Origin of the sequence: Polyangium fumosum (genome assembly GCF_005144585.1) — a bacterium.
Classification (GTDB): domain Bacteria; phylum Myxococcota_A; class Polyangia; order Polyangiales; family Polyangiaceae; genus Polyangium; species Polyangium fumosum.
On sequence record NZ_SSMQ01000028.1, the window covers coordinates 57,672 to 143,079 of the forward strand.

Below are 85,408 nucleotides of genomic sequence, written 5' to 3' on the forward strand. Positions count from 1 at the left end.
CGCAGGAGATCACTGAAAAAGACGGCGCCCCGCCGCGAAAGCGTCTCGCGCACGCGCGCGGCCATCGCGCCCTCGGCCTTGCCGGGCGGCGGCGCGAGATAGGGATAGGCCTGCGAGAGGTAAAGCGCGATGCGGCCCGAGGAATCGCCGACAGGCTCGACGCCGCGCCAAACGACCTCGCCGGCGGCGCAAAGCGCGTCGAGATCCCCGGGGAGATAACCTTGCACGCGGGCCGGGAGGATCTCGGCTTCGAGCGCGGAGGCGACGAGCGGCGCGCCCTGGAGGAGCTCGACGGCGTAGAGCAGGGCCTCCTGTCCGCGGCGCGGGCGCGTGAGGCCGTGCCATTCGACGAGGAAACGCGCGTACGCCTCCGGCGGGACGGGCTCGACCTCGGCGCGGAGGCGCGCGAGGGAGCGTTGCTTGAGCGAACGGAGGACCTCGGTCTCGCAATACTCGTGGCCGGATCCGCCGGGCAAAAGCTCGCCTTCCGTGACGCGGCGGCGCTCGATGAGCGTGGCGAGCGCGATCCGCACGGGGCCGACGCCGAGGCCATAACGCGCAGCCACGTCCTCGGCGCGGAAGGGGCCGTGGGTCCGGGCATAACGGGAGACGATGTCGACGAGCGGATCTGCCGCGGGTTCGAGGAACGCCGCGGGCAACCCCGCCGGAGGCACGACACCGAGGGCGTCCCGGAACCGCCCCGCGTCCTCGGCCGCGACGAAGCGCCGCTCGCCCGCGATCGTGACCTCGAAGATACGCCGCGTCCGCGTGAGCTCGTCCAGAAACCCGGAGACACGCGTCGCGCCGCCGCCGTCTTCCTCGGTCCCCGCGCGCGCAAGAATCTCGTCCCGCGAGAGATCGCCGAGCGCGAGGAGCAGATCGTGGAGCTGATCGGCGTGCTTGAGCGGGCGTTTTCCGTCGAGGCGCTGGAGGGAGCACGCGAGCACCTCGATCGAGGCCGGATCGAGCAATTCGCGCATCTCGGCCTCGCCGAGCAGTTCACGCAGGCGCGTGTGGTCGATCGCGAGCATCTGCGCTTTGCGCTCGGCGAGCGGCAGATCTCCGTCGTACATGAAGTTGCCGACGTACCCGAAGAGGAGCGACGCGGCGAAAGGCGAGGCCGAACGGGTGTCGACCTCGTGCACGCGGACCTTGCGCGATTCGATCTTCTTCAGCAGGTCGACGAGCGCGGGCAAATCAAAGACGTCGCGCAGGACCTCGCGGTAGGTTTCGAGCAGGATGGGGAACGAGCCATACCGCGCGGCGACGGCGAGCAGGTCCGAGGCGCGTTTTCGCGCGGCCCATAACGGCGAGCGTTTGCCCGGGCGCTTGCGCGGCAAGAGCAGCGCGCGGCCGGCGCATTCGCGGAAGCGCGCGGCGAAGAGGGCGGAGGCGCCGAGGCTCCGGACGACGAGATCCTCGACCTCGTCGGCGTCGGGGAGCAAGAGGCGCGCGTCGGGCGGGCCCTGCGCCTCGGGGAAACGCAAGACGACGCCGTCGTCGGCCCAGACGGCCTCGATTTCGAGGGCGAGCTCGGCGCGGCAGCGCTCCTCGATGGCGCTCGCGAGCGGAGCGTGCACGCGCCCGCCGAACGGGGAGAGGATGCAGACGCGGGTGTCGCCGACCTCGTCGACGAAGCGTTCGAGCACGATCGTGGTGTCGCTCGGGACCTCGCCCGTCGCCGCGGCTTGCTCGCGGACGTACCGAAGGAGGTTTTTCGCGGCGCGCGTGTCGAGGTGATGTTTTTCGCGGAGGAGGCGCTCGGCCGCGGCGTCGTCGGCCTTCGTGATCTCGCGGGCGACGCGGCCGATCTCGGTCCCGAGCTCGACGTTGCGGGAGGCGCGATCGCCGCGCCAGAACGGCATCTTGCCGGGCTGGCCGGGCGCGGGCACGACGAGGACACGGTCGTGCGTGATCTCGGTGATACGCCAGGAGGACGCGCCGAGGACGAAGACCTCGCCTTCGCGCGCCTCGAAGACCATTTCTTCGTCGAGCTCGCCGACGCGACGACCGGGTTTGCCGGCGGCCTCCTCCGTCGCCAGGAAGACGCCATAGAGGCCGCGATCGGGAATGGTGCCGGCATTGACGACCGCGAGCCGCTTCGCGCCTTCCCGCGCGCGGATCGCGCCCGTGGTCCGGTCCCAGACGATGCGAGGGCGCAGCTCGGCGAACTCGTCCGAGGGGTAGCGGCCGGAGAGCATGTCGAGCAGACCTTCGAAGCTCGCGCGCGGGAGATCCGCGAAGGGTGCGGCGCGGCGGACGAGCGAGAAGAGGGTGTCTTCGTGGATCGAATCCATCGCGGTGATCGCGATGATCTGCTGGGCGAGGACGTCGAGGGGGTTGCGCGGGTAAAACGTGGCCTCGACCTTGGCGTCGATCATGCGGCTCGTGGCGGCGGCGCACGCGAGCAGATCGCCGCGGTGCTTCGGGAAGACCACGCCGCGCGAGGTGGCGCCGACGGCGTGGCCGGCGCGGCCGATGCGCTGGAGGCCGGCCGAGACGCTCGGCGGGGATTCGATCTGGACGACGAGGTCGACGGCGCCGAGGTCGAGGCCGAGCTCCAGCGAGGAGGTCGCGACGATACACGGGAGGCGCCCTTCTTTGAGCGCCTCCTCGATGCGCGTGCGCTCGTCCCGCGCGACGGATCCATGGTGCGCGGCGGCGATCTCGGCGCCCGCGGCCTCGTTGATCGCCGCCGCGAGCCGCTCGGAGAGCCTGCGGCTGTTGGCGAAGATCATGGTGGATCGATGCGCGCGGACGAGCTCGACGAGGCGCGGATGAATGCTCGGCCAGATCGAGCGCGCGGCGGGATCCGCGCCGGGCCCCTTCCCCGCGTCCTCGCCGGGTTCGCCCATGCGGGTCATGTCCTCGACGGGCACCTCAATGGTAAGCTCCAGCGATTTCGGCGCGCTCGCGTCGACGATGGTGACGGGGCGCGGGACGAATTTCCCCTGATCGTCGATCTCGCCCCCGCCGAGCAAGCGCGCGATTTCATCGAGCGGGCGTTGCGTCGCGCTGAGGCCGATGCGCGTGGTCCGCGCCCCCTCGCCGCGCAGGGCTTCGAGCCGCTCCAGCGACGAAAAGAGGTGCACGCCGCGCTTCGTGGCGGCGAGGGAGTGGATCTCGTCGATGATGACGGTGTCGACGGAGCGCAGAATTTCCCGCGCATTCGAGGTGAGCAGGAGGAAGAGCGACTCCGGCGTGGTGATCAGGATGTCGGGCGGGCGTTTTCCGAGGCGCGCGCGCTCCTCGGGCGAGGTATCCCCGGAGCGGATCGCGACCGTGGGGACACGGAAAGGGATTTCGAGCCGCTCGGCTGTTTTGGTGAGGCCGGCGAGCGGGGCGCGCAGGTTCCGCTCGACGTCGGCGGCGAGCGCCTTGAGCGGCGAGACGTAAAGGACGCGGCAGCGCGATTCTTTCGGTGGTTCGTCCGAAAACACCAATCGATCGAGGGCGACGAGGAACGCGGCGAGCGTCTTGCCCGAGCCCGTGGGCGCGAGGAGGAGGGTCGACTTTCCGGCCTGGATCGGCGGCCAGCCTTTTTCCTGGGCCTCGGTGGGCCCAGGGAAGGCACCCTGGAACCAGGTGCGCGTCGCCTCGTGGAAATGGGCGAGCGCGCCGCCCTTCGAGGTCTTCGCCCGGGGCCGCGTCACGCGCGCGCCTCCCGGATCGCCGCGCGCCGCGGGGGCTGGCATCGAGGGCAATGATAGGTGGAGCGTCGCGCCTCGCCCTGGCGGCGCATTTCGAGGAGGGCGCCGCAATCGTAGCAGGGTTCGCCCGCGCGGCGGTACACGGCGAGGGGCCCTTCGCCGGGACGCGCGCCTTCGCGGGTGGTCCGCGTGTGGCCGTGGTGCGCGCCGGGCCCGCTTGCATGGGGTTTCGCTGTCGCATTGGCGACCATGATGCGGCGGGCAAACACGAGCAGGCGCGCGAGCTCCTCGTCGGAGAACGCGGAGACGGGGGCGAACGGGTCGAGCCGCTCGTGAAAGAGGATCTCGCTTTTGTAGACGTTGCCGATCCCGGCGACGACCTGCTGATCCATGAGCGCGTCGCCGATCTCCCTGCCGGCCATGCGCCGGAGCCGGGCGAGCGCGGCGGCTTCGTCGAACGCGGGGGCGATGAGGTCCGGGCCGAGCCTGCCGATCGCGGCATCCCCGGCGAGCAAGCTCGCGCGGACGAGGCGCGCGACGGGCGCGCGGAAGCAGACGGCGACGAGCGCGGGCACGGCGAGCACGGCGGTGGCGGAGGCCGGAGACCGGCGCCAGCGCTCGTGCTCGCCATAAAGGTGCCAGGCGCCGCCCATGCGGAGATGGGTGTGGAGGACGGTGCCCTCGTCGAAAAAGACGAGCAGGTTCTTGCCCCGCGCCTCGACCTTGGTGACGAGGTGGCCGGCGAGCCTTTCGATCGACTGGTGCCGGAGCACGAGCGCGCGCACGGGCTGTCCCACGAGCCGCGGGCCGAGCGCGCTGGCAATGCGGTGGAGGGTATCGCCTTCGGGCACAGGTTTGTCCTATCAGCGCCGAGGAGAATCGACAAGCGGGCGACGGGGAGCGCGCATCACTCGGGCTCGCGCCTGGCTCCCTTGGCCTTCTTCACGCGGTGTAGGACATCCCGTGCCTTGCCCACGAACCGACCTAGCTCGGGGAGTTGCCGCAGACCCTTGGCTTCGCCGAGGACACGAGCGAGCGCGCCCGCGAGCTCTGCATACCGAACCGGGCTCTTGTGGATCCCCCGCTCCGTCATCGGGACGAGCCCGGCGTCGGCCAGCGCCCGAGCGGGCGCCTCGATGAATTCCACGTTCTTTTGGCGCGTATGCACGGCAAGGAGCCAGGCCTCCGTTGCCTCGCGCGGCAGCGTGATGATCGCAGACGGCGGCACACCTCCGGCCATCCACGACTTGATGTGCGTACACAAGGGCGAGAGTTCGTCCACGGAGTCGTCGTGCAGGAGGTGGACACGAATCTCGGGCTCATGTCGCACATCGGCATCAACCTGCACGACGATCAAGTCGTACCTCGCGACCGTGACGGGAAACGCGACGCTTCGCAGGTACTTTTCTCACCGCCTGCCAGCCGGTTCCCTGCGACATCTGCCCTTGCCGAAGTGCGTCGAAATTGGGCTGAAGAGGGGTGATGACGAGCTGGGGCTCACGGACGAGTCCACGAACGATTCTCTCGAGGACCGCAAAGTCCGTCGAGCCCTCGCAAACGATACCGACGCGCATGGGTCACCAGATGTTCGGAACGCCACCGCCGAGCGCTCCCTGGACCCATAGCTGTGACAACGTCATGCCTTGCTCCTCGGCTTTGTGGATGGCATCCGTGTAAGCGACCCGCTCGACGCGTGTTTGCCCCTGCTCGGTGCGGTCGACGAGGAAGAGACGCACGCCGTCGTCCGCGAGCGGAAGGCCGTCGAGGACGAGGGGGTTATGCGTCGTGAGGATGACTTGTTTGGCCTGCGAAGATGTGGAATCAGCCATCTTGCGGACGAGCGCACGAGCAAGGCGCGGGTGCAGCGCATGATCGATGTTCTCGATGGCAAAAAATTTCGGGGCACGCGAATGGTACAAAAGCGCGAAAGCGAAGAGCACGTAGAGGGCTCCCTCGCTGGCATCATACGCCGAGAGGCGATTGCTCCCTCGCCTCATGTAGCGGTCGGTAAAACGAACGATCTCGCGTACGGCTGGAATCGTAGGCGACAAGAGGTCGGGAGAGGGGGGCTCGCTGCCCACGTCGGCGACCCAATCGAGGAGTTCGAGGAGTTCATCCTTCGGCAAGCGAGCGCCCATCGGACCGATCGCCTCAGCCAGGCGCCCTCCCTGGAGCCCCAGCGGATCGGATTGGTACAAATCCGCCTGCGTGCCACGAAGCACGGATGTCTGCGGGTCGTAAATGACGAAATGAGCAAGAGCATCGAAGAGACGCGTCGCCTCGGGGGGAATACCAAAAGGGTGCGACGCCGCGAGACCACGAGCCGGATCGCTCGGCATGAACCGTATCGGATCAGCCTGGTTCTCGTGGTAACTCGCACCACCAGGCCAGCGCGTGAAGATCGTCTCTCCCGCGCTTTCGAGCGTCTCGTTGTTGAATCGCCACGGGCTTGCCGGAATCTTCCCGGGATCCATGGACGCTCGATACAGGGCCTGTTCTGAGGACACGGCCTCGAGGACGATCGTGCGCTCTTTCCTCCCGCCGAAGTTGCTCTTGTAAAGTCGCGGTACACCCGGACGAACGCCCCGGCGCAAAAGGGCCGCGTCGTCCACGCGCGCGTCTGCAGCCGCCCCGAGAACGCCAATCGCTTCGAGCACGGCGGTTTTCCCCGACCCATTCGCCCCGATGAGAACGTTCAAGCGCCCGAGGTCGATGGTCTGATCGACGATCGTCTTGAACCCCTTGATGGTCACGGAGGCGATGGTCGCCGGCCAAGGAGTCTTGCCGGCTGCTCGCGGTCTCGCCCCTGGTCCTACGCGAGGCCTCGCCCCTGGTCCTACGCGAGGCCTCGCCCCTGGTCCACGAAGCCCCTCGCGTAGCAGGCCTGTCTTCGCACTTCTTCCCATACGCCGATCCCGCGCCACCGTGCCCCGGTGCGACGTGGCATGTCAAGTTGGGCTGTCGTCGCCCCTTCCCATCTTCCGGGAAAACCCGGACACTCGAGCCGTGCGTCGAGGGCTCAGGATGCTCGTCGGGGGGATCGTCGCCGCAGCCGGCTGCGGCGCGCCCGCCCCACCGCCCCACCGAACAGCGGCGCCCGCTCCCGCGCCCGCTTCCGCTTCCGCTTCCGCTTTCGCCCCCGCTTCCGCTCCCGCTCCCGCTCCCGCTCCCGCTCCCGCTCCCGCTCCCGCTTCCGCTCCCGCTTCCGCCCCACCGCCGAAATCCGCGCGCGCCGAGGCAGCCGAGCGTGTCCTTTTCCTCGCGACCCACCTGCGCACGACCGAACTCCGCGAAGCTTGCCCCGAGACACTCACCGAAGCGCCGCGCGTGCGCTGCTTGCTCTCGCTGCGGTACGCGGACAACGCGCCCTCGAAACAACTCGCGCTCGACCTCTACGAGGAGACGGGCTCACTCGCGGGGCTCTTGCCCGAGGAGGAGACCGAGGACGGGCGTGGGCAGAAGGTGCGGCTCCGGCCCGCGCGGCCCGTGGGGCAGAACCGCGACCACCTCGTCTGGATCCTCGCGGCGATGCGCGGGTACGCGCGCTTCTTCGCGGCGCTCGAGGCCCGCACGGGCAAACACGTGACGATGCGGGATCGGCCGCTCGATTTTCGATTTTTTTACACCGAGAAGGGCGGCGCGCCGAGCGCGTTCGCCGTGAACCAGAACATCGGGTACAACCTGTTCGGCGCGGTGAACGTCTCCGAGGAGGCCGTGCGCGACACGTTGTTCCACGAGATCTTCCACCTGAACGACGCCTGGCACGAGCAGTGGTCGACCCGCGCCCTCGGCGCGCTGCACGAGGGGATCGTCGCGCGCTGCAAGGACAACCGGCGTTGCCTCTTGCCCTACGCGCCGACGGACACGACGCTGAACGGCAGGCTCTACGCGTTCCTGCCCCGCGGCGGCGTGCGCGAGTACGCGGCCGAGCTCGCGCTGCGGTTTTTCCGGGAGCAACGGCTCGTGCTGGAGGGCAAACCCCTGCCCGCCCCGCCCTTCAAGTGCGGGCCGCCGGAGAACGCCGAGGCGATGCGGCTGCTCGCGGGCGAGTTCTTCGGGGGCGCGGACCTCGTGCCCGCGTGTGACGCCGCGCCTTAGATCAGCCGTCTTTTTCGGCGAAGAGGATCATGCGGTTGTGGGCGAGGCCGATCGGATCGCCGTCCCAGGTGCCAAAGGCCTCGGTCACGTGCAGGCCGACGCTGGCGAGCAACGCGCGAAGCTCGGTGAAATGGTAGAGGCGCACGGAGAAGCGGGCCTCGCGGGTCCGGCCGTCGCGCACGAGGATGCGGTAATCGACGAGGCGGCCCGAGAGCGGGTCGAAGACGTGCCGGTCGATCATGAGATCCGCGCCCTTTTGCAGGATCGTGACGGGCAGGAGCGCGCGCACCATCCAGTCGCGGTTGCGCACGTCGAGGCAGAGCTTGCCCCCGGGCCGGAGCGCGCGCGTGATGCGGCGGAGCACGTCGAGGTTCTCGTCGTCGCGGTGCAAGCCGAAGACGTCGAAGAGGCAAAGGACGCGGTCGAACGAGGCGTCCTCGTCGAGCGAGCGGAGGTCGGCGACGCGGTAGTCGACGGGCAGGCGGGCCGCCTCGGCTTCGCTGCGGGCGAGCTCGACGAAGCCCTCGGTGCGGTCGATGCCGACGACGTCGAAGCCACGCCGCGCGAGCTCGAAGGCGTGCCGGCCGTGGCCACAGCCGAGGTCGAGCACGCGCATGCCGGGCATCATGCCGAGGTGCGAGACGAGGACGTCGACCTGATGGTCCGTGCGCTCGGCGCGCAGGGTGTCCTCGTAAAAGTGGAGGTAATCGTCGACGTCGAAGACGGCGTCCCAGTCGAAGACGTAAAACCTCTCGTCATCCAGGTTCTGGCTCATGGGGGTCGGTTTCCGGGCCGCATGCTAGCCGACCCGGCCCATGCAGGGAACGCGCGAAGCGCTCGCGTCTCATGGCCTGTCGTGGTTAGGTGTGCGCGATGAGCGACGAACTCAACCCCTACGCGCCGCCGGAAGCCGGGCCGGGGGAGCGGGCGACGAAGAAAAAGAAGAAGCAGAAGCGCCCCGCATCGGACGCGATCGCCGAGGCGCTCGCGCGGCTGAATCGGCACATCGACGACGCGTCGGCCGTCGCCGTGGACCAGAAGGAGGCCGGCGGCAGGCTGCGCGGCGTGACGGTCGTGTTCGTCGCGCTCGCCGTGGCCGCGATCGTGAGCATGATCCTGGCGGTGCAGACGATCCCGTCGCGGGATCCCGCCTTCGCCCTCCTCATCATCTTCCCGATCCTCTTCGGCATCCTCGCGGTGGCGCTCGTCGCCGTGGACCTCACGGTCGTGCCGCGGGGAACGCCCGCGCGCCCCGAGGCGACGCTGCGGAGCTTCCTCAAGGCGATGACGATGGGCCGGCAAGGGTACGCCTGGGCGTGCCTCAGCCCGACCGCGCGCGCGCAGACCGTGGTTCCGCCGATCCTCGGCGAGATCCCGATCGGCTCGGGGTCCTTCTCGCTCGCCACGCCGTCCGGCCTCAAGGACTGGTCGTCCACGTTCATCCGCATCGGGCACGGGCAGATCCGAAGCGTGCAGGTGAAGCGCGTCTCGATCGCGCGCGAGGACGGCGACGTGGCCGAGGTCGAGGTGCACGCGATCTTCCAGGCGTGGCCTCAATGGGCGAACATCGTGGCCGCGGTCGCGTTCGTCGTGATCCGGCTCCTCGGCGCGCTCCTCTACCTCGTGCTCTTCCTCGCGCTGCGAAAGCGGCACGAGGTCACGTTCCGAAAGACGCTCCTGCGCGGCAAGAATGGGCTCTGGTACGTGTACGCGGGGGATTTCTTCGAGAACGAAACCGCGCGCTGAACACGGAGACGCCGCTCCCGCCCCGGCGCGCCGAGCGGGAGCGGCGCCCCGAACCGTTTACTTGTTGATCTTCTGGCGAATCTCGCCCTTCATCTCCTCGAACTTCCCTTCGGCCTGCTTTCGCTCGTCGCCCGAGAGCGCGCCCGCGGCGCCCTTCACGCGGCCGCCGGCCTTCTCGAAGGTGCCCTCGACCTGCTCGGCCGCCTTCTCGGCGTCCTGCCGGCCCTGTCCGCGGCCCTGATCGGCGATGCCTTCGCGGCGAAGCCGTTCATCGTCGGTCAGGTTGCCGAGGGCCTCCTTGGCCTTGCCACCGAGCTCCTCCGCGGCGCCTTTGATCCGGTTTCCAATTCCCATGGTTTCCCTTCTCGGATCCCAGCGGATCCGATGTGAGGGGTTCGGGTCGGCAATCGACGTGCCGGCGCGTCTGGCGCCAAACCTGCACATCCGGACGAGCCCATCCGCGATGGTTTCCCCCGAGCGGCCGAATGGAGTCATCATGGGGCCGAATGCACCCCGATCCGCCGGCCGAATCTCCGTACGCCGCGCTGCCCGAGGATCTCCGCGAGACGATCGTGCGCTCGTTCGTGGACCGGCTGGCCGGCGCGGCGGGCACAGCGCAAAACCTGATGTTCGGGTTCCGGGATCCCGCGCCGAAGACCGCGTGGGACGCGCTCGATCACCTCGGGCCGATGGCCATGAACCTGCTCGTGCGGCTGTTCCACCGCATCGAGGGCATCGATCACACGGGCGCGACCTTCCGGGAAATCCTGTGGATCCGCAATCAATGGTGGGGCGGCAGCGCCGGCATCAAGGTCGTCTACCGGAATCCGGCCGCGATGCGGCGGCGGCTCGACGAGATGCTCCTGGGGCCACACGGCAAACGCGTGGTGCGGGACGCCTACATGGGCGGGCTCGAACACCAGCTCCGCCCCGCGATCAAGCTCCTGCCGCGCGCCTTGTTCGGGGCCGCGCGCGCGGAGCTGCCCGACGCGGATACCTGGCGTGAGGTCGACGTGCCCTTGCAAGAGGGCACGCATTTCTGCGTCGGGAAGGGGGATCTGCGCGGGTTCGAGCGGCCGGAGGGGCGCCCTGCGGCGCTCGACGACATCCATCTCGATTGGACGTCGCCGGTGGAGGGGGTCGACGAGCCCACGGGCCGCTGCAACTACCTCGAACCCTGGGAAGGAAGCGTGATGCACTGGCTCGAAGCGAAGCTCGGCCACGGCGCGCCGGTGTTCACGTTCGAGGTGGCCCGCAAGGTGATCACGCGGGGAAAGGAGCTCGCCCGCGCGTCGGCCCGCGGCGCCGGGGTCTCGCGTTTCCAGGCGATTGCCACGCGCTGGGCCCGCGACGAGATGGCCTTCGCCGTGCGCGGGCGGTTCGGCTACGAGGCCTCGAAGGCGCGGCTCGACGAGATCGAGCGCGCCGTGCGAGCGCTCGATCCGCGCTGATCCTCAATCCGAGGCGCGCCCCCGCAGCGCGCCCACGCCGAGCAGGATCGGCACGAGCGTGAGGAAGATGCCGCCGAGCGCGCCGGGGCGGCTCGCTTCTTTCAAGCCGATGAAGAAGGTGCGCGTGATCTCCGCGTCGGGGACACGCTGCGGGTCTTCGAGGTACGAGCACACGGCGGCGACGTTCGTCCACGTCGCGTGCGCCGTGACGGTCACGAGGGTGAGCCACATCGCGCCCGTGAAGGCGAGGCGGCGGGGCTCGGGGCGGCGCGCGAACCAGGCGGCGGCGCCGACGGCGAGGACGCCGAAGAGGAGCGTGGACCACATCCCCCAGCCGCCCTCGACGAAAAACGCCCACAAACTGAAGCCTTTCATGACCTTCGTTCTCCTTCGCTCGGCGCGGACGGGCGAGGCGCCGTCCCCATGCCACGAAGAACTCCGGGGGGCGGCGGACGTGACAGGTTTTTTTTCTGTCACGCCTGGGCTACTTCCGTGTTCGAGGGGACGACATGGACCGAGCCGAGGAAGCAGCGCTCGTCGCACGCCTGCGCGAGGGAGACAAGGCCGCGCTGCGGGTCGTGTACACGTCGTTCTCGGACCGGCTCTTCGGGTTCCTCTTGCGGCTGTCGCGGCGGCGCGACGTGGCCGAGGATCTGCACCAGGAGACGTGGGTGTCCGTCGCCCGCCACGCCGAACGGCTCGCCGACGGCACGGACCTCGCGGCCTGGCTCTTCACGATCGCCCGAAACAAATTCCGATCGTGGCGGCGCTGGGCCGCCCTCGACTTCACGCGGTTCGTGGGAGACGCGGAGGGCGCCGAGCCGGAGGGGCCTTCGGCGCGTCCGGACGCGGGGGACGAGCTCGTCGCGCTCGAAAAGGCGCTCGAAGCGCTGCCCATGGCCCACCGCGAGGTGCTCTTGCTCGTGGGGGTCGAGGGGCTCGAAGCGAAGCAGGCCGCCGAGGTGCTCGGGATCCAGCCGGAGGCCTTTCGGCAAAGGCTCTCGCGGGCGCGCGCGGCGCTCTCGGAAAAGCTCGATGGACCGGCGCGGAAAGACGCCGCCGTGATAGGATGAGGTGAACGATGAACGGCCGTGACGACGATCCGCTCCTCGAAAAGCTCCGCGGTTTGCCCGCGCAATCGCCCTCGCCCGCGCGTCGGGCAAAGACGCTCGACGCAGCGGAAGCAGCGCTCGAAGGCAAACGTCGCGCTGGGTTTCGGTGGCCCGAGCTCGCGCTCGCGTCGGTGCTGGCGCTGGCCGGCGCGCTTTATACCGTCGAATCGTTTGCCCGGATCGGGCACATTTATGGGCGGGGCGAGGTCGCGTCGGCGGACGGAATGTAGGAATCAACCTTCCTGGAGGAGCTTTTGCACGAGCGCGCGGCCCTCGGGGATCCGATCGCGCGCGGGATTCGTCCCGTGCCCGGGGGGTGTGGGGGCACAGCCCGGCTCGCCGGGCGGAGCCCCCACCATCAAACATGTCCAGCTCATGTCGACTTCGAGGCGGTAGGAGCCCTCGAAGGCGTGTGGCGGCGCGCCGCCCCATTCCGCGGGGGAGAGCATCGAGAAATAAAGGTCGTCCTCGCTGCGCCGATAGAGGTGATAAACGCGGCCGGGGATCTTGCGGAAGCTGCAACGCGCGCGGTGGAGGCGCGCCGAGATACGCGCCTCGTCGAGCAGGCGCCGCGCCTCTTCCTGAAGCGCGCGCATCTGGTCGCGGATGACCTCGAGCTTCCCTCCGACGACCATGCCGAGCGCCTGATCGGCCTTTTCGATCTCCTGGGCCATGTCGACCAGGTCGATACGCGCGGCGAGCCGGCTCGTGGGGTACGGGACGGCGCGGGTCGTGGCGAGGTCGGCGGAGGGGGTATCTTTGGGGTCTTGTTCGAGGGCCATGGTGCAAGGTCGGAGGCGCGTCGGGATCTTCGAGGTGGTACCCTCGTCATGGGCGCGATGCAACCCGTGCGCTCAGCCCGAGCTACCTCGGCGACGTGCAATGGGTGATCGCCCGGGGCGCCGCCCCGGACCCCGCGGGGGGCTGTCCGCCCCCTCGACCCCGGACCAGCGAGGCGCTGGACCCCAGGGTTGAAAAACTGCGCTACGCGCAGTTTTTCAAACAGGCCGACGAAGAAGCCGGGGGGCCAGCCGAACCAGCAGCGCGGCGGTCTTGGTTGGCAACGCCGCGGCTGGTCTTGACAGGGGCCTGTTCGATGAACTGCGCATCGCGCAGTTCATCGAGCTTGGGTCCAGCCCCTGGCTGGTCCGGGTGCAGGGGCGGACAGCCCCTGCTGGGGCCTGGAGCAAAGCCCCAGCGAAGCGGCTTCATGAGGAGACCCATGCCTGGTCAGGGGAACAACCAGCCGTACGTGGCGTAGGCGAGCGCGATATGGGTCTGCGCCCAGAACCTGTGGTAGGTGAAGGTCGGCGCGGGCCCACCCTTCAGATAGGCCTCGACCTTCGCCCAGTCAGGGTCCTGCTTGTATTTGGAGCGGATGCTCGCGAACGTCGAGCCGTTCTCGATGACGTCGCCGTTCGGCATCTTCCCCTTCCAGCCCGTGGGGAGATGCAGCGCGTCGTTGAAGCGCTTGTAGTCCTTGCGTGTCTCGATGTTGGAGAGCCCCTTCGGATCGCGGAACTTCGCCCACATCCGGTCGAGCAGCTCCTTGGCGAGCTTCTGCGTGTCCTTGTCGTTGGCCTTCGCCGCGTAGAAGGTCAACGTATGCACGAGCCCCGCGGTCGTCCCGACATCCGGCGTGGTGCTCGTGACCTTCACGTGCAGCCCTGCGTTGAACGTCTTGTCCGAGCCATTGAAGTTCTGCGTCTGGTCGTTCCAATCGAGGGAAGGTTGTCCCGTCCATTGCAACGACGATGGGATCTCGTACGTGCCATCCGGCTTGAGCTTCGTGTTCGCCTTGACCCAGGCCACCCATTTGTCGAGGATGACCTTCGCGCCCGCGTCGCCCGTCACGTAATAGTACTCGGCGACGCGCTGCACCGACCAGACCTGGAAACCGAACCAGTCGTTGCTCGGCGGGTCCGAGAACACCGGCGCCGACTGGTAGGCCATTCCGTAGAACGTCTTCGCGTCCGCAGGCGGCGCGTCGTACCGGCCCTTCCAGCTATTGGTCGCGCCGCCGGCGATCCCGCCCTCGGCCGATTGGAGCCAGCGGTAGAACTCGATCTGGCGCCTCGCGCTCGTGGCCCAGTCGCCCGCTGCCTTGGGCGACTTTGGCCGGAGCGGAGCGAACTGGGCGAGCACATGGGCTGCCAGCGGGTTCTGATACCCCGAGTGGTTGTGGCTCGACCCGATGCGCCAAGACCAACCGCCCGAGCCGGGCGCCGCCCCACCCCACGCGTAATACCAGGAGAGCAGGTAGTGCGCCGACGAATAATCCGAGGCGGCCGCGCAGCTCGGGCTCTTGCAAGGGATCACCTTGAAGTACTTGTCGAAGAGCGAATACCGAAGGTAATCGCCCATCTTCGCAGCCTTCTCGGTGTTCGCGTCGACGCTCGTGTTGCCTCCCTGCTCGTCCGCCCACTTCTTGGCCCAGTACATGGCCTGGACCGCGCGCGCGTCCGCGTCGGGCGCGTTCGTGTACTTCCACTGCTTCGCAAAGCCGGTCCCCTTCTGGAAGATATCGAGGAAGCCGTTCGGCCCGCCCCCCACGAACGCGTCCCAGGAGGGCTGCGGGATCGCCTCCCACACCGACTCCTCCGGGCCGCGCTGGAATGTATTGATGTACGCCCCCCGGCTCTTGCCGTCCCCTCGCTTGCCGAACCCGTAGAAATTGTCCACGTCGAGCAACCAGTGCATCCCGTAGATGGGCGCCGGCCCGTACGTGGTCTTGAGCTCCTCGCCGATCGGATCCACCCCGATCGGAATTCTGCTATCCAGCGCGACCGGGTAGTCTTGCGGCAGATCACCCTCCGGCGCATAGGTCGCCGCCTTGCGCGGCGAATACCCCTTGATCGTCGGCTGATCGGCGAGCGACGGGATGATGTAGTATTCGGCGTTCGCCCAGGCGCGGTCCAGGTGGCTCCAGTCCTTGGTGACGCGCCCGTACATGGCCTCGAGCCACATCCAGTAGCTATACGCTTCGGAAGTCGTCTCGTGCCCTTGATCCGGCGCCTCCACGAGCAGCGTCTCCACCGCGTGGTACGGGATCCCCTCCGGGCTGAAATAGCCGTTGGAGAGCTTGTGGATATCCGTCCACAACTCGAGGAAGTGATCGGTATAGACGTTGCCGGTATTCTTGACCGGCGGCTCCGGCGCGGCGGGAGGCGCGGGCGGAGGCTTCACCTCGTCCTGCGCAGCCACAGCCGGTTGTCCAGCGGCCCCCGCGGGTCCTGTCGGCCCCCCTGGGCTCACCGCGCCCGTTCCCGTGGGCTCGATGGGAACACAAGCCGCCATCACGAGGAGGGCGGCGGGCCCCAGCACGAGCGTCGAGGCAAACTTTTGTGTTCGTGCCGCACGGGCAGCCAGGGAACGGAACATCGTCGAGCCGAACTTCATAGGTTGCACCAATGGGGTTCAATTGGAAATCGGATGCCGCGCAGCCTATCGGCCGACCCACCGGGCGTCTAGGAAAATCAAAACGGCAAACTCGGAGGCGCTTTGCTGGGGCGTTGCCCCAGACCCCAGCAGGGGCTATCCGCCCCTGCACCCGGACCAGCGAGGCGCTGGACCCAGGATCGATGAACCGCGCGATGCGCAGTTCATCGAACGACCCTCGAGCAAGCCCAGCGGCTCTATTCGTCCACGACCCGGATCGGGATCCAATCGAACCCGGTGGCGCCTGCGTCGCGGAAGATGCGACGGATCTTGGGGGTGACGAGGAAGAGGGGGAACGGGAGGACGGAGTCGTACACGTCGCCGTTGAAATTCACCTCGCCAAACCATTCCCAGGTCACGTTCACGTCGCGGATATCGGCGAGGTCCGAGGCACGGTACACGAGGCGGGTGGGGATTTCTCTCGGCGTGGTGAAGCTGCTACGCCTGCAAGTGCACGGCTTGTAGGGCTCGATCCCGGTCGAGCGCGGCGACATGGGCGGCATCGTATGCGTGGCGCACAGTTGCCGCCACGGGAGCTGGAAGTGGCCCCGCCCCTCGAACGCGGCGAAGACGCCCCGGAACGTGATTCCCGTCGCGCCGCTCTGCGCGAGCGCTCCGGCCAGCTTCTCGTCGACGAGCATGTCGTTGTAGCAGGTCGCGGCCGCACGCCGGCCCTCGATAACGTGGAGTTCCTGGCCATCGACGACCATCGCGGACGTCTGCCGGGCTCCGGCGCCGCAACGCATGCACGCCTTACCCATGTCGTATTTCGTACCTACCCGCGGTCCCGCGAAGATGCTGCCCGCGGGGGAAAAATATTCCATGGCAAGCAGGCGCGCCGATTCCAGTTCCTCGTCGGTGAAGCGGTCGCGGCGTCGCTCGATCCAGGTGATGCCACGCTCCTTGAGTAAGCTCAAGAGGAGCGGCAGGCGTTCATCCTTCTCATCGAGCGTAATGTCGGTCCAGTAGTCTCCTTCATCGGCGACCGCGACGTCAGGACCGCACTTCGCAAGACCGAGGACCGTTTCCGGCCCACCCGGAATACGGTCATTGATGACCGTAATTTCTACTTCCGTCCGCATGTCGCGTCTCCGTGCGAGATCACTTTCCAAAATACGGCTTGATCGCATCAAGCCAGTGGGGGAATGACTTGTAGACCTCTTCGTAGGCCTTCCACACATCCTTCGCCTCCAATTTCGGAGGACGCTTCGCGTTCAGCAGCCGCGTGATGTTCTTGTGCTGCGCCTCCGTCAAGATCACGGCGGGCAGCTTGTCGAAGTTCTTCGCCAGCCCCAGCTTCCTCGCCATGGCCTCCTCCAGGATGTGATGCGCCTGGTACGCCCCGCCGAGGTTCTTCGTGAACGCGCGCATCACTTCATAACTTGCGATGGCCCCGTTCTGCTCCAGCGCGGCCGCGATGTCCGCCCCGTACTGCTTCGCCAGGAGCTCCGCCGTCTCCTTGGACAGTTCCTCCGCTCCTTGCAGGATCAGCGGCGCCTTCTTCGCACAGGCCTCCTCCAGCTTCTTCGCGAACTTATCCGCCTGCCCGACGAGCACCGCCGACGCGACCTGCGTGATCGCCGCCGCGGCCTGAACAATCGCGTTGTCGACGCCGTCCTCGTCGTCGCCGCCGATGATTCCGAACCGCTTGCCGTCCTTGCGCGCGAGGTCGTGGTTGAACTCGCCGTTCAACATCGCCGACGCTATCGCCAGCTCGCGAACCATCCGTTCGAGCGGCGTCAGGGCTTTGCCTTTGCCCGTCCCCTCCCCCTTTCCCTTGCACCCCTCCTTCACCTGCTCGCACAGGACCACGCTGACCAGCGGCCTCCCGGGCCGATGCTCTATCTCCGGCAGCGCGCCTCCCCGATCCACGTGGGAGCATTCCGCGTCCACGCACGTCCGCGGGTGCACTTCCTCCCGCTTCGGCAAGACGCTCTCCTGTCGCAAGACGCCCTCCCGCGGCAAAAAGCTCTCCCGTGATACCTTGGGCGGCTCCTCTTTCTGCGCCGGAGCACGATGCTCCTCCACGCGCTTTTCGACGCTCTCCGGCGCGTCCGCTTTCTTCTCCTCCTTTCGCGCCTCTTTCGGTGGTGGCGCGGGGGGCGCGGGCGGCGCCGGGGCCTTTGCGGCGGGCGACTCCGGCTTCTTCGGAGGCGGGGGCGTGCACGCCGACGGCCGCGATTTCGACGGGATCCGCGCGAGGCTCTCCGGGCCGAGGTTCGGATTGTATCGAAGCACGACCCGGCGATGGGCCTGCTTCCAGAACTCATGCGCATTGAGAATCACCAGCGTGCCGCCGGTCTTCTCCTCGATCACGGCGAACGTATCCACGTCCGCAGGCAGCCCCGACGGCTTCCAGCAAACGTCCACGGGCGTCTGCCCGAAGGCCACCGGTATGCGGCACGCCAGCACGAACACCACGACGCAAACGATCCAGGCTCCGCGCGTCACTTCTCCCTCTGGATCCTTGTGCACCAGGTTGCACGACCGGCGCAAGATGGCTCTCGCGTCGTCATCGACCACCGACCCGCGCGTCGAATACCTTCACGACCTGTGTCGACAACCTCCCCAGCCGTTGCCGACAAGCCCGGCGCGCATGCCTTCAACCTCCCAGCCGTTGCCGACAAGCCCGACGAGCATCTCGACAACCTCCCAGCCGTTGCCGACAACCCCGGCGCGCATGCCGACAACCTCCCCAGCCGTTGCCGACGAGCCCGGCGAAGATGTCGACAAGGACCCCAGCCCTTGCCGACGAGCCCGGCGAGCATGTCGACAACCTCCCAGCCGTTGCCGACAAGCCCGCCGACCATGTCGACATAGCCCCCAGCCCTTGCCGACGAGCCCGGCGAGCATGTCGACAACCTTCCCAGCCGTTGCCGACAAGCCCGCCGACCATGTCGACGAACCCCCCGGTCGTTGCCGACGAGCCCGGCGAGCCCGCCCCGCCCCTTCAGCGCCCCCGCGCGCCGTCCTTGGCCGCCGCCGCGAGGTGCTCCTTCGCCTCGAGGAGCGCCGCGATCGCGAGCTCACGCTGGCCACGCGCCGCCAGCGCCCAGCCCTGCTCACGAAGGATCATGCCGAGGAGAGAGCGTGCGCCGGGCTCCTTGCCCGCCACCGCGTCCCGCGCCGCCCGCACCGCGAGATCCGGCCGCCCCGCCCGCGCGAGCGCCACCGCGAAGGCCGAATGCCCGCCCGGCGGCGTCGCCGCGGGCCCCTGCAGGAGGACCTCGCAGAGCTTGACGCCCGCCGCCCGCGCGAGCGGATCGGCGCTGTCGAGCGCGGCGCGCGTGGCGGTCCACACGGGCGCAGGCACCCCCACGCCCCCCTTCGTGACGAGCTCGGCCGCCTCGTCGAGCGCCCCCGCCGCGTCCTGCAGCCGGCCCTGGCCGAGCGCCACGAAGGCCGAGAGCCCGAGCGACGCGAGGCGGAGTGACGGTGACGCGGGCTCCGTGGAGCGCGACGGACGCGGGGCCTCGTCGACCTGGCCGCCGCCCGTGAGCGCGGCCCGCGCCCGACGAACCAGCGCGGCGATCTCGGGCGCGAGCTCGCCCGCCCGCGTGACCGCCTCCGCCTGCGCCTCCCCTCGCGACGCAGCAATCGCCTGCGCCGCGGCGAGCCGCGCGAGGGCGTTTTCCCGCGCCGCATCGTCGGGCACGTGGCCGAGCGTAGCCGCCACGCGATCGGCCTCCAGCGGCGTGAGCGCGTCGCCGAGCGCATCGGCGTGCTCGGCCGCGAGGCGGATCGCGTGCCGGCCGAGCGAGGTCGTCGGGTCGCGGCCGAGCTCCTCCAGGAGCGAGAGGCCCGAGGCCCGCACGAACCGGCTCGGCGAGCGCAGCCGGCCGAGCGCGATCACGAGCTTGTGCTCGGGCGGCGCGCCCGTGGGATCGGCCGACGCGGCGTCGGCGACCGCGAGCGCGGCCGTGCTCCGATCGCCGAGCAGCCGCTGGACGCGCCACGCGCGGGCCGCGACCGCGACGTCCGCCGCGCCTTTCTCCTCGTCGGCCCGCGTGGCGGCCTGGACGAACACCACGAACGCCGCGTCCCCCTCCCCCATGAGTTCGAGGCAACGGCCGTACAGGTAGAGCGCGCGGGCCGTCGGCGCGCGCTCCGTCTCGGCCTGCGCGAGCGCGAGCGCCGCGCTCTTCCGCCCGACCCGCGCGAGCAGGCGGCACAAATCGAGGATGGCCGGGAAGTGCGGGCCGCTGCCGGAGAGCGTGCTCCAGTACGCCGCGATGTCCCCGATGTCTCGCTCGTCGCTCCCGAGGCGCACCACGCACCGGAGGGCGCCGAGCGCGGCGCGCGCGGCGAACGAGGGTTCGGCCGTGCGCACGAGCAGCCGCCGGTACGCCGGGAGCGCGACGAAGGGCCCGACGGAGGTTTCGAGCTTCTGCGCCGCGCTGAGGCCGATTTCGTCGACGAACTTCACGCGCCGAGGGCCCTTTGGATCACGCGCCTCCCCGCTCCGTGACGAGGCCGAGCGAAGGCAGGCGCTCGCGCGCCCCATCGATCCGCGAGGTCTCCGCGTTGATCGCCTCGAGCTTGCGCCGGAGCGCCGCCGCGTCGGTCGTGTCCGCCGTGAGGTTCGCGAGCGGCGCGAGGACCTTCTCCTGGAGCTGCGCGACGAGTTTGTCGCGCTCGGCGATCTGGAGCGAGCCCACGTCGGAGGACGAGGGGACGAAGTCGACGAGGTGCCGCTCCACGCTCTGCGCGTAGTACCGCTCGTTCCGCAGCCTGCGCTCGAGGTAGGCCGGATCGTCGAGGCGCATCTGCGCGAACTCCTCCTGCATCGCGGTCTCGTCGAGGGCCTGCACCTCGTTGAAGACGCGGCGCCAGGCCACGGCGTCGGAGGCCTCGTACGCCGCCATCGCGCGCGCCTCGATCTCGGCGAGCCGCTTCTCCCACGCGGACCGATCCATGCCGTAGAGGTTGCCCGAGGCGCGGTAGACGCGGCGGCGCAGCTCGTTGAGCTCGGCCTCGAAGCGGGCCATGGGCGGCGAGAGCGTCTCGTTCGGGTCGCCGCGGTACCAGTCGACGAGCAGGCGCAGCTTTTCGCAGAGCGCCTGCAGCTTGTCCGGATCCGTCGCGACGACCTCGCGGATGCCGGCGACGAGCATGTCCGCCTCGGCCCGGTAGCTCGTCGCGCTCGAACCCCAGAGCGACTTGCTCGTCGCCTCGGCCTCTTCGAGCAGCGCCTCCACGGCGCCCGCGGGATCAAAGCGCGGCGCGGCGGGCGGCTCGACCTGCGCCCAGAGCTCCTGCCCCGCCACGACCGCGCGCGCCTCCATCCGCATCGCGTCGTCGCACCGGAGCGTGAGATCCACGGGCGTGCCCACGGGCAGCTCGCGCGGGACCTGGAGCAGGAGCGCCTTGATCGGCATGCGGTTCTGCAAGAGCCGGAGCACCACGGCCCCGCTCTGATCCGCGGTGAAGAAGCGGCTCTTCACCTCCGCGGGCAAGCCCGCGCCGCGCGCGATGAGCACACGCCGCTCGCGCCGGCCCGCGCGCACGACCTCGATGGAGAGGTCCTTGGCCACGACCGAGGGCCGCGAGAGCGCGCTCGCCCGCGGCCGGACGTCGCCGCGGTAGAGCGCAAACGGGAGCTCCGCGAGCACCTCGCGCTCGACCGAACGCAGGGCCACGCGCGACGCGTGCTCAGGCTCCTCGCCGAGCGGGACGTCGAGCCGCACGACAGCCCCCGCCGCATCCGGGAGCGCCGCCTTCGCGACCTCCTCGGCGCCGCTCATCCCGCGCAGGACCGCGATCTCCGCCGCGCCCTCCGGCGCCTGCTCGACGCGCACGCCGAGCCGGATCTTCGAGCCCTGGCTGACGAGCGGCGTCGTGAACGAGACCGTGATCTTCCGCTCGGGCTCGCCGATCCGCAGGCCCCCGAGCTGCGCCGCGTGGATGGCCGCGCCGAGCGCGACGCACGTGTCCACCTCGTCCTGGAGCGGCTTCTCCGAGCGGCTCTTCTTGCAGATCGCCTCGGTCACGCGGCGGACGACCATCGGCACGCGGGTCGAGCCGCCGACGAGCACGACGTGATCGATCTGCCCGAGATCCACCGACGAGGTCTCCGCGCTCCGCGCGAGGGCCCGCTCGCAGCAGGTGATCGTGGTCTCGACGAGATCCCCGATCGCCTTCTCGTAGTCGGCGCGCCCGATGTCGCCCTCGAACGAGACGTTCTCGCCGCTCTTGTCCTGCATGAAGTCTTGCTTGGAGACGCTGACGACCTCGGAGGTCGAGAGCGACTCCTTGATCTCCTGCGCGAGGTGCACGAGGCGGCTGAAGCGCTGCCGATCCTCTTCATCGCCGCGGACGTCGAGGTCGAGGGCGTAGCCGCGCGCGACGAGGATGCCGCGGAGCTTCTCGGCGAAGCGCCGATCGAGGTCGTCGCCGCCGAGGTAGTTGTCGCCGTCGATCGCGAGCACCTGGTACTCGCCGCCGAGGCAACGCAGGATCGAGACGTCGAACGTGCCGCCGCCGAGGTCGTAGACGAGGAAGTTGCCGTCGCCGAGGCGGCTCTTCCAGGTGTGGTAAATGGCCGCGGCCGTGGGCTCCTGGAGGATGCCGATGACGTCGAGCCCCGCCATCTCGCCGGCCTTGCGCGTGGCCTCGACCTGCGGCGCGTCGAAGTAGGCGGGCACCGTGATCACGGCCCGGTCGACGCGCACCTCGATGCCCTCGGACGCCTGTTTGCCGAGGTGCTCGCTCATGCGCGCGCGGAGCTCGGCGAGGATCTTGGCGCTCACGTCCTCGGGCGCGAGCGCGTGCGGGCCGACGTCGACCTTCGCATTTTGCCCCATCTTGCGCTTGATGGACTCGACGGGCGGAGGCGTCTTGCCGCGGCGCTGGCGCGCGGCGTGGCCGACGAGGAACGCCTCGCCCTTGGGATCCCAGGCGACCGCGGAGGGGACGGTGCGCCGGCCGAAGCGGTCGGCGTAGATGTGCAGATCGCGCTCGGACGGGTCGAGCATGGCGATCTCCGAGTTGGTCGTGCCGAGATCGATTCCAACGGGACGGTCGACGAACATGGTCTATCGCTTCCTCTCGGGGGACGTAGGGGCTGCTTCTGCGGCAAGCACGGGATCTTCATCGAGCGAGAGCACGCTTCGCGGCCCCCGCTCGGCCCCGCGGGAAAGGAACGTCGCGAGCGCGAGCGCCACCGAAGGACGCGGCGCGAGATCGGCGAGCCCGACGGGTTCGGCCGCGGGGGATTTGCGCATCTTCGGCGGCGCCTGCGCCGGGCCCGAACGATCGAGCGCGGGGTGGCGTGGGCGGGCGCCGATCGCGGCGCGCAGGCGGCGCAGCGGGTGCAAGGTGAGCTCTTCCCAGGCGGCGCGGATGGACGCGCGCTCGCTCTCGCCCGCGTCCTCGGCGAGCTCGCGCAGCCGCTCCGTGATGGCGCGCGGGCCCTCTTTCGGATCGAGGTCGAAGCGTTCGAAGGGGTTTTCCGGGGGGTGGTCGCTCATGACGAGATCCCGAGGAGCTTTTTGGCCTCGCCGAGGCGCTTCTTGGCCTCCGGGAGCCGCGTGGCCCCGGGGTAGAGCTGCTCGGCGCGGTCGATGAGGGCCACGGCCTTGTCGTGATCGTGGCGCGTGGGCGCGCGCGCGCCGGGCAGGAGGCGGAGCGCCTGCTCGCAGAGCGTGTTCGCCTTCATGAGCCGCGCGTTCCGGTGCGTCGGGCAGATCGCGATGGCCCGATCGAGCAGCTCCAGCGTCTCGCGCTCGGTGCGCACGACGTCCGAGCGGAACACGAGCATCTGCGCCGCGCGGGCCGCGTACGCGAGCTTCGACGGATCGTCCTCGATACGCCGCGCGAGCGAGTCGACGAGCGGCGTGAGGGGGCTGATGATCTCCCGGAGCGCGTCCCAGCGGCTCGCGCGGTAATGGGCCCAGGCGAGCGGCGTGGCCTGCTCGATCGCGGCGTGCTCGACGCTCTCGTCCTCGCCGGACCAGCGCCACACCGCGACGAACCGCCCGAGCATCGCCGCGCCCTCCGCGGCGCTCGGCTCGCCCTTCGTGGTGACCTCGGCGAACACGGCGAGGACGGGCGCGAGCGCCTCCTCGACGGCGACCGCGACGAGCGACGAGGCCCGGCGCGCCGCCCGCTCCGCGAGGGCCTCGGGGGCACGGGCGATCCGCGCGGCTTCCTGGACGCGTCTGAGTGCGACGAGCGCGCGTTGTGCGGAGGACGTGAGATCCCGCGCGCCGGTGCGCGCCCGCTCGCCGAGGTCGTCGATGCACCAGAGCGGAGCGTCGGCGAGGGCGCGATCGAGGTCCTGCCGCGCGAGCGCGCTGCCGGTGACGGCCTCGCCGAGGTCGCGGAGGTAGGTCTCTTCGCGGCCGAGGGCGAGCCAGGCGGTGATCGATCGGACGAACGCGTCGGGGGAGGTCGCCGGGAGGTCCGCGAGGGAGGCGTGGTGGAGGGCGAGGTGGTGGAGGAGCTCCGGGGGCGGATCGATCTGGCGCGCGGGTTCGAGGTGTTCGTGGAGGGCGTGGGGGTTGTCGGCGCGCGCGGCCTCGACGGCGTCACTCCCGCCGGGCAAACGCCGCAGGACGGCGCAGAGGCCGGCGCCGCGGGCCGGGGGGCGGACGTCCGGTCCGGCCTGGGCGCGGAAGAGGCGCTCGAAGGCGATCTCGTCCGTGAGCCGCGCGAGCAGCGCTTCGTCCTCGTCTCGCCACACGGGAGGCATCATCCGCGGGAGGGGCGGATGCGGTCAAGACGGGCGGGAGCGGGGGCGGGAGCGGGAGCGGGAGCGGGAGCGGGAGCGGGAGCGGAAGCGGGAGCGGAAGCGGGAGCGGGAGCGGGAGCGGGAGCGGGAGCGGGAGCGGGGGCGGAGTCGCCGCAACGGTACCGCGCGGAGGATCATCCGCGGGCGGGAGGCGCGCTTATCGGTCTGCCGGCTCGAACCCGAGCCAGGAGGCGGTGGCGGGATCGATGCGGCTCTTGCGCACGGGGGGAATGTAGAGCGTCGAGGCTGGCGTGACCCTGGCTTCCGCGAGCTTGCCGAGGCGCAGCCGCTCGATACGCGGCGCGCAGCCAATGTAGATCGCGGCCTCGTAGATCGTCACGGCGTGGTCGGCAGGGTATTCCTCGCAGAGCCGCGCCACGAGGAAGGGGAGCTTGTGGTTGCTCGCGCCTTCGCGACGGTACGTGTTGTCTCCGAACGACCCGATCTGCCAGAGCACGAGCGCCGTTGTGGGATCGATGCGCTTTCGATGAAGCACGAAATGCGACGCCTCGTAGCTCTGCATGCCCTGGTGACCAGGATCGATGCCGAGGTCGGCGAACAGGCAATCCTCCGCCGAGATCGCTGGCAGCATGGTCGCCGGATACCCCTCGTCACGCGCGCGCTCGATGGCCAGGTGCCCCGGATAAGCGAACACGCCCGGATGCCCGTAGAGCACCACGCACGTCCGATGGCCCCCCCTTACCGAGTCAAGAATGCGGTCCACCATCGCGTGATACGTCTCTCCACGCGGCTTGCCCTCCCCGTAGAGCACCGTGAGCGACTCGGCCGACGGCGATAGCTCCTTGATCACACGCTCGGCGACGAGATCCGCGACCACGTAGAGAACCTTGTCCGACGCCTTGATCCAGGCGATCGCATTTCCCGTGAGATGCTCGGTCGTCCTGATTCCGGTCCCCACGACGACGAGCGAGCCATTCCCTTCGATCATCCATTCCTCCATCCCTCGCCCCGACGTCGAGGCACGTATGATCATCCGATGAGAGCCGGCGACAGCACCCGGGCTAGTCCTGGCAGCCGAGCGCCGTCGCGCGTTGCGCCGCGGCCTTCGCGGTCGTCGACGCGTCCGCCTGGCCCCACCGCCGCAGGACCACCTTGTACGCCGCGCACGCCTCCGCCTTCTCCTTGAGCCTCTCGCGCACGACGCCGAGGCGGTACGTCGCAAGGGTGTGCCTCAGCGGGGCGTCGAGCGCCGTGCACGAGCGCGCCGCCGATTCGAGGCGGGGCAGCGCCTCGTCGTACCGACCCGCGAGGAACGCGACCTCCCCGAGCACCGCCGTGACCATCGAGACGTCTGCCTGCGGATAATGCAGGTGCGGGCGCTTCAGCACGCTCCCCGCGAGCGCATCGCGGCCCTGCTGCGGGGTGCTCGCGGTCGCGGCCGTTCCTATCAGCCAGAGCACGCTCGGATCCGCCTCCTTGCCCTGCCACTCACGCTCCCACCCCGCGCGAGCCGCCTCGTACGCCGCCGCGTCCAGCCGTCCCGCCCGTTGTTTGGCCTTCAAGAGCAATGCCTGGGCATCGTCCCAAGGCCTCCACATCAAAGGACGACCCCACGCAGCTCGCTGCGAGAGGAACTGCTCGGCCACCTCCCCCGCCTTCCGGTCCTGCCCCATCTCCCAATAAAGCCGCACCAGCGCGAGCGCCGGCACGGCGTGCTTCTCCTCCTGCGGTTCGCCGATGATCTCCCGATCGAAATCCTTCGCGAGCCGCTCGGCCTCGTCGAAATGGCCAGAGAGGATCGCGAGGTTGATCCGGAGCTTCACCGCCGCCTCCGGCATGCCCGCCTCGCGGAACCGCCGGACCGCCTGATCCACCGCCGCGCCCACCGCGCTGAGCGGCTGGCCCGAAGCCTCCAGGGCCACCGCCAGCTCCTGGTACGCGAACGGCGACGCCTGCTCTTTCGTGATCCACCGGCGCGCGTCCGGCTCGAGGCGGCTGCACCTGCCCATGAGCTTCTGGAAGCGCAGCCGCTCGATGACGCAGTCCGTCGCCAAGGGCGCCAGCTCCACGCAACGATCGAGCGCATCGATCGCTTCGGGAATGCGCTCGTCGCGGAAGAGCGCCAGCGCGCGCGCTTGCCAGCAGTCCGCATACCGCTGATCCAGCTCGAGGCAGCGATCCACGAGCGCGAGCGTGTGCTCGGGCGAGGCATCCGGCTGCACCGCGTGGAGCAGCAAGACGAGCTCCGCGTCGCCAGGGAAGCGCCGCGTGGCCGCTTCGAGCCGGGCGGTCGTCGCGGCCTGATCGGGCGGATCGCGCTGGATCAGCGGCTCGAACGCGTCGAGCAGCACCTGGTCCCGCGCCGGCATCGTCGCGCGCAGCTCCACCGCGCGCTGGAACTCCGCGCGCGTGCTCGTCGTCTTGCCACGAAACCGATCGATCACCGCGAGCCGCAGATGAGCCGCCCCGAGCGTCGGGTCGAGCTTGGCCGCCCTCTCGAACGCGTCGTACGCGAGCCCCCAGGAGGCGTCGCGGATGCTCTGCAATCCCTGGCGATAGGCCGCGAGCGCCTCGGGGCTCGCGCTCGAGGGCAGCTCGAGCTCGGTGACCGCGGTGGGCGTCGTGGACGGCGCCGCCGACGCCGACGCCACCGGCTGCGCCGCCGACCTGCGGCGCAGCCGCGACACGATGCCCGTGGAGAGGACGGCCAAGCCGGTGATCGCGAGCGTCACCGCCGCCACGAGCTGCCACCGACCCTGCACCGACGCCCGAAGCGTGGGCCCGACCGCCACGGCCGTCGGCGACTCCACCGTGTTCGCCAGCGGCGGGCGCTCGGGTGGTGCCGGCGCCGGTCTCTCGATCCGCACCGAGGGCGGCTCGAAGGGCTTCGCGCGCTTGCCCGTGACCGGCGAGGGCGACCGGATCGTGTTCATCGGCGCGCTGCCCGCCTCGGGCCTCGGCGTGGCGGAGCGAGACGTCGAGGCCGCGAGCGGGCGAGGCGCTTCGAGCGTCTCCGGTTCGTGTCCGACCGCGGGCGCGCCCGCGCGCGTCGCCGAGGGCGCGTTCGGGCCCTCCTCGGCATCCGCGTCGACGATACGCACGACGTCGGGGATGGCGAGAAACTCGCCCGTCACGAACGGTACGAGCGTCTCGATGACGTGGTCCATCGACGGGAAGCGGTCGGCGGGGCGCTTCGACACCGCGCGGCGCAGGGTCCGCTCGACCGTGGCCGGCACGATGCCGTCGAGCGACGGCGGGTCGTCGGCGAGGATCGCGGACAGGAGCCGCACCCCATCGAGGCCCGGGCCGAAGGGGACCTCGCCCGTGAGCAGCTCGTACGCGAGCACGCCCCAGCCGAACTGGTCGATGCGCGCGTCGACCGCGTCGCCGCGGAGCTGCTCGGGCGCCATGTACGCGGGCGTTCCCACCATCATCCCCTCGCCGGTGAGCGTGTCGCTCTTGGGGTTCGAGGGCGGATCGAGATCGTCCTCGCCCGGCGTGGACCCGCGCGTGGAGAGCCCGACGCGCATCCTGCGCGCGATGCCGAAGTCGAGCACCTTGATCGCGCCGTCGTCGCGAAGCATCACGTTCTCGGGCTTGATGTCACGGTGGACGATGCCCTCGCGATGCGCCGCCGAGAGGGCCCGCGCGACATCGACGAGCCAGCCGAGCCGGCGTGAAGAGGTCGTGCCGGCCGCGATGAGCTGGCGGAGCGAGACACCGTCGACGAACTCCATCGCGAGGTACGGCGCGCCATCCAGCTCGCCGATGTCGTAGATGGCGACCGTGTTCGGATGGCTCAACGCAGCGGCGGCGCGCGCTTCGCGGAGCATGCGGCCCTCGGCGCGCTGCCAGGCCTCCGGCTCCGCGGTGCCCTGCTTGCGCAAGAGCTTGAGGGCGACGCGGCGTTCGAGCCGCGTGTCGCGCGCCTGATACACGTCGCCCATCCCCCCCTCGCCGAGGGGGGCTTCGATGACGTAACGATCGACCGTATCGCCTGGGCGCAGGCGCATGGCGTCATGGTATCGCGAACTCGTGACGATTCGCGAAGATCCGCTCTCGATGGTTCCTGGACAACCTTGTGGGCAACCTTGGGAGACGCGCGACGTGCGATGTGGGGCACGTACGCCAACTCTTCATGATTCCCCTCGCCGCTCGATCAAGGAGGATCAGGAAAACTGGCGGCTGTCCGGGGAGCGGACCGATATCGGCGCGCGTACGGATGCGGGCCCGGTATCCGGAGAGCGTGACGACATCGGGCCGCGTACGGAGTCCGGAGAGCGCGTGGACAACGGGCCGCGCACGGACAAGGGGTTGGGGGGATCGGAGGTTCGGCTCGACAAGGGCGCACGGGTCGAGAGGGGCGCGCGGGTCGACAGGGGCGCGCGGGTCGACAGGGGCGCGCGCGTGGACAACGGGCCAGCGTCGGAGGCGCGTGCCGCCATCGTGGGGCAGCCGAGCAGGTACGGGCACGACCACGGCGAATGCATTGAGGCAGCATCCGGGTTGTCGGCCCGAAGGCGCTCGAAGATCGCTTGCGGTTGCCCCGAGTGTACGGCCTCTCGATCGACATCCGAGACGCCCGCGATGCGCATGGTCTCGTCAGGATTGAGGTAAAACCTCGCCAACAAGGAGTGGTCGAGGGCCATGTCCGCAAAAAACGCGAGGAGGGACTGTGTCATCTGTTCGCTCCCTACTAACTACGATCTCGTAGGTGGTGCTGGCGGCGGAGCGTGGCGTACGCGAAGCGCGTAGAGAATACCTGCCAGCAGCCCGAGGATACGGGTCTCTCCAGGCCGTCGCAAGCCCGGGAGAACGGCGTCGCGCTTTCTTTTCGCGCGGTTGTTCTCAGGGCGCGCCCGTTTGCGTCAGAGCGCTGTCGGATCTGCGTGCTTCTATCCGCGAGCGCAGGATGTCTTCTGCTTGGCAGGACGCATCCCTCGGGGGACTTGCGTGGGAATCGAGCTTGTCATCGAATTTTCTTGCACTGTGAGGACATGCGTGCTGCAGGGCTGGAGGCCGCGTGAGGCGCCCGGGGAGGAGAGGCGTGACGCGCTGGCTCGATGCTATCCACGAACGGGGACGTCACCTCGGGCGCGGGGGTGGGGGCGGAAGCGGGGGCGGAAGCGGGAGCGGGGGCGGAAGCGGGAGCGGAAGCGGAAGCGGGAGCGGGAGCGGAAGCGGGAGCGGAAGCGGAAGCGGGAGCGGGAGCGGAAGCGGGAGCGGAAGCGGGAGCGGGAGCGGCAGAGAGATCTGGTTGTGTACCGCTGTTGAGGAAGGGGGTAGGTCGAGTGCCGGATGGGCCATGGGCCTTGCCAGGTGTGACGGCGGCCATGGCGGAGCCCGAAGTGCGCGGGCACGATGCGGTGGCGAAATGTCGCGCTCATACCGGATGCAATTCGCGAAGGATTCGCCCGTGCAGGGCTCTCGGCGCGTGGACCGCCAATGCGTAAGCGTGTGCCCCTCGGGCAACCCTCGCTGCCCTTCCCAAAAGCGCGCCGGCGAGAGCAGCCCTGATGCGCCGCCTTCGGTGGACTCGTGTGGTGCGAGGGGCGGCTACCAAACTATGCAATCCCCCTCGCCACGGCATCCCCGAGCCGCGGCACCTCGGGTGAGAAGCCGAGATCTTCGCGGATCCGCTTTCCATCCATGACGGCCTCGAAGGCCCTCGCACGCTCGGGGGTGGAGCCGTCCGGGGGAGGCTCGCCCACCGAAGCGAACAGCGTGGCGAGATTGGGAGACTCGTCGTCCACCAGGTTGTACACGCGATGGGAAGGGGATGGCGCGTCGAGCAAACGCGCGACGGCCTGGGCCACGTCGAGATGATGGCCAATCGACATCCGTTGCATGGGGGGGAACGTTCGCATGAACGGCACCACGTCGGCGATGTGCGGATCTCCGTCGCCGTAGACGAACGGCAATCGAAGGACGCGCACGTCGAGGCCTTCGAGCGCGAGCAGGAAGCGCTCGGCGGCGAGCTTGCTCTTGGGATAGCTCTCGATCGGGTAGCAGGAGTCGTCTTCGTGCGAGAGGCGCCCACGAACCGCGCTGGGCCCGTAGACGAGTCCGGTGCTCGTGAAGACGAAGCGCTTCACCGAGGCTTCGCGGACCGCCTGGGCGAGGTGCTGCGTGCCGAGGTCGTTGACCGCGTGCGCCTGCTCCGGCGTCGCGCCACGAAAGAAGGCTGCACAATGCACGACCGCGTCGACCCCGCGCACCGCTGCGGAGAGGGAGCTCGGCTCGAGCAGATCGCCCAGAGCGAGCTCGATGTGGGCTTCGCGCAGGTCTTTTGCGCGCGCTTCGTCGCGAACGAGGGCACGCACGTGATGGCCGCGCTGAGCGAGCCGTTTGGAGAGGCGACTTCCGACCTTACCGGTGGCACCGGTGACGAGGATCTTCATGCCCCGGACCGTAGTCACCGCGTGTTTTGGCCGATTGGAAGAAACGGACAAGCACCTCGCCGAGCTTGCGTGCGCCTCGTGCGCGTAGCAAGAGATAGCTCGTGCACTCGCCCATCGTTCAAGAGCCTCGTGTCGCGCGGGCGTCGCTCCCGTCGAGCGGGTCCCCGGTGGCCGAGCTCTCGGTCCTCGAGTGCGACCGAGACGGACAGCGCGTCGCGCTCCCCTATGCCGAGCTTCAGATCGTCGCGCGCTTCGGGGTGTCGGCTCGTGGCGGTTTGGATGCGCACGCGATGGGCGTGGGGCAGAGCGCGCGTCGCAAGATGCTCCGGCGCGGGCAGCGCAGCGTGATGGCGCGCCTTCGGCTGGGCGCGAGCGAGCGCGTGCTCGGCGTGTCGGCTCCGGAATTGACCGGACGAATCGTCGCCCTCGAAGACCTCTGGGGCAAAGCCGACACTGAGCACCTCTACGAGCGCCTCGCCGGGGCACGAGACACGGTCGCCGCGGCCGCCATTCTGGAGAGTGCCATCGTCGCGCGGTCCGCACCCGCCCAGGCGGTCCGCGCCCACACCTCGCTCGCCCTGGAAGCCGCGAAGCGCCTCGCCACGCGAAGTGCGAGCCGCGTGAGCGCCGTCGCCGACGAGCTCGGGGTGAGCGAGCGTCACCTTCGCCGCCTCTTTCAGGAGACACTCGGTGTCGGGCCCAAGGCTTACGCCAAGCTCACGCGCTTTCACCGCGCCCTGCGCGCCGCGCGGGAGAGCCGCCCGGCCGGTTGGGCCGGCATTGCCGCCGGAGCCGGCTATTATGATCAAGCGCATCTGATTGCCGAGTTTCGCTCCATTGCAGGAGTGACCCCGCGCGAGCTACTCGGCGAGCTGCGCACCTCGGGGGCCATCGGCCGAGTGTGACGCGAGGTTCGTCGCGCGTCGAAAGGTCACGCTCGCGAGCGTGCAGCCTCCGCCTCGAGGCCGAACGGATCGAGCGGCCCGAGTGGCACGATGCCGTTCGGATTGAATGCTTTGATCTTGAACCGACCCGCAGAACCGCAGCGCGGGAATCTGGCGATGATGGGAGCCGGAAACAGTAGCGGGAGCGGGAGCGGGAGCGGGAGCGGGAGCGGGAGCGGGAGCGGGAGCGGGAGCGCTGGCGGGAGCGGGAGCGGGAGCGCTGGCGGGAGCGGGAGCGGGAGCGCTGGCGGGAGCGGGAGCGGGAGCGCTGGCGGGAGCGCTGGCGGGAGCGGTGTTCAGGGGATCCCGCTCGGGGACGGCGAGCGTACCGTCGTGCTCGGCCTCTTCAAGGCCATGCCGTGCTCGCCGTCCTCGCAGCACTGCGTGCTGCTCCGGGCGGCTCCGCGCGGTGCTGCGCAGCCTTGAAGAGGCCTGCGCGCGACGGTGTGGGACGGGGGTCCCGGCGATTGGGTCGTCGGGCGGAGGTTCTTTATGCTGAGGATTTACGAAGTGGTTTTGGCGATGGCTGCGGACGCGGCGGGCATTGCGGAGCAGATCGAACGACGGGATTCCGATCTGGCTCGGCAAATGCGCAGGGCCACGCATAGCGTCGCGCTGAATGTGGCGGAAGGGATGGGCAATCACGGCGGGACGAAGCGGCAGCGCTACGCCTCCGCTCTCGGCTCGGCAAGGGAAGTGCTCGCTTGCGTCCAGGTCGCCCAGGCCATGCGGTACATCGGCGCCGTCGACGCGCAGGCGCTCGACCGAATGGACCACGTCATCGCCACCCTCGGCCGCCTCGTCTACCGCCGCGCATCGTGAAACGAAGGGCGGGCCCTCCTTCCTTCAGGTCGGCCCGCCCTTTCCGTCAGGATCACGGCCCCCATTCCAAGGCCCCTCGCCCCATTCCCTTGGGATCGCGGGGTCTCCCGCGACGAACCTACGTCTGCATTTGGGGGATTTTCTTCTCCCCCAAGCTGTGCGAGAAAACAAACGACGCCAGCCGGCGCTTGCAACACCGACCGGCGTCTGACCCGCAAACCCCGTACACCCGGAGTTCACGAGCTGTGAGCAACGTAGACGTCCATCCTGAATCCGCCAAGAAACCTACACTCCTTCCCTCGCCCGAGGCTTCCTTCGCGCGGTTTTACCGCGAATGCCGGGGGTTCGTCCGCTCCGTCCTTCGCGCCCGCGGCGTTTCGGCTCGGGAGGCCGACGATCTCGTGCAGGAGGTCTTCATGCTCGCCTGGCAGCGCCACGATCGGCTCGCGCTCGGCGACCAAGCACGACCCTGGCTCTACACGGTCGCGCTCTACATGGCCTCGAACCATCGCAAGCTCGCCCGGCACCGAGTCGAGGACCTCACGGCCGATCTCCCCGAGCCGCTGGTCTTTCCGCGAATGATCCAAGCCATGGAGGCGACCCGCCTCCTGGCGAGGGTCCTCGGCAAGCTCGGCCGGAAGGTCGCTGCGGTGCTGATTGCGTACGAGATCGAGGGGCGCTCGATGGTGGAGATTGCCCGCAGGCTGCGGATACGGTTGAAGACGGCCTACGCGCGGCTGCATCTAGCGCGGGAAAAACTGGTCAGTCTCGCGTCGAACGGCCTGGAATGTCGACATCGATTGCCCCTCGGGAGCTTGGGTCGAAGGATTCTGGCCAGCGAGTGAGTGGATTGTAGACGGCGCCTCTGAGGTACGCATCGCTGAGGTTCGCACCGCTGAGGTCTGCACCGCTGAGGTCCGCACCGCTGAGGTCCGCATCGCTGAGGCCCGCATCGCTGAGGTCCGCACCGCCGAGGTCCGCACCGCTGAGGTCCGCGCGGCTGAGGTCCGTGCGGCTGAGGTACGCACCGCTGAGGTTCGCACCTCTGAGGTTCGCACCGATGAGGTTCGCACCTCTGAGGTTCGCACCGATGAGGTCCACACCGATGAGGTTCGCACCTCTGAGGTTCGCACCTCTGAGGTTCGCACCGCTGAGGCTCGTACCGCTGAGGTCTGCACCTCTGAGGTCCGCACCGCTGAGGTCCGCACTTCTGAGGTCCATACCTTCTAGACTAACGCCCTCTGCGCTGATCCACGGCGCACCCAATCGCACCCACTCCTGACGCATCCAGAACCATCCCAGCATGGAACGCAGCGCCGGCGTCTCGACCTTCAATGGTTCCAGTCCATGAAGTGAGCATCGGATCGCCAACGCAGCATGTCGAAGGGGAACGCGCTGGTCATCTCGCCATGACCGTTCCTCCTCGTGCTTGCCCTCGTCAAAATCCGGCCGTTCATCCACGAAGCAGCCCTCCGCCCAACCCCCAAGGTTCTTTCTTTCGTCCTCCTTCCACTGGACGCCGTTGAGAATGGCCATCAAGAACTCGAAGCTGCGGTTGTCTTCTTCGAGCAACACCGCACCATAAAGTTCACGTTCCAGGCTCCTCTGCCTCGATTCTCTGCGCTCCTGGAGGATCGCCCGCAGCCTATCCGCCCACCAGCAAGCCGCCAAGAACTCCCCGAAGCTCTTGTGGCCGAACAGGATCACGTGGTTCTGATCCCGCAAGTCTGCCTGCAACACGAGCATGGCTCCCATGCGGATCATCTCCTGGACCTGCGGCTCTCCGCGGAGGTCGAGCACCTTCCGGAGAAGGTGGTTGACGTCCTGCAAATCGAGATGCTCGCCCCGCGCTTCACGCCTCCGATGCTCCCACGCAATACGCGACATGAGCCACAACATCGCATCCTCCAGCGAGGCATCTTTTCCGATGTTGCCAAGGTCGCGCAGCTTTTCCCGGAGTTTCTCTGATGCGTCCGCCACACGAGGATGCCGATCCCGGTCGTGCTTGCACTTCCCGGCGGCGATCTGCTGGAAGAAATGCTCATAGATCGCTACCTGGCTCGTGTCCCCCTGCTCAATCCGAGTAGGACCCCAGGTGACGGCGCTCATGAAGAGCAGGATGGGCGTCGTCCCCAGCTCCAAAAGTTTAGCGTTCGTTAGCCCCTCGACCGTGACGGGCTCGCTTCCGCTGATTTGGTTCCAGCGATCAAGCCAAGCCCCGATCTGATCCTCCTTCCGGAAGGACTGCACATCAATGATGGGGATGCCCCCGAGCTTGTCCTCCGACGGCAACGCGCCCTTTCGCGAGAACACCACCACCCGATGCCGATCACTCGTCGCCCCCTTCAGCTCCCGAAAGAGCTGCTCCACCTCCGTGTGCGACAACGCAACCTCGTCCAGCCCATCCACGATGTACACGACCCGCATCGTATCGGCCGGCATCGCCAAAGCATCGTCACTCCGCAGCAGAGAGAGCCCGATCGCCTCCGCCTGGTTGCGAAGCGCCTCCCGGACCGTCGCAGCAAAGGACTCGCGCTGAAAGTCTCGCGCGCACTTGATGAAGATTGGAAGCACAAGCTCAGCGGACGGTTGGTCCACGCCCCGCATGTACGTCTGCGCCCACCCAAAGGCGAGCATCCGCGCGGTGAGGGACTTCCCCATACCGAAATCCCCACGCACGATGACGATGGGATGCTTCCCGAGCAGGTCGCCGATGAACTCGCGCAGGGGCTTGCGCGTTTTTCCCCAAACGCCATCCGGCTCCACATACATGAAACCAAGCGGCATCGTCGGCACGCCCGGCGTGGTCGTCCCGAAGACGTGCCGCCTGTCCGAAATCGACCCATCCTCCATCAACCGCCGCCGAAGCTGCCGCGCGCGATCCTTGTCGACCTCCAGCAAAAACCGCCCCAGCTCCCGCCCTGCCCCCGTCACCAGCAGCTCGGCATACGCCATCTGAAACGCGCCCTCGAACTGGAGCCGCGCCCCCTCGCGCCGCATGTCGAGCAACGCCGTGTCCTCGCCCCCCTCGAACCGCCCATCGGCGAACGCCGTATACAACGCCTGATAGATCGGCGTGGCCATCGGATCGGGATGCAACGCATGCATCGCCGAGAGTCTCTCCGCCGCGGCCCGCTGCTCGAATTCCGGCAGCAGCCACCCCAGCGCGAGCCGAAGCCGCGTCTGGATCTCCTCCTCCCGCGCGGCCTTCTCGTTCGACCGGAAAGCCCGATGGAGCCAGGGCCGCTCCTGCAACCCGGGCGCCATCCGCTCGTCCCCCGCCCAGTGCTCGTAGAACGCCGTGCCGAACGCCTGGAGCACGAGCGCCGTATGCAGCGCCGTCATCCGTGTCCGCGGCTTGGCCGTCGCCACCCCGTGCACGGCACCGAGGGCCTCGAGGACGGCGCTGATCGCGCTGACGTCCGATTCCTCGAAGCCCTGCTTGGCCTCGCCAAGGTAGCTGAACGCCCCCGCGGCGAAGACCTTGCCGAGCATGGTGACGATCGTGATGGGTTCCATGGGTGGACGCTCTCCATTCACCGGGTTCTGAGCGGCGGCAGCATGGCTCGCGCACGGGCGTGAGGGCTCGTGGCCAGCAACGCCTCGGACTTGTCTCGCCACACGGGAGGCATCATCCGCGGGAAGGGCGGATGCGGTCAAGACGAGCGGGGGCGGGAGCGGAAGCGAATTTCCAGGGGAGCGGGGCCCTGGCGACGCTGGGAATGCCGTAGGGCGGCTGCGCTGCGCAGCATCCGCCCCATGGCTTGACCCCGATGGGACGACCCGTCATTCGTTCAAGCGGATTTCGCGGACCCTCGTAGTCGTACTGCCATCTTGCCCGTCGCTGATGAACAACCCTTTCGCGTCGCCTGTCCTGTAGGAAATCGAGGGCCAATAATCCTCGGCGACGACCAACGGCGCGGACACCGTCAGGTCAGGCCGCAGCAGACGTATGTTGAGCTGGTCGATGACGTAGAATGCGCCTTCGACGAACTTGAACAGCCGATGCGACGTGTAGAGCTCGGCCTGTCCGCCGCCGCCCACCGGTTTTCGGTAGGTCCCGGCGCCACCGCTCTCGCGCCAATACACGTAACCACCCGTCACGGAGAAACTGGTGACGTTTGCGTCGTGAAAGACGTTCTGGCCCTGGCCCGCGATCGGGGAATAACCGATGTACGATCCGGGCTCTTGCCAGTAAATCCGATCTCCATCGATGATGAGGTTCTCCGGGACCTCGCTGCTCTTGAACACCGTGCTCACCGAACCGTCGAGGCCGATCCGGAGGAGGCCATGGCCATTGGGCCCCGAGAAATCGTAGAGCGCGCAAAACACGTACTGGTCGTTCGCCACGAGCTCCTGGCAAAAGCCCTCCGTGGATCCCGTGCTCGCCAGCGCCTGCGCGCTGCCTCCGGCCTTCGCCATGCGCCTCAGCGTGCCGACCTCCGACCAGAAGACGTGCGTGCTGTTGATGGCCACGCTCTCGACGAACGTGTCACTCAGGGCAACCTGGGTGGCCACGCCCGAGGTGCGATCGATCGTGTATACGGAACCTGGGTCGAAGCCGCCCTGGATGACGACGTAGGCGGTCGTATCGTCGAGCGCGATGCCCCCGACAGGCCTCCCCGTGAGGTAGGCATTCCAAAGGGCGCAGCTCGTGCCCCCGCTCGTGCACGTTCCCACGGCGCACGTGCCGCATGTCGCGCCCATGTAGGAACCACACGTACGGCCCGTGTTCCGACACACGTCACGGCACATACCGGTTTCACAAATGTTGCCGCTCGGGCAGTCGGCGGCCTGAACGCACTCCTGACAGGCATTCCCCATGACCTCGACGGGCCACGGAGGTGGAAGCGCTTGGCCACAGACCATGTGCAGCGATGCACAGTCGAGACTGCTCTGGCAGGGGACCGCGGGCACGCAGGAGTGCCCCAGGCAGGCGCCACCGGCCTTGCAATCGACGGCGGCATTGCACTCCACGCATCGCTGTCCGACCGTGTCACAGAGCTGCCCCGAGGCCGAGCAATTGAGGTCCGAGGTGCACGACGCCGCGGGAACACAATCACCGTCCTTGCACCAGTTTCCCGCCGCGCAATCATCCGATGTGCGGCACACGCCGCAGCGGCTCTCCCAGCGGTTGCAGACGAGCGCACCGCCGCATTGCTCCCCTGACGTGCAGGGCTGGCCGACGAAACCGCCCCCCCCGGATCCCCCCGAGCCCCCAGCGCCCGAACCACCAGACCCACCCGGGTCGACGCAGGCACCGTCCTCGCAGGCCAGTCCATCATCACAATCGACATCCGTCTCGCATTCGGTCTCGGTACGGTTGCCAGATCCGGCACTACATGCGTAGGCCATCGGGAGCGCAAGCAGAACTGCCCCGCGAATCCACTTTCCCATGAAATATCTCCCCGTTCCGTAGCTTCGAACGGAACCGGCGCGACACTACAACGACAGAATCCAAAGGTCCAATGTGACTCCAACTTTGCGTCTCGCCTGTGAATTTTGACACATCACATTCGACGCCGCGTTAGACGCCTTTCAGCGTTCGTATACTTACGCCGGATGAGGGAAGTGCCGCTGCCGCCCCCGCTGTCGTAGCGGAAACGGCAGCGGCAGCGCCCGCGCTCGCGACTACGCCGCCGGCACCTCGCCCGCCGGCTCCACCGCCTTCTTCCGTCGCGTCGCGCGTCCCGCTGCGACCGCCTTTGCATGCGCAATCGCATCATTCAGCGGCGCGAGCAGCGCCCGATTCTCCACCTCGCGCTCCACGTCGCCCGGAATCTCGCGGCTCTCCACGTACTTCCTCAATCGACCAACGAGGTGCACCCACTCCGCCTCCGCGTTGCGGCCCTTGTGCACGTGTTCCCCCTGCGTCCCGCGCGCCGCGACGCGCTCGGCATACGCCTGGTCGCTCGCGTCGAGCGCCGCCTCCAGGAAATCGATCCATTCGGGCGGCAACTTGATGCCGACGAGCGTGGCCGCGTGCTCGGGGGCGCGCAGGACGGTGAGCGTCCCGCGCATCCTCGTGTTCTCGTCCGGAATGCGGTCGTCGAGGAAGCCGAGCCCCGCGGGAAAGGCGGCGGCATGCAGGGCGCGGGCGGCGGAGGCAAAGGCGCTGTGGCGGCGACGCCCCGCGATGTCGAGGAACGATCCGATGTGCCGCCCCCAGGTATCGACCTCGTCGTCGACGATTTCGGCCTTGTCCGCGTGCGCGGCGAGGGCGGCATGGGCCGCCTTTTTGCCGAACACGTGGGCATCGAGCCGGACGGCGATGGCATCGAGCTGGGGAATGAAGATATCGAGGGCCGGCTCGGCGGGGCCGAGCTGCGCGCGCGCGACGAGCTCATGGTAAAGCTTGCGGCTGATGGTAGCCTTTTCGACGCGGGAGAGCTTGGCGGGAGACGGATGATTGGCCATGGAAGACACCTCGCTGGTTTCGAGCGCGACGACATGTCGCGCGGCGGGTTCGGCAGGTGTCATGGCAAGGGCCGTGCCCACCCGGAATCCAAGGAAATCCAGGCCTGCGCTCCAAAACGGAGTGGCGTGGCGCTCCAAAACGGAGCGGAGGTGCTCCAAAACGGAGCGGTGACGACCCGAAACGAGGTCCGGGCGGTCCAGATCGGTCATGGGGACGCCCCAAAGCCAGGTCCGGGCAACCGGGATCGGTCATGGGGACGCCCCAAAGACAGGTCCCGGCGGTCGGGATCGATCATGGGGAGGCCCCATCGTGAGGTCCGGGCCGTCGGGATCAATCATGGGGAGACCCCATCGTGAGGTCCGGGCGCTCGGAGTCGGTCATGGGGAAGCCCCATCATGAGGTCCGGGCGCTCGGGATCGGTCATGGGGAAGCCCCATCGTGAGGTCCGGGCGCTCGGGATCGGTCATGGGGAGGCCCCAAAGCCAGGTCCATGCGCTCGGCAGGGTCTTTGGGGAGGCCCCAAAACGAACCTCCCTGTCGGCCACCGGAATCAGGGCATCAGCGCCGTCGCGCCTCGGATCAATCGAGCACCGCCGTCGCGCTCACCCCGACATGCTCGATCGGAACCCCGCGGGCCTCGAGCTCGCGCTGTAGCTCGTCGAGGCCGGTCGCCGATTCGGGCAGCCGCTCGATCTCCCGACCCTTCGCCGTGAAGAGCCCCAGCGCGTCCTCCAGCATCTTGGATTCGGTCCAGTTGTCGTTCCGCGCGAACCGCGCCCGCGCGACGAGGTCCAGCGCATGCCTCGTACGCTTGTCCCCTCGCTGGACGTGAAGGACCCCTTCCGCGAGCGATAGCACGCAGGGAACATCGCTCCGTTTGGCGAGGCCACGATACCGGGCGATGAAATGCCAGGGGAGGAGGACCAGGAAGGGCAGAACCGGGGCCACGAGGACCAACAGGCCGATGAGCGCGCGGAGCCAGGTGGGGAACCGGCTCTCCAGGAAGATGAACAGCAGGACGGCGGCTATCGCCAGGCTGGCGGCGGTCTCCTTCCACATCGACGGGAGTCCTTTTGCCATGCGTGTCCAACATGGGGGCCGGCCGGGCCCTCGTCCACGGATGTTGCGTGGACCTTCGCCCCTCAGCAAACCCCATCCCCCGCGCGAAGGGAGCGGCTAGCCGAACGGCAACTCGACCGTGAACGTCGCCCCTTGCCCGGGCTCGCTGCACACGCGGATCGTGCCGCCGTGGGCCTCCACGATCTGCCGGGCGATGTAGAGCCCCAGGCCGAGGCCGCCGAAGCTGCGGCTCGATACGGCGCGCTCGAAGCGCTCGAAGATCCGGGCCTGATCCTCCTTGGGGATGCCCATGCCGCGGTCCTCGACCCAGAACTCGGCCCGCGGCCCCACGCGGCGCGCGCCGACCGTGATGGGCTTGCCCATGCCGTACTTGATCGCGTTCGTCAGCAGGTTGATGAAGACCTGCTCGATGCGGAACCGATCCCACCGGCCCACGACGGGCTCGGAGGCGACGAGCTCGACCGTGCAGCCCGCGGCGGTGATCTGGTGCTGGCAGCCGTCGATGGCCTCACGCGCCAGCGTCGTGAGATCCACGTCTTCGAGCGATAAGGAGAGCTTGCCGGCGCCGATGCGGACGACGTCGAGCAGCTCCCCGACGAGCTTTTCGAGCCGCTCGACGCTGTGGTTCGCGATGTCGAGCAGGCGCGGCAAGCCCTGGAGCTTGGGGTTCGCGGCGAGCGCGGGGTCCTCCAGGCGCCGGCGCAGGAGCTGCACCTGCAAGCGCAGCGGGGTGAGCGGCGTGTTCAGCTCGTGCGAGGCGATGTTGAGGAACTCGTCGCGGATCCGGAGCGCCTCCTGGGCCTCGCGCAGCAAGCGCTCGCGCTCCTTCTCCGCCTCGGCACGCTGCGTGATGTCCGTGGAGACCCCGCACACGCCGTAGGCCGCGCCCGTGGCGTCGCGGAGAGGCACCTTCACGGAGAGATGGGTGTGCAGGCCGTCCGGGAGGGGCACGCTCTCTTCGACCTCCAGCGGCGCCATCGATTCGAGGACCTTCCGATCGTTCTTGCTCAGGCTCTCGGCGAGCTCCGCGGGGAAAAGCTCCTCGTTCGTGCGGCCGACGGCGTCGTCGCGGCCGAGCACCTCCGCGAGCCGCCGGTTGACGAGCAGGTGCCGGCCTTCGAGGTCCTTCACGTAGATGAGCGCCGTGGTGTTGTCGACGACGGCGCGGAGCTGCGCCTCGCTGCGGTGGAGCGCGTCGTACAGGATGGCGTTTTGCAGGGAGATCGCGGCCTGCGAGGCCAAAAGCTCGACGACCATGAGGCGCTGGCGGGTGAAGGCGCCGGGGACGAGGTCGTTCTCCAGGTAGAGCACGCCAATGACGTGGGCCTGCTGCACGATGGGCAAGCACAAGAGCGCCCGCGGGCCGTGCGACGCGAGGTAGGGATCCCTCGAAAAGAGGCTCGGCTGCGCGGCGTCGTCGAGGATCACCGTCTCTCGGCTCCGGCGCACGTAGGTGACGATCGACGCGGGCACGGCCGACGCCGTCGGGCTGCGGGCAGCGACGTTCACGTGGACCCCCGCCGGGCCGGAGGAGGCCTCGGCCTCGATGCGGAGCTCGTCGTCGCGGACGAGGAGGAGGAGCCCGCGCTGCGCGCCCGCCCGCTGCACGAGCGCGCGCATCAAGGTCTCGAGGAGGCGCGCGAGGTCGATCTCCGTGGAGATGGCCTGGGAGGTCCGGAGGACAGCCAGGAGGTCGAGATCCTCGGACCGGGCCATGATGGCGGCGAGCGGCGCAGGGCCGCGGTCGAACACGCCCGGATGAAGGCGCTCGAGCTCGGCGACCTTGGCGTGGGCGCCCCACTCGGCATACCCGTTCCGGGCCTCGCGCAGGTACGCGGCCCCGCTCGTCTCGGAGCCGCGGCGCAGGTGGAAGCGGCCCGCGAGCTCGTTGGCGAGGGCCTCGTTCGGGATGTAGCCGTGGCGCCGGGCGGCGCGCGCCGCGTCGTCGTAGGCGCGCATGGCGTCGAGCGGGCGATCCTCGACGCGGGCGCGCTCGGCCACGCAGAGCGCGTGCTTGTGGCCGAAGTTCTCGGGGCAAACCTCGGCCCACGCGCCGAGCTTGCGCTCGTGCTCGCGGAGGGCGGCGAGGATCGCCGGGCGCTCGGCGGCGTCCGCGTCGTCGTGGTGGCCGGCGAGCGCGAGCGCGCCGTAATACCAGAACTCGGGCTCCTGGACGTGGGCCACCGTCGACCAGAGCAGCGCCCGGGCGCGCTCGGCGGCGGCGACGGCGCCGCGAAAATCGCCCGCGAAGACACGCGCGATGAGCTGCATGATGTAGTGCCAGCACGTGACGACCGCCCAGGGATGGTGATCCATGACGGCGTCGCGGGCGGCCTCGTTCGGCGTCGCGCGCCCGCGCAGGGTGTCGACGAGGTGCTGGATGTCGAGGATGACCTGCGTCGAGGCGTCGAAGCGCGCCCGCCGGGTGAAGGACAAGCGGCGCTCGGCCTCCTCGAAGACCTGATCGAGCGGGTGGCCGAGCAGGAGCCGGTCGACGACGATGCGGTTGCAGCAATAACAGGCGAAGGTCACGTCGCCGGTCTCGAGCGCGGCGCGAAAGGCAATGTCCAGGTAAGGGAGGGACGCCTCCAGGTGGTGCGTCCAGAAGAGCGTGTTGTCGCCGAAGATCACGCTGATCTTGGCCTTGTACGCCGTGCTCCGCCGCCGCTCCATCAGATCGTAGCCGAGTTTGCCGAAACGATACCCCTCCCGGTACCGCCCGAACTCCGGGCCGAGGCTCATCCCGAAATAGGCATACGCGAGCGCCGAAGCGTCGGCGTTGCCGTGGAGCAAGCTCTGGTTGACCATCGAGCAGTAGACCAGGAGCGAGAGGTTGGGGTCGGTGTTCAGGGCCGGCGCGAAGAGGACGGCGAGGATGTCCTGCGCCGCGGCGATCTCGGGATCGGTCATCTCCGGCAGGTCGATGAGGGCCTCGATGGGCCGGTCGCCGAGCAGGGCGAAGACACGCTCGTGCTCGTGCTCGACCTCCGCGCGCGTGGGGTGCGCCGGGATGACGATCCCGAAGAGCGAGAGCCCACGCAGGCCGCGAGCGACGGCCTCGTCGAGGTCGTCGAGGCTCGTGTAGAGGTCGACCTCCAGGCGCCGGATCGCCGCCTCCTCCCGCCGGCTCGTGGCGTGGGGCGCGAGCGCCGAGAGCTGCGCGGCCGCGCCGGTGAGATCGCCGCAGAGGAAGGTGCAGGTGGCGAGCTCGAAATGGAGATCGTAGGCGAGCGCGTGCGGAGCCCGGAAGGGATCGGGGCCGAGCATCCGCACACCGGTGGCGAGGTACCCCGTGGCGGACTCGTACGCGGTCGACGCCCGCGCCCGCCGGCCCGCGAGCAGGTCGAGGCGGGCGAGGCGCGCGCGCTCCTCCGGATCGTCGAGCAGGGCGCCGCCGAGGTTGTATTGGTGGACGATCGCGAAGATCCGGGCTTCGACCTCCTCCGGCAGCGTCGCGTCGAGCAGGGTGCGGCCGATCGCGAGGTGCGTCGCGGGCCGCTGGTCCTCGGGGATCAGGCGATACGCCGCCTCCCGCACACGGTCGTGGAGGAACCGGTACGTGTCGCCCACGCGGCTCATGAGGCCGCCGTGGAGCGCGCCCCAGAGGACGCCGTCGAGGGCGCTCGGGGACCTCCGGCTCGCGGCGGCGAGCGTGCCCATGTCCACCTCGCAGCCGAGGCAGGCGGCCAGGACGACGAGGGCGCGGGTCTCGGGGGGGAGCCTGTCGACCTTGGCCGCCATGAGGTCGACCACGTTGTCGGTGAACGGCGCCGTCCGGATGGCGGCGAGCTGAAAGGTCCACGCGCGCGCCTCGCGATCGAAGAAGAGGAGCCCACGCTCGTGGAGCGCGGCGAGGAACTGCAGGACGAAAAAGGGGTTGTTGCCGGTCTTCGCTTCCACGAGGGCCGAGAGCGGGCGCGCCCGCGCGGCGTCGCACTGGAGCGTGTCGGCGACGATCCGGTGGACGTCCTCGGAGGTGAGCGGGGCGAGGACGATGGGGTGCACCCGCGCGCCGGCCGCGCGGATCGCCGAGATCACGAGGGAGAGCGGGTGCGCCGGCGTGACCTCGTTGTCGCGATAAGCGCCGACCACGAGCAGGTGCTTCGTGTCGGGGTGGGTGAGGATGTCCTGGATCAACGCGAGGCTGCCGGCGTCGGCCCATTGCAGGTCGTCGAGGAAGAGGACCAGGGGCCGCCCCTCGGCCGTGAAGGTCGAGAGGAAGCGGCGAAAGACCAGGTAGAAGCGGTTCTTCTCCTCGGTGAAGGGAAGCGCCGCGACGGCGGGCTGCTCGCCGATGACGAGCTCGAGCTCCGGGATGAGGTCGATGAGGATCTGGGCGTTTGGCCCGAGGGCCGCGGAGAGCCGCGCGCGCCACGAGGCGATCCTCTCCTCGCTCTCCGTGAGGACCCGCCGGATGAGCTCTGCGAAGGCCCGGACGACGGTGGCATAAGGGACGTCGCGCTGGGTCTCGTCGAACTTGCCGGCGAGGAAGTTGCCGCGCGTGGTGGCGACGGGCATGTCGAGCTCGCGGACGAGCGAGCTCTTGCCGATGCCCGAATAGCCGGAGACGAGCACGAGCTCGGGCTCGCCGGTCGCTACGACGCGCTCGAAGCGCGCGAGGAGCGTCCGGATCTCGCGGTCCCGGCCATAAAGCTTCTGCGGGAGGTGAAATTGCTCCGAGACGTCCTCGCGGCCGCGCGGGAAAGGGCGAATGGTGCCGGCCGCGTCCCATCGCGCGAGGCATATCGCGAGATCATGGGCGAGCCCGCGGGCGGTCTGATAACGCTCCTCGGCGACCTTGGAGAGGAGCGTCTGCACGAGGGCCGAGAGCGGTTCGGGGATCCGGGGGACGATTTCGTGCGGCGGCCTTGGCGAAAAGGCGATGTGGCAATGGACCCATTCGAGCAGATCGGCGGCGTGAAAGGGCAGATGGCCCGTGAGCATCTCGTAGAAGGTAATTCCGAGGGAGTAGAGATCGGTCCGGTGGTCGATGGCCCGGTTCATCCGCCCGGTTTGCTCCGGCGACATGTACGGGAGGGAGCCCTCGATGGAGCGCACCCGATCGGCCTCCTGGTACTCGCGCGGCAGGAGCGAGGCGATCCCGAGGTCGGTCAGCCTGACCTGACCGGTCTCGACGTCGACGAGGATGTTGTCGGGCCGGATGTCCTTGTGGATGACGTGGTGCTCGTGCAGCCCGGCGAGCGCCTCCGCGGTCTTGACGGCGATCCGGAGGAAGCGGCCGACCTCCATGGGCGGCCCGAGGAGGCGGCGGAGGGGGACGCCGCGGAAGTCCTCGAAGACCAGGACCGTGCGCTCGGCCCAGCGCGCGAGCGTGATCGGGTGGAGGACGAGGCCCGCGTCGAGGTCGCGGGCGACCGCGCGCTCGTGCTCGAGCTGGCGCAGGGTCTCGGGCGAAGGGTGCTTGGACGCGGGGTACTTGAGGAGGACCGGCCGATTGCCGTCCTCTTCCCGCGCGGCGCGCTGGAGGAGGAACCGGTCGTTCACGCGGACGGTGTCGATGATCGTATATCCGCCGAGGGCCTCCACTTGGATCTTCTACCGCGATCGGGAGCAAACGCACAGGTTGTGTCGATCGCGACGGCGTCCGCGCGGACAGGGCCGGCGTGAGCAGCTCGAGGGAGCGCAGAGGCGAGCGTCGTCGGGCTCGGCTGGACGGAAGCCCACGGGACGGTGAATGGGGCGTCGGGGGACCCGCGGGCTGCTCTTCGGGGCGTGACGCTTCCCATGCTCGTGCTTGCTCCGGGGCACACGCATTGCAATCAGGCGGGGTTCGTCGGCGCTGCACGGGCGTGCCGGCTCTCGATGAAAGAATGGAGGCAAGCATGCGCAATCATCTTTCCGTGGACCACGCTCTCCGGAGCGGGTTTGGTATGGCGCTCCTGGCTGCGCTCGCCCTCGCGAACGGCTGTGCGCCGGTGGAAGGCGCTCTGGAAGGCGAGGGGGAAGACTCCATCGAACCCTCCAGCGAGGAGGCCGCGGATGAACTACAAACCCGGGCTTCGGTGCGCGCCTTCCGGTGTACCCTCAGCGGGGGATTGGTCTCCGCGTCGATGGTGGTCTATCCCGGCCCGCAGGGGAAATCGACCTGCACCATCGTCGCGCCGACCCTCGCGCGTTCCTCGCAGAGGTACTGCACCGGCACGGGCATCTTCATGACCTGCCCGGATTGCCAGGACCTCCGGGTCGACCTTTCATGCCCCTACCGCGCGCGAAACCGTACGCGGAACCGATGAGCCCGACACAATGCTCGCGCGCACGCCGGGCGGCGCCGCATCACGCTGTGCCGCCAAAGTACGGATCCCCATGGCATCTCGATTGCAGCCTGGGCGATCGAGGGTCCGGCGCTATCCCAGCGTGCGGGGCCTCGATTGAAAGGAAGGCGAATATGAATACTCTGCATCAGATGGGTCGCGCTCTCCGTACCGGCTTCGCCCTCTCGCTGGTGACGGCGTTCGCCCTCGTGAATGGCTGCGCGTCGGTGGATGTCGACGACGCGTCGGGGCCGTCCGCGGATCCGTCGCGCGGAGAAGCAGCCGAAGCCCTGTCGGCCGTCCCCCCGGTGGGCCAGTGGGCATGCACCACCGGAGGGGGATTGTTCGAGGCGGTGCTGGTGACCTACGCCGGAGGCGAATGTCATATCTATACCGGCCGGGGCCGTAGGGGAGACATGTCGTACTGCGTGGGCAGCACCTTCTCGACCTGCCCTGATTGCAGGACCCTCGGGGAAGGTTGGGATTGCTACTGGATCTAGCCGCGCTGTCCGACGAACCTCGACCGTGCAGGCGGGCCGGTTCGTGAAAAACGAGGCTCGCCGCCGGTCCCGCCTCGATCGACAAAGGAGCAAACCATGAACGATCGACGCGACACGTGTCGCGCGCTTCCAACCCGGCTCGGGCTTTTGCTTCTGACCGTGGTCGTCTTCGTGATGGCCTGTGCGTCGGGAGATGTCGCAGGGCCCCCCGGGGACGAATCGAGCGACGAGTCCACCGAGGACCTGAGGCTCAGCAATGCCCGCCTCGTCTATTCATGCACCCTCGCAGAGGGGCTGGTGCTCGGGGCGCTGGAGGTCTTCACCTCCAGCGGCGCGACCCCGACCTGCAGGATGCTCGCCTCGGAGCCCCCCAACGCGTCGAGGAGCTTCTGCTTCCCCGCGCCTCCATTGCCTGGCACCTGCCCGGATTGTCTGGCCCTCAAGGCCACCCTCGGATGCGCATTCATCCCGTGAGCGGCCGGGTTTGATCCGAGGCGAGACGGGGGCGGCCCCCCTCGTCCCCCGCGTCGAAGGGAGTGATCGTTTTCGACGCGGCGGCTCCGGGGCATCCGCATTGCAACCATGCCTCCGGCGTTCGTCGGCGACTGCGCGGGGATGCCGGCGCTCGAGGAACCCATGGAGGCAAGCATGTGTATTTCTCGTCCCGTGGATCACGCCCTCCGGCGTGGGCTCGGTAGGGCGCTCGTGGCTGCGCTCGCCCTCGTGCACGGCTGTGCGCCGGTGGGCGATGGCGAGGGGGAACCCTCCGTCGAACCCTTCAGCGCGGAGGCCGAAGAGGAGCTGGAAACCCGGGCTCCGGTGGGCATGTACAGATGCACCCTCAGCGGGGGGTTGCTCTCCGGGACGATGGTGGCCTACCCCGGCCCGTGGGGAAACTCGACGTGTACGTTCTTCGCCCCGCCGCTCCCGGGTTCTTCGAAGCGCTTCTGTAGCATCCGTGGCCGCTTCATGACTTGCCCGGATTGCCAGGCCCTGCGGATCCACCTGGCATGCCCCTTCCGTGATCCGATCTGAGGCGTTCGAACCAAAGGGGGAGGCCCTGATGAAAACGTGTCATCGAGTTGGTCGTGCCATTCTGACTGGATTCGGGCTTTCGCTGGCCGCCGCGCTCGCCTTCGTGAACGGCTGCGCGTTGGAGGACGACGAAGGCGTGTTCGGGCCACCTGCCGAGCCGTCGAACGTGGCGGCGGCGGCGGATGCCATGCACAACGCGGCGCCCGTGGGCATCTGGACATGCCACCGGCACTTGCAGCCGCGGTCGCTCGTGGTCACGCCCGGACCGCTCGGGAACAATACCTGCTCGGTCACCGCGACGCTTTTGCCCGGCTCGTCCGATATGTATTGCGGCGAGGATGGTTGCCTGCCGTGCAAGCACCTCCAGGATCTCTGGAAGTGCCCCACGACGTAGCCCGCGCGGCTGTGCGGCCCGCGGATTCTACGGCACGAGCTGCGCCTCTCCCCCCGCCACCACGACGCCGCGCGCCTCGAGCCGTCGCGCCTGCTCCGGCTCGTCCACGCCGTTTGCGGTAACGTCCACCCATTGCAGGTCCGGCAGGCGCTCGAGGGGTGCGAGGGACCGTAACCAGTTGCCGCGCAGCGAGATACGACGCAGCCCGGCGAGCCCGGCGAGCGGCGAGAGGTCCGTCAATGCGAGGTCCTCGAGCGAAAGCACCTCCGTCGCGGCGAGGCGCTCCCCGAGGCGCTGGCAATCGGGCGAGCCCGCCGCGGAGACCGGCTCCCCCAGCGCGGCGGCGAGGGCCCGCAGCGTGCGCCGCGGACCGGGGCCCAGGTTTTTCGCAGCCTCGCATCGCGCGGGAAACGATTCCCCCTCGGGCGTCTCCTGCGAGGAGCGCAAGGGGGGCGCGCAATCCAAATCCCCGCGCGCGAGATCGACGCCCGATGCTTCCTCGATCCAGCATGCCGTCTCGCGCAGGACGCTCCATTTCCCGGGCTTCGTATCGTCGGCGCAGGGGACGGGACCACGCGACGCGAGGCCCACGAGCCGGAAAGAGCCGCCTTCCAGGCGCACGAGGGCCGGGCCGCCGCTATCGCCGGCGCAAGCGTCGGCCGCGGCGCCCCCGGCCCTGAGCTCGGCACGGCCGACGGCGGCGACGTGGGTCCACGCGGCGTATTTGCGTCCATATCGGGCGACGTCCTCCTCGCGGTCCCGAAAACCATATCCGAGGAGGAGGAGCTCCCGGCCCGGCACGAGGGCCTCCCGGGTCTCGGCGACGTCCGTCAAAAGCGGCACCGTCGCGATGGCATGAAGGGGCTCGGCGAGGATCACGAGGCCCACGTCGTATCGCCCGAAGAGGGCTTCGGGCCTGGCTTTTTTGTAGAGCGGATGCATGACCGCCCGTGTGATGCCCACCGTCGGCCGCACGGCGCCCCCTTCCGCGCCCGGCCCGACATACACGCCGGCCTCCTGCAAAGCCTCCGGATCGCCGAGGCCACGCACGCAATGCGCAGCCGTCACCACGAGGCGCGGGTGCACGAGCGTGCCCGAGCAGGTGATCATCCCCCCGCGGGTGAGGGCGACGGCGGTCTCCCATTGCCCGGCTGGGACGAGCCTACCGCCGACGAGCGGCAGCACCAGAGCCTGCGGCTCCTCGGGGGGCGCCCCACAGGCGGCGACCCAAAGGCAGACCAGGACCGCCCTCACGAACGACCGGGAACGTGCGCCCATGTCGCGGGAGCTCAATCGTAGCAGGGCCCGAGGAGGAGATCGCGCCCCCGCACGGTCGGGTCGATCGTGAGATCACAATGACGACGCGTTTCGGTCACGACCTCCAAGTACACCGCGTTCTCGCAACGAGCCATGACCTCCGTTTGACCCACGCTGGAGGTCGTGGCGAGGATGCCGCTGTTGCCGAAGGGGCCGATGGTCGCCCGCAACGACCCGTTGACCCAGATCTCGCAGGTGCGGTCGAGCTTGCTGATGACCCTCAGGGTATGGAGCCCGCGCTCCACGTCCGCGTCGTCCGCCGCGCGGGCCGTGAAGCCGGCGGAGGCGAGGCCGAGGAGCAGCATGGAGGCAATGGCGAATCGAACCATCGAGAAACTCCTTCCCATCGGCATGGCGGACCCACGTCCCTGCACGAAGCATGGGGGTTCGCATGCACGTCGCAAGCGGGCGCCTAGGTGGCTGGTGTTGATCGCGAGCCCATCGACGACGGTCGATGCTCTAGGGGTTCACCGCGATCTCGCTTGACAACCCGCAGACCGTTCTTGCAGAGTCCGAATGTATGCGAAATCCACGCTCCATCGTGTTGCTCTTGCTCTGCACGGCATGCGCTGCGCGTGGAAACCACATGGAGCACGAGCCTCGGGCCGAACCAAGGAATGACGTGTCGACAACGTGGATCGGGCTCACGGTAGGCCAAGTCCTTGCCCAGTGCGGCACGCCGGACAGCGAGCTGCGGATGCAGGACGAACCCCCCGGAAAGCTTCGGGGCGTCGAATTCGATTGCCACGAGAGCGAGCCCGCGCGGCGCGTGGTTCTGGAGTTCGAGTATCACACCGCATTGTTCTCCGAGGAGCGAGCCTGGGGGAGCGAGTTCGTGAAGGCGCAACGGGTGATTCGCGTGCTCGAATCGACACGCGTGGAGCCATGATTGACTGATTTTGCACGCGCGCCGCAGCGACGGCCTCGGGAGGGGTGAAACGGAGGGGCGAAATGCTCCCAAACGGTGCCGTGACGACCCGAAATGAGGTCCGGGCGGTCGGGATCGGTCATGGGGAAGCCCCCACGTCAGGTCCGGGCCGGCGGGATCGTCTTTGGGGAAGCCCCAACGCGAGGTCCCGGCGGCCGGGATCGGTCATGGGGAAGCCCCCACGTCAGGTCCGGGCCGGCGGGATCGTCTTTGGGGAAGCCCCAACGCGAGGTCCCGGCGGCCGGGATCGGTCATGGGGAGGCCCCAACGTCAGGTCTGACCCGGCGGCATGCGTCATGGGGAGCCCCCAACGCGAGGTCCCGCCGGTCGGGATCGTCTTTGGGGAGGCCCCAAAGGACACCGTGGGCAGCCCCAGGGAATTTTGGGGAGCCCCCAAAGCCGTCAAGGCTTGCTCGGAGCGCTTGTCGCCTCGGTTTTGCACCCGTCGAGCGCGGAGGAAGGCACGCGGAAGGCCGCGCCCTTGGCGGCGACGATCTCCGGGGGCGGGGCCCCGAAGCCGTGGTCCGGGCCGCGCGGCGCGGCAATACGCGTGTAAGGAGCGGCGCGATCCAGCATGCCGACCCGCGTGCCTTTCCGCACATGGCCCACGGTCACGCGCTCGCCCGCGACCTCGGCGACGAGAGGCACATCCTCGCTGCAAAGGAAGGACGCCACAGGCTCCTCGTTCGGAGGCCGGTCGATCCCCCTGAGGCCCTGCGTGCGGTATGGATTGGACGGCTTCTCCAGGGCCGAAGAAGCGACCCAGCCGAAGACGGTCCCTTCGTCGAGCGTCCACGCAATCCGCGTCGCCTTGCCTTTCGTCTCGACCACGCGGACGGACGTGGACGCGCTTGGCGGGTGAAGGCGCGCGACGGCCGGCCCCGCGGGCTCCACGGCGAGGTTGATGGGATTCCCTCCCCGGAGAAGCATGTACGGGTCCCCTTTCGAGGACGGGAGCACGGAGGGGTCGACGTCGAGCACGGCGGCGTCGAGGGAGAGCTCCGCGCAGGTCAAGCGCTGGGCCGGGAGGCTCCCGAGGACCTCGACCTCGTTGCCGAAGCGCGGCGCGACCTCGACGCCGGACGACGAGGCGCTCACGACGCGCAAGCGCGTGGGGGCGAGGAAGCCGCCGAGGGCGCGCGCGCGGACCGGGTGGAGCACGAGCTCGGCGGCGTCGAGGAAACCACGCAGCACGAGGTCGGGGTTCTTGAGGGTGATGCCGACGCTCTTGGCAGGCCCGTCGAGCAGCACGACGTCCGCCGAGCGGTCCTGGCCGGCCGTGCCGAAGAGGCCGGCCATGCCGCCGACATGTTTCTCCCCGACGATCGCGAACGCGGGGCCGTCCGGCGCGAGCCGAAGCGTGAGCCCCGCGCCGCGGAACCCCTGATAGGAGATCCGACAAACGCCCTCCGGGAGCTCCAGGGTGCGAGGCGGTTGCGATGGCGCGGACGCAGCCGGCGCGGCGGCCGAGGCGCTCGCTCCCGGAGGAGCCGACGTGGAGGACGCGGGCGTGTTGTCGCAGCCGAGCGCGGGGAGGAGGAGTGCGGCGAGAGAAACGGCGAAGGTGCGTGGGAGAGCCGGGGCCGCAAGGAAGGTCATGGAGAGACTCTAAACGTGGTCCTCCCGCAGATCGAATCTTCTTGAGGGTCGCGTCGACGAGGTGAAGGCTCTCGACGGAGTCAGAAAGATCAAGGAGGGCAACATGTCACATCGGAACAAGGTCTGTGCAGCGGCGGGGATCGCCGCCATGGTCGCTGGGCTCCTTTCCGCCGGATGCGAAGCGGAGCCACGCAACTACGAAAACACGGGCGGGGCGGGCGGCGGCGGCGCCGGGGGAGGCTCGCAGAGCAGCACGGGGAGCGGCGGCGCGGGCCCCGGGGGGATGGGCGGCATGGGCGGCATGGGCGGCGACGGCGGCATGGGCGGGGGCGGCACGGGCGGCGGGGGCGGCTCGTGCGCGCCGGCGCTCGATCCGATGATCTATTCGATTGCCAACCCGGAGTGCGGCGCGTTGCCCCTGGCCCCCGAGGCCGAGGCGATCCCGTTCCTCGTGTTCGGCGGGAACGCCACGTATACGGGCGGCGTGATCCTGCCGGGCCAGTACGAGCAGGTGAAAGCGGAGGTCTCTTATGCCGAGGCCCCTTCGAAGACGCAACGTGTCCTCGTGTTCGACGACGCGGGCCTCACGACGTTGAACTTCAAGGACTACGACATCCCCGCGCTCGACGGTGCCGACCTGCAAGGGTGGGGGCAAGGGACCTACGTGACGAACGGCACCACGCTCACGTCGACCTACTCCGTCTGCAAGAGCACGCACCAGCCGGAGGTGTGGACGACGTCGTTCACCACGTACACCGAAGGTTGTGACGACTTCCTCGTCGTCGGCACCAAGGACCACCGCATGACGTTGAAGCGACGTCGCGCCCCCTGAAAGCGCCTCATCGCGGCGCCGCGCCGACGGCATAACCGAGGTTCACCGTCCAGAACCCCTCGTGGGGCTGCGAGGTGAAGCGCAGGTCGTATTCGATCCGCGTCCCGAGGGTGAGCATGCCCGGCGCGCTCACGGGAATGCCGTTCTTCCTTTTGGCCGCGAACCCGACGACCATCCCGACCTCGGCGACAGGAGAGAACATGCCGAACGAAAAAGCCCCATCCGCGCTGCCGAGCTGCAAGAAGTTCGTGCCGCCGAGGAGATAAAAACCGACGGGGTCGGGGTTGTGGAGGTGGAGGGCGCCGAGGAAAAGCGTGCCGTCCCCCGCGCCCTCCGTGACCTTGCCGCGAATCGCGACGTCGAAGGCCAGGGGGAGGTCACGATCACCGAGGGCGGCTTCGAGGCCCAACGACCCGCCTTGTCGGCCCTGCGCGAGCGTCGTCGAGGTGGTGAACCCGCCCTCGGCCCGGAGCCACCCGCTACAGCCTGGGAGGAACAGAAGGAGAAACGGGACGGCTGCGAGAGGAGGAAAACCTTGGTGCATCGTCTCAGCGTACATCCTTCTCGCCGAGGTCCCTCGCTTGCAATGCGCGGGCGGGGTGCATGGGATGCGCACACGTCGGGCCGGGGCCCTCCTCGTTCTGTCGATGATCGCCGGCCTCGCGAGTTACAGCAGCCGCGAGCAAGGCCACGCGCGGGCCGAACCCACGGAGCCCCGGGAATCCCTGGCCGCGCCCGTCGCGAGGTCGATCCACCTCGATCGCGCCGCGTACACCGAGCGCCTCCGGGCGATGTGGCTCGGCGGCTGCCTCGCGAACTGGACGGGGCTCCGGACCGAAGGCGTCCGCATCACGCGCCCGTTCTTCACGGACGACGATTGGGGAAAACCCCTCGGCCGCGACGGGGCGCCGATCGATTTCGTGTTCCAGGATCCCTGGCAGGCGGACGACGACACCGACATCGAATACGTCTATCTGCACCTCTTGACCGAGGCGCGGACGCTCCACCTCCGGCCGGCGCAGATCCGCGACGGGTGGCGGGCCCACGTGAACGATTTCATCTGGGTGTCGAACCGGAGGGCGCGGGACCTCATGGAGCGCGGGATCCTGCCCCCCGAGACCAGCCATCCCGCGCGCAACCCCGACGCGTTGCAGATCGACGCGCAGCTCACGACGGAGATCTTCGGCGCCCTCGCGCCCGGGATGCCCGCGCGGGCCCTCGAAATCGCGCATCTCCCAATCCGCACCACCGCCCGCGGCCACGCGGCGCACGCGGCCGAGTTCCACGTGCTCTTGTTCTCCCTCGCCGCCACGGTCGATCCGAAAAAACCACGGCGCGAGGAGGTCGTGCGGATCGTCCGCGAAGCCAAGGCGTTCCTGCCGGACACCTCGAAGGCCGTCGACGTCATCGATTTCGTGCTCTCCGCCTACCTCGCGGCGAACGACAAGAACAACTGGGAGAGCACGCGCGACGCCCTCGCGCGGCGGTACCAGGAAGAGGCCCTGGTGCGCGGCTTCGTGTATCGAGGCTTCACGGAGTCCGCGATCAACCTGGGCACGGGGCTCTTGGCCCTCCTGTTCGGCGAAGGAGACTTCGCGCGCACGGTGCAAATCGGCACGTTGTCCGGCTGGGACTCCGACAATGGGACGGCGACGATGGGCAGTCTCGTCGCGCTCCTCGGAGGCCTGTCCGAGCTCCACGCCGCGTTCCCAGGCGAACGGTGGTCCGACCGGTACCATATCCACCGCACCCGCCCCACCCTGCCCGACCGCCTGCCCGACGATCCCGACGCGGAGGATACCTTCACGGAGATCGCACGGCGGATGGCCGATCTGGTGGACCTCGCCGTGAAGGAGGCGGGCGGCGAGGTGACGGCGCGGGGGTGGAGGATCCCGTGAAGGCGCCGCGCTGGGGCTTTGCCCCAGGCCCCACCCGGGGCTGTCCGCCCCGGGACCCGGACCAGCGAGGCGCTGGACCCAGGACGATGAACTGCGCTCCGCGCAGTTCATCGAACAGCCAGGGTCAAGACCCTCCACGATCCTGCCAACCAAGACCGCAGCGCTGACGGCTCGACGGGCAACGCCCCGTCGCCAGCTTGGAACCCACGTCCATGGTCTTGCCACCGGCCCGTTGGAAGAACTGCGCACCGCGCAGTTCTTCCACCTTCGGTCCAGGCCGTGCCTGGTCCGGGTCGAGGGGCGGATAGCCCCCGCGGGGTCCGGGGCAGCGCCCCGGCGCAACGCCCCAGGTCGCCTCAAGGCGAAGCGTGCGCCGCCTGGAACGCCTCGACGCGCCGGACGGCGTTCTTGCGCAGGTTCACGTAGAAGAGCTGGTACTCGATGGGGTGGTAGTTGTCGGGGCCCATGGTCCAGAGGAGGATCCCGCTTGCGGGTCCGCGGGCTGGCAGGCTCCCCATCTGCGAGATCCAGAGGTTCCCGTCTGGCTGGCAGGCTGCGTCGGCGAACGTTGGGAGGACCGCGGGGGACTCCGTGTCGAAGAAGAGCGCGCCCTGGTTTTGCGACGCCGGCGCCGCCGCCCCGTCGTTCTTCCAGGTGAGCGGATTGACGCAGATGCGCGCGCCGGTCGCGGGGGCGTCCTTGAACTCGTATTCGTTGCGCTCGTACCGAGGGCCGCGCGCGTTCCAGCCGACGACACACCCCCATTGGTCCTCGGACGCGCAGATCGGGATGTCCTCGCCGATCGTCGCGGGGTGAATCGGGCCGCCGACCAGGTACGCCGCGACGAGGTGTTTTCCAGCGGGTTTGCCCCAGATCTTTTCGCGGAGCAGGCGCGCGGCGAGCACCGTGCCCTGGCTGTGGGACGCGAGGAGGAAGGGGCGGCCCTCGCCGCGCCGTTCGAGGAAGGCGTCGAACGCGGCGGCGACGTCGGTGTATGCGAGATCCACGGCGCGGTCGCCGTCCGGGCTCGGATGTACGAAGGCCTTGCCGCTCGCCTGGCGATACCGCGGCGCGTACACGGCGCAGCACGCGTTGAAGACGCTCGCCTGGATGAGGGTCGCGCCGCGGGCCGTCGCCTGGACGACGGCGGGGTCGTCGATCGGCGTGTTCCACCGCTTCGCCATGGAGGTCGTCGGGTGGACGAAAAAGACGTCGGCCTTGGCGGCGCCGGGCGAGAGGGGCGGGAGCTCCGGCAAGGAGACGTCCGCGTCATCCTCGAGGGTGGGGAGCGCGGCCCAGGCGGAGGGCTCGGCGTAGTTCGGCGCGGGCGGCGCGGCGCTCGGGTCGAACGGGCCGGGGTCGAGGGCGGTGTAGAGCCATCGATCGAGCGTGAGGAATGCGAGGGCCACGAGGAAGACGAGGACGCCACAGACCAGCGCCACGATCGACAGGACCTTTTTCCAGCGCATGTGTGCCCTCCGGCGCGGTGGAACCGAAGAACGCCCCGGGTATTCCCGGTTCACGGCGCGGGCGCGGCGGGTTTCAGCAGCGTGTAGAAGCCGAACCCCAGCGTGTCGCGGCCCCAGGTGACGTAGGCGTCGTGCCAGGCGCGGATGCGGGCGGCCATGGCGGGCGCAGCCGGGTGGGCCGGGTTCGCGTCGACCTACCGCTCGATCGCGGCGCAGTAGCGGCCCTCGTAGTCGTCCCCTTCGTCGTCGCTGGCGCACGCGGTCGAGAGCACGCGCCGCAGCCGATGGCGTGGGCGATCGTCGTGAACACGAGCCGATCGGGGGCGGGGTTGGTCATGGGCTTCTTCTGCGGGATGCCTGCGCCGCCGCATGCTCGCCTGTCAAGCGCCTAGCACGCCGCCGCCTCTTCCCGATGCGGCTTGCGCTCCTCGCCGGCGGGGCGGACAATCGCGCCGCTCACGCCTTTCGCCTCGGAGGCACCATGACGACGAAGCCCGACACCAAGGACAAGGTCTATCAATCCGCCGACTTCGACAAGACACCGCCGCGCCCGCGTGTCGTCATGCCGGACAAGCTGATCCACCGTCAGGTCGAGGGCGACGGGCAACGCGACGAATACTCCAAGGAGCGCAAGCACCCGGTCTTCTTCGTCGATCTGCCCTCGAAGTGCATCAGCATGACGATCGGCCACCTCGACCCGGGGCAGTCCTCGAACCGGCACCGCCACACCTACGAGACGATCCTCTACGTGCTCGAAGGCGAAGGTTACTCGGTGGTCCACGACCAGAAGATCGAGTGGAAGACCGGCGACGCCGTCTACATCCCGGTCTGGACCTGGCACAACCACGTCAACACGAGCACGACGGGCATCGCCCGTTACCTCGCCTGCGAGAACGCCCCCATCCTCCAGAACCTCGGCGGCGTCGCGCTCCGCGAGGAGCTGCCCGAGAAGGGCATGAAGGACCCCCCGTGAACCTTCCCGGCGCGAAGGCGCGCTAGTCCCGAGGGGGACGCCTCGCGTCCCCCTCTCGTCCAGGCAAAGCCCGGACGATTCACCCCCCGAGGGAAGATCGCTTCGCGATCTTCTGAGCATCGAACCGGTCGATGCTCTAGGTGGCTGGTGTTTTTCGAGCCGCGACCACCACAGCTAGCGCATGTTCACGCAGCGGCCGCGCTGCAGGTAGCGTGTCCGCTGCGAAAAACACCAGCCACCTAGGTGGCTGGTGTTTTTCGAGCCGCGACCACCACAGCTAGCGCATGTTCACGCAGCGGCCGCGCTGCAGGTAGCGTGTCCGCTGCGAAAAACACCAGCCACCTAGTACGCTGATCGGATGTCCCGCGCCCGCCCTGCCCTGCTCCGCGCCCTGCCCTTCGTCGCGCTCGTGGCGCTCGCCGCCTCCGGGTGTTCCAAGGACGAGCCCAACCCGAACGCCGCCCCCGTCTCCTCGTCGCTCGCCCCCGCGAAGCCGAAGACCGAGGCGGGCAAACCCTACGCGGTCGAGGCGCAGGGCGCGAAGGTGAGCTTCACGATGGATGCGCCGATCGAGAAGATCTTCGGCGAGGCGGACGGCTCGACCTCCGGCGAGCTCTTCGTCGATCCGGAGGACGTGACGCGCTCGACGGGGCTCTTGAAGATCGACCTCGACAAGCTCGTCATCTACCAGCAGAAGCGCGCCGACGAGAAGGCGGAGTTCGGCGAGCGGACGAAGAGCGATCTGCAGAACGAGCACGCGCGCGACTGGCTCGGGATCGGCAAGGACGTCGCCGAGGCGGAGCGGCAGAAGCGCCGCACGATCGAGTTCAAGCTCTCGAAGATCGAGACGGCGGGGCCGAAGAGCGTCGCGGGGCTCACGGGCGCCGAGCGCACGATGAAGCTCGACGTGACGGGGGACCTCCGGCTGAACGAGCGCACGGCGCCGAAGAAGGCGGAGCTCGAGGTCACGTTCGTGATGGAGGGCGACAAGGTGGCGGCGGTGCGCGTGAAGTCGACGAAGCCCGTCGCCGTGAACCTCGACGCGCACGACGTGCGCCCGCGCAATGCCCTCGGCGTGATCCTTCAGAAGACCGCCGACGAGCTCACGACGCTCGGCAAGAAGGTGTCGAAGGACGCGATGGTGTCGCTCGACTTCCAGGCCAAGCCGAAGTGACGTGATGGGCGCGCCGGGGCGCGAAGCGGTTGGTTCGCGCGCGGGGCTGTGATATTCGTCTTTCCACGTCCGGGCGAAGGCTTCTTTCCTCTCCTGCGAGAGCGCGCTCCCTCGGCGGACGAACAGGTTCGCGATGAGCTACGTCGTCAAATCGGGGGATACGCTCGGTGCGATCGCCAGCCGCAACGGCACGACGGTGCAGGCGATCATGGCGGCAAACCCGCAGATCTCGAATCCGAACGCGATCTCGGTGGGCCAAAAGCTCACGCTCCCCGGCGGCGGCGGGGGCGGCGGCGCCCTCCCCTCCCCCGCGGCGGCGCCGAGCACGTACACCGTACGCTCGGGCGACACGCTGGGCGCGATCGCGAGCCGGAACGGCACGACGGTCGACGAGATGATGCGGGCGAACCCGCAGCTCCGGAACCCGAACCAGATCTCGCCGGGCCAAAAGCTCAACCTGCCGGGGAAATCGAACGGAGGCGGGACGCCGCAGCCGCAGCCGCAGCAGCCGCAGCCCCAACAGCCGCAGGCGCCCGCGGAAGGCGGGAGCTCCCTCGGCACGCCGCCCGCGACGGGCCCGTGGGAGCTGCCCGTGCGGGGACCTGCGCGCAGGCTCGCGGCCGGTGATTTTGATGCCGCCGCGCGCGAGCTTCAGTGCGAGTCGGCGGCGGTGCGCGCCGTGGCCGAGGTCGAGTCCGGCGGGCGCACTGGCTTCGATGATCAGAAGCGCCCGAAGATCCTCTTCGAGATCCACCACTTCAAGCGGCTGACGGGAGGCCGCTACGATCGCAGCCACCCGCACCTCTCGGCGCCGTACAAGAGCCCGCTCCGGCGCGCGAGTTACAAGAAGGATCAGTGGGTCGTGATCCGCGAGGCGTTCGCGCTCGATCCGGACGCGGCGGTGAAGAGCGCCTCCTGGGGCATGTTCCAGGTGATGGGCTTCAACCACGAGCTGGTCGGCTGGAAGAGCGTGCGGCAGTTCGTCTACGACATGTACGAGTCGGAGGCGCAGCACATGCGCTCGTTCCTCGGCTTCTGCCGCGGCAACAACCTCGTTCGCCACATTCGCAGCAAGAACTGGGCTTCGTTCGCGCGCGGCTACAACGGCGAGGACTACGCGTCGAACAACTACCACACGAAGATGGCAAACGCCTACGCGCGTTACAGCCGCGGCTAGACAGGCGCGCCCCGTCCCGACATGGACATCGTCTCGTATTGCCCGCTCCGCGTCGCCGCGCGTCCCTTCGTCACGGCGGAGCGCAGGCACGCGCTGCTCGTCGTCTGCAAAGCGACGTACCTGCTCACCCCGGGCGCGTCGGTGCTGCACGAGTCCCAGGAGGACGTCAACGAGGAGGACAACTTCTGGGACGACGATCCGCGGCGCAGCGTGTACTCGCCCGGCGATCTCGTGCCGCACAAGCGCGGCGCCGACGTGGTGCTCGTTGGCCACGCGTTCGCGCCGAACGACGTGCCCGTGCGATCGATCCTCACGCGCCTCTGCGTGGGCGAGATCGACAAGGCGATCGAGGTCTTCGGCGATCGGCACGTGACGCCGATGGGCGAGCTGCGCGAAGGCCCGCGCGTGACGCGGGTTCGCCTGCGCTACGAGCGCGCCGCGGGCGGGCCCGGGACGACGAACCCGGTGGGCATGCGGCTCGATCAGACGGATACGTTCGGCGCGATCAAGCTGCCGAACGTGCAGCCGCCGGGGCGGCACGTGACGGGCCCTGCGGATCTCATGGAGCCCATCGGATACGGGCCGATCGCGGCGACGTGGCCTGCCCGCGAGGCGCGCCTCGGCCCCTTCGCGGGGCGGTTTTCCCTCGCGCACTGGCACGAGGCGCCGCTGCCCGAGGGGCTCGATCCGCTCTTCTTCAACGTCGCGCCGCCCGATCAAGAGATCCCGGAGATCCGCCCGGACGAACGGATCGTGCTCGAAGGGTTGCACCCAGAGCACGCGCGGCTCGTGACGAACCTGCCGGGGCTCCGGCCCGAGGTGGTGATGGAGCGGGCGTCGGGTCGCCGCGAGGCGATCGCGTTGACGGCCGACACGTTGTGGTTCGACACGACGCGCGGGATCTGCACGCTGGTCTGGCGCGGGCGCGCCGCGCTCGTGCATCCGGCCGAGGCCGGTCGTGTGGTCGTGACGATGGTGGGCCCCGGCTGGGCGAGCGCGCGCGCGGCGCTCGTGTCCCCGGATCTGCACGCGATCGCGATCGCGCCCGACGATCCCGATGGATCGGTCACGACCGTGGGGTACGCGCCGTCGGGGCCGCACCCGATCATGCCCTTCATGACGAGCACGGCGTCCGCGCCGCCGCCGCGCGAGTCAGGCGTGTTCCCGATGGCTCCGGACTTCGATGAGGAGGTGACGTTCGTCGGTCTGGATGGGCCGGGCGCCGATCCGCTGCCGTTCGCGCGGCCGAAGACGCAAGCGCCGCCGCCTGCGCCGGGGGCCCCCGCGCTGCTGCCATTCGCGCCGCCACCACCTCCCCCGCCCATGCCTTTCCAGGCGCGGGATCTGCCGTTCCTGTCGCCGCTCGCGCCGCCGCCGGTGCCGCCGTCGCCCCATCCCCACGGTGGGGGGCTCCGGTCGGCCCACGAGGTGGGCCTTCCTCTGCCCCCCACACCCCCCGAGCCCGCGCGGGTGCGGCCTCCGTCGCGGCACGATCTGCCGTTTGTCGCGCCGCCCCAGGGCGGAGGGCTTCGGTCGGCCCACGAGGTTGGCGTTCCTCTGCCCCCCACGGCCCCCGCGGCGCCTCCTCCGCCGGTGCAAACTCCCACGCCGCCGCCCATCGTGCCGCGGCTCGGCATCGCGCCGCTGGGAGCGCCTCCGCCGTTCGCGCCGCCTGCGCCCGTCACGCCGCCTGCGCCCGTCGCGCCGCCTGCGCCCGTCCCTGCGCCGGTCGCTCTGGACGACCCGGAGACCGTCGACGCGCCCGCGATGATCGGCCCGCTGGCGACGGCCGAGATGGCCGCGCGCGTGGCCCCGCCGCCGCTCCCTCCGCCGCCCGAACCGTTGCCTCCGGATTCGCCCGCGGCGGAGGCCCCGAAAACGCCGCCCGCGCCTGCGCTCCCGCTCGACGACTACCCCATCGAGCGATGCGCGAAGATCACCGCGTCGATCGCGCGCCGCCGTGACGAGCGCGCCGAGATCCTGGAAGCCGAGGAGCTCGATCTCGCTCGTTATACGGACCTCGAGCGCCACTGGGCCGACGCCATCCGCGCCGAGTCCGAGCGCGGCAAGACGCGCCTGCTCAAGGCCTTCGACGCCGCGTACGTCGCGCGCCTCGAAGAAGAGCGGGGACCCATCACCCCGGCCGAGTACGCGCGCCTGGTCGTCGCCGGCGAGCGTGGGCACGCCGAGCGCACGCTCGCCGAGCTCGGCCTGCCGCGCGCCTCCATGCTCCGCATCGAGCGCGAGATGCTCGCGCGCACGTCCGCGGATCCGTCCCTCGGCGAACGACTCCGCCACGCGATCGAAGCCGAGCGGGCCGACTGAGGTCGCGGCCGCGGGGCTCGTGGTGCACTCCGTTCGTCGAGGTCTCGCCCATTCGCAGCGTTCCGGTGTACGCTTGCCTCGCGAGCTCGTTCGTCGGCTCGTGGATCGGCCGCATGCCCGCACCTCCCAGGCCCAGCTCCCCGGCGGTAGCTACCGCCGCTCCGGCAGCGCCTTCGCGCGCTCCGAGCAGCGGGGCGCCCGCGCCCGCCGAGCCTGCGCCGACACCTGAGGCCGAGTGGGAGGTCGAGCTCGGCGCGACGCTCGCAGGTGGATTCAACGCGCCGCCCATCCCGGCGCCCGCTGCCGCTGCCGCTGCCGCTCCCGCTGCCGCTGCCGCTCCCGCTCCCGCTGCCGCTCCCGCTCCCGCTCCCGCTGCCGGTACCGTTCCTTTTCCCGCTCCCCTTCCCGCCTCCGCGCCCCCCGCGCCTCTGCCAAACCCGGGCCGCACGTCGGCCCCGCCGCTCCCCTTCATCGCGCCTCCGCCACCTCCTCCGCCCGCGGCCGTCTCGGCCGGGCGAAGCTCGTCGCCGGGCATGGGGGCGCCGCCGGGCATGAACGGGGAGCTTCGGCGCTCGTCGTCGCCGAGTTTTCCCGGGGCGCCGCCGCAAGGCGCCGAGGCGCTGCGCCGTTCGGCGTCGGGTTTGCCCGCGGTCGTCCCGCCGGGGCACGACCCGCTTCGCCGCTCGTCCTCGGGCCTCGCCGCCGTCACGCCGAGCATGCTCGAAGCGCAGCGCCGCTCCTCGCCGGGCATGGCCTCGCAAGGCGACGGCGCGGCGGCGGGCCCTGTCGCGTACGCTCCTGGCGACATCATCGGCGGCAAGTACCAGCTCCAGCGCGTGCTCGGCCAGGGTGGCATGGGCGCCGTGTGGGTCGCGCGGAACCTGAGCCTCGACGCGGACATCGCGCTCAAGCTCATCCGCCGCGATCGCGCCACCGAGGAGGCCTCCGCGCGCCTGCTCACGGAGGCGCGCGCCGCTGCGAAACTCGGCCATCCCGGCATCGTGCGCGTCTTCGACTTCGGACAAACCGAGGTCGGTGATCCCTACCTCGTGATGGAGCTGCTCACGGGCGAGTCGCTCTCCGCCATCCTCGCGCGGAAGAAACGGCTCGCGCCGAGCGTCGCGCTCCAGACGCTCTTGCCCGTCGCGGCGGCGCTCGCGGCGGCGCACCTGAAGGGCATCGTCCATCGGGATCTCAAGCCTGACAACGTCATGCTCACGACGGACGAGTCGGGGAAGATCGTGCCCAAGTTGCTCGACTTCGGCATCGCGCGCGTGCTGCGCGACGACGTCGAGCGGCATGTCACGATCGCCGGCGAGGTCCTCGGCAGCCCCGACTACATGTCTCCCGAGCAGGCCCGCGGCGAGGCGGACATCGATCATCGCACCGACGTCTGGACCTACTCGGTCCTGCTCTACGAGACGCTCACCGGCCGCCGCCCGTTCGACGCGCCGAACTACAACGCGCTCATCGCGGCCATCGTGGCGAACACGCCGATGCCCACGCATGCGTTCGGCACGGGCGACGCTGCGCTCTGGGCGATCATCGAGCGCGGCCTCGCCAAGGATCGGAGCGCGCGCTGGCAGTCGCTGCGCGACATGGGCGTCGCGCTCGCGGGCTGGGCGCTCGAGCGCGGGATCCAGCAGGACATCTCGGGGTTGTCTCTCCAGAGCGAGTGGCTCGCGCCGAAGATGCGCCGCCTGCTCACGGTGCAGCCGGTGGACGTCTCGGGCTTGGTCGCCGCGCGCGCAGCAGCGAACGCGGCCGCGCCGCCGGTCGCGCCGCCGGTCGCGCTGCCCGTCACGCCTTCCGCGCCGGGCCTCGTGCTTCCGGGCGTCGTGCGTGATGCGAACGATGCGGCGGAGCGGAAACACCTGCGCGGCGGATCGAACCGGAAGGTGCTGTTCGCCGTCGGCACGGCGCTCGTGCTCGTCGCTTCGTTCTTCGTGGTGCGTGCGCTCCTCTCCGAGCCTGCTGCGCCTGCGGGCGTGCCTGCTGCGCAGACCGAGGCGCATCCTGCGCCGCCGCCTGCGCCCGCGCCCATGCCGACGCCCTCGGCCACGTCCACGACGACGGCCGAGCCGCAAGCGCCGCCGACCCCAACTGCAACTGCGACGACAAAGACGACGCCTACGCCCGTGCGAACGACGCAGCAGAAAAAAGCGCCCCCCGTCCCCAAGAACATCCAGTTCTAAATGCGCCTCTGCATCGACCGCATCGCGGTCGATGCACCAGAGGTCCAGGGCTGGCCCTGGTCCGGGTCGAGGGGTGGACAACCCCTCGTCGGGGTCCGGGGTGACACCCCGGCGCTACGCTCCTGCATGGAACGCCAAGGCGGCCGCGGACGGGTTCGTCCGGGCCGCCTCTCGTTTGGATCGCATGGCTGCTCAGGTGTTGATCTTGACCATCGGGCCGCCCTTGATGATCACGTCGCCGCCCGAGGACGTCACGCTCACGACGCCGGAGCCTGCGACTTCGATCGTCGTTGCGGTGATCGTCACCTTGTTGCCTTCGAGCGTGATGCTTGCGCCGCCGGGGGTGCCCAGCGTGATCTTGTCGTGCTCCATCACGTGCGCGGTCGTTGCGCCGCCGCCGCCTTCGCCGGGGGGCGCGATTTGCACCGAGTGTGTCCCGCCGACCATCGTCGAGTCGATCCCGCCGACTTGCGTCGAGCGGTTCACGCCGACCACGACGCTGCGGTTCACGCCGGTCACCTCGCGCTCGCTTGCTTGCACCGTCTTCATCAGGTTCTTGCCGATGGTGACGGTCTCGTTTGCCTTGACTGTCTTTGTCCGATCGTTGCCGATCGTCACGTTCTCGTCGCGCTGGATGACCTTCGTCCGATCGTTGCCGACGGTCGTGTTTTCGTCGCGCTTGACCAGCTTGTTGTAGTCGCGTTCGGCCTGGAAGCGGACGAGCTCCTTGCCGAGCGCGTCTTCGAACATCATCTCGTTGTAGCCGCCGCTCCCGCCTGTCGAGTTCGAGCGCAGACCGCTCTGCGTCTTGTTGTCCGGCAGCTTCCACGGCACCTTTTGCAGGTTCGTGAACACGCGGCCTACGATCACGGGCCGGTCGGGATCACCGCCGAGGAAGTCGACGAGCACTTCTTGGCCGATGCGCGGCAGGTTCATCCCGCCGTAGCCTGCGCCGCCCCAGGGCTGGCTCACGGGGATCCAGCAGGAGCTGTTGTCGTCCATCTTGGACTCGCGATCCCAGTGGAAGTGCACGCGCACGCGGCCGAACTCGTCGCAGTGGATCTCCTCGCCGGCGGGGCCGACGACGGTCGCGCTCTCCACGCCGTTCACCTTCGGCCGCTGCATCACGGCCTTCGGGCGGTGCGGGTACTTCGTGCTCTTTGCTTCGCAATGGTGCGACCACTCGCCTGTCGACGTGCCTGCCATGTGCGACGCGACGACGAGCAGCTTCTTGTCGGACGCGAGGTCTGCGCGCGGGTGATCGAGGAAGCTCGTCACCACGCCGGGCGCGAGGTCGATGACGTTCGTCGAGAACGAGATCGCCGTGCCGCTGCCGCGCTTTGCTTCGAGGCGCTTCTGCGCGAGCTTTGCGCCCTCGGCCTCGTCCGTGCGGGCCTTGCCTTTGTCGTCGGCGCTCGGCGTGTCGTCGCCCTTCTCTGCGCCGAAGAGGAACGCGCCGGGCGTGTAGTGGAAGCGCTCGAGCTTGTCTTCGAGCGGGATCTCGGCGCCGGAGGCTGTGGCTGCGAGGTTGTACGAGGGCGGCCGGCGGTAATCGACGTCGCGCATCGTGTACTTGCCGGGCCGCACCTTGCGCGCCATGCGCACCACGGTCACGTGCTCGCGGTCGGCGGCCGTGGGGTTGTCCCGGAACGCGATGGACTTGCGCGGCGCGTTCGACTGCGGCGCGTCCGAGAGCACGAGCTTCGAGCCTTCTTCGGACGGCTCGAAGTAGAAGCTGATCCCTGCGTCCTCCAGCATGCGGCAGATGAACGCGTAGTCGGTCTCCGCGTACTGCACGCGGTACTTGCGCTTCTTGTAGGCGCCTTTGTCGATCTTGAGGACGGGCTCGATGCCCCACTCGGAGAGCATCTTCACGACGACGTCCGGCTCCGAGAGCTGCTGGAACATGCGGTGGTTCCGGCGCTGCGTCGCGAGCCAGAGCGTGGGCACGATCGACACGTTGTACGACGACAGGCCCGTCTCCTCGGCGCCGAGCTGCTCGAGCTCGTTGCAGATGCCGGTCCAGACCCGCGGGGCTGCGCCTTCGCCGTGCCCGCCGTGCATCACGAAGCGCGCGGGCTGGCCGACGATGGCCTCGAAATCGACGTTGGGGTTGTCGCTGAGGGCGACGAGGCGCACCTCGAAGAGCTGCGAGATCTTCTCGCTCACCGAGAACTCGCGCACATCGAAGCCGTCGCCCGACGCGAGCTCGACCGAGAGGTTATGGGTTTTTGAGGCGCTCATCTCGTCGTCCTGCGCGAAAGGCCCCGGGATCGGGGCTGCACGAGAGGCTAACACGACTGCCGCGCCGTCGGGGAGAGACATCTGAAAGCCCCACCGTTCTTGTCTTGACGGTCACCCCGCCATTTGGTGTGCTCTCCCCATGCCCGACGACCTCGTCCACCTCCGGATCGAGTCCGATGATTTCCCCTGCGACGATTTGCAGGTTTTCGAGCTTTCGGGCCGCGAATCGCTCGGAAAGCTCTTCGCCCTCTCCATCGGCGTTGTCAGCACGAAGCCTCCGGGCCTCGACCTCGCCCTCGTCGAGGGCGCGATGGCGACGCTCGTATTTGAAACACAGGGCCAGGACGTACGACGCATCCACGGCATGATCGCCGAGATCCGCGACCGTATCGACACCGAGCCCGACACCCGTTCGTACTACTTCCAGCTCGTCCCGCGCGCCCATCGCCTCTCGCTCGTGCGCACGCAGGAGATCTTCATGGAGCTCTCGGTCCCCGAGATCATCCAGAAGAAACTCGAGCTCGTGGGGCTCGGCGCGGACGACGTGGAGATGCGGCTCACCGCGACGTACCCGAAGCGCGAGTTCGTCGTGCAGTACAAGGAGACCGACCTCGCGTTCGTCTCGCGCCTCGCCGAGCACGAGGGCATCACGTTTTTCTTCGAGCACGAGGGCGACCGCGACAAGATCGTCTTCACGGACGACAACCAGGGTTTTCCCGTGGCGCCGGGGCACGAGCACGCGGCGTTCCGGGCGCGCGGCGAGCGCCGCGACATCTTCCACATCGAGGCGACGACCCGCCTCGTGCCGCGGGCCCACGTGGTGCACGATTACAACTATCGTATACCGCTCGTCGATCCCACGGGCAGCGCCGACGCGCCGTCCGGGCTCGGCGGCGGCCTCGTCGAGTACGGCACGCATTGCAAGACGCCGGTGGAGGCCTTGCGGTTCGCGAAGATCCGCGCCGAGCAGACCGAGGCGACGCACCGCGTCTTTGGCCTGGAGAGTGATCTCGGCTGGGTCCGCGCGGGCGGCCGCTTCACGCTCGAAGGGCACCCCAAGCTCGGCGACGCGAGCTTCCTCGTTACGGAAATCGAGCACGCGGCGCGCCAGCCGGTGGCCCTCTTCGGCGGCAAGCAAGAGGTCCCGTACACGAACACCTTCCGCGCCATCGAGGGGACCGTTCCGTTCCGGCCCGCGCGCGTCACGCCGAAGCCCCAAATTCACGGCGTTGTCAATGGAGTTATCGCGCATGAGATGGAAGGCACCGAGAGCCTCTTTGCGCGCCTCGATGACGAGGGTCGTTACCTCGTCCGGATGATGTTCGATACGTCGCAATCGGGAGAGCGACAATTCGTCTCTCGCCGTATTCGTATGGCCCAGCCGCATTCCGGCCAGAACTACGGGCACCATCACCCCTTGAAGCCTGGGACCGAGGTCCTCATCGGCTTCATCGACGGGGATCCGGACCGGCCCATCATCTTGCATACCGTCCCGAACCCGATCACGCCCTCGCCTGTTGCGGCGAATTGCGCTCCGGCACACCGCATCAAGACGGCGACGGGCATTCTGATCGAGATGAAGGATGCGTTCATCGTGAGCGGCGGCGGATGACGGTCCCCTTGTTTTGCCTCGGCGGCAAGCCTGCGCCGGAGGCGATCGTGGACGATCTCAAGACCCTCGCGCGGCTGCCCGAGCGGGCCCGCGCGCGATTTTGGGATGCGCTCGGCCCGGCGTTGCCCGATCCTTTGCCTGCCTCGGTCGAGGCCACGCTCGATACCTTCGCGCGCGCCTTCGAGGCCCCGCCGGACGATCTCGCGCGCGCGCTCAAGGCCTCGCGTTTCCTCGTCCGCGAGGCGTGCGCGCGCGGCCTCGAGCGCGGGCGATTCGAAGAGGACGTGGTGCGCCTCGCGGGCGGCGCGCTCTCGCCGGAGGCCGCGGTGATCGCGCCGATCTTGCTCTCGCGGTATGACGCGGTGCGCGCGAGCCTGGGGGCAGCCGCCTACCGGGATACGCTCACTGATCACGGCGTGGTCCTCGAATCGATCGAATGGCGGCTCGACGCGGTCCTTGCTTCGAGCCGCGGCGATGCGGGGGCCGCGAAGATCGCGGTCCTCACGCTCGGCTACCGCGACGGGGATCAAAAAGATCGCATCACGCTGCATCTTTCGCCCGAGAAGCTCGAAGAGCTCCGGCGCGCGTGCGAGCGCATGTCGAGCTGAACGTTCGACTTCATAGCTTTACAGCTCTACGCGCGCTCTGTTAGCGTTTCCTCCGCAGGAGGCGCGAGCACATGGCGGACGAGGTTTCGGCGGCGGGCAAGTATCTTCTGATTTCGGTGCCCGATTTCGCGACCGATCCGGTCGGGCAGCCGGCCAGCATGGTGCCTGAGGACCCGGCGGACAAAGAATCAGAGCTGATTCCCGCCGGCGATCGCCGGGGCCAGACGATGAGCTCGTTCCTGCGGCTCGGCGCCTTCCACGAGCAACCGGAGAAAGATCCGGCGGCGAAACGCGCGAACGAGCTTGCGCGGGTGGCGCTCGCCGTGTCGGCGAGCCAGGGCGGCCCCTTCACGTTGCCGGATGGGACCGAGGTCGTTACGAGCAACGCCGGCGTCGGGACCTACGAGGTCACGGATGACGACGGCAACGTCGTGTCCACCGAGGATCGGGGCGTTTTCCTCGACGATCAGCGCGTCGGCGACCCGCCGAGGGGACCGGACGACCGCGACAATCAATCGCGCCACAAGGCCGACCGCATGGAGCAGAGCAAGGCGCTGCTCACGCGCGGCGGCTGGTGGGATCATACCGACGGCAATCGCATCACCACGACCTACGGCGACAAGGTCGAGGTCATCCGCGGCAACTACAAGATGGTCGTCATGAGCCGCCAGGACGACCCCGAGGGCGCGGGTGGCTGGGATCTCTCGGGCGGCCACGTCCAGGACCTCGGCCCCGCCTCGATGCCCGGCGCGAGCGTGCGCGTGGAGTTCCGGCCCGGCATGTTCGGGCAACGCGGCACCTGGCACCTCGAAAACACCACGAACAATTTCAACCAGACCAGCGATTACGCCGGCGACTTCTACGAGCACTGGTACGGAAACCACAAGGAGTGCGTCGTGGGGTCCGAGAACCCCGTGGAATGGCACGAGACGCTCGAAAAACCCTACGGCAACCCCGCGATCGTGGAGCGGACCTGGGCGAGCAAGATCGAGAGCTACACGGGCAGCTCGGCCAAGCGGGTCCCCTCGATCACCGAGGAGACGTACGCGGACACGACGAGCTCGCTGACGGACGTCGCGGGCAACATCAGCGAGAGCACGTATTGCGACGCCATCATCACCTCCAAGACCGGCAAAATCGACCGTCCCGTGCCGGCCATGCACGAGGAGACGTACGCGGTGGCGTCGAACAGCATCACGAACATCGTCACTTCGAACGCGATGACGAATGTCGGCGCGCAGATGGAGACCACGATCGCGGGTGCGCTCGGCAGCGTCACGGTCGTCGGGGCACAAGCCGACATCACCATCGCCGGGGCGCAGGAAGAACTCCTGATCAGCGCGCACCACGGGAGCCTCGAGCTCTCGCTGCACAACACCGATATCTTCCTCGGCACCAAGCTCACGTTCCAGATCGGCCCGGAGTGGGAATACAAATATCCTGATACGAAGACGCTCAAGCTCAAGGGCCTGACGACGGCGCTCGACAACCTCGTGACGACGGTGAAGACCGTCCACGCGGCGATCAAGCTGACGCACATGGCGCTGACGCACCAGTACATCGGCGCGGCGATCTTCTTCGGGATGTAGGCGCCTGCGCATGCTCCGGAAAAACCTCACCCCCTTCCTCGTCGGGACGAAGCTCACCTCGCGGCGCCCGCCGCAGCCGGAGATGACCGTCGTCGTCCGCGCGACGTATGCCGTGGGGCCCGGCGGCGCGCTCACGGTCGTCGAGGAGACGATCGATCAGCGGTTTCTCTCGGGCGAAACGTTCGTCGACGGGGACGACGACCGCACGGGGGAATCCCTCTTCGCCAGCGACTTCGCTGATTTCAAGCTGAACGCCGAGGTCTTCTTCAAGGGCCATTGCCACGCCGCCGGCGGCGTCCCGCTCACCGAATGCCTCGTCAGGTTCGCCGTCGGCGCCTGGTCGAAGACGTTGCGCGTCGTCGGGCGGCGCGCCTGGTCCGACAAACTCCCCGGCGCCGTCCCCTCGGCCCCGCTCGGCTTCACCAAGATGCCGCTCACCTGGGCGAACGCATTCGGCGGCCCTGGTTTTCCGGACAACCCCGTCGGCAAGGGGCTCGGCGACGAGCTGCCGAGTGTCGAATACCCCGATGTGCCGGTCCGGAACCGCGGGGATCGCCCGATTCCGGCAGGGTTCGGCCCCGTCAGCCCCTTCTGGCCCACCCGCGCGGGCAAGCTCGGCAAGGACTACGGAAAAACCTGGCAGGACAAACGATCGCCGTTTTACGCAGAGGATTTCGACTGGACGCACTTCCACGCCGCGCCCCCGGATCAGCAGCTCCCCGGGTATCTGCGCGGCGATGAGGAACTCCTCTTCCAGAACCTCTCCGCCACGGAGCCCACGCTGCGCACGCGCCTGCCCGGCACGCGTGTCCGCGCCTTCGTGCACGACGACGCCGGCCGCTTCCGCGAGGTGCCGATGTCGCTCGATACCTTGCTCGCCGACCTCGATCGCAACGTCCTCGAATTGACGTTCCGCGGCGTCGTCGAGGTACGCGAGCACGATTTCGAGGACATCCGCACGATGCTCGTCGTCCAGGAGCAGTTCGGCACGAAACCTCTGCCCGAGGCCCATTACCGGGACATCCTCCTCGCCTTCGAGAAGGACCCGGTCGGGCTCGCCGCGGCCATGCCGCCCGATTTCGCCGACGTCATCGCCCGCGCGGAGGCCGAGCGGCGCGGCGAGTTGCCCCCCTTGCGCGCGGACCTCGACCCCGTCTCGGCGAAGCTCGATCAGAAACTCGGCGCGTTCGGCGCGGGCATGGTCGCGGAGGTCGGCAAGAGCATCGCGGGGGCGCGCGAGAAGACCAAGGAGCACCGCGATATCGAGCCCGAGCTCGCGAAGGCCGCGCAATCGCTCGACGACGCGCCGCCCTCCATGACGATCCGGAAGCCCGGCGTCCTGCCGCCGCTCGGCTTGCGCAAGAGCATGCGCGGCATGCTCGAGGAGGCCACGCGCATCCGGAAGAGCCTTTCGGACAAGGAGATCTCCGCGGACGAACGCGCGAAGATCGAAAAGAAGATCGTCGAGCTCGAGGCCGTCCCGCACGACCCCCGCTGGAAGGAGATGGATCCCGCCTACAGCCCGCCCACGGGCCCCGTCTCGACGGACGAACCCGGGCCGGGGCGTGATCTCTCCGAGCAGGACCTCACGGGACGCGATCTGCGGGGCCTCGATTTGCGCGGCGCGAACCTCGAAGGCGCGATCCTCACGCGCGCCGACCTCTCCGGCGCGGATCTCTCGGGCGCGAACCTGCGCGACGCCGTGCTCTTCAAGACGAACCTCGAAGGCGCGCGCCTCGTCTCGGCGGATCTCCGGCGCGCGAACCTCGCGCGTGTCCGCGCCAAGCATGCCGATTTCACCCGCGCGTTCCTGGAAACGGCCTTTTTCGAGGACGGGGACCTCGAAGGCGCCACGCTCGCGCACGCGAGCGGCCCCTATGTTGTGTTCACCCGGACGAACCTCGTGGCCGCCCGCGCCGAAGGGGCCGATTTCGAGCGCGCCGATTTCACCGAGGCGATCCTCGACGGCGCCTCCTTCGAGCGCGCCTCGCTCGTCTCCGCGCTCCTGTCGCGTGTTCGCGGCCGGAAGGCGCGGCTCACCGGCGCGCGCATCGGAGGCGCGAGTTTCCACGACGCGCACCTCGTGCTCGCTTCGCTCGCGGACACCTCCGGCGAGAAGGTCCTCCTCGAAGGCGCGAACCTCGAAGACGCCGACCTCTCCCACGCCGATCTCCCTGGCTCCCATTTCACCCGCGTCTCCGCCACTGCGGCCTCGTTCGTCCGGGCGAACCTCCCGGGGAGCCGGTTCTACAAGGCGAAATTCGACGGTGTGGACGCGACACAGGCCAATTTCTTCCAGGCTGATTTTTCGAGGGCGCTCGTGAGCCGAACGAAGTTCGTGAAGGCAAACCTCTACGAGTCGAATTTCACCGCCGCGCAAGGCAAGGACGCCGATTTCAACGGCGCGAACTTGAAACAATCCACCCTGGAGCGTGGCGCGTGAGCCCGGCCGAGCTCGCCGCGCGCCTCCGATCGGGCGAGGGCTTCGAGGGCAAGACCCTCGACGGCGTGGATCTCCGCGGCCAGGACCTCGGCGCCGCGAAACTCGCGAAGGCCAAGCTCCGGGGCGTGCGGCTCGACGGCGCTTCCTTGCGCGGCGCGAACCTCGAAGAGGCCGAGGTCATCGACACCTCGCTCGAAAGCGCGAACCTCGAAGGCGCGCTCCTCAGAGACGCAAAATTCCTACGCGTGAGCTTCGCGGGCGCGAGCCTCGCCATGGCCGATCTGCGCCGCGCCGTCCTGCCGCGGGCGAACCTCACGCGGGCGCGGCTCTGGAAGACGGACTTCTCGGAGGCCGTGCTCGAAGGCGCGAACCTCGCGGGCGCGGATCTCGAGGGCGCCGCCTTCCACCGCACGGTGTTGCTCGGGGCAAACCTCACGGACGCGAACCTCCACGGCGTTCGCATGACGGAGACCGTCCTCGCGCGCGCGCGGCTCGTCCGGGCAAACCTCGACGGCGCGACGCTCGACGTGGTGCTCTTCCACGACGCCGATCTGCGGGGCGCGACGTTGCCCAAGGTCCTCGGCAAATGCCAGCTCGACCGGGCGATCCTGAGCAAGCTCGATCGGAGTCGCGAGGATGGAACCGTGCTCCCGGCCGAGGCGGGCGAGGCCGATCGCGCGGATCTCACGGGCAAAGACCTCTTCTTCGCCTCGCTGCGGGGCATCTGCTTGCGCGACGCGCGCCTCGCGGGGGCGAACCTCGAAATGGCGGACATGTCGGGCGGCGATCTCACGGGCGCGGATCTCACCGGCGCGAATTTGAAGCGCGCGATCCTCCCGGGCGCCAAGCTCGGCCTCGTCAACCTCGCGGGGCAAGACCTCGAAATGACGACGCTCACCGACGCCGACCTCTCGGGCGCGAGCCTCGAAGGCGCGCGGCTCGTGATGACCCAGCTCGATCGGGCGGTCCTCGCGGGGACGGTCCTCTCGCACGCATTCTTGTGGGGCGCGAGCGTCCGCGGGGCGAGCCTCGAAGGCGCGAAGCTCGAGCGGACCACGTTCAAGACCGTGGATTTCGGCGAGATGGACCTCCGGAACCTGCGCCTCGCCGGCCTCTCCATGCACCGCTGCTCGTTTCTCAAATCGAACCTCCGCGGCATGAACCTCGCCGGCTGCGATTTCACGCACGCCGATTTCACGGACGCGGATCTGACGGGCGCGAAGCTCACGAACGCCACGGCCACGCAGGCCTGTTTTGCGCGCACGCGGCTCGAAACGGCCGACCTCACGGGGTTGCAAGCCAAGGGCGCGTTTTTCGGGGACGCTGCGGCCGCGGGAGCGCGTTTTACCGGCGGGCGGCTCCGGCACGCGACGTTCACCGGCGCGGAGGCGGGCTTCGCCCATTTCGGCGGCGCAGATCTGCGCGAGACGCTCTGGGTGCGCTCGAAGGCGAAAGGCGCGATCTTCGGCGGGGCGAAGCTCACCCACGCGGACCTCTCCCACGCCGACGTGCGCGAGGCCGATTTCTCGACGGCGAACCTCTCCCACGCCAACCTGCACAACGTCCGGGATTCGGGCGCGCTCTTCGTGGGCACGAACGTGCTCGGCGTCCGCCGCACCGATCTCGATAGGCTCGAAGCGGAGGCGTACAGGCCCCCGCCGCGCGAAGGAACCTGAAGGAGACCCCGATGTCGAACGTGGCGCGATTGCGTTTCGAAGAAACCGCGGACAAGGGCCTCTACCTCGGCCCGGCGACGGTCGCGACCGTTCGTCCCGCCGAAATCGAGGTCGACCTCCCGAAAGGCGGCAAGGTCCACGCGCGCCTCGCCCTCGCGTATACGTACGAGCCTGTGCCCGGCGACGAGGTGCTCGTCATTGGCAATGCCGAGGGCCACTGGATCATCGGCGTCGTGCACGCCCGGGGCCCCGCGGTCCTGCATTTCCCCGCCGACGCGGAGCTCCGCGCCGCAGGGACGCTCCGGATCGCCGCGGATCGCGGGGTCGAGATCGCCGCGCCCGAGCTCTCCGTGACGACGAAGAAGATTCGCACGATCGCCTCCGAGGTCGTCCAGGCGTTCACCACGCTGCGCCAGCGCGTCACGGAGCTCCTCAGTGTGCAAGCGGGACAAACGCACACGGTCGTCGAGGGCTCGATGCATTCACAGGCGAAGAGCGCGACGATCCTCACCGAGGAAAAAGTCTCGATCAACGGCAAGGAAGTCCACCTGGGCTAGGAGGCGCTCTGCCATGCTCCCTGCATCGAACCGCGGCGTCGGGATGAATTTCGGGTTTCCGGACGTGTGCCTCACGCCGACGCCGGTCGGCCCCGTCCCCATTCCGTACCCGAACATCGCGATGAACGCGCAGGCCTCGGTGTTCTCGCCGATCGTCAAGGTCTCGGGCGTCCACGCGCTGAACCTCGGGTCGATCATCGCGATGACCTCCGGCGACGAACCCGGCACGGCGCACTGGACCGTCAAGGGTCCGGGCAAATACATCATGGGCAATCCGGTCGTATTCGTCGACAGGATGCCCGCGATCAACCTGACCTGCCCGACGATGGGCAACACCGGGAACAACGCCCTCGGCGCGGTCGTCGTCCCGAGCGCCGTGAACGTGTTTTACACGTACGCACATTCCCCCGCCGCGATCTCGCCGGACAACGTCTCGGCCGCGCGCGCCGCGGCCCTCGGCGATGCCATCCTCGGCCGCGCGGGTACGGCGCCGCTCACGGCCGCGATGCTCGACGACGGGATCGGATACGTGCGGGTCGCGGTCGTCACGACGGACATCACGAGCCGCTTTCACGTGGCAGCGCGCGATCTCGAATCGAAAGGCGCGCGTGCGCTCGTCCTCGATCTCGCCGGTTGCCCGGGCGGGGACCTCGACGCGCTCATCGCGTGGGCGGCGACGTTCCTCGATGAAGGTGCGGAGATCGTCCGAATCGAGGACGCCGAAGGGGACGAGCTCGTCCACCACGCGCACTTGCCCGCATCGTACACGATGCCCCTCGTCGTGCTCGTCGACGGCGGGACGGGCTCGGCCGCGGAAATCCTCGCCGCGGCCCTGAAGGCCCACGGCCGCGCGCTCGTCATCGGCCACCGAACGCACGGAAAAGGCAGCGCGCAGCGTCTCGTCCCGGGCGAGGAGGACTCGTTCGCTTATCGCACGGCCGCGCATTGCACCGGGCCGGGGGGGATTGCAATCGACGGCGTCGGCGTCGCGCCCGACGTCGTGATCGAGGGCGACTTCGGCCCCGCGTGGCTCGCGGCCGCGTGCGACGCGGCCCGCGCCCGTCTGTCCTGACTAACTCTTTTTCTTGGGGGGCCCAAACCCACCATACAGCGACTTGTTGACCGCCGGCTTCGGCGGGATCCGCGGCGGCGGGGGCTTCGGGATTTCGACCTTCGGCTCCTTCGGGGACTCCGCCCACGGATCGGTCCGCGCGGGGCGCGGCGGCAACGGCGGAGGCGTCGCCGCGGCCGGAGGCGTCGCCGCGACCGGAGGCGCAGCAGCAGCCGGAGGCGCAGCAACGGCCGGCTCGGGGCTCGGCGTGCGCGCGCTCGGCGGCGGGGGCGGCGGCTCGGCGGCCACCTCCGAAAAATCGAGATTCGCCAGATCGGCCGTGAACGAGAGGGCGCGCGTCGCCTCCTCGACGATCGGCATCGGGGCCGCCTCGACGATGACCTTGGACCAGGGCGCGCCCGGAATGGGAGCGCTCTGGCCCGCGTGCGAAGCGGCTTGGGCCCTTCCTGCAAACGGAATGGCTGGTTTTTGCTGCGCCGCCACGGCCGCATCCCCGTCGAGGGCATATGTCCCTTCCATCGGGTTTTCCTCGCGCCTCTGCGCGAATGGCATGGCATTCGAAGGACCCGTGATCACGTCTTCGAGCACCATCGTCGATTCGTCGCCGCCGCGCGACCACGTATCGCTGCGGGCCGTGGTCGTCGCCAGGTCGTCGACCGTGCCGACCAGGGATGGCCCCTTCTTTTCCGGTACCGGCGGCGGGGTCAAGAGGTGCGCGAGCGGGCGCCCCTCGGTCTCGATGCCAGCCGCGACCCGCAAACTGCCGAGGGCTCGCTCGTCGTCGAGCGGCACGACGACACGACAAACGAGCGAACAGCGCAGCGTATCGGCGTCGATGCGCAGGATGTCCGGCCGCATTGCGACCGTACGCGCGGCCTCGGGCGCGCTCGACGACAGGCCAAACAGCGTCACGAGGCCCCGCGCGGTGGGCAGGCGTGACGAGATCCGCGGATGCTCCGGGTGCAGCCCTTCGAGCACGATCCATTCATTGCCCACGAGGGATTCGATCTGCTGATCGGGCGGCGCGGCCTGAAAATAACTCCAATCGAATTCGGCCGGGATCTCCGGCACGGGCTGATCGAGCGCCAGGGGCGAAAGCGCGCCGAGGAGCGATTTGCGTTGCGCGAGCGCGCGCGAGATCGGCCCGAAGCCCGCGACGAGGCTCCCGTCCGTCGGGTACACGATGTTCGGCGGCACGGATCCAGGCGCTTTGCCCGTTCCGTGCGGGTTCGGCCGGAAGCCGATGCCGCCGAGGGCTCGCTCGTAGACGAGGGGAATCTTGTCGAAGGGCGTGATCTCGGCGCCCTTGCGATCGCCGTAGACGTGCAACGTCTTGTCGAAGAGCGCACGACCATGGAAGACGGCGAGGCGCACGACCTGCCGGGTCACGGTGGTCCCCGCGGGCGCGCAAGCGTGCCCGGAAAGCACGATATCGACGCGCGGCAGGTGCGGCACGACATCACTCGTGGCGCGAATGCTGCGCGTCGGGTTGTCGCGGTGGTGCATCTCGGCGCGGAACAGCTCTTCCGGGGCGATGGACTGCATCGGCTCGTTGGGAACGAGCTTGAACGTGGCCTTTAGCACGCACGTGAGATGCAGTTTTCCAGCGTGACGGAAGACGGCCGTTCCCCCCTTCGAGGGTCCGACGGTCGTGATGGGGACGGGCCAGTGGGCGACGAGGGCCATTGGTGCGGAGCGTATCACGAGCTTGGCCGATGGGGCCGGGGATTCGCCCGTTCAGTCGACCGCGACCACGGTGAGCAGGTAGGGCCCAGGCAAAGGCCCGGACGCGCTCACGTAGGTATCTGCGGAGATCCAGAACGTGCCCGGACCCGCGCTCACGTCGAGCACTTTGTCGGCGCGCGCGACGCAAAGCTCCGCGCCGCCCGGGTCGTCCATGAAGTGCACGTCGATATCGACGCCCGCGGCATCGAACACGCGAATGCGCAGCTTCGTCGGCTCCTTCAGCGCGATCCGGTAGACGACCTCGGCTCCGCCCTCGTCGACGGGGCTGCACGAATACTGGTTCGCGACCGAGGTCTTGCTCGCCGTGGTATCGCGATCGTCCACGAAAGGCAGCCCGTCGATCTCGAAGGGGCTCGCCCACGACCCCTCGCCCACGAGGTCCTTGGGCCGCGGCTCGGGCGCCTCGCCATCGAGCAAGAAACGCCGGGCGCGATCGAGGGCCTCGATCGTGAGCAGGTTTCGCCGGTTCATTCCCTCGCCGAGGCCCGCGGCATCAAACCAGCAGGCGTGTACGCCGCCCTGGGCGAACGATTGCAGGTGAACGCCGTCGCCGACGAGGCCGAAATCGGATACCTCGGCGAGGGTGCCGAAGAGGTCCATGAGCGGCGCTTGCCGGGCCTGGGCCACGGCGCGGACGACGGCGTTCATCTCGGGGACGAGCGCGCGGGCCTCGTCGGTATCGTCGCGCTGGGGCAAGGTGGTGAGCAGTGGGACGACGCTGGCCGCGGCGAGCTCGTCGACGACACGAAGGAGGTTTTGGGCGAAGGGCTCGACGCCTTGTGGATAGGTATCGTTCGTGCCGAGCAGGACGACGGCGAAGGCCGGCGTGATCGCCGCAATCTCCTGGTCGATCGGCGAAGGATCCCCGGCGAGCACGGCCCCCGAGGACCAGCCGACCTTCGCGGCCAGGGTCGTCCGTTCGAATGAGGTCTTTGCCCCGTCGGCGAGGTCTTTCCCGAAAAACGCGCGCGTGGGCTCGAGCGCGGCGCTCGCGCCCCACTGGACGTCATTGCCGCCGAAGCACGTCAAAAACCCGGTGTTGACGGTATTCGAATCGCCGACCTTGGCAAACACGGACGTCCGCCCGGGGCTGGTGGCGAGGATGCCTTTCCATCGCTCGACGACGGTCTTCGCGAGGGGCGAATGCCTCAGGCCGTGCGGATATCGAATCGGTCCGGACGGTTCGGGCGTGCTGCCGCCGCCGCCGCCGCTGCCGCCACCGCTCCCGCCGCCGCCTCCGGTCCCGCTTCCGCTCCCGCCGCCGCCCCCGCTTCCGCTCGCGCTTCCGTCGGGCGGCGATGCATTCGGTCCGTCCGGGGAACAGGCCAGGGCGAGCAGGACGAACGGCAGGGCGAGGGCCGGACGTAGCGCGATCATGACCGGGGAGATTACTTCTTCGCGTGATGCCGCGCGAGCCACAACCGCGCGATCGGAGGCAGCTCCTCCTCGTCCGCGAGCGCCGCGTCGTCTTCGAGCAGCGCGAGGATCTGCGTCGCCGTGAGCCGATTGTACTCGTCGAGCGTGGCATCCTCCGCCCAGGCCGCGAGCCTCGCGGCGATCGGCGCCGCGCGCCCCGACTCCTTGATCGATCGCACGAGCCGGTATCCGCCGAGCTCCCCCTCGCGCGAGACCCCGCCGAACCGGATCACGAGGCCGAGCAGGAACGTATCCACGTCGAGCCCGGTCTCGGTGAGCCGCTCGGCCTCGGTCGCGTGCGCGGCCTCGCCATAACTCGAATAGGCGACCCGGTCGAACTGATCCCCCATGATCCGGAGCTGGAGCTGCAGGAAACAGCCGAGCTTCCCCATGTCGTAACAAAGATCGGCATATTCGCGCGCGACCTGCGCAGGCCGAGAATCCATCGAGCAGCGCCCCATCGGGCGCCAGATCCGATAATACGAGAGCGCCTTTTCCTTGTCGCCCGCAGCCCGCGCGGCCGCGAGCTTCGCCCCCGCCTCCTCCTCGTCCGTGGCCCGCTCGTCGTCGTACACCGGCGGATCCGTCGCGAGCAGCGCGGCCACGTATGCCCAGGCGTCGAGCGCCTCCATCAAAAGCCGGCCTGCAGGCGAGACGTACGCCGGCTCGATCCGGATCCGCGACGCGCCTTTCTCGAAGACGAACGGCACGCCCGCCTCGGCCCGCTCCATCGAGCCCGTCACGAGCATCCATCCGGAACGGCTCCCGAGGCGCGCCTCGCTGTAGGCGTCGTCCGTCTCCGCGAATTCGACACGCAGCGCGTACGTCTCGGCCTCGACCTCGCGCTCGACGGAGAGCACCACGTCGTCGACCTCCACGTGACCACCGTCCACCTCCTTGACGATACGGCCCTGGACGAGGCGAATGGGTTTGGCCTGGCGATCCGCCTGCTCGTAGGCGGACTGGAATTGCGCCATGCCCGGCCAGGACCAGCGCGGGTGCGCGTGCGGGCTCCGTGGAAACCGCGGGCGTTCTTCGGCCGTGATGAGCGGCGCGTTCTTCTTCGAGGACGAGCGATGCGAAGGCGTGCACTCGAGCCCCGCCACGACCGAGAGCGCCGCCCCGAGGACGAGCGCGACCCGCGCGACACCGGCCCCGCCGCGGGCCTCCCGGGCCTCGCCCGCCGGCCCCTCGCCCTGCCCCCTGCCCTCGCGCCTCGAAGCGTCCATGCCCGAAACCTCCGTCCGATCCACCCGGTGATCCCCCGGGCCGAAGTGCTCAGACGTCCGAGGAGGCGCGCGGGTTCCGGAAAAATGAGCCTTTCCAGCCCTCCGGCCGCCGGAGCGGACGATGGCAGAATCGTGCCCGCCGCGCTTGTGCCCTGCCAAGCCCATCCGCTAAGCTCCGCGCCCGCCGGCAGGACGCCGGTAAAACCACCTGGAAGAAGCCATGATCCACCTCCGCAAAGCTCTACCGCTCCTCGCCCTCGGCCTCGGGCTCGGGTGTGGTGGCGCATCGCAGACCGGCCCGGCCCAGGGCCCGACGGGCCCGGTCTCCACGCAGCAGCGCATCGTGAACATCATCCCCATCGATCTCGGCGTTTGTTTCCAGCAAGCGCCCGCCCTGCCGGAGAAGATCAACGGCGAGGTGCTCACCGGCGTGCTCGTCGCGGCCCGGCCGTTCGTCATGGAATGCCTCGTCGACCCGAAGAACCGCGGCCCCGCGGACGAGACGAACCTCGCCCTCAAGACCACCCTCTCGGGCGGCAAGCTCGCGCACGCCATCACCGGCCAGAACGTCACGCCCGCCGGCGAGCAATGCATCAAGGCCGCCGTCGACAAGTTCGCCGCCACGGCCCCCGAGTGGGAGAAAAAAGCCGCGGCCGCGAACAGCGTGACCGCCGAGGTGCAATACAAACACATCGCCAGCGTGATGCCCACGGTCAAGATGGGCGTCAGCGAGGCCTCCGACGTGACCGGCGCGATCCGGCTCGCGCAGGGCAGCTTCTGCGATTGTTATGAACCCTGGAAGAGCGCGGATCCGGTCCTCCTCAAGGCCCAGGTCAAGCTCACGCAGACGGCCGCGCCGGCCGTGACGATCGAGCCGCCGACGGATCCGAACGGGACGCAGGTCGCCGCGTGCCTGCAACCGAAGGTCGCCGCGCTCCCGCTGAAGACGACGTCGACCGAGCTCACGGCGCCCTACACGTTCATGTTCCTGAGCTCCGCGCGCGAGGGCCTGTTCCAGGGCGCCCCGCCCCCGATCGCGTTCGCGCAGTACGAGCTCGTGCGCAACCAGCGCCTCGCCGCAGCCGTCATCGCCATGGGCGCGCGCACGCAGGCCGCCGAGGCGTACGACGCGCTCGTTGCCAAGTACAAGAAGGACACGGCCAGCGTGACGCTGGAGCAGCTCAAGAACGGCTGCGGGGCGCTCACGCAGGCCGACGACGGCTACATCGCCGTGCTCCAGAAGCAGCTCGAACTCGAACAGAGCGCCGTCGCGATGTTCACCGATTTCGCCGCGAAGGACGCCGCCTGGGCGACCGTCAAGGACGCCACGCAGATCAACGTGGACGAGACGAAAAAGGAGATCGAGAACGGCAAGAAGTTCAAAGAGTCCGATCTCCAGGCCTGCCCGAAGGTCAAGTAACCCCGCCTTTTTCCGATCCCCGGAACTTCAACCGAAACGCCGTGGCGTACGTCTCCACCGGGGGCGGCGTCACGCTCGCGTTCGTCGCGATGATCTGCGAGGCCCACATCCGCTCGGCCACGCCGCACCCATCCTCGAGCTCCCGCCCCGATCGCCCCTCGGCCTTTTCCGCGAGCGAACGAAGCTCCTCCGGGCCGAGGTGCTTCGCATAATAGGCGAGGATGGCCGCCCGCTCCTCCGCGTCCGGGAGCGGGAAATGGACGAAAAGATTGAAGCGGCTGAGGAGCGCCGGATCCAGGTCGTCCTTGCGGTTCGTCGCGCCAATCACCACCACGTTGCTCGTATCGACGAGCCCTTGCATCTGGCGGAGCAGCACCGAGAGGATCCGCCGCGTCCCCTCGTGCATCGCGCGATCGCGCGAGCCGGCGAAGGCGTCGATCTCGTCGAGGAACACGATGCTCCGCGGGAGCGCGCCCGCCCGGTCGAAGATCTGGTCGAGCCGCTTCTCCGACTCGCCGAACCATTTGCTCATGATCGACTCGACGGGCACGTAGACGAGCGGGATCCCGCTCTGGCTCGCGATGATCCGCGCCATCGTGGTCTTGCCCGTGCCCGGCGGCCCTTCGAAAAGCACGGCGCGCGGCACGCTCGCGCCCGGCCGCGTCCGGGCCATTTCGCCGACGGCCATGAAGATCTCGGGGTGCAGGAGCGGCAGGACGATGGTCTCGCGCACCTCGCGCTTCGTGCGCTCGTACCCGGCGATGCGATCCTCCGAAAATGCGGGGCTCGCCTCGAACACGACGGCGCCGAGCTCGGCGAGCTTCTGCTTGGGCGAGCTCGCGTTCGCCGCGTCGCCCGTGTGAAAGGCATATCGGCGCAGCACGTCGAGGATACAATTGATCTCCTCTTGCAAGAGGAGCGCCTCTTTCTCGAACGAAACCACGCCGTGCCCCTTCGGGTCGAACCGGAACGTCACCTTCATCGGCGGCGGGAGCTCGGGGGCCTCGCCCGGCTTCTTCCGGTCGGACATCCGGCGCTCGAAGGGGCTGTGATGATCCGCGACGACCACGACCCCGAAATAGCTGCGGCGGAACTCCGTGAAGTACCGGAAGTACTGCGCGAGCACGTCCACGATGGGGAAAAACGCCTCCTTGGGCAGGCTCTGAAACGAAAGCTCGATCGTGATCGTGGACTTCTTGTAGGAGATCGCAGGAAGCTGCGCGTTGACGAGATCCGGGCTCGCGGACGCGAGGCAAGCGACGGCGCCGACGTCGAGTTGCTGCTTGATCTGGTCGTACGGGAGGAGCTGCGAGGCAGGATCGGGCATCGTCGTGTTTCCAGCGGCGGCATGAAAGCGCCGGCGCGCCTGCCTGTCAAACGGTAAGGAGCGGACGGAAACCGGCATGGAAATTGGTATGCGCAGGGGACATGTACGAACATGGAACGTCATTCGCCGCGGCCGTCGCTCTGCTCGTCTCGCTCGGCTCGCAGGCCCAACCCACGCGCGACGCGGAGGCGCCGGGCGACGGCTGCTTCACGAGCCTCGTCGTCCGCTTCGACGCGCTCGTCTCGAATCCCGGCGGCGAGAACGCCCACCACATCGAGCTTTTCCTCGACGGCAAACCCTGCATCGACATCACCCCCGAGGGCCGGGCCTGCGAGATGCGAGCGCCGCCGGACGCCGTGTGTGACGTCATTGCCCCGCTCTCGATCGCCGAGGGATGGTGCAACCGCGCCGAGGACGGCGCGTGGAGCGCCCATTTCCAGGTCCTTTCGAGCCGCCTGCTCGCCGACGACGTGACCCACGCGCTGACGGCGTATGTCACGACCCCCGAGGGGACCACGGTGCGCGAGGCGCCCGTCGACGTATCACGTTACCATCCGTGGGATCCGCGCGGGTCCTCGGTCACGTGTTTCCAGGGAAATGCCACGTTCGCGCGCACGGCCTCTGCCCTCGAAAAACGGCCCTCTCAGGGCTGAACCACGCGCGTCGTCCCCTCGCCGTCGGGGCCGACCCACCGCTCGGGCCGGCACAGGAGCACCGCGCAGAGCGTCTCGCAGTTGAACGGCCACCATCGATAATCGCCGCGCAGACACCCGCGCATGCAGCGCGCGCACAGGGTCGGCTCGGCGGCGAGGGCGCCTCGCGCCTCCGAGGTCCCCGCGCGCGCCTCGCTCCCCGGCGCCCCGCGCGCCTCCGCGCGCGCCGAGGCCCCCGCGAGCACGCACGCCGCTCCGATCATGCAGGCCAGCATCGTCCCCCCCATGCGCTTTCTCATGGTTCACCTCGATCGTTTCCTTGGGTGACGGAATGCCGTGTCAATGGAAGCGCCCTCGAATCGGCTCTCCCATGTCGCCCGATTTGCCAACCGTGTCGCGCGCGCTGTGCCATTCCTGAACACGCGGGCGCCGAATGCACGCACGGGGAACGGTACGCGTCGTGCTCGATCCAGGAAATGGGGGGATCCACTCGTCTCCCCGAGCGGCCCCCGAGGGGGTTTGGGGGCGTCGCTCGGCATGTCCGAGGGGTGCCCCCGCACGTGAAAGGGAGGTACCGTATGTGGGCCAAGGGATTTGCGTTGCTCGGGCTCGCGCTCGGCGCCGCGATCATGGGGAGCGCCTGCGTGGCCGGCGAACCAACGGACGACGAGCTCGAGGCGGGCCTCCCCGTCACGGCCGCGGATGGAGAAGAGGACCTCGAAGCGGCGAAGGACGCGCTCTCCATCCAGGATTTCGCGAGGCTCCCGCGTTGCGGCGGATTCGCGGGGCTCCGGTGTCCCGGCAACTTGCGGTGCATCGATCTGCCGGGCGACGATTGTGATCCCGCCCGAGGCGGCGCGGATTGCATCGGCGTATGTGTTCCGGGACAACCGACGGGCGCCCGCTGCGCGAACCCGCGGCGACGCTACGTCTCCCGAGACCCTGACCGATGCGCAGCCATTCTGTTCCGCTGCGAGCCGGGGTCCAGGTCTTTCTACGACGAATGTGGCTGCGGCTGCCTGAGGAGCGCGTGGGGCCGCCCGGAGCCGGGCGGGGTGCGCTGCCGGGAGAACATTTGCGGCCCCGGCGAGTATTGCTGCAACGAGAGCTGCGGCATCTGCGCGCCCATCGGCGGCGTCTGTACGCAGGAGTTCTGCCCGTAGAAGGATTCCGTGGGTCGCCTCTTGGGGGCGCTGCGCTGGGGCTTTGCCCCAGGCCCCACCGGGGCTGTCCGCCCCTGGGCCCCGACCAGCGCAAGCGCTGGACGCGGGTTCGATGAACTGCGCGATGCGCAGTTCATCGAACCGTCAGGGTCAAGACGGGCGATGACCCCTGCCAGCCAAGGTCGCGGCGCTGCAGGACGGGGGGCGCAGAGCGCACGCGGGGATCTGCGGTATCGTAGAACGGGAGGCGGCCTCGCGGAGGGAGACTTGCAGCGCCGCAGGGCGGCGTCTCCGGAGCACGCTCGGGGACCTGCCGCGCCGTCGAGCAGGTGCAGGTGAGCGCAGCGGGCCGCCTGCGGCGCCGTAGGGCGGAGGACGCGCCCAGGGAGCAGCCGTTCACAACGCCCGAGGTCGGCGGACGCATGGGCGGGGACCAAGGTGCAGCGCGGCAGGCAGCCATCCGTGGGGAGCGATCGCGATCTTGCAGGTATGCAGGGCTTTCAGCGGGGACCCGGACGACGCGTAGGCCTCGAAGACGCCGCGCTGGGGCTTTGCCCCAGGCCCCACCCAGGGCTGTCCGCCCCGGGACCCGGACCAGGCACGGCCCTGAGCACTGGTCTCATCTTACGAGCCCATTCTCCCTGAGGACGCGCAGCATCTCTGCTGCGGGAGCTAGGCGTTCCAGGCCGCGACTGATGGTGACGGAGCCGGGG

At 69.0% G+C, this 85,408-nt stretch carries 65 protein-coding genes (1 of these 65 running past the window's edge); 31 read left to right on the forward strand and 34 right to left on the reverse strand.

Going from position 1 to position 85,408, the window contains the following annotated elements; genetic code table 11:
* From E8A74_RS25285 to E8A74_RS25300, 4 genes are all read right to left on the reverse strand, one after another.
* Nucleotides 1-3,695, reverse strand: partial view of an Lhr family helicase gene (locus E8A74_RS25285; RefSeq protein WP_136931633.1) — the 5' portion only. Its footprint begins 1,054 nt before the window's first position; the window shows 3,695 of its 4,749 coding nt (coding positions 1-3,695); the start codon lies at nt 3,693-3,695; its stop codon lies beyond the left edge, outside the window.
* Nucleotides 3,650-4,501, reverse strand: coding sequence for an Fpg/Nei family DNA glycosylase (locus tag E8A74_RS25290; RefSeq protein ID WP_136931634.1), 852 nt, complete (start codon nt 4,499-4,501; stop codon nt 3,650-3,652). The genes E8A74_RS25285 and E8A74_RS25290 overlap by 46 nt, the downstream gene beginning before the upstream one ends.
* Before the next feature lie 56 nt (nt 4,502-4,557).
* The gene (locus E8A74_RS25295; protein WP_136931635.1) at nt 4,558-4,980 is read right to left on the reverse strand and encodes a hypothetical protein; all 423 of its coding nucleotides are present in this window, start codon (nt 4,978-4,980) and stop codon (nt 4,558-4,560) included.
* 247 nt (nt 4,981-5,227) lie between these two features.
* A complete protein-coding gene (locus E8A74_RS25300) occupies nt 5,228-6,403 on the reverse strand; it encodes an AAA family ATPase (RefSeq protein WP_170229356.1) in 1,176 nt (391 codons plus the stop codon).
* A gap of 574 nt (nt 6,404-6,977) precedes the next feature.
* Between E8A74_RS25300 and E8A74_RS25310 the strand changes: the two genes are divergently transcribed.
* Nucleotides 6,978-7,748, forward strand: coding sequence for a hypothetical protein (locus E8A74_RS25310; RefSeq protein WP_136931637.1), 771 nt, complete (start codon nt 6,978-6,980; stop codon nt 7,746-7,748).
* 1 nt (nt 7,749) lies between these two features.
* Here E8A74_RS25310 and E8A74_RS25315 read toward each other — a convergent pair whose 3' ends face one another.
* Nucleotides 7,750-8,523, reverse strand: a complete 774-nt coding sequence (locus tag E8A74_RS25315) for a class I SAM-dependent methyltransferase (RefSeq protein ID WP_136931638.1) — start codon at nt 8,521-8,523, stop codon at nt 7,750-7,752.
* A 98-nt stretch (nt 8,524-8,621) separates the two neighbouring features.
* Between E8A74_RS25315 and E8A74_RS25320 the strand changes: the two genes are divergently transcribed.
* Nucleotides 8,622-9,494: a hypothetical protein gene (locus E8A74_RS25320; RefSeq protein ID WP_136931639.1), complete on the forward strand. Its 873-nt coding sequence runs from the start codon at nt 8,622-8,624 to the stop codon at nt 9,492-9,494.
* A gap of 57 nt (nt 9,495-9,551) precedes the next feature.
* On the opposite strand, the gene E8A74_RS25325 is transcribed toward E8A74_RS25320, so the two are convergent.
* A complete protein-coding gene (locus tag E8A74_RS25325) occupies nt 9,552-9,848 on the reverse strand; it encodes a CsbD family protein (protein WP_136931640.1) in 297 nt (98 codons plus the stop codon).
* A gap of 152 nt (nt 9,849-10,000) precedes the next feature.
* Between E8A74_RS25325 and E8A74_RS25330 the strand changes: the two genes are divergently transcribed.
* A complete protein-coding gene (locus E8A74_RS25330; RefSeq protein ID WP_136931641.1) occupies nt 10,001-10,945 on the forward strand; it encodes a hypothetical protein in 945 nt (314 codons plus the stop codon).
* Between the two features lie 3 nt (nt 10,946-10,948).
* Here E8A74_RS25330 and E8A74_RS25335 read toward each other — a convergent pair whose 3' ends face one another.
* Complete coding sequence (locus tag E8A74_RS25335) at nt 10,949-11,320, reverse strand: hypothetical protein (RefSeq protein ID WP_136931642.1); 372 nt, start codon at nt 11,318-11,320, stop codon at nt 10,949-10,951.
* A 134-nt stretch (nt 11,321-11,454) separates the two neighbouring features.
* Between E8A74_RS25335 and E8A74_RS25340 the strand changes: the two genes are divergently transcribed.
* Together E8A74_RS25340 and E8A74_RS25345 are read left to right on the forward strand one after the other, a co-directional pair.
* The gene (locus E8A74_RS25340; protein WP_136931643.1) at nt 11,455-12,018 is read left to right on the forward strand and encodes an RNA polymerase sigma factor; all 564 of its coding nucleotides are present in this window, start codon (nt 11,455-11,457) and stop codon (nt 12,016-12,018) included.
* Between the two features lie 8 nt (nt 12,019-12,026).
* On the forward strand, nt 12,027-12,287 hold the full coding sequence (locus tag E8A74_RS25345; protein WP_136931644.1) for a hypothetical protein: 261 nt from the start codon (nt 12,027-12,029) through the stop codon (nt 12,285-12,287).
* 3 nt (nt 12,288-12,290) lie between these two features.
* Here E8A74_RS25345 and E8A74_RS25350 read toward each other — a convergent pair whose 3' ends face one another.
* The 11 genes from E8A74_RS25350 to E8A74_RS25410 all read right to left on the reverse strand — a co-directional run bounded on the left by E8A74_RS25350 (nt 12,291) and on the right by E8A74_RS25410 (nt 30,588).
* A complete protein-coding gene (locus tag E8A74_RS25350; protein ID WP_136931645.1) occupies nt 12,291-12,839 on the reverse strand; it encodes a DUF2452 domain-containing protein in 549 nt (182 codons plus the stop codon).
* A 448-nt stretch (nt 12,840-13,287) separates the two neighbouring features.
* On the reverse strand, nt 13,288-15,261 hold the full coding sequence (locus E8A74_RS25355; RefSeq protein WP_232379738.1) for a glycoside hydrolase family 48 protein: 1,974 nt from the start codon (nt 15,259-15,261) through the stop codon (nt 13,288-13,290).
* A gap of 431 nt (nt 15,262-15,692) precedes the next feature.
* A complete protein-coding gene (locus E8A74_RS25360; RefSeq protein ID WP_136931647.1) occupies nt 15,693-16,625 on the reverse strand; it encodes a hypothetical protein in 933 nt (310 codons plus the stop codon).
* Nucleotides 16,597-17,946, reverse strand: coding sequence for a hypothetical protein (locus E8A74_RS25365; RefSeq protein WP_136931648.1), 1,350 nt, complete (start codon nt 17,944-17,946; stop codon nt 16,597-16,599). The genes E8A74_RS25360 and E8A74_RS25365 overlap by 29 nt, the downstream gene beginning before the upstream one ends.
* A 499-nt stretch (nt 17,947-18,445) precedes the next feature.
* A complete protein-coding gene (locus tag E8A74_RS25370; protein WP_136931649.1) occupies nt 18,446-19,921 on the reverse strand; it encodes a hypothetical protein in 1,476 nt (491 codons plus the stop codon).
* 19 nt (nt 19,922-19,940) lie between these two features.
* Complete coding sequence (locus tag E8A74_RS25375) at nt 19,941-22,526, reverse strand: Hsp70 family protein (RefSeq protein ID WP_136931650.1); 2,586 nt, start codon at nt 22,524-22,526, stop codon at nt 19,941-19,943.
* Nucleotides 22,527-22,529: 3 nt separating this feature from the next.
* Entirely contained in the window at nt 22,530-22,964 is a 435-nt protein-coding gene (locus tag E8A74_RS25380; RefSeq protein ID WP_136931651.1) for a hypothetical protein, read from the reverse strand.
* The gene (locus E8A74_RS25385; protein ID WP_136931652.1) at nt 22,961-24,178 is read right to left on the reverse strand and encodes a hypothetical protein; all 1,218 of its coding nucleotides are present in this window, start codon (nt 24,176-24,178) and stop codon (nt 22,961-22,963) included. The genes E8A74_RS25380 and E8A74_RS25385 overlap by 4 nt, the downstream gene beginning before the upstream one ends.
* A gap of 205 nt (nt 24,179-24,383) precedes the next feature.
* Nucleotides 24,384-25,175 carry an SAM-dependent methyltransferase gene (locus E8A74_RS25390; RefSeq protein ID WP_170229357.1) on the reverse strand — a complete coding sequence of 264 codons (792 nt, stop codon included), beginning with the start codon at nt 25,173-25,175 and terminating at the stop codon, nt 24,384-24,386.
* 73 nt (nt 25,176-25,248) lie between these two features.
* On the reverse strand, nt 25,249-28,200 hold the full coding sequence (locus E8A74_RS25395; protein WP_136931654.1) for a serine/threonine-protein kinase: 2,952 nt from the start codon (nt 28,198-28,200) through the stop codon (nt 25,249-25,251).
* Nucleotides 28,201-29,751: 1,551 nt separating this feature from the next.
* On the reverse strand, nt 29,752-30,588 hold the full coding sequence (locus tag E8A74_RS25410; RefSeq protein ID WP_136931657.1) for an NAD-dependent epimerase/dehydratase family protein: 837 nt from the start codon (nt 30,586-30,588) through the stop codon (nt 29,752-29,754).
* Nucleotides 30,589-30,689: 101 nt separating this feature from the next.
* Between E8A74_RS25410 and E8A74_RS25415 the strand changes: the two genes are divergently transcribed.
* The 3 genes from E8A74_RS25415 (at nt 30,690) to E8A74_RS52665 (ending at nt 33,199) form a co-directional block, all read left to right on the forward strand.
* A complete protein-coding gene (locus E8A74_RS25415; RefSeq protein WP_136931658.1) occupies nt 30,690-31,493 on the forward strand; it encodes a helix-turn-helix transcriptional regulator in 804 nt (267 codons plus the stop codon).
* 531 nt (nt 31,494-32,024) lie between these two features.
* Complete coding sequence (locus tag E8A74_RS25425) at nt 32,025-32,354, forward strand: four helix bundle protein (protein WP_136931660.1); 330 nt, start codon at nt 32,025-32,027, stop codon at nt 32,352-32,354.
* A gap of 245 nt (nt 32,355-32,599) precedes the next feature.
* Nucleotides 32,600-33,199, forward strand: coding sequence for an RNA polymerase sigma factor (locus E8A74_RS52665; RefSeq protein WP_170229358.1), 600 nt, complete (start codon nt 32,600-32,602; stop codon nt 33,197-33,199).
* Here E8A74_RS52665 and E8A74_RS25435 read toward each other — a convergent pair.
* The 5 genes from E8A74_RS25435 to E8A74_RS25455 form a co-directional block, all read right to left on the reverse strand.
* Nucleotides 33,117-35,873 carry a pentapeptide repeat-containing protein gene (locus E8A74_RS25435; RefSeq protein ID WP_136931662.1) on the reverse strand — a complete coding sequence of 919 codons (2,757 nt, stop codon included), beginning with the start codon at nt 35,871-35,873 and terminating at the stop codon, nt 33,117-33,119. The genes E8A74_RS52665 and E8A74_RS25435 overlap by 83 nt on opposite strands.
* A 267-nt stretch (nt 35,874-36,140) precedes the next feature.
* Nucleotides 36,141-37,061: a DUF5050 domain-containing protein gene (locus E8A74_RS25440; RefSeq protein WP_136931663.1), complete on the reverse strand. Its 921-nt coding sequence runs from the start codon at nt 37,059-37,061 to the stop codon at nt 36,141-36,143.
* 924 nt (nt 37,062-37,985) lie between these two features.
* Nucleotides 37,986-38,771, reverse strand: coding sequence for a hypothetical protein (locus E8A74_RS25445; RefSeq protein WP_136931664.1), 786 nt, complete (start codon nt 38,769-38,771; stop codon nt 37,986-37,988).
* 580 nt (nt 38,772-39,351) lie between these two features.
* On the reverse strand, nt 39,352-39,852 hold the full coding sequence (locus tag E8A74_RS25450) for a hypothetical protein (protein WP_136931665.1): 501 nt from the start codon (nt 39,850-39,852) through the stop codon (nt 39,352-39,354).
* A 96-nt stretch (nt 39,853-39,948) separates the two neighbouring features.
* On the reverse strand, nt 39,949-45,399 hold the full coding sequence (locus E8A74_RS25455; RefSeq protein WP_136931666.1) for an AAA family ATPase: 5,451 nt from the start codon (nt 45,397-45,399) through the stop codon (nt 39,949-39,951).
* A 296-nt stretch (nt 45,400-45,695) separates the two neighbouring features.
* Here E8A74_RS25455 and E8A74_RS25460 point away from each other — a divergent pair, with 296 nt between their 5' ends.
* The 5 genes from E8A74_RS25460 (at nt 45,696) to E8A74_RS25480 (ending at nt 48,053) form a co-directional block, all read left to right on the forward strand.
* On the forward strand, nt 45,696-46,106 hold the full coding sequence (locus E8A74_RS25460) for a hypothetical protein (RefSeq protein WP_136931667.1): 411 nt from the start codon (nt 45,696-45,698) through the stop codon (nt 46,104-46,106).
* A gap of 152 nt (nt 46,107-46,258) precedes the next feature.
* The gene (locus E8A74_RS25465) at nt 46,259-46,624 is read left to right on the forward strand and encodes a hypothetical protein (protein WP_136931668.1); all 366 of its coding nucleotides are present in this window, start codon (nt 46,259-46,261) and stop codon (nt 46,622-46,624) included.
* A gap of 96 nt (nt 46,625-46,720) precedes the next feature.
* Nucleotides 46,721-47,098, forward strand: coding sequence for a hypothetical protein (locus tag E8A74_RS25470; protein WP_136931669.1), 378 nt, complete (start codon nt 46,721-46,723; stop codon nt 47,096-47,098).
* 174 nt (nt 47,099-47,272) lie between these two features.
* Nucleotides 47,273-47,659, forward strand: coding sequence for a hypothetical protein (locus E8A74_RS25475; protein ID WP_136931670.1), 387 nt, complete (start codon nt 47,273-47,275; stop codon nt 47,657-47,659).
* A gap of 28 nt (nt 47,660-47,687) precedes the next feature.
* Complete coding sequence (locus tag E8A74_RS25480) at nt 47,688-48,053, forward strand: hypothetical protein (RefSeq protein WP_136931671.1); 366 nt, start codon at nt 47,688-47,690, stop codon at nt 48,051-48,053.
* A 27-nt stretch (nt 48,054-48,080) separates the two neighbouring features.
* Here the strand turns inward: E8A74_RS25480 and E8A74_RS25485 are convergent, their stop codons facing one another.
* A complete protein-coding gene (locus E8A74_RS25485) occupies nt 48,081-49,331 on the reverse strand; it encodes a S1 family peptidase (RefSeq protein WP_136931672.1) in 1,251 nt (416 codons plus the stop codon).
* Between the two features lie 11 nt (nt 49,332-49,342).
* On the reverse strand, nt 49,343-49,699 hold the full coding sequence (locus tag E8A74_RS25490) for a hypothetical protein (protein ID WP_136931673.1): 357 nt from the start codon (nt 49,697-49,699) through the stop codon (nt 49,343-49,345).
* Between the two features lie 293 nt (nt 49,700-49,992).
* Here E8A74_RS25490 and E8A74_RS25495 point away from each other — a divergent pair, with 293 nt between their 5' ends.
* Complete coding sequence (locus tag E8A74_RS25495) at nt 49,993-50,259, forward strand: hypothetical protein (protein ID WP_136931674.1); 267 nt, start codon at nt 49,993-49,995, stop codon at nt 50,257-50,259.
* A gap of 441 nt (nt 50,260-50,700) precedes the next feature.
* Here the strand turns inward: E8A74_RS25495 and E8A74_RS25500 are convergent, their stop codons facing one another.
* Complete coding sequence (locus E8A74_RS25500) at nt 50,701-51,897, reverse strand: hypothetical protein (RefSeq protein WP_136931675.1); 1,197 nt, start codon at nt 51,895-51,897, stop codon at nt 50,701-50,703.
* A 103-nt stretch (nt 51,898-52,000) separates the two neighbouring features.
* On the opposite strand from E8A74_RS25500, the gene E8A74_RS25505 reads away from it, so the two are divergent.
* Complete coding sequence (locus E8A74_RS25505) at nt 52,001-52,729, forward strand: hypothetical protein (protein ID WP_136931676.1); 729 nt, start codon at nt 52,001-52,003, stop codon at nt 52,727-52,729.
* Between the two features lie 7 nt (nt 52,730-52,736).
* Here E8A74_RS25505 and E8A74_RS25510 read toward each other — a convergent pair whose 3' ends face one another.
* Nucleotides 52,737-53,273: a hypothetical protein gene (locus tag E8A74_RS25510; protein ID WP_136931677.1), complete on the reverse strand. Its 537-nt coding sequence runs from the start codon at nt 53,271-53,273 to the stop codon at nt 52,737-52,739.
* Between the two features lie 64 nt (nt 53,274-53,337).
* Between E8A74_RS25510 and E8A74_RS25515 the strand changes: the two genes are divergently transcribed.
* Nucleotides 53,338-54,627 carry an ADP-ribosylglycohydrolase family protein gene (locus E8A74_RS25515; RefSeq protein WP_136931678.1) on the forward strand — a complete coding sequence of 430 codons (1,290 nt, stop codon included), beginning with the start codon at nt 53,338-53,340 and terminating at the stop codon, nt 54,625-54,627.
* Nucleotides 54,628-54,983: 356 nt separating this feature from the next.
* Here the strand turns inward: E8A74_RS25515 and E8A74_RS25520 are convergent, their stop codons facing one another.
* The gene (locus E8A74_RS25520; RefSeq protein WP_136931679.1) at nt 54,984-56,096 is read right to left on the reverse strand and encodes a DUF3089 domain-containing protein; all 1,113 of its coding nucleotides are present in this window, start codon (nt 56,094-56,096) and stop codon (nt 54,984-54,986) included.
* 481 nt (nt 56,097-56,577) lie between these two features.
* On the opposite strand from E8A74_RS25520, the gene E8A74_RS25525 reads away from it, so the two are divergent.
* The 5 genes from E8A74_RS25525 to E8A74_RS25550 all read left to right on the forward strand — a co-directional run bounded on the left by E8A74_RS25525 (nt 56,578) and on the right by E8A74_RS25550 (nt 63,940).
* The gene (locus E8A74_RS25525) at nt 56,578-57,069 is read left to right on the forward strand and encodes a cupin domain-containing protein (RefSeq protein ID WP_136931680.1); all 492 of its coding nucleotides are present in this window, start codon (nt 56,578-56,580) and stop codon (nt 57,067-57,069) included.
* 358 nt (nt 57,070-57,427) lie between these two features.
* Entirely contained in the window at nt 57,428-58,243 is an 816-nt protein-coding gene (locus E8A74_RS25530) for a YceI family protein (protein WP_136931681.1), read from the forward strand.
* 133 nt (nt 58,244-58,376) lie between these two features.
* A complete protein-coding gene (locus E8A74_RS25535; protein WP_136931682.1) occupies nt 58,377-59,420 on the forward strand; it encodes an N-acetylmuramidase domain-containing protein in 1,044 nt (347 codons plus the stop codon).
* Nucleotides 59,421-59,441: 21 nt separating this feature from the next.
* Nucleotides 59,442-61,745: a DUF2169 family type VI secretion system accessory protein gene (locus E8A74_RS55605; protein ID WP_136931683.1), complete on the forward strand. Its 2,304-nt coding sequence runs from the start codon at nt 59,442-59,444 to the stop codon at nt 61,743-61,745.
* 533 nt (nt 61,746-62,278) lie between these two features.
* Entirely contained in the window at nt 62,279-63,940 is a 1,662-nt protein-coding gene (locus E8A74_RS25550) for a serine/threonine-protein kinase (protein WP_232379739.1), read from the forward strand.
* 192 nt (nt 63,941-64,132) lie between these two features.
* Here E8A74_RS25550 and E8A74_RS25555 read toward each other — a convergent pair whose 3' ends face one another.
* Nucleotides 64,133-66,184 carry a type VI secretion system Vgr family protein gene (locus E8A74_RS25555; protein WP_136931685.1) on the reverse strand — a complete coding sequence of 684 codons (2,052 nt, stop codon included), beginning with the start codon at nt 66,182-66,184 and terminating at the stop codon, nt 64,133-64,135.
* A 139-nt stretch (nt 66,185-66,323) separates the two neighbouring features.
* Here E8A74_RS25555 and E8A74_RS25560 point away from each other — a divergent pair, with 139 nt between their 5' ends.
* From E8A74_RS25560 to E8A74_RS25590, 7 genes are all read left to right on the forward strand, one after another.
* Entirely contained in the window at nt 66,324-67,796 is a 1,473-nt protein-coding gene (locus tag E8A74_RS25560) for a type VI secretion system Vgr family protein (RefSeq protein ID WP_136931686.1), read from the forward strand.
* The gene (locus E8A74_RS25565; protein ID WP_136931687.1) at nt 67,793-68,404 is read left to right on the forward strand and encodes a COMM domain-containing protein; all 612 of its coding nucleotides are present in this window, start codon (nt 67,793-67,795) and stop codon (nt 68,402-68,404) included. Before E8A74_RS25560 ends, E8A74_RS25565 begins: the two co-directional genes overlap by 4 nt.
* Before the next feature lie 71 nt (nt 68,405-68,475).
* The gene (locus tag E8A74_RS25570; RefSeq protein WP_136931688.1) at nt 68,476-69,993 is read left to right on the forward strand and encodes a hypothetical protein; all 1,518 of its coding nucleotides are present in this window, start codon (nt 68,476-68,478) and stop codon (nt 69,991-69,993) included.
* 10 nt (nt 69,994-70,003) lie between these two features.
* Nucleotides 70,004-72,436, forward strand: a complete 2,433-nt coding sequence (locus tag E8A74_RS25575; RefSeq protein WP_136931689.1) for a DUF2169 family type VI secretion system accessory protein — start codon at nt 70,004-70,006, stop codon at nt 72,434-72,436.
* Nucleotides 72,433-74,112, forward strand: coding sequence for a pentapeptide repeat-containing protein (locus E8A74_RS25580; RefSeq protein WP_136931690.1), 1,680 nt, complete (start codon nt 72,433-72,435; stop codon nt 74,110-74,112). The genes E8A74_RS25575 and E8A74_RS25580 overlap by 4 nt, the downstream gene beginning before the upstream one ends.
* 11 nt (nt 74,113-74,123) lie before the next feature.
* Complete coding sequence (locus E8A74_RS25585) at nt 74,124-74,669, forward strand: DUF3540 domain-containing protein (protein ID WP_136931691.1); 546 nt, start codon at nt 74,124-74,126, stop codon at nt 74,667-74,669.
* Nucleotides 74,670-74,682: 13 nt separating this feature from the next.
* Nucleotides 74,683-75,741 carry a S41 family peptidase gene (locus tag E8A74_RS25590; RefSeq protein WP_136931692.1) on the forward strand — a complete coding sequence of 353 codons (1,059 nt, stop codon included), beginning with the start codon at nt 74,683-74,685 and terminating at the stop codon, nt 75,739-75,741.
* Here E8A74_RS25590 and E8A74_RS25595 read toward each other — a convergent pair whose 3' ends face one another.
* Genes E8A74_RS25595 through E8A74_RS25605 form a run of 3 tightly spaced genes read right to left on the reverse strand, consistent with a single transcriptional unit; the run spans nt 75,742 to nt 80,132 of the window.
* On the reverse strand, nt 75,742-77,427 hold the full coding sequence (locus E8A74_RS25595; protein WP_136931693.1) for a DUF2169 family type VI secretion system accessory protein: 1,686 nt from the start codon (nt 77,425-77,427) through the stop codon (nt 75,742-75,744).
* Nucleotides 77,428-77,478: 51 nt separating this feature from the next.
* Nucleotides 77,479-78,864: an SGNH/GDSL hydrolase family protein gene (locus tag E8A74_RS25600; RefSeq protein WP_136931694.1), complete on the reverse strand. Its 1,386-nt coding sequence runs from the start codon at nt 78,862-78,864 to the stop codon at nt 77,479-77,481.
* Nucleotides 78,865-78,875: 11 nt separating this feature from the next.
* Nucleotides 78,876-80,132, reverse strand: a complete 1,257-nt coding sequence (locus tag E8A74_RS25605) for a hypothetical protein (protein WP_136931695.1) — start codon at nt 80,130-80,132, stop codon at nt 78,876-78,878.
* Nucleotides 80,133-80,352: 220 nt separating this feature from the next.
* Between E8A74_RS25605 and E8A74_RS25610 the strand changes: the two genes are divergently transcribed.
* Nucleotides 80,353-81,552 carry a hypothetical protein gene (locus tag E8A74_RS25610; protein WP_136931696.1) on the forward strand — a complete coding sequence of 400 codons (1,200 nt, stop codon included), beginning with the start codon at nt 80,353-80,355 and terminating at the stop codon, nt 81,550-81,552.
* Here E8A74_RS25610 and E8A74_RS25615 read toward each other — a convergent pair.
* On the reverse strand, nt 81,545-82,879 hold the full coding sequence (locus E8A74_RS25615; protein ID WP_170229360.1) for an ATP-binding protein: 1,335 nt from the start codon (nt 82,877-82,879) through the stop codon (nt 81,545-81,547). The genes E8A74_RS25610 and E8A74_RS25615 overlap by 8 nt on opposite strands.
* 101 nt (nt 82,880-82,980) lie before the next feature.
* On the opposite strand from E8A74_RS25615, the gene E8A74_RS25620 reads away from it, so the two are divergent.
* Entirely contained in the window at nt 82,981-83,532 is a 552-nt protein-coding gene (locus E8A74_RS25620) for a hypothetical protein (RefSeq protein WP_136931698.1), read from the forward strand.
* On the opposite strand, the gene E8A74_RS25625 is transcribed toward E8A74_RS25620, so the two are convergent.
* Complete coding sequence (locus E8A74_RS25625) at nt 83,523-83,831, reverse strand: hypothetical protein (RefSeq protein WP_136931699.1); 309 nt, start codon at nt 83,829-83,831, stop codon at nt 83,523-83,525. The genes E8A74_RS25620 and E8A74_RS25625 overlap by 10 nt on opposite strands.
* A 279-nt stretch (nt 83,832-84,110) precedes the next feature.
* Between E8A74_RS25625 and E8A74_RS54075 the strand changes: the two genes are divergently transcribed.
* Complete coding sequence (locus tag E8A74_RS54075; protein ID WP_211365446.1) at nt 84,111-84,695, forward strand: hypothetical protein; 585 nt, start codon at nt 84,111-84,113, stop codon at nt 84,693-84,695.
* Nucleotides 84,696-85,408: the final 713 nt, after the last annotated feature.

Coding starts and splice junctions, on each gene's coding strand:
- E8A74_RS25360 (WP_136931647.1), bottom strand. CDS start 16,625: ATGCGATCAAGCCGTATTTTGGAAAGTGATCTCGCACGGAGACGCGAC.
- E8A74_RS25390 (WP_170229357.1), bottom strand. CDS start 25,175: ATGATCGAAGGGAATGGCTCGCTCGTCGTCGTGGGGACCGGAATCAGG.
- E8A74_RS25610 (WP_136931696.1), top strand. CDS start 80,353: ATGATCCACCTCCGCAAAGCTCTACCGCTCCTCGCCCTCGGCCTCGGG.
- E8A74_RS25450 (WP_136931665.1), bottom strand. CDS start 39,852: ATGGCAAAAGGACTCCCGTCGATGTGGAAGGAGACCGCCGCCAGCCTG.
- E8A74_RS25520 (WP_136931679.1), bottom strand. CDS start 56,096: ATGCGCTGGAAAAAGGTCCTGTCGATCGTGGCGCTGGTCTGTGGCGTC.
- E8A74_RS25585 (WP_136931691.1), top strand. CDS start 74,124: ATGTCGAACGTGGCGCGATTGCGTTTCGAAGAAACCGCGGACAAGGGC.
- E8A74_RS25380 (WP_136931651.1), bottom strand. CDS start 22,964: ATGAGCGACCACCCCCCGGAAAACCCCTTCGAACGCTTCGACCTCGAT.
- E8A74_RS25560 (WP_136931686.1), top strand. CDS start 66,324: ATGCCCGACGACCTCGTCCACCTCCGGATCGAGTCCGATGATTTCCCC.
- E8A74_RS25440 (WP_136931663.1), bottom strand. CDS start 37,061: ATGGGCGCGACATGCGGCACGTGCGCCGTGGGAACGTGCACGAGCGGG.
- E8A74_RS25445 (WP_136931664.1), bottom strand. CDS start 38,771: ATGGCCAATCATCCGTCTCCCGCCAAGCTCTCCCGCGTCGAAAAGGCT.
- E8A74_RS25575 (WP_136931689.1), top strand. CDS start 70,004: ATGCTCCGGAAAAACCTCACCCCCTTCCTCGTCGGGACGAAGCTCACC.
- E8A74_RS25550 (WP_232379739.1), top strand. CDS start 62,279: ATGGGGGCGCCGCCGGGCATGAACGGGGAGCTTCGGCGCTCGTCGTCG.
- E8A74_RS25615 (WP_170229360.1), bottom strand. CDS start 82,879: ATGCCCGATCCTGCCTCGCAGCTCCTCCCGTACGACCAGATCAAGCAG.
- E8A74_RS25505 (WP_136931676.1), top strand. CDS start 52,001: ATGTCACATCGGAACAAGGTCTGTGCAGCGGCGGGGATCGCCGCCATG.
- E8A74_RS25460 (WP_136931667.1), top strand. CDS start 45,696: ATGCGCAATCATCTTTCCGTGGACCACGCTCTCCGGAGCGGGTTTGGT.
- E8A74_RS25375 (WP_136931650.1), bottom strand. CDS start 22,526: ATGTTCGTCGACCGTCCCGTTGGAATCGATCTCGGCACGACCAACTCG.
- E8A74_RS25320 (WP_136931639.1), top strand. CDS start 8,622: ATGAGCGACGAACTCAACCCCTACGCGCCGCCGGAAGCCGGGCCGGGG.
- E8A74_RS25590 (WP_136931692.1), top strand. CDS start 74,683: ATGCTCCCTGCATCGAACCGCGGCGTCGGGATGAATTTCGGGTTTCCG.
- E8A74_RS55605 (WP_136931683.1), top strand. CDS start 59,442: ATGGACATCGTCTCGTATTGCCCGCTCCGCGTCGCCGCGCGTCCCTTC.
- E8A74_RS54075 (WP_211365446.1), top strand. CDS start 84,111: ATGTGGGCCAAGGGATTTGCGTTGCTCGGGCTCGCGCTCGGCGCCGCG.
- E8A74_RS25605 (WP_136931695.1), bottom strand. CDS start 80,132: ATGGACGCTTCGAGGCGCGAGGGCAGGGGGCAGGGCGAGGGGCCGGCG.
- E8A74_RS25530 (WP_136931681.1), top strand. CDS start 57,428: ATGTCCCGCGCCCGCCCTGCCCTGCTCCGCGCCCTGCCCTTCGTCGCG.
- E8A74_RS25485 (WP_136931672.1), bottom strand. CDS start 49,331: ATGGGCGCACGTTCCCGGTCGTTCGTGAGGGCGGTCCTGGTCTGCCTT.
- E8A74_RS25315 (WP_136931638.1), bottom strand. CDS start 8,523: ATGAGCCAGAACCTGGATGACGAGAGGTTTTACGTCTTCGACTGGGAC.
- E8A74_RS25425 (WP_136931660.1), top strand. CDS start 32,025: ATGCTGAGGATTTACGAAGTGGTTTTGGCGATGGCTGCGGACGCGGCG.
- E8A74_RS25535 (WP_136931682.1), top strand. CDS start 58,377: ATGAGCTACGTCGTCAAATCGGGGGATACGCTCGGTGCGATCGCCAGC.
- E8A74_RS25565 (WP_136931687.1), top strand. CDS start 67,793: ATGACGGTCCCCTTGTTTTGCCTCGGCGGCAAGCCTGCGCCGGAGGCG.
- E8A74_RS25340 (WP_136931643.1), top strand. CDS start 11,455: ATGGACCGAGCCGAGGAAGCAGCGCTCGTCGCACGCCTGCGCGAGGGA.
- E8A74_RS25395 (WP_136931654.1), bottom strand. CDS start 28,200: ATGCGCCTGCGCCCAGGCGATACGGTCGATCGTTACGTCATCGAAGCC.
- E8A74_RS25510 (WP_136931677.1), bottom strand. CDS start 53,273: ATGCACCAAGGTTTTCCTCCTCTCGCAGCCGTCCCGTTTCTCCTTCTG.
- E8A74_RS25435 (WP_136931662.1), bottom strand. CDS start 35,873: ATGGAACCCATCACGATCGTCACCATGCTCGGCAAGGTCTTCGCCGCG.
- E8A74_RS25595 (WP_136931693.1), bottom strand. CDS start 77,427: ATGGCCCTCGTCGCCCACTGGCCCGTCCCCATCACGACCGTCGGACCC.
- E8A74_RS25470 (WP_136931669.1), top strand. CDS start 46,721: ATGAACGATCGACGCGACACGTGTCGCGCGCTTCCAACCCGGCTCGGG.
- E8A74_RS25625 (WP_136931699.1), bottom strand. CDS start 83,831: ATGAGAAAGCGCATGGGGGGGACGATGCTGGCCTGCATGATCGGAGCG.
- E8A74_RS25555 (WP_136931685.1), bottom strand. CDS start 66,184: ATGAGCGCCTCAAAAACCCATAACCTCTCGGTCGAGCTCGCGTCGGGC.
- E8A74_RS25525 (WP_136931680.1), top strand. CDS start 56,578: ATGACGACGAAGCCCGACACCAAGGACAAGGTCTATCAATCCGCCGAC.
- E8A74_RS25620 (WP_136931698.1), top strand. CDS start 82,981: ATGTACGAACATGGAACGTCATTCGCCGCGGCCGTCGCTCTGCTCGTC.
- E8A74_RS25490 (WP_136931673.1), bottom strand. CDS start 49,699: ATGGTTCGATTCGCCATTGCCTCCATGCTGCTCCTCGGCCTCGCCTCC.
- E8A74_RS25350 (WP_136931645.1), bottom strand. CDS start 12,839: ATGGCCCTCGAACAAGACCCCAAAGATACCCCCTCCGCCGACCTCGCC.
- E8A74_RS25500 (WP_136931675.1), bottom strand. CDS start 51,897: ATGACCTTCCTTGCGGCCCCGGCTCTCCCACGCACCTTCGCCGTTTCT.
- E8A74_RS25345 (WP_136931644.1), top strand. CDS start 12,027: ATGAACGGCCGTGACGACGATCCGCTCCTCGAAAAGCTCCGCGGTTTG.
- E8A74_RS25335 (WP_136931642.1), bottom strand. CDS start 11,320: ATGAAAGGCTTCAGTTTGTGGGCGTTTTTCGTCGAGGGCGGCTGGGGG.
- E8A74_RS25325 (WP_136931640.1), bottom strand. CDS start 9,848: ATGGGAATTGGAAACCGGATCAAAGGCGCCGCGGAGGAGCTCGGTGGC.
- E8A74_RS25475 (WP_136931670.1), top strand. CDS start 47,273: ATGTGTATTTCTCGTCCCGTGGATCACGCCCTCCGGCGTGGGCTCGGT.
- E8A74_RS25330 (WP_136931641.1), top strand. CDS start 10,001: ATGCACCCCGATCCGCCGGCCGAATCTCCGTACGCCGCGCTGCCCGAG.
- E8A74_RS25410 (WP_136931657.1), bottom strand. CDS start 30,588: ATGAAGATCCTCGTCACCGGTGCCACCGGTAAGGTCGGAAGTCGCCTC.
- E8A74_RS25465 (WP_136931668.1), top strand. CDS start 46,259: ATGAATACTCTGCATCAGATGGGTCGCGCTCTCCGTACCGGCTTCGCC.
- E8A74_RS25600 (WP_136931694.1), bottom strand. CDS start 78,864: ATGATCGCGCTACGTCCGGCCCTCGCCCTGCCGTTCGTCCTGCTCGCC.
- E8A74_RS25570 (WP_136931688.1), top strand. CDS start 68,476: ATGGCGGACGAGGTTTCGGCGGCGGGCAAGTATCTTCTGATTTCGGTG.
- E8A74_RS25515 (WP_136931678.1), top strand. CDS start 53,338: ATGCGCACACGTCGGGCCGGGGCCCTCCTCGTTCTGTCGATGATCGCC.
- E8A74_RS25480 (WP_136931671.1), top strand. CDS start 47,688: ATGAAAACGTGTCATCGAGTTGGTCGTGCCATTCTGACTGGATTCGGG.